The following is a 113,500-nucleotide window of genomic DNA, read 5'->3' as shown; positions in this document are numbered from 1 at the left end:
TTCCAGCCCGAGCCGGGTGCCGATTCTTCTGGTGCATTGCGCGCAGCCTGCATTAACTTCATCCAAGAACATCTCCTCTCATGACGACAGAAACCTTTGACCTCTCCACGCTGGAGATCATCGGCTACGCCAGCACGCTGGCCACGCCGACGCTTCCGCGTGTGCTGCACCCGGTGTTTCGCGTGCGGGGTGCAGACTTGGTCCTTTTCCCGCCTTACACCCTTCAGGGCACGGAGGTCTGGAAAGCCCATCAGGGCGATCAGGCCGAGTTTGAGGAGTTCCTGGCCAAAGAAAAGCTCACCCGGCTGGACCCGCCCCTTCCGGCAAAGCCTCATCATGATCTCTGGGTCAGCCCGGAGGGCGTGGTGGCCTATGCGCCCAAAGCTGAGGTCAAAAAAACCTTCGAAAAGCTGTATGCGGAGCACCTGAGCCTGGCGGAGACCAAGCTGGCAGCCAAGGACTTTGAAGCCGCCGCCCGCCACGCCGCCGTGGCCCGCTCGGTCGATCCCGGAAAGCTCGATCCCCTCATCATCCGTGGCGTGACGGAGTTCAAGCTGGCGGACCAGTCCTATTATGAGTTCACCCGGGAGCTGGCCGGGAAGATCGTGAAACCGGCTGAGTTTGACCAGTTGGTGAGGGAGCGTGTGGGGGGTGCAGGAATAAATGGCGTGGCAGTCGAGGTAATGAGCGTTGAGGTGCCCCTTTCTCAAATTCTATCAACGGAAAGCGCAATCACCTATGTTTCATCCAGAGGCGCAATCGTCATGCGTCAGATGGCCATAAGGCCAACCCGCTTTCCTAGTCCTGCCGCCGCCGCTGCATGAGCTTTCAGCCGCGCATTTTCACCTTCTACAGCTACAAGGGTGGCGTGGGCCGCAGCATGGCGCTGCTAAACATGGCCTACTACCTGCACGCTCGGGGCAGGCATGTCTTGATTGTGGATCTGGACCTTGAGGCCCCCGGTGCCAGCGGCTTCCTGCATCGCTCAGATGAGCTGCTGCCACGCGAGAGCCTGGGAGATGTGGTGGATGTGCTCCAAAAGGTGGTGGATGCTGTGAAGCAGGCACCCGAGGGGGCGGAACCGCAGCTGCCTGCTATGGATTTGAAGGATTACCTTCGCTCAGTGAACCCTGAGAAATATGCCACCGCCGTACACCCCAAGGCCCCACGGGCACGGCTGGATGTGCTGGGTGCCGAACAGGGGGCGGACTATACCGCAAGATACAGCGCCCTGGAGCTTTCCAGCCTCAATGCTGATCAAGTCGCAGACGCCAGCGATCTGCTGCGCGGACTGCTCCTCCTTCACAGCTTTCCGTTCCATCAGCCCTGGCAAGAGGAGGATGCAGTGCCCGAGCCTACGCACTACGACTACATCCTTGTGGACAGCCGCACGGGACTGAGTGAAATCGGCGGCTTGTGCATCGGGCCTTTGTCAGACCGCCTCATCGTGCTCTGCGGTCTTAATGATCAAAACATCGAAGGAACGCGTCATTTTTTGGATGTTGTGGGTCTAAAGCCCAGAACCCGGGCGACCACTGCGGAATCTTTTGATGATGCCGATCTCGTTGCTGAAGACGGTCAGCGCCCCGCCACCCTGGGTCCCAAACCAACGCTGCTAGTGGCCTCTCCTGTACCCGGCGGCGAGATGATGTACAAGAAGCACCGCATGAAGGAGCTGGAGAAGCGACTCGGAATGGCCCCAGCAAAGCTTTCCTACCACCCGCAGATGGCGCTGATGGAGACCCTGTTTGTCCGCGATTATGAGGACGAATACCTCGCATTGGAATACACCACACTGGCAGAGCGGCTGATGGGCCTGGTGGGAGACACAGTGCCGCAGCTATTGTCCCCAATCCAGCGTCTTCTGGCCGACCGGTTCAATGCGGATGAATCAAAATCGACTAGCATGGAGGCAAGAACAGCTCACCCCATGGTGGAACCATTGTTTCAACTGCTGCCCCCGCGCACCAGCAAGAAGAAGGAGGAGAAAGTAGATGCCGAGGATCTACTTCAGCGCCTTACGCGCAGCACACTTGCTGGCGCTCTGCATGGCCCTGACATGCCCCCTTTCATGATCAGTCGTCTTGACCTGTCCGATGCGGATCAAGTCAAGGTTTGGCAGCTACGTATCAATCTGGCACAGACGGATGACATAGCAGCCCAGAGATGGCTCGAGTGGGCGGATGACTTGGATACAGAAGAGGCCCGGAATAGTGGGAGTCCCACAGCTTTCCAGGCCATAGAGGACAAATATCGGAAAGCAGTCACGCTGAGACCTCAGTTTTATCAGGCATTTCACAACTGGGGCTCAGCCCTTGCGCAGTGGGCAAATACTAAAACAGGGGCAGAAGCAGAATTCTTGTATTCCCAAGCCAGTGAAAAATTTCAACAGGCGGCGACCATTCAGCCAAATGACCACGCGACTTTTTCTGATTGGGGCACATTTCTCTCTGATTGGGCAAATACCAAAGTAGGAGCGGAAGCAGAGTTCCTTCATGGTCAGGCTGATGAGAAATTTCAGTTCGCGACTGCCCTGGAGCCGAACAACGTCAATACCCTTGACAACTGGGGCCTGGCTCTTGCGCTGAGGGCTGAAACTAAAGAGAGAACAGAAATCGATGCCTTGTTTATGCGGGCTTGTGAAAAATTTCAACAGGCCGCGGCCATTGATCCGAGTGATATTACACCGATCCTCCACTGGGGTTCCGCATGCTTGCGGTGGTCGCTTACAAAGGAAGGGAGTGAATCGGACACCTTATTAACAAGGGCTTGTGAAAAGTTTCAACAGGTAGCTGCTATTGACCCGGTCAACCTCAACATGCTTCACAACTGGGGGGTCACCCTCATGCAGAGGGCGAATACAAAGACGGATGGTGAGGCGGACGATTTGGTTGCTCAAGCCTGTGAGAAGTTTCAGCAGGCAGCAAGCATTGAGCCTAATGACGGCACAAGGTTTAAAGTCTGGGGCTCTGCCCTAATGCAACTGGCAAAGTCAAAAACGGATGAAGAGGCTGATGCTTTGTTTGCCCAGGCCTGTGAAAAACTCCAGCATGCTTCGGCGATTGAGCCTAATGACCTTGGAACAATTCGCGCCTTGGCTCTTGCTTTTTATCAGTGGGCAGAGACCAAAGCCGGAGTAGAGGCAGAACCCATGCTGGCGCAAGCCTGTGAGAAGTTTCGGCACGTGGTGGCGATTACCCCCCGAGACAATACAACCCTCTACCTCTGGGGCACTGCTCTCATGCAGTGGGCAAGTACAAAAATGGGGGGAGAGGCTGCTTCCTTTTTGGCCCAAGCATGTGAAAAGTTTCAGCAGGCCTCGGCCATTGAGCCAAATGACTCTGAAACGCTTCGTGCTTGGGCATTCGTTCTTATGCAGCTGGCAAATACCAAAGCGGGCATTGAAGCTGATGCCCTAAATACGCAGGCCTGTGAAAAGTTCCAGAAAGCGGTGTCTATTGATTCTGAGGACTATTCAATGCTTGGCGTTTGGGCATTAGCCCTCTTGCAGAGGGCTAATGCCAAAGAAGGCATTGAGGCTGAGGCCTTGTATGCGCAGGCCTGTGAGAAATGCCATCAAGCGGCGGCTATTGCGCCTAATGACTTTACAACGTTTAGCACCTGGGCACTCGCCCTGTTGCATCTGGCAAACACCAAAAAGGACACTGAAGCTGATGTCTTGTTTGACCAAGCCTGTGAGAAGTTCCAGAAGGCGGTGGCTATCGAGGTTAATGACTTTGAAACTCTGAACAACTGGGGCAATGCCCTTTTGCAAAGGGCAAAAAACAAAGAGGGGGCGGAAGCTGATGCCTTATTTGTCCAGGCTGGTGAGAAGTTTGAGAAAGTGGTTTCCATTCGGCCGAATGACTCGGGAGCACTTTATAATCTTGGCTGCATCGCCGCGTTGCGCGTCCAGAAGGAAGCCGCTTTAGCGACACTCGAAAAATGGAAATCCACCGATCCTGAAGCCAGCAAAGCCAAGCTGGATGAGGACAGCGATTTTGACCGCATCCGAGATGACCCGCGCTTTCAGGCATTTCGGGATGGACTGGCGGACTGAAGGCAGGCGTCTGCAGTGCAGAATGATGCATGCCTGAGGTTGGGCAAACCATCAGGGCATGGAGTTCAAAGGGCACATAGTGTCAACACTACAACACGTGCTCCCGCAGATGCAGCCAGCTGGTGGCCAGAGCCAATATTATTCTTGTCCTGACGCTGCTGCTGGAGCCCCCAATCACAAATCCTCATCCCTCTCCCCTTCCCCGAAGCTGGCGGATTTGTACCTGCCGGTGGTGCGGAAGTCGCGGGCCTGATGGATGGCGGTGGTGAGCTGAGGCATGGCCTTGAGGGCGGCGGGAGGGACGGAGCCGATGAGGGCATCGATCACGACGGGAACCCCTTGGGAGTTGATGCGAATGTTTCCCGGATGCAGATCCCCGACGAGCCAGGCTTCGTCATCGCCCCAGAAGAGATAGACGGGCATGCCCAGCGGGCAGGTGGGGCGCACGGCCTTCATCATGCTGACGGCGGTGAGGCTGTCTGCGGTGAAGTCCTTGTACATCTGGCAGAACGGCTGCTTGGCGATGAGGAAGTCCCCCGTGTCACTGAGGCCGACGATTTCGGTGGGGCAGGCACCGGCTTCGTGGAGGAGGCGGAGCTTTTGCACGGTATCGAGCAGCGTGGCGTCCACCTGCTCCAGCCTGAAATGGAAGTCGTCATCACGGCAGAATTCGAGTTTCTGCCCCAGAGCGCCGTTGGCACGGAGGTCGAAGAGCTTGTACACGCAGCGGGTGTCGGCGTCCAGCCAGGCGCTGGCTTCCTTGCCTTCATTGAGCCGCTGGAGCTGCCGGGAGGCGAGGGCGCTGAGCTCGTCGAAGTAAAACCCGAGACGGTCGAGCGAGACTAGCGGGACGTCCCAGAGTTTTGATTCTGCGGCAACAGTGGCCTGCCAAACATCAGGCGAAAGCGATTGCCGGGATGGAGTTGTGCGATGAGTTTCCTGGATTCCACGCGCTCGTTGACGATTGATTCGTGTGCAAATGCGCCACTGCTCCAGAGAGAGGGTGTCTCCGGTGATGGCTGTGGGGCAGCCGGTGCGGAAGTCGAATTCGTATTGGTCGGGCGGCTGGTCATTCAAGGGAGGAGGGTGCTCGTTTTACCATGTACGCCTGACGGGTGTCAATCATGCTTGCTGTTTTTCAAGCAAGCATGGGGCATGCCACGTGGAGAGCAGTGCCGCGCGAAGGAAGCGAATGCGCTGCGTCTCCAAGGGCCTGCAGAGGTGGTTCTCGTTCAAGGTTCGAGTCCTTGCGCGATAGCCATCCCCCCCTCACAGCAGCCGCCAGTCCACTTTGGCGGCTTCGGTGGCTTTCATGCCTTGTTTTTTCAGCACGCGGGCCAGGAGGCGGGCGTCGAGGTCGTCCTGCTGCACGGGGGTGAGCTCGGCCCATTGCTTGGTCACGCCGTGGCCGGACCGGCACAGGCAGTCATACCGGGCCAGCGCCTCCACCAGCGCGGTGGCGCTTTTGTAGCCCAGTTCTTTGGCCCGGAGCTCCAGGGCGTCGGCGAGGGAGTGGCTGAGGCGGAAGGTTTTGGTGCGGGTGGCGGACATGGGGGGGAGTTATTCAGAGAGCTTGTAATACAGGCAGGATGTTGCGTCGGGTCGCAAACGGCGGTATTTTGTTCACATGAACAGCATTTCAATGAGTGCAAGGCCGGATGCTCCCTCGGGCGCTTTGACTGCGACGGGGGACGGCGGCCAGCGTATGGGATTTAGGCGTTTTGTTCAAGCCCGTATGCATGCTCTACAGCCCTGCTTCGCGTCTTTTGACCCGGCTTCAATCCCGGCATTTTTCGGTCTGAATAATGTTTTATCTCACATCGGCCACGCGCCTATCTGCGGATGGCGGTTATGGCTGGCACCGGGTGGTCGAGACTTTGGCGCTTTTCCGGCCTTCTTTTTTCTTAGTTTTTCACTTCATGCGTCGTTCGTCTTTTCGATGGATTGACGTCGGCTTTTTGCTTTGCACGGTGCTTTTTATGAAGACGCTGACCGCTTCTCCTGCTGCCTCTCCTGCCTCTGCCCAGGTACGCCTCTCCGGGCCTGGGGCGGGCGGGCCGGTGCGCGGCTTGCGCGCGTGCGGCATCGGGCTGGGCGCGGCGGGCTGGAGGCCGGGGCGCGCGGTGGCAAAGGGGCTGCCGGGGGGCTGGGCGCGCGGGCTGCGGCGGGCGCGGCGGCGGGTCACTTCCTGGGTTTTGCCGCCTTGCGGGCCTTCGTGGGGCTTTGCGTAGCTGCCGCCTCGGCCAGCGCGGACTCATACAGGGCGCGGAGGAAGTCGGCCTTGCTGGGGTAGCCTTTCTGCGCGGCCAGCCGGGCGAGCGCCTCGTCCTTTTCGGCGCTGATGTAGGCTCCGGCCAGCTTGGTACCGCTTTGTCTTTGGTTCGGCATGGTTATGAAAAACAGGGAAAAACGAGTTACGGGTGATTAACACCAAAAGTCACCCACGCAGGGCTTAATTCAACACTTTTTATTTGACGGGTGATTATCACCCGGGCAGAATGGGTGATTATCACCCGCAGCACACAGCAGCAATGAAACTAGCAGGAGCATACATCAACGATGAAACGTACGGGAGGCTGGTGGCCCTGGCGGCGGCTAACAACCGCACTCTGGCGGGCGAGTGCCGCCACCTTTTTGACCGGGCGCTGAGCGGGGACCTGAAGGTGCCGCGCCTCCCGCGTGCCCCGCTCCCGGCCCCTGCGGCGGGCGCGCAGGCGCAGGCCGTGGCAAAGCCGGAGCCCCAGGCTGCGGCCACCCCGGGGGCGGAGACGCCTGCCGGGGCTCTGCCCGGTGTGCCGCGCGCTGCGCAGCCGGGTGTGCCCTGCGGCGCGCCGTGCTGCGGCAGGCTTTCCACCCACTCTATGACACCGATGCCCCCACCCGCCCCTGCTGCGTGCCGCCCGCCGGGCGTGCCGCCTGTGTGCCGCGCCCCGGCACTCCGCGCTCCCGCACCGCCCAGCGTCTGCGCATTCCCCAGCCCTCCGGCGGAGAGGGATCGTCCCGATCCCTCAGGCACTCGCACCGCCCAGCGCGCCCGCCTTCCGCACCGCCCAGCTCGCACGAGCATTCCGCAAACTCGCGCCTTGTGGGGGGATCAAGATGATCCCCCTCCGGCTCTCCGCGCCTCCGCCATGCCACAGGCTGCTGTGTCATGGCATGACGCCACCCCCTGCCCTGCTGCTGCTGCAGAGGCGCTGACGTGCCCTGCCGCGACGGAGGCCGGTGGCGGCACCACTGCCATGCCACGGGCTGCCACGATGCAGCATGCCGTGTCATTTCCCCTGTCTGAAACGCCGAACGCTGAAGGGAGGGCGGCACGATGAAAAAGCCCCTTTCCGAACTGCTGCGCCGCTCGGCGCTGTCGCTGCCGCCGCAGAGGCCGGGGCGCTTCCGCCCGCTGCTGCCACTCATCATGGCCATGGCGGAGCGCGGCCATACGGCGGGGAGCATGGCGGATTTTCTCATCCGGGAAAAGGAGATCCTCCCGGCGGAGCGCCGCGCCGCGGCCCGCAGCATCCGCAATCTCATCGCCCGTCACTGCTCATGATGCACACCGTCACCACCCTCATCGCGCTGCTGGGCGCGGGTCTGCTGGCCCTGGGCTGGCGCACCTGGCAAAACCACCTGGAGCTCTCGCGCCTGCGCCGCAATGGCTGGCGCCGCGTGGCCTGCCGCGCGTACCGCCGGGGCGGCGTGCACCCGGACTTTCTGCGCCTGCTGGCGGAGCTGCTGGTGCTGGTGCTCCTGCTGGCCTCCGTGCTGGGCTGGCTGGGCGCGGGCGAGCCGTCCGCGTGGTGAGCCTGCCGCGTTTCTTTTGATACCATGTACTACCACTCCATGCCGCCCGCCGAGGGGTCCCGGCCAGGGGTGGCGCGTGCCGAAAACCCTGCCTGCCGCCATGATTCCCCCCCTTTGTGAAATGCCCGCTGCTGCGGCTGCTGATTTTGTGGTGGCAGCGTGGTGGAGAGGCGGCCGGGCTGTGACTCCGGGCGGAGCACAGCCTGCCGCCTCTCTTTTTCCCCGTGCGCAGGCGGTGTGCCCTGCCTGCGGGCGCATGGGCGCGGCCACGCTCCCCTCCCCTTCCCGTGTCCTGCGTGCCCCTGTGCTTTTGTTTTTTTTTGGATGTGATGCGCCGCTGGCGCTGCGGCTGCCGGCTCCTGCCTGCGCTGTCTCTTTCCGGGCCCGCTGCGCGCGCGGGCGCGGCTGACTCTAAAGCCTGACACCTCTTTCCTGACACCTGCATCTCCGAACCCACCCACACTGAACATGAAAACCTACGACATCGACGTCCTCCTCCACGTGATCAAACCCGACGGCCACGGCAGCAATCCGCTGGCGACGGAGCTGCACCGGCTGGCCTGCGCGCTGCAGGAGCAGACGGACAAGGTGCACGCCGCGCTGGACACGGTGCGGAACCCGAAGTTCAAGGGCGATGTGGCCGGGGAGCTGGCGCCGTGGCCGGGCCATTTCCCATTGGAGCTCGATCATTCGGAGGACAGCCTCAATGACATCCTGGTGCGCGGCCAGTCGGTGAGCGAGCACCTGGCCGCCGGCCTCTGGGAGGAGGCGGAGGCGTATGTGCAGGAGCGCTACGGCGCGGAGCCCGGTGAGGGCGCACGCCGTGCGGTGGCCCGCATGGACGCGGCCGACCTCCACAGCGCCCGCGCCGCCTGAAGCCGCGCCTGCTGAGTGGTATTTGTTGTTTTATCATGCCATGTCCCACCACGTTGTTTCCCTAAATGCCCGCCCCGGACCCCGCCCTCTGGCTCTCCGCGCCCGCGCACCGTCCAGCGCCCGCGCATTCCCCAGCCCTCCGGCGGAGAGGGATCGTCCCGATCCCTCAGGCGCTCGCACTGCCCAGCTCGCCCGCCTTCCGCAGCGTCCAGCACGCCCGCGCATTCCGCAAACTCGCGCCTTGTGGGGGGATCAAGATGATCCCCCTCCGGCTCTCCGCGCCTGCGCACCGTCCACTGAACACTGAACACTGAACACTGAACACTGCCCTCCATGACTCTCATCACTGACGTGCTTCACCATCTGGTACGTCGCGGCCTGGTGCTGCGCATCGAGACCAGCGGCGCCCTGAGCATCTACGCACCGCCGGACTGGTCGCCGGGCCACGCGGAGCCGCCGACGCCATCGCGATCCCCGGCAGCAGCGGAGGCAGCGGCCACCTCTGCCACGGCGGCAGCGGAGGCACTCGGGCACGCGCACGTGCAGGGGAGCGCCCAGCCTTGGGCGCAGACCTGGGGCGTGGCGGCGCATGGCGCGGCGGTTTCCGCCTCATTCTCCTCCTCGGCCGAGGACGTCGGTGACACGCGCAGCCGCGTGCTCGCCACGCAGTCCGCTGCGGCACAAGCAGCGAGAAATGCTGGACAGGCGGGCGCGCTGGTGGTGAAGGCTTGCGGTGCGGAGTGCATCGTGCATTGCCTCGCCGTGCAGTCCGCCGCACGGCACGGGCACACGGCGGCGGCGCTGGGCGCGGAGGCTCCGGCGGCAGGCGCGCCTGGCATGAAATCTCCCACCGCTGGCGCGGCGGCTGCCGTGGCGCCCGCGAGCCGCCCCCGCTCCGCCAAGGCACCCGCCTGGACACCTCAGGGCCCGGATGATCCCGAGGAAGACGGGGAAGAAGATGGCGAGGAGGACGGCGAGGAGGCGTGTGCAAAAGCATCCGCCACGCAGTCGCCTGGCGGCAGCTCCGGCGCAGGCATCTGCGGCAGAGCCGGGCAGGGTCTCGGCCCCGTCCCGGCCGGCGACCCCACACGCAGGCGCAGGCACACGCAGGGCAGCGAGGCCCGTCGTCCCGCAGCAAGCGCAGCAACAACAGCAAGCGCAGCAACAACAGCAAGCGCAGCAACAACAGCAAGCGCAGCAACCTCAGCAACCTCAGCTACCTCAGCAGCTACCTCAGCAGCTACCTCAGCAGCAGCAAGCCCAGGCGGCAGCACGCGCACCTGCTCCACCTCGGGCGGGGTCAGCAGCCAGCCGGGGCGGGACGGCAGGTTTGTGCCCACGGGCGCGGAGTGGCATGGCATCACCTGGCAGGATGTGCCAGGGCACGACGAGAGCGTCCAGAAGCTCAACTTCAGCCTGCTCAAGCGCGGCATGCTCTACGGTCACAAGGACTGCGCACGCCTCCACGGCGAGGCCCTCAAGCGCCGCCTGCAGCAGGTCAGCGTGCGCAACCGGGGCAACAGCCGGCCCGCCTCTGAAAAGGACAGACACCTCCACCCACGCCCGCAGCCATGACCAGCCACGCCAGAGGTGGCGCCTTGCGCGTGCGGCGCACCGCGGCCGCTTCCGGCCTGAAACAGCACTTTCCACCACAAAACACCCGATCATGAAATCCCAGCCCGCCCCCTTCCCCACCCCTGCCCCGGCCGGTGGCAGCGCCGCCGCAGAGCCGGTGCGCGACGCCCCGGCATTTGACTTTTACCCGGAGCGCTGGCTCGTCGGCGTCGCTGGCATGAGCGACGCCGAGCAGCTCTCCTACCTGCGCCTGCTCTGCCACCAGTGGCTGTGCGGCGACGCCGGGCTGCCGCCGGATGTGCCCGCCCTGAAGCGCCTGGGCGGCAAGGGCGTAACCCCCGCCGTGCTGGCCAAGCTGCCGCTGAAGGCGGACGGCAGGCGGCGCAATGCGCGTCTGGAGATCGTGCGCGAGGAGCAGCGCGAGAGGATCGCCAAAAAGAGCGAGCAACGCCGCGCCGCTGCCAACAAACGCTGGCACGGCACCCCGGCCGCCACCGCCACGCCTCTGCGCACGCCGCCTGCCGCAGGTGCGCCAGCGGCCGCCGCACCCGCGTGTGAAGCGCATGCGCCCAGCCTGCGACCGCACCGCGAAAGCAGCTGCGGGACGGATGCGGCGCGGCTGCGACCGCAGCGCGGCAGCATGTGCGGGCCTCATGCGGCAGACATGCCCACCACTCACCGCCCACCACTCACCACCCACCCCCTACCCAGAGACGCAAACAACGCGGGCGCGCGTGCGCACGAGGCTGCTGCCGCTGCGCTGACAGCCGAGGAAGCAGAAGCCGCCGCAGCATGGGACTGCGCTGCCGACGACGCCGCCGCACGCGAGGCCGCAGACGCCGCGGCAGATGCCGCCGCCGAGCGCGAGGCGAGCTCCACGCCAAGAGCCACCCCTTGCGCCGCCAGCACCGTGACCGCCTCCCTGAACGCCGGCCGCCCAGCGGAGCAGGACGCCGCAGCCACCGCAGGCACCGCCGACGTCCCCACGCCCAGCCTCGCCACCGTGAAGGCCTGGGCCGTCGGGATCGGCTGCCCGGCGGACAAGGCGGAGATCTGGTGGCACGAGCACGAGGCACGCCCGCTGACCGCCTTTGGCCGCTGGACGGACCGCGACGGCCTGGCCGTGCGCAGCCCGCAGAACGCCCTGGCCGCCTGGTGGCAGAAGTGGAAGGCCAACGACCTGCAGCGCGCCACCCGGCTGAACCCTCCCAGCAGATCCTACCACCCTGCACCACGTCCTGCCACCCCACGCAGCGACACCGCCAACGCTCCCGGGAGGTATGCGTGATGACGGTTATTTGTTCGCGGTTCTCGGTTCGCGGTTCGCGGTTCGCGGTTCACCGCTCCCAGAAGCGGGCAGGAGTGCCCGCGCTCCTCTCCGCACCGCTCAGCGCCAGCAGCTCCCCGTGGAGGACAGGCGTCCCGCCTGTCAGCGGCGCGTGGGCGTCCCGCCCGCGACTGCAGGCCCAATGCACGCTTTCTCGGCATGGCTCATCGCTTTCACATTCTCCGCACACCAGGGCTGCGCCGAACGCACACGCCGTGTGGGAAGCTGGAGGCTGGAAGCCTCAGGCCATGGACAGGCCAGAGGCCTATCCTCCACGAAGAGACATGCCGCTCACACGCTTCCCCACGGAGGACAGGCGTCCCGCCTGTCAGCGGCGCGTGGGCGTCCCGCCCGCGACTGCAGGCCCAATGCACGCTTTCTCGGCATGGCCCAACGCTTTCATTCTCCGCACACCAGGGCTGCGCAGAAAGCACACGCCGGGTGGGAAGCTGGAGGCTGGAAGCCTCAGGCCATGGACAGGCCGGAGGCCTATCCTCCACACAGAGACATGCCGCTCACACGCTTCCCCGTGGAGGACAGGCGTCCCGCCTGTCAGCGGCGCGTGGGCGTCCCGCCCGCGACTGCAGGCCCAATGCACGCTTTCTCGGGATGGCTCATCGCTTTCATTCTCCACACACCAGGGCTGCGCCGAACGCACACGCCGTGTGGGAAGCTGGAGGCTGGAAGCCTCAGGCCGTGGACAGGCCGGAGGCCTGTCCTCCACACAGAGACATGCCGCTCACACGCTTCCCCGTGGAGGACAGGCGTCCCGCCTGTCAGCGGCGCGTGGGCGTCCCGCCCGCGACTGCCCACCCAGCGACAGCGCTTTCTCGGCATGGCTCATCGCTTTCATTCTCCGCACACCAGGGCTGCGCCGAACGCACACGCCGTGTGGGAAGCTGGAGGCTGGAAGCCTCAGGCCGTGGACAGGCCGGAGGCCTGTCCTCCACACAGAGACATGCCGCTCACACGCTTCCCCACGGAGGACAGGCGCCCCGCCTGTCAGCGGCGCGTGGGCGTCCCGCCCGCGACTGCCCACCCAGCGGCAGCGCTTCCTCGGCATGGCTCATCGCTTTCATTCTCCACACACCAGGGCTGCGCCGAACGCACACGCCGTGTGGGAAGCTGGAGGCTGGAAGCCTCAGGCCGTGGACAGGCCGGAGGCCTATCCTCCACACAGAGACATGCCGCTCACACGCTTCCCCGTGGAGGACAGGCGTCCCGCCTGTCAGCGGCGCGTGGGCGTCCCGCCCGCGACTGCCCACCCAGCGACAGCGCTTTCTCGGCATGGCTCATCGCTTTCATTCTCCGCACACCAGGGCTGCGCCGAACGCACACGCCGTGTGGGAAGCTGGAGGCTGGAAGCCTCAGGCCGTGGACAGGCCGGAGGCCTGTCCTCCACACAGAGGTGGTCTGGGGTCTGTCGTGGTGCGGACTCACACCAAGCCCTCGCGTGCCCTCATCAGCCCCGATCGAGAGGAGCGCGGGCACTCCCGCCCGCAACCGCCCCGCCTCAGCGGTCCCGCGCCTCTGCTCCGCATCCTTCCGCCACCTCACGGCGCTCCACGCACACACAGCCTGGAACACTGAACCGAGAACTGAGAACCGAGAACCGAGAACCGAGAACCGAGAACCGAGAACCAAGAACCGAGAACCAAGAACCAAGAACAACGAACCTCCCCCCACCATGCCCACCGCCGCCCAAATCCTCCGCACCTCGCCGCCGCTGACCGACGCTGACACCCCGCCCGAAATGCACCCGCACGTGGTCGCGTGGCCCTGGCGCTTTGAGGTTTACCACCCCGGCCTGCACGAGGTGCTGCCGGCGGTGCAGGCCTTTTGCAGCGCGGTGATCCGTCGCGAGCCGCCCCGCCGCTGGCTCAGCCTCCTCGGGCCCTCCGGCGTGGGCAAGACGCACGTGCTCAAGCAGGCGCTCGAGTGCCTGCGCAGCGCCGCCGCACGCGGCCTTTGGAAAATCCCCACCCCCACCGGCCATCGCGGCCCGCAGATGGCGCACCTCATCCCCGCCGTGGACCTGACCGACTTCCGCGCCGCCCGCGATTACGCCGCCTACGACCTCATCTACATCGAAGACATCGGCTCCGGCGCCGCGCTGGACAAAGGCTCCGGTGCCGTGACGAGAAGCCGCGTGGCCGAGCTCCTCCAGCTCCGCTCCAACCGCTGGACGCTGATGGACGCGAACCTCTACCGCCGCGAGATCGAGCAGCAGCTCGACGGCCGCATCGCGTCACGGCTCAAGAGAGATGGCAGCTGGATGGTCGAGGTGCCCCAGGCGGTGGGGGATTATTGGGATCGGTGAGGGGGGCAATTTTTTCCAATCTCAGACTCCCAAGCTAAAAAATGGCAAGCGTGCTCTCTCTGTTATTACGGTGGCAAAAAGAAAAACTTATCTTAGTTACAAAGATATAGACCCCACCGAAATGAGCGACAATTCATCCCTCACATGCCTTGAAAATGATCCTTCGATTTCTGAAATGCTACCGCTGATCCGAGAAAGCATCGATGATCGAACAAACCATGTGTCCGTGATTACCGAACAGTATGTTTGCTGTTTCAAACTGGTTGGCAAGAAGAGCGTACCTCCCAAATATTTTGAAAAAGACAGTGAAGAGGAACTTTTGAAATTTGCTGAACAGTTTAATGCCGGAAGGATCAGTTTAGAAAATATTCGCAGTGTTTGCATCACGGCACCGCTTCAGGGCGAGTCCGAGAAAGATTATGGCGGGTGGTATAGCATTCATTTTGCACCGAATGAAAAAGATGGCATAACCATGTCGCTAGCCCAGGAGGATGCGGTCCTGCCCCTCCAGGCGATCAAGGCCTTGGCAGTTGATCACCACTGGCAGATTGAGCACAAGACAGAAAAGGTGGAACCAGTAATTCCAAAAAGGAATAAGCCATCTTCTCTGAAATCAATCGGCCTTTCCATAGCCCTTTGCGTGATTGTGCTCTTTTTATGGCCCCTCTATGCTGGAATTTGCATAAATATCACCTCGATAGCCTTTCGCACATCATTTAGCTCTGGCCTCGCAGCGTCGATTTTGAGCGTGCTTTTGTGCGCGTGTATGGTCGGGCTTACTTATTGGACTTGGGAGAAACGACGATCCGCCGGCTCCACTGACGCTGAGAGCAATGATCCTCCGAATTCCTCCAGGAAAGCAAGCCGTCTTGGAGGTCACAAGCCGATGCATTCTTATGTATTGCATTGGATTCTGAAGCTTTGCGCTCTGCTGCTTTTCTGGAGCTTTTACCAGCTCAAACTTCCAGAATCCATTGCAAAGAACTATTGGATTTCCCTGCTCATTTCAGCAGCTGAGTACTCAGCTGTCGCCAGCTTGTTGTACTGGTCGGTTCGCCTAGCTGTCCGCTCCTCGCCGAACAAAATGACTCCCAACACTACCGCGATGGGCCTGTATTTGAGGTCTTTCCACCGGGATCAACAAGGCTCATTTAATAATTTGGGCGTGATCAATGCTTTGTTTGGGCTGAATCCGAACGTCGGCGGGATCAACCAACCTTTCACTTTCTATCGTCTGCTTTACATGGGAAACCCTCTCACGATTTTCAGGCTTTTGCTGTTCAAGCCACGTGAAACCGCAGAGGAACAGCTCCTCGGCGGGCTGTCCAGAACGATGCCTGTCGTTGCCATCGGCAAACCAGGGGATCGACTGCCAACACTCGGCGCACAGCGCAGCTATGTCTCGGATGACGAATGGCAGGAGGCCGTGCTACATGCTCTGGCAAAGGCGTCTCTTGTCATCATCCAGCCAGGAATTTCGAAGCACATTTTCTGGGAGATCGACAGGTCACTGGAACTAGTTGCCAAAGAAAGGATTCTCTTCTGGCTTTCAGGCTTGGAACAACGTCAATCCCGTTACGATAATCTTCGTATTCATTTGGAGCGCAAAACTGGGTTGAAATTTCCGCGGCACCTGGGAAATCATCCCTTTTTAGCGATCACAGAGGGAAAGCCGTGCATGCTGCCAATCATTGAGAGCAATGCGTTTACGTGGCCCCTTAAAGGCAGCAGAGTAGACTTCCGGCGCACTCTCGCCCCAGTGCTGCAAAATCAGAATTCGCAGCCTGTAAAGCCGGCACCGCCGCCTCACTTTCTTTCTTCAACGATTCGAAAAATCACCACTTTTTTCGCCTTTTGCTTCTGGCAGCTCATGGGCCCGCTGTTTTGCTATTGCTTCATGGCAATAGTTGGTGTGTCACAAGAATTATGGACCGCATGGACCCTCCGCCGAGGATTTGAAAATCCCTCATCCCACGAAACTGTGATCAACACGACCTGGAATTCGCAAATTCAATGGTCGTGGCCATCTGGCTGGGTCCGATCACCTGCATACGATGGGGATGAAAACAGAGCTCACAAGGAAATCGAATTATATGGCTGGTCTTATGGTTCGGGAGCTTTCATGTTGTTGACAGTGTTACAAACGAACCCTGGGCTGGCATCGCTCTATGAGAGAGCGCCTGACGACTTCCTTCGGATAAACATGAATGAACTGACAGAGAAGCATGGATTCAAACTTGGACCGGTGAAGTTATTGGATGTAAACGGGAGGAAGTGGGCACAGGCGGAATTCACAGCCAGAGAATTTGATGCCACATGGATTCCAGAAACTGCTTGGTTGAGAATCTTTACATCAGGAGCAAAAGGAGTGATTCGATCAACCTTGGGCCCCGAGGGATCCACCACCGTTTGGGCATTTTCCCCGCCGACGAACGCGCTCATTGCAAGAGATCCACTTTTTCGACTCCTGGACTCCATTAGCATCTCGGTTCTAAACTCCCCTGATGCCGATGAACTCACTTCGAAGATTCCGACTGTCAGTATGCTCCGGTCGTGGGAGAAGGCGGAGCACGCCAACCATCGGTTTGATACGCTGCCAGAACTCGAGCTGACACTTCCAAAGTTCTGGAATCGTGAGAATGAAACAACCTTCACCCTGGACAAGACAGCGGTCCTGAATTGGTCTTTCAGGCCAGCAGAGATCACGGATGCGGCACTAAAAGAAGCCGCTGAAAGAGACATCAGAAGATTCGAACTCGAGAAGAAAGTAAACTGCAAGATCTTAAACTGGTCTTCAACTTCTGCGGGGGGATTGCTTGAATGTGAATCAAAGAATGCACGTTTACTTCAGCGCACATGGGCAGGTCCCATGGGCGTAGTGAGCACACGGGTCTGGTGCGCCAAGGAAGCATATTCAATGATTGGCAACGTGATGCGAGGAGCGGTCAACGCTCTTGGCATGGCACAAAATGATGCTGAAGAAGTAGCTGTCTCAAAAAGGATATCCGCCCTCCCACGCAATACTGAGGTAGCCGGATTGAAGACGAACTATGTGCTGCATCTGCCTGCAGGGTGGACAGTGTCTGAATCCAGCCCCAACTTGGACAGGTTCATCGTGATAGAAGAGCCAATGGAGGGTAGTATTTCGGTGGTTGTTGAAGATGTCTCGGACCCAAGCCTTCTTTCGAGAGACAGGTGGCAGATTATCGCGGACAACCTTGTGAAAAAAATTGGTGCCACGGAAGGGATTGCATCTTTGCAACTACGTGAGACCACTTTATTCGATGAGGCACCTGGACACTCAAGTTTTCGCATGCGCCTTTTTTTGCGCTTTTCTTCGGGTGGCATTTACCAAGACACGATCTATGGAGTGGCCTGTGCCAAAAAGGTTTACACCGTCAGCTGTATCAGTTCGCTCAAGAATCCAGAGGCTCATGATAAGATTTTCGACACCATTATACGAGAGGCTTCGTGGATGGACAAATGATGCATCTAGTGGCAGACGTTCACCGGGGAAGTGCCGAGGAGTGACTCTGCTCGTCTCTTCCCATGCCAATGATACGAGCCGTCCGCATCACGCAGAGATAGAAGCGAAGCAACGAATCAGCGGCGCCCCCGGACCAACGGCCGCCCAGATGGCGGACTTTGAAACGCTGGCAGACCGCATACCCGAGCTGATCTCCACGTCAAATCTTGAGCCGGTCCCCGGGGTGCGAAAGCACCACTTTTTGACATGCACACGGCGCGCATTGACAGCATCATTATGAATGCCGACGGCACCTGCCGCTTTTCTTTGAACGTCGATCCTTCAGAGAATTACATGGGCGCACCGTTGTTCTACGTCGCACAAGATCACTCCTTGATTTCAGCTGAATGGGCAGTCTAACCCGTGGGTCGCCGCATCGCGTCGAGGTTGAAGAGGGATGGCAGCTGGATGGTGGAGGTGCCGCAGGAGGTGGGGATTTCTGGGACCGGTGATTGGGGTGGGCGCGCGGAGGGCTTTTGACGCTCGCTCTCTTGCACAGCCTCGGGCGAGGGGGCTGCGAGGCGCGGTGCTCTGTATAACCTCCACACCCAACACCACAAGCCATAACGAGATCGTATTTCTAATATCTTATTTTAGATATTTATTGTTGAATCCTATTTTGATAGGCCTAATGCCTCTTTTGGCTAGTCCTAGCTCTTATTGGTCAACGAATCGTTTCATTACTGACAACTCTTGAATGATCATGCCTTCCCCGCCCTTCGTCCCTGCATTTTTCCTGGCAATGGCATGCGGCTGAATGTTTCCTGCAGCCAGGGTGGCCGCAGCCTGCCGCTGGGGCTGGGCGGCTCCGTGGTGCCCTGGCGTGGCTGGGGGCATGCTGCCGGCAGCAAAAGCTGCAGCACCTTTAAAAGCTGCTGCGGGCTGCCGCGGCAGGCCACGCACGGGCGCCTTCGCTTTCCCTGTCCAGACACGGGCTCTTTTTTTCCGCCTCAGACTTTCACAGGCTCTCCCCCTGCCGCCGGCGGGCGCTCCGCCTCTTTCATACCACAGTAAACCCTAATCATACCATCATGCACCCGAACCTAATGGCCCTGACCACGGCACACTCCTCCCCCACAGACCCGAGACCCGGCATGGCGCCGAGGGTCCTCCGCAGCGGCGCACTGCGCCTGTGCCTGGCTGCCTTGATGGGGGGCGGACTGCTGTCTTCCTGCTCGTTCCGCATACGGCCTGAGAAGGCCTACTTTGACGGCTCCATCACCGACCCGCAGCACGCCAATGCCTGGAATGTGAAGCGGCGCTTTGACTCGGCCAAGGCACGCGATGACAGGACGAACCGCTTTCTGGTGGCTGAGTTCAAAGAGGACGGCCAGCCGCACCTGAAGGCGCAGCTCTCGACGGCGGTGCAGGAGATCCAGAGCTTCAGCCCCCGCACGGTGCTCCTCTACGTGCACGGGTGGCACAATGACAGCTCGCCTGACTGTGGAGAGGCCAAAGGCAAGGATATGCAGGATCTGGACGGCCTGGTGCACCGGATGGTCGAGGCCAAAATGGGCCGGGTGCTGGCCATCTACGTGGCCTGGCGGGGCGAGAGCCTGGATGGACTGCTCAAGTGGGGCACGCTCACCGGGAGGCGGCGCACGGCGCGCGAGATCGGGAAAAGCGCCGAGCTGCAAAAGTTTCTCGGAGATGTGGCGGAGGCGGGCAAACAACAGGGGGCCAATGTGGTCTTTGCGGGTCACTCGCTTGGCGGGGCGCTGCTGGAAAAGACGGCGGCTTTGATGATCAAGGACACCGCCCCGGGCGACGACCGGCGCCTGCCGCACCTGTTTCTGCTGGCAAACAGCGCGGAGGTGGCCTTTGTCTCAAAGGACCAGATCAAGACCGTCAATGAGTCGAAGCTCGTCACCCAGCAGCCGACCGACACCCGCCTGCTGGCTCCGCGCGTGCTCGCTGTCACGAGCACCCAGGACACGGCAAACAGAGTGCTGCAGCCGCTCAACAACTACCTGCTGCACCCTGTCGCCACCCTGAGCTACCTGCGGCATGAGCTTTTTGCCAACACCATCGGCTTTGACCGCTCCACACGGACGCATGATGTGAAAAAGACGGGAGAGGTGCAGCCGGCACGTCCGCTGCCGGACGCTGAGCTCCGTGCGCTGCAGTACAAGCTCTCTCTGCAGCCCACGCTGGACCCGGCATTCTGGGTGCCAAACAAGCAGCACCGCCTGTCGAAGTACCGCATCGTGCCCAAAGCAGATGGCGAGCGCACGGCGGGCTTTTGGAACATCGCGTCGCCAGGCAGCATCGCGACCGGTCACAACGACGTGTATGGCGACAAGTTTCTGGCGGCGGGTGTGAGCTGGTTCCGGATGCTCAACCACAATTATCCCGACCTTCCAGACGATCTCCCCGCCGTGCTCGAGCGCCTGAAAAAAGAGCTCAGGGAGCACCCGCCAGGCAGCCCCGGCTACGAGGAGGAAAGAAGGCCCTACCGCACCCAGTGGACCATGGGCGCAGCTTTGCGCATGCCCTACAACGTGACCACCTTTGACCTGCTGCTCCGCGAACTGGAGAATTCAGACACTCATATCATCAATGAACTGGACACGAAGCGCACGGGTCCCGATGACTATGCGGCCATGGTGCTGAGCCACCGTGTGCACCTGTTTTCCATCCTCAAACACACGCACAGCGCGCCCAAGGTGTGGGACTCTTCGCCGGAGCTGCGGACCCGCCTGGCTGCACTCATGGAGAAGGAGCCGCTGCGGGACGCCCTGGCACGCTCCGGCGCTGCCGAAAGCGGGAAGTCTGCGGAGACGGACAAAAACTTGAAGGCCTTTTACAAGTTTCTGCGCCAGCGGTCCATCCGCACGCCTTGACCTGGGCACCCGCCGCGGAGGTGAATCACCAACCGCCGCCCGCCCGGGTGCCCATCCTGCCCATCGGCAGGCTCTGGGCACCCGGCTTTTTTTTCCGAGGCCATTGGCGCTGCAAGCTCCGGGCCCGCGAAGGGCGCGCTCCTCAGTTCCACAGGAACTGAGCTGCTTGGGGCAATGCAAAGCAGCCTTGTCCCTGCGGAACAAGAAAAGCGCCGCAACTCCCACGCGCGCCGGGCCAGCAGAGGACGCAACTCCGCGCCGGGCCTGCCATGTGCGGGTTTTGCGCAAAGGTGGGGGGCTCATGGCCCGATGCGCAGGCCGCGGTTCATGAGGTCCAGGATGGCGGCGGCTTTGCGCACTTCGTCTGCATCGGAGCCCTGGATGAGCAGCGCGGCGGAGCCGGGGACCGGGACGATGGAGTCGATCTTTTTGAGGTCGATCTTCAGGCTTTGCAGCGCGCGTCTGGCGGTTGCCTCCGTGAGGGTGCTGATGTGCAGGTGGCGCAGCGTGTGCGGCTGCAGGGTGATGTATGCGGTTTCACGCTCCGGCGTTCCGGGCCGCTGGGGGTGGAGCTCGACGGCGTGGTTTTGAAGGCTCAGCCGGTAATGGCAGGAGGCCGCCATGAGGTGCAGGGCCTCGATGAGGGGGGTGTTTTTCAGGTCCACGCTTATGCGGGCTGCGGAGCCCGGCGCCTCCTGCACGATCACGCTGACCGCACCGGCCCGTGGGTCGGCCCTGCGGGCCTCCGCCAGCGCGGCCTGCACGGCCTGCGTGATGGGGGCGTCCTTGATGACGAGGGTGGGAATCACCGTGTCGGGGAGCCCGCCATCACTGCCGCCTTTGACCGAGCGGCAGTGCGGACACAGCATGAGCAGCAGAAGTGCCAGGATGAGGTGGTGCCGCGATTTCATGCGGCGGATTCAACGGGAACACAGGGGCGGTGCGCAAGCCCAAAGCGCAGCGGCTCTGGGCGCTGCGGCTGTGATGTGGGAGAGCCGTCTCTGGGTGCATGAGGCGTGGCTTTTTATGAGAAGCGGTGAGGGACGCCGGGCAATGCCCGCATGTGAATCCGATGAAGAACATCCATTTACAGCCTGAATCGCGCCCCCCTATGCTTCCAGCGGGATTTAACCCGAAGCCCGAACCCATCAGCCGATGATGAAGAAGCCGCAGTATCGAAGCCGGAGAGAGAAGGTGGAGGCAAACCTCAAGGAGGGCGAGTATGTCTTTGATTCCAGCGAGATGAGCGTGGAAGTGATTCAAGAAAGGGCGGCACTGGGCATGCACCCTGTGTGCGCGTGCTGCGGGGCACGTCTGGAGTATGCCCTGAGTCCGGCAGAGACGAAGAAGCACGGCACCTACCCGGGAGTGCGGTGCCCGGTGAACCTGGGCCACTGCCAGATCGTGGTCGATTTTGCGCGGGATGCGGGGTAGCAGGGCTGCATGGGTGGATCTGCGAGCCAGGGCCTGCCATGCGTGACCGCCAGGGACTGCGCAGGCTTTGGGCCCGAAGGGCGCGCTCCTCAGTTCCACAGGAACTGAGCTACTTTGGGCCTGCCATGTGCGGGTTTGCGCAAAGGTGGGGGACAGGGAAAGAAAGAGCGCGGTGCTTGAGTTTGCCACGAAAATGCTGCGTCATCCATCCCGTGCTGCGTCATCCATCCCGTGCTGCGTCATCCATCCCGTGCTGCGTCATCCATCCCGTGCTGCAAAGGCCGTGCTGCAAAGGCTTGGGCTCCAGAGGCTTGGGCTTCTCCCGTCCTGCCTGTGGCCAGGTTTCAAATCATCGCCTAAGGAATGCACGGAGCCGGACGTTCCACAGGCATGCACCCTGACCGCCTGATGCTTGCCCTGCTGTTTTTACTGGTGCCGTGCCTGGTGCTGAAGTGGCGCGAGGAGACGCCCGGTGCTTTTGCCGTCATCCTGGAGCGGCTGCGGCATGAGTGTGACCCGGCCAACCCGGATGCCGACTACTCCCGGGCCCAGAGCACGCTGCCGACGGAGCGAAAGCGGGAGGCCATCATCGCGGAGTGCCGCAGCACCGGCAGGGGGCTGCTGCCGGAGGTGCGCCGGGCTCTGGCGCTGGAGCGTGACGCTGAGCTGCGCGGCATGCTCTGCATCATCGCCGCGGCGCTGGGAGACGAGGCCGCGCTGAAGGAGGCATGCCAGGAGATGGTATGGTCGGAGCATCCGGCGGTGCGCATCAGCGCCGCCAGGACGCTGCGCAGGCTGAAGGACCGGCGCTGCGTCGAGTGGTACCTGACGGCGCTGCAGGACGGGCACTTTGTGGTCAATGGCGCCTGCGGCACTTTGCGCGAGAAGTTTTATCCCGTGCGCAGCCTGGCGCAGATGGCCCTGCAGGAGGCGGTGAAGGACGGCGCGCTGGGCCGTGTGGAGGTGGCCAGGATCAGGGCGGGCATCGATGGCAGACCGCCCTATGATGCCGAGCAGAAGCGGCTGGAGCTGGAGGCGCTGGTGCGTGAGGAGATGAGGCGAAACAGCACCCGCTGAGCCATGGCCGCAGGACGGATGTGGCGGCAGCCCTTCCGCCTGCGAGCTCTGGGCCAGCCCCCCCCCGGCGTGCGTAGGCCCGCGCAGCCGGGCGGTTTGGCGGAGGGAGCGGTGGAGGATGACACAACCCACCAACACCAGACACCCCCAGCCTGCGGCCTGACCGCCGCACCGCACTGCCCGCATGGCCTGCCCGGCCTGCGGCAGCAGACCAGCTTTCAATGGTTCGTGGTAGGCTGCCTGGCGAGAGGCCGATGAGGCGCTGGTCCGGAGCGTGAGGAAATGGCGAAGGGGGGCAGCGCATCCTGCCGGTGTCCCTGGCAGGGCTACCTGTCGAAGCCCTCGAGCCCGGTGACGTGCCAGCCTTGGCTTTCATCGTACTTGAGGGTGATGCGCTGCCCGCTGCCGGACATGGGCAGCCTGGATGTGACCATGGTGACGACGAGGGTGTCTTCGCTGGCGATGGAGATGTTCACGAGAATGTCCTGATAGGCGCGCTTGTCCCGGGCGATGGCGCGGCGGATCTGGGAAAGGGACCAGTCGCGGCTTTGGGATTTCGGCGCGGCTGCGGGGTCGCTGCCAAAGAGCACGGCGGAAACAAGGAGCAGGAGCGTGATGAGCAGCGGACGGAGGGTGCTTTTCATGCAGGGAGCATGGGCTGCACGGCTGAAAATGCGAGTGGTGAATGGCATGGCGCGGCATGCGGCCTCAGCGCCGGCCCAGGAGCCAGCGGATGAGGAGCGCCTGGCCATAGCCGAGGACGATGCCGAGAAAGCCGCCGGGCACGATGACGAGCAGCGCCCACGCTCCCTCAAGCCCCAGCCACCGCGCCGCCACACTGCCTAAAAACACGCCCTGCGGGATGCCCGCCGCGAAGGTGATGAGGCTGAAGTAGAGCGGGAACATGGGGGTGAGGAGGGGGGGGAGTGCGGGACTTACGGCGAGGGCTAAAGTGAAGGGGATTTTTTCAGCTCGGCTTCGAGGCGCTGGTGCTGCTCTTTAGCGTCTTTGGTGTCCGGGTGGTCGGAGCCGAGGACTTTCTGCCAGATCTGCTCCGCACGCTGCATCAACGGAAGGGCTTCGGCGAGCTTGGAGTGCTGGCCTTGGGATTCGAGGCAGAGTGCCAGATTACAGCATGTTAGCGCCACATCAGGATGCTCCGCGCCCAGCACGCGGACCTGGACCTTTAGTATGGCGCGGTACTCCTGCTCGGCGTAGGCATGCCTGCCCTGCTCAAACATCACTTTGGCCAAGTTCATCCGGCTCATCAAGGTCTCCGGATGGTTCGTGCCCAACACATGTTTCCTGATCTCCAGCACGCTCCGGTGCTCCTGCTCAGCCTCGGCAAGCTTGCCTTGGACCCACAGCGAATTAGCCAGATGGTTCCGACTGCTTAAGGTATGCGGATGCTTCGCTCCCAAAACGCGTTCCTTGCTCTCTAGCACCATCCGGTGCTCGTGCTCTGCCTCGGCATACTTGCCTTGAGCCAACAACGCGTTGGCCAAGTTCATCTGGCTCATCAAGGTCTGCGGATGCTCCACGCCCAACACGCGTTTTAAGCTCCCCAATACAGTCCAGAACTCCTGCTCCGCCTCAGCATGCTTGCCTTGGGCATTCAGCACGTTGGCCAGATTGTTCCGGCAGCTCAAGGTATTTGGATGCTCGGCTTCCAACTCGCGTTTCCTGATCTCCAGCACGGCCCGATACTCCTGCTCCGCCTCGGCATACTTGCCTTGGTCATACAGTGCTGTGGCTAAATTGTTCCGACTGCTCAAGGTATCCGGATGCTCCTCGCCCAGCACGCGCTTCCTAATCTCCAGCACGGCCCGGTGCTCCTGTTCCGCCTCGGCATATTTGCCTTGGGCCCACAGCACATTGGCCAAATTGTTTCGGCTCCCCAAGGTATTCTGATGATCTGAGCCGAAGCTTTTCAATGAATAGGCCACCGCGCGACAGCAGAATGCCTCGGCAGCGACGTACTCGCCTAAGACCTGGAGGTGAATGGGCCAATTCACCAGAAGCAAGTAACAGACCTCTTCCGCCACACCGGCAGGGCCCGCCTGGGCCAGCAGATGCTCGATGTGCGGACGCAGTGCAGCCCAGGCTGGCCAGTGGGACGGGTGAGCATTGTTTCGCGGGGCGCAGACTGTCACCCTACGGCAGGCTTGGGACAGCCGTGCGCGAGTTTTTTCAGCCAAGTCCGTGTCCCGGCCAAGTCCGATGTCGAGACGAACGGCGATGGCAATGGCGCGGTGCATTTCCAATGTCGGCGGCTCCCATTCGACCAGGGAGAGATCGGCCAACTCGGCGAGGGCGGCTCGCTGGAGGCCATCGAATTCGTCGTCTTGCAGAAAGACAGCCTCTGGAATGGGCGCGGGGGCGAGGTGAGCGGCGATCTCCAGCAATTCTCTGGCAAGTGGCGTTAGCTGCTGGAGGCTGATGCGGTAAGTGCGCAGAATGCCATCAGGAAGATCCTTCATCTCACTGGCTTCATGGGAGAGGGCTTTTGTGGGATTTTCGGCGAGCAGTTTGCTGTACGCCGTCCAAGTGAGGCGCATGTGCGCGACGTAGGCGGCGGCCTGCTGGAGGGCGAGGGGGAGGCGGCCGAGCTCGAGGGCGACGGCGCGGGCGTCGGCATCGGGGCCAGGTTGATGATTGCTTTTGCTGGCGCGCTTTTGCAGGAGCTGCACGGCATCGGGTTCATCCAGCAGGTCCACGCGCTGAGGGGCGAATTCTTCGCCGAGATTGGTGAGGCGGGTGGTGATGAGCCAGCGGACGCCGCCGGGCTGGTGGCAGAGGAGGCGGACGGCTTCGAGGGCCGCCAGAGTGTCGGCATTGTCTGCGACGACGAGGGCGCTGGGCACGGCACGCAGCAGGCGGAGGGCGAGGAGGACAAGGGCTTCCTCTTTGGCCTGGGGATCGGTGGTGAGCTCGAGCCGACGGGCGACTTCTGCGAGGGAAGCGCGCAAGGAGTCGGGGCTCTGGGCATCGAGGAAGAGGCGCAGGGTGTACGCGCTGCCATGGGCGCGGGCAAACTCGACTGCGGCGCGGGTTTTGCCAATGCCCCCTGCCCCGTGCATGGCGACGGGCTGCGTGAGGGCGATATCGCGCCCGGCATCGAGGCTCTGCTTCATGGCGCTGAGCAGCGTTGCGCGACCGACGAAATTTTGCTGAGGAGGAAAGGTGCGATTGTGAAACGGCGCGGGCTGCGGCCATGACTCTGGCTTGAATAGGAGCTGAGGCTGGCGGTTTGCCTGCTGATTGAGATCGGCAAAGCGCGCCAATATCTCGGCGGTGTTTTGGTGCGTGGCTTCGATCGTCTGCTGCAGTTGAGCCTGCCGTGCCAGCTCTTTTTGGCGGAGCTCGGCCAAATCATCACGCATCTTCAACACAATGTTCTCCGTCTGGGTCAGACTGCTGCTGAGATGATAAAGGTAGTCGGCACCTGTGACCTTCGCTCGGTAGGCGTCTTGCAGGGCGCTGAGCGCGTGGGCTTCGGCATCACAGGGGTCTGTGGGGTGCTCGGGGGTGAGGATGAGGTACCAGACCTTCTTGCCCTGCTGGCGTGCGTAGAGGGCCTCCAGCTGCGTGTAGCTGTACTCGCCGAATTCGGCGTCGGGTTCTTTTGGGGCGAAGCCGTAGCGGTGGCCGACGAGCTGGATGACGGCGTCGGATTGATCGATCCAGTCTCGCAGCACCTGGGGGAGCATCCCGGTCTCGGTGGGAGCGATGTCCTGGGACTTGGGATCGTAGCCGAGGGACGTGAGTGTCTGGGAGACAAGCGCACGGGCCGTGTGCAGCTCTTTGCTGACGGCGGAGATGAAGATGACGGGTCGCAGGGTGCTCATGCGTGGTGCAAGGGTGTGTGTAAGACGCGGAGCGGGCAAGCAGTAAATGCCGTAGATGGCAGACTTAACCCGGGAGTCGCCTGGAGGACATGCAGCAGGGCATTGACGTGGCCTGATCGCGGGAGTATGCAGGGGGCCAGATTGACCAATGACTGCCTCTCCATGGACTCCGCCCACCTCCTCTCCCTGGCTTTGGTTGCGCTGTTTTACTGGATGGGCCTGCGTGCACTGAGATCGGGGAGCATCCGGCTGAATGCGGGGACTTTCTCGCGCGCGAATGAGGCGCTGGGCTTTTTTGGGGGGGTGTCGCTGTACCTGCTGCTGGGCACGGCGCTGCTGGCGCTGGTCTGAGCGTGAGGCGGGACCGTAGGGCTGCATGGGTGGATCTGAGAGCCCACGCCATTCATCCGTGACAGCCGGGGACCACGCAGACGTTTGACGCGAACGCACGGCGGCGGTGCGCAAACCCAAAGCGCGGCGGGCCTGGGCGCTGCGGCCTCAGGACAGGCTGGAAGCCTGCCCACCATGGACAGCCGGGACGGCTATCCTCCGGCCGGGAGGTTAGGCCTCCGGCCTGACAGGGGCCTGAGGCGTCCCGCCTCCAGCTCCCTCTCCCAGCGCAGACACCACGCGCTGGTAGGACAGGCTGGAAGCCTGCCCACCATGGACAGCCGGGACGGCCATCCTCCGGCCGGAGGTTAGGCCTCCGGCCTGACAGGGGCCTGAGGCGTCCCGCCTCCAGCTCCCTCTCCCAGCGCAGACACCACGCGCTGGTAGGACAGGCTGGAAGCCTGCCCACCATGGACAGCCGGGACGGCCATCCTCCGGCCGGGAGGTTAGGCCTCCGGCCTGACAGGGGCCTGAGGCGTCCCGCCTCCAGCTCCCTCTCCCAGCGCAGACACCACGCGCTGGTAGGACAGGCTGGAAGCCTGCCCACCATGGACAGCCGGGACGGCCATCCTCCGGCCGGGAGGCGGTGCCGCATGAAAAACCGGATGCGGGTGGGGCGCGTGTGCGGCATGGGTGCAGGTGGCGGTGGTTGAATGCCGGTGCCTGGGCGTGACTGCTGCTGCGCCGGCTGCGTGCCTCGCGCTGGCACGCACACCTCAGCCTGCACACTGACCATGATCATTCAAAAGCTGCGCAACCGACGCAAGGCCTGCACCGCCGCTGCGCTGGTGGCGTATGGGCTGTTTGTGCTGGGCTGCGCGGTGCTCATCTCTCTGCCGGGATTTCTGTACTACTTCTTTTGGGAGAAGGCGGGCTGGGTGATCTCCACGCTGACCGGGTTTCTGCTGGGGAGCTTTGCGCTGTCGCTGCTGGAGGTGCTGGGGACGCTGGCGAAGGCGGTGCGCCGTGTGTTTCGCGGGCCTGCGGGGCGGGAGGTTGCGAAGGCGAAGGCGGACGCAGCCCCGCGCGACGAAGGTGGTGGCGCGGAGAGCGCCTGAGGCGAGGCAGCGCTGTTTGGGCGTGACTTCTGCGGGCGCCTGCGTGTAAAAAGGCGGCATGGCCCCCTTCCCCCCACGGCATGTGTGCATGGCTGGCATCTTGGTGCTCGCGTCTGGCGCGGTCGCGCTGGCGGACACGCTCTTTAATCTGCTGAAGGGCCGCTTCTTCTTCAATCTGGGATTCGTGGGCATCCCCATCGGTTACGGGCTGCTGATCGGGCGGGCCTCTTCACGGAAGTGGGCGCTGTTCTTCAGCAGGCTGGCGGTGGTGGTGGCCTGCGTGATCGTGACATGGGCCGCGCTGGACTGGCTGCCGCGCGGGGGCTGGGTGCTGGGGCGCGCCAGCTATGGCACGTGGGCGGAGTGGCTCATGCTGGCAGGCTGCGTGTATGTGGCGGCGGTGCTCTCCCGCAGCGGGCACCAGGAGTGGTTTGCGGAGGAGAAACAGGACACGGAGTGGGCGAGGTCCATCGCCTGGGGTGTGACGCTGGCGGTGATGGCGCTGTGCCTCCTCATGAACGCTGGGATGGCGCAGATGCGCGAGTCGTTTGCCAAGGCGCGGCCGCTCCACGTGCGCGTGACGCCGTATGATGCGGTGAGCGGGAAAGGGCTGAACAACATCGGCTGCCGTCACGACGGGCTTTCCAGCGTGGGGCCCGCTGCCGGGACGCGGCCGGGCACCCGGCTCAGCAGCGTGACTCACAGCAGCGCGGAGGGCATGAGCCTGGACTTTTACGGAATGGTGCTGGAGCCCTACCAGATCTCGGTAGGTTCCGCCGGGTATGAAAGCCAGGTGGTCACGCTGGACGGGGGCTCGCCCTCGGAGATCCGCGTGCCGCTGCAGCCGCTGAAGGACGCGGGTGCGGAGAAGAAGCCGGGCACGGGCGATGGTGGGAAAGAGTGACGCGAGCGCGATGAGTTGCCATGCCGGGGAGATGAAGGATGGCCGCAATCCGTTCTTCGCCCGGTGGGCTACGAAGGACGGGAGAGGCCCAAACATCGGGGCGGTGCTGATATGGCCCGGACTCGACAGCCTGCGGGCAAAGTGCTAAGACGGGGTGGTCATGGCAATAATACCTGCTGCTTAAGACCATGACCATGATCTGTATGAAACGAGGGCTTTTCTTTCTGACGCTGGCGGTGTGTGTGCTGGGTGCAGCCTGCGCCCATGCGGGGACGCGCATGCTGGCCTTCATCCACCAGCCGCTGACCACGCTGGGCACTGACGGAGATGCGGTGGTGGTGGTGGCGCGGGTGCCGGTGCTGGTGAATGCGGTGCCGGAGTCGTTCATCGGCGCGATCGCCATGCCCAACCGGCTGCCGCAAAGTGAGAGCGCCGGCATGCCGGACTCCAATCTGGTGTCCCTGCTGCACATGGGGGTGTCTGTGCAGCTGGTGAAGGGGCGGCACTTCCGCATCGTGCTGGATCTGCAAAATCTGGGAGACTGCGAGCCCTACGGCGTGACGGTGAAGGAGGTGGTGGCGGGCACCGTGCAGTGCCTGCAGGCCACCTTTGACGAAGGCGGCGGCCACCTGGGCTCCTACGAGCTGAGCATCCTGCCCAAAAAGGATGACAAAACGGACTGGAGCCCCTACGAGGGGCGCTACGAGGCCAAGGCGAAGGAGAAAGCGCAGAAGGCCCGCTGAAGGATGGCCTCATACCACCCCCGATGCCTCCCATGAATCCGCAGCAGCAGCCACCTTCACCACTCCCACCGGAGAGCCCCTCTGCCGCGTGGAAGTTTGAGCTTTCGGGGATGATCCTCTTCTTCGTCGTCGTGGTCGGGTCCTACCGCCTGGCGAATGCGCTGCGGGAGCCGGTGATGCAGCATTTCTCCCTGCACGGCGGCAGCCCGGGGGATGCTCCACCGTGGTATTTCATCACACAAGACTTCGCGGCGGGCGTGGGCGGCGCGGTGGCGCTGCTGCTGTGCCTGCTGGCGGCGGTGCCCATGTGGCGGTGGTGGCCCAGCTATGCGCCCATGATGGTGTGGATGCCGCTCCTCTGGCTGGGGGGTGGCATCGCGCAGAGCTGGATCATCTTCCACGCCTGCCCCGGGCTGCTGCAGGGCCAGCGCGTGACGAGCCGGTGGCCCACGTTTGACAGCTACCTGAACGACCCGGGCATCGCACAGGCAAACTCGCTGGTAATGGGTGGCGCGCTGGCGATGGCCCTGCTTCTACCGCAGGCAGGCCATCAGGCGCAGCTCTGGCGGGCGCGGAGGCGGGCGGCACGCGCGGGGATGGCGGAAAGCTGAGGGCGGGCCGGGCTGTGCTGAAGCGGGGCGGGCGTGGGGGGCGGGTGTTTGCGAAACAAAGCGCTTGAATTTAAAAATCGGGACCCAATCGATGATGGTATGTCATGGTCTTCTTTTCAGGCTGTTTCATACCACATTCCACCACTCCAACCCATCAGGACCCATGGCCCGAGCTTCCTCCTCCAAACCCCGCGCTCCCAGGGCTGCGGCACGGCGGCGCACTGCGGCACCGCAGACGGCGGCGGGCGCAGGCGGCATGGCGGGAACGGAGGGCGACGCTGCGCCAGCGGGCGGTGAGGCGGTGAGCGGTGCGCTGACTGTGGCGGGGCTGGAGGATGGGGCCTATGCGCCCCGTGCGACGGCTGGGAATGAGGCGGACGCTTTGCCTGATGGCGCAGTGGCAGGCGCTGCCGCAGGCGGCCATGGCGCTGGCGCTGCGTGTGCCGCTGGCGCAGGTGCGGCTGCCGCACGGGAGCCGGGGGCGAAGGCGGCGGTATGGCTGCCCGCCGGGCTGCGGCGCTGGCTGGAGCGCGCGCGGGCCCTGGGGCTGCGCACGGAGGAGGTGGTCTTTGAGCTGCATGTGCGCCAGGGGCTGCCGCTGCTGGAGGTGGCACGCGTGCTGGGCCTGGGGGCGCAGGCGGTGCAGGATCTCTGGCGGCTGGGCCGTGCGGCACACGCGGCACGCTCGCCCCAGTGCGAGGCGGATTTTGCCGGACTGCGCGAGCAGCTGTGCGCGGTGCTGTGGCAGACGGTGGAGGAGACCTTCCCGGGCCTGCTGCATGAGGCGGCTGAGGATGACGAGGATGAGGCGGGCGCACGTGCCTCGGCGCCGATGCTTTCGGTGCGGCTGAAGGCGCTGGACCAGATCGCGAAGCTCTACGATGTGGGCCTGGTGCAGCACACCGCCGCCTTTGCCCCCCTGCCCTACGCGACGCCGGATGACATCGCCGCCAGCGTGCGCGAGCGTGTGCTGGAAATGCACGGGCGCGGGGAGTGATACCACGAACTTTTATCAACGAGCCTGAAGGTGGAGGCACGAGCTGACGGAGGGGGATCATCTTGATCCCCCCACCTGCAGCGTGTTTGTGGATGTGCGAGGGCGCTGGATGATGAGGGAGGCTCGGCTTTGCGGAGGCACGAGAATGCAGGGCGATGCGTGAGCGTGAGGGATCGGGACGATCCCTCTCCGCCAGAGCGCTGGCCAAGCCGCATGGGATGCTGGCTTACATCCATAAGACCCGTTTTTCAGCTGTGCGTGGCATGATACCACGCACTTTTATCAACGAGCCTGAAGGGCCGCGCGGCGGACGCAGGTCGGCCGTGTTTGGCACCGAAGGATTTCCGAGGCACTGCCTTGACCTCCGCCAAACCGCCCGACTGCGAGGGTGTGCGCACGCCCTGCAGCCTGCCGTGTGCCGACACACACACCCAAGGCCGCCTTTCCCGCACCTGGCCTCAAACCGCAGGCTAGCGCGCGGGCGCGGTGGACTGAGCGGCGGGCGCTGTGGGCGGGGGGCTGTCTGCGGTGATGTCGAGCTGCAGGTACGGCGCGGCGCTGGGGATGCTGAGGTAGGGCGGGGCGGTCTGCTGCACGAGGAAGTCGGAGTCTTTGAGCGCGGGATAGCGTGCACGCTCGCCCGCGGTGAGGGGGCGCAGCATGTAGCCCTGCGGCAGCGGCGGATAGGCGAGCGCGGCGATTTCGGCGATGGATTTTCCCGGCAGGGTGCGCCGCAGTTCATTCACTTTCAGGATGTGATCGATGGCGGCCTGCCCCTCCTGCCTGATCTGCTCCTCCAGCAGCTGCTGCTGGTGGGCGGCATGGAAACTGGCCGCAAAATAAACCAGCACAGCCGGGACAAGGGTGACGAGCAGGGCAAAAAGAGCCGTGGACTTTTTCATAGGTGGGAATCGACACGCATGATACGCCATCCCCGTTTGTCATCTCCGGAATCTTGTGAATTTTACAGCCCCCCACCCTCCCCCTGAGCCCTGAACCGCCGCTGAAAGCCCCTGCCCAGCCCCACGCTGGATAATTTGTGGGTGCGGGAGATGCAGGGGGGGCTCAATTCACGCCGCTGCTTTTTTGATGGCATCCTGAATCTTGGCGAAATCTCCCGGACCTTTCACCATTTCAAAGAAGCACTGCCCGCCGCTGCGCTCCTCCCACAGTTTGCCGAGGCGTTCCTTCTCCACGGTGTCCGGGTTCCCGGCGAGATGGCCGCCTTTGTATTCCACCGCGAGGTTTTTTCCGTTCTTCAGCTTCGCGAGGAAATCGGGGTAGAACTTGTCCGTGCTCGTTTGAATCCAAAATGAAAGCTTCGGTTCGCGCTCAAGGTTGCGCACCCATGTTTCGACACGTTCGTCATGAGCGATAATGCGGGCGCACTCAATCTCCTCGTGGTTCATGGCGCCAATCTCTTTGTAGTAGTGCCGGGGCAGCTCCAGGCCGTGATAGCGATCTCCCACCGGATACTTCTGCGGATCGAAAGTGAAGACGCTCGCCAGCGACACATGCACGGTGCCTGAGCCGTCGCCATACAGCAGTGTTTCATACACCTTCTTTTGGTTCTGCTTCTCCAGTTCGTTCACCCGGGCAGCCACGGCCTTGAAAAAACGATGACGGTGCGCGGTCATCTGCTCCAGGGTCACGCCGCGCTTCTCCTGCTCGGAGATCACTCGCTGAAGCCAGATGTCCACCTCCGCATCCGTCAGGCCAGGATGTGGAAAGGCGCGGGCTGTGGCTACGATGAGTTTGGCTGGCGGCCACGCCGCGCTGGACTCCAGCAGGCGCTGCTGGCGGTCGGTTTCAGTGAGGAACCGCTGCTGAATCTTTTCCGTTTCATTGACATCAATCGAGATTCCGCGCTGCTCAGTCGGGATGACAAAGCTGGGCAGCAGCGCATCGCATTTGGCCAGCGTCCAGTGGTTGCGTTCCAAGATGTCATCTTCCTCCAGTTGATGGAGGAAATCCCCCTGCTTCAGTGCGAGCACGGGTACGGAGAACGTCACGCCAGCCTCTGCCGGGCAGGTTTTTCGCTGCTGCGGCTCGGCAGCGCGGCCGGCACGTTTGTTCACAGCGGCACGCACAGCGGCCTGGGCCTTGTCCGTTCCTGCCCAGGCCAGCACGGCGTCCTCCTGCTCTTTGTTCAAAGGCTTCGCCACGGTCAGCTCGCCGGTCTTCGGGTTCCATGTCACCACATCCACCACCGCCAATGGCAGCGCGGCCTTCGGCTTGTCTGGCAGAATCGTCGTGACGGGCACATCTGGCGGCGGAGCAGTCTCGGCAGGAATGCCGGGCAGCAGGGGGCGCTCCACCACGAGATCATCCACATCCTGCCCCTCAAAGCCGGATGCCACCAGCCCTTCCTTCAGTGCTTTGGCGGCTTCGTCAAACCTTGAGGAAGCCACAAAGGCGTAGGCGTTGTTCAGGTCGTCTCGCTGCTTGCGTTTCGCCTTCGGCATGCGCAGCACGCGGCCCAGAATCTGCTCCACCGCCTTGCTGCTGCCCATCTCCGCCACCGAAAAGAGCACATACGCCCACGGGCAGTCCCAGCCCTCTTTGAGCGCCTGCACGGTGATGATGAAGCGCACCTTGCTCTCACGGGTCTGCACGTTGATGCCATCCAGGCCGCGCCTGCTGCCGGTGTGCACGCAGATCTCGCTTTCGTGAATGCCAAACTCCTTCAGCTTTGCCTCCACTGTCTCCACGGTGATGCTGGCCCTGTCCTTGTACTCCGGCTGAGCCTGCAGCAGCATGATGGGGCGGATGTACTCGCCCGTCTGCGCCTCCTCCTGCCGTGCCTCTCCATCGAGGTGATTGAGCACACCGATGGCGTCTCCCAGCAGCGCGTCCCAGGGCTCGCGGTAGCGCAGGTAGATGGGCAGCTTGATCATCTCCTCCGCCTTCAGCGCGTAGGCGGAGACGGAGAAGAGCACGTTGCTGGGCGGGTTTTCATAGCTCTCCCCGTCCTCCTTCACCATCTCGGCCTTGAGGTTTGGCGTGGCGGTCAGCTCCAGCACGGCGGAGGGGTTCAGGCGGCGCAGGGTTTCAAATGAAAGCGGCTGCCGCGCATTGTGCGCCTCATCAATGATGACAAAGGGCCTGCGAAGACGGAAGACGTTTACCAGCGACTGGTTGAAGTGGCCTTCAGGCTCGCGCTCCACCGCCTCCAGCAGCTCCGGCGGCAGATTTTCAAAATGGCTCATCAGCTCACCGTTGTTCTTGTACACGTTCAGCGCGCTCATGTCCCTGCGGCGGAAGGCCTGCATGGTCGCCACCACGATGACGGTATGGCTGTCCAGCAGGGCCCGCTTCATGCGGGTGGCTTCCTCGATGTCCAGCACGGCCACATTTCCCAGGCTGGTGTCCAAAGACTGGCGGTATGGATCGTCCCGATCCTGCATGCGGGACAGCGTCTGCGTTCGGATGGCATCACTCGGTACCAGCCAGAGGATCAGGGCGCGGTCCCTTTGCAACAACTCCTGCACACCCAGGCTCACCGCCTCACAGGCTACCAGCGTCTTGCCGCCACCCGTGGGAATGCGCAGACACACGTAGGGGATGCCCGGCACCTGCCGCACGGGAGCGTAGGGCAGCCCCTGCCCCTCATGAATCTCCGCCGTGACCGAGGTAAATGCCGTGGAGGCGGGAAAGGTGTCCTCCGCCTGCTGCATGACACAGCACTTCTGGTAGTAGCGCCGCAGCCAGTGCAGGGCGTGGGATTGGTATTGCTTGAGTTCCATTAGCGGGTGCGGATGGCGTAAGGCGTTTGTTTGAAGGTGATGCCCTCGCGGTCGAGGCGGGCCTTGCTGAAGCGGCAGCCGGCGGCATAAACCACCTTCGGGCCATCGTGCGCGGGCAGGTGCTCCAGGGTGGCGCTTGTCAGCACATTGCCGCCGTCCACGCTCTTGTCCTTGAGGATGCCGTTGTAGAGCAGGTACACCGCACGGCCATGGTGGATGCCGAGCAGCGGCGTCTTGGCCGAGATGCGCTCCTTGGGCAGAGGCTCGCCCGTTTCAGAGAAATACACGTGTCGTGCCAGATCGGCGAAACGCACTTTATCCTCATTGATGCGCCCGTGGTCATCGAACAGCGGATCGCCAAGACGCACGTAGCGGAAGCCGCCGCCAAGGCCGGGCACGGAGTCGCCCTTGGCATTTTTGTAGCCTTCTGCCACACGCTTGACACGCTCGCGGGTGATTTCAGGCGCGATTTTTTCGTCCATTTCCACGAGAATGAAGCGGCGGCTTGCGGCGGCATCCTCCGAACTGCAATCTAGAGCCGCATTCATCTTGAGCACCGCGTGACCTGTGGTGCCGCTGCCTGCGAAGCTGTCGAGAACGAGGTCGCCTGGGTTCGTGGCGATTTGGAGGATGCGCTCGATCAGGCGGGTGGGCTTTGGGGTGATGAAGACAGAATCCGAGTCTTTAAAATCCATCACAGACACCAATTCCTTCTTCGCATCTTGTGTGTGACCTACATCCTTATAAAACCAGAGCGTCTGTGGAACCACGCCTTGCTTCACTTCGGTGAGGAAGCGTTTGATTTGCGGTATAGCGTTGCCGTCTTTGCCCCACCAAATTCGCTTGTCGGCATTTAACTCGTCGAATTTTTCCTTTGAGACGCGCCAATACATCCCAGTTGGTGGGCCAGCGATAACCCGTCCACTTGGACAAGTGATTGAGTATGTTCCCTTGCTAAAATAGTTTCTCGCCGACAAGTCACTTGTCTTCCAGACGCCGCGCGGATCATTATCTCGGTTTTTATAAGCGGCATCTTGCTCGTCGCTTCTAGCCACCAAGTTAGGTTTCCACGTTTCCGCATTTTTTGCATAAACAGCCACATAGTCGTGGTCTTCTGAAAAATGCCGGGCCGAGTTTTTGGGTGAATAAACTTTCTGCCAGATGCATGTCGTAATAAAGTTTTTCAGCCCAAAGATTTCATCCATCAGATATCGCAGCGCCTGAATTTCATTGTCGTCCAGGAAGATGAAAATACTCCCATCCTCGCTCAAGAACTCCCTTAGTAGAGCCAGCCGGGGATACATCATGCACAGCCAGCGGTCATGGCGGTCAAGGGTCTCTCCCTCTTTCCCGACGGTCTCGCCGATCCATTGACGGATGGCGGGGCTGTTGACGTTGTCGTTGTAGGCCCAGCCTTCGTTGCCGGTGTTGTAGGGCGGGTCGATGCAGATGCACTTCACCTTTCCACGGTAGTAGGGCAGCAGGGCCTTGAGGGCGAGGAGGTTGTCCCCCTCCACGATGAGATTCCCGCTGCCGGGGTCGCCACAGCCGAGTTCCGGCACGTCCCTGAGCAGACGAAACGGGACTTCGAGATGGTGGTTGATGACGGCGTCCTTGCCGATCCAGTTGAGCGTGGGCATGCCCGCCTGTTTTACGCAGGGCTGAGCGTGCTGTCACGCGTGGATTCAAGGCTGAGGCGCATAAAAGAGCGGGCATACCCCTCCAATGGACTGCCGAAGGGAAGCCACCAAAGCGACGCGACATCCAGAGGACAAGTGTGATATGCTGCCGCAGGGCCATGGGAAGCGGTGGCAAGGGCGGCGCGAGCGGATGCGAGTTCTTGCTAGAGCGGCGTAGGATTTCTGCTTGCCAAAGGGAAATTTCCCGGTTTTCTTCGCCTTTCCCGCCATGCCAAGACTTCTCGAACAATATGTGTCCGGGCTCCCCGCTCTGGAGGAGCTGTTTCCCGTGCCTGCGGAGCTGATCTCGCAGCGGGAAAACGCCACGGACTTCCCAGATGCGAGCTGCGCCAGCCCGCATGACCAGGAGGAGACAGAGTCCTTTGGAGCCGCGCTGTGGGAAGCCTGCGCTGGTGTGACGACCGCCCGATAAGCGCACCTGCCCCATGAGCGAGGAGCGCCAAGCCTGGCATGATCCCCTGGACAAGCCGCCCGCCCCGGCGCTGGTGGCCACCGCCGGAGAGATGATGGACGCGGAGCTGAAGTGCCTCTTCTGGCATGGCAACCACCCGGATGCAGATGCCGCGATGGCGGAGGCTTTTGAAAATCTGGCCGTGCGCTATGTGGAGACCCAGGCCAGCAAGACGATCACGCCCAAGGCCATCCGCATCGACTACCATGCGCTGCGGCTGATGCTGGGCCGCTTTTGCAGGGATGTGTACGGCATCATGCGGCTGCATCAGCTGATGGACCGGCTGAAGAAGGAAGGCCTGATGCAGGAGGAGGCGCGCCTGGCGCTGCAGGAGGAGGTGTCCCGGCTGAGCGTGCGCATCAACTCCCGCGCGCCCTTCATGACGCGCCGTGCTGCAGCCTTCTCCCTCTGGATGTGCACCTTCAGGCCTGTGCATCTGGACTTTGGGATGAGCAAACATGACCCCAGAACGTGCTTGTTTGCGGCAGGGCTCAATTTCTTCATCGCGCGCTCCTACCTGAAGCTCACGGGAGAGATCAACCTCGGCAAGCAGGAGGAGATGAGGATGCGTCTGGAGCGCATCTTGCATGACTTCACCTACCGCGAGGTGAACCTGTCCTCCCTGGAGTTTTTCTATTCATCCATCTACCGGAAACGCGACAACGGACAGACCGAAGTGGACGGCCCCGCGTATGGGTGTGAAAACGAGCTGCCGGCAGTCTGGTGAGGGCAAAAAGCGAACGAAAACCGAATCAGGTGCGTCGAATATAGCGTTTGTAGCGATTAATTGCTTGTAAACCTCTTCACTGCGCGGAGGCTTGGCGCATGCGCCAAGCCTCCGCGCAGTGAAGAGGCCGCCACATTCCACCAGATTGTACAAAGGACTTTTTAGACATGCTGACCACTCGAACCAACCGCCTCGATCCTTCCCTCATCCCCGAAGATGAGCTGAACGTGCTTGCCCGGCTTTTTGCCAAGCGGGATCACGTGGCTTTGATCGATGAACAGGGAAACCGCACGCACATTCCAGAAGCGCTGTTTGCGCATTTTGCGCGGATCGTGCGGCTCATGAATGAGCGCAAGGCCATCGTCATGGTGCCGGAGGACGAGGCCTTTACCACGCAGGCTGCGGCGAACTACCTGGGAGTCTCAAGGCAGCATCTCGTGAATCTTCTTGAGAAGGGGGATATACCGCACCACAAGGTGGGCGCGCACCGGCGCGTGACCTTCAAGGATTTGCTGGCCTACGAGCAAAAACGAGACAAGAACCGCCGCGAGGCGATGGACCGGCTGACTGAAGAGGTGATGAAAGCCGGGCTCTACTTTCCCGCCGCCCCCATGCCCGAGAAGACATGAGGGCGGACTTTAAAGTGGTGCTGGATGCCTGCGTACTGGCGAACTACGGCGTGGCAAACCTGCTGCTGCTCCTGGCCGAAAAGCCAAGGCTGTACCTGCCGGTGTGGAGCGAGGAGATCCTGGCGGAGACACGCCGGACACAACTGGGCCCGCTCGGCTGGCCGCAGCATGTGGCGGACAGTTTTCAAACAGAGCTGCGGCGGGCGTTTCCTGAGAGCCTGGCAGAGGGATATGAACACCTGACAGATAAGTGCATGAATGACGCGAAGGACAGGCATGTGCTGGCCTGCGCGGTTCACAGCAAGGCGGAGGTGATCCTGACCTTCAACCTGCGTGATTTCAGCGATGCGGCGCTGTCGCCATGGGGTGTGACGGCAAAGCACCCGCAGGAGTATCTGCTGACGCTGTTTGATCTGGAGCCGCTGCATGTGATGCACCAGCTGGGAGGCATCGCGCAGAAGCGTGGCTGCACGCTGGAAGATCACCTGATTGATCTGGGACGGTTTGTGCCTGAATTTTCATCGCGCCTGCTGGACGAGCTGAGCTCGTGATGCGAGCGCGGCTGGAATTGATAGCGATGGTATTTTCGAGCATTTAGAGCCATAAAAAGCTGCTTGCAGTCACCCACCTCACTTTTTTCCCCAGCCAAAAAACACTTTTCGCTTGCGGTTTAAAATTCGGACCCAAGGAGTATGAGCAGACAAGCCTGACGCAGTGCGGAACTCGGAGGGGGAACTCAAATGTTTGTTTGACCCTCGATCTCTCCTTTTTCGCATGCCTCTGCTCCCTTCACCTGCCCCTGCTCTTTCGTCTTCGCCTCTGGCGGATGCTGCGCCTCATGCCCTGGGCCCGGCTGCGGCCACGGTGGCTGCCCTGCGCGCAAAAGCGGCGCTGGTGCGCAAGCGCAAGAAGACGCCGCTGGAGGATGCGCTGGCGGCGAATGGCGGGGCGCGTGCAGTTCGGCTTGTCCAATGGGCGCGCTCTCAAAAGGCGCAGTATGACGCGGGCCTTGTCCAATGGCGGGCGAACCGCCTGAAGTGGAGCCAGGAGGCGCAGGATATTTTTGATCATCGGGCACGGGCTCGCCGGGAGAAGCTGGAGATGGAGGATGCGGCGAGCATCTTTGACATGGCGAATGATTCGGTGAACATCGTGGCGGCGCTGGCGGAATTTGCCGCGGCGCAGGCGGAGCAGGACATCTACGGCGGTGAGCCGTGGTTCGCGGCGAATCCGGTGGGCCGCACGGACTCGAAGCTGGCGGATGACATCCAGCACCATCTGCAGTGGACGTTTCGCGACGGCCGCTACCTGGATGCGCAGTGCCTGGGGATCGACCAGGCGGTGACGCTGGGGGAGTGCTTTATGAAGACGCTCTACGCGACGGATGTGGATGTGCATGAGGCGGTGACGCCCTGCCTGCATGCGGACGGTGTGCCGGTGCTGGATGCGCTGGGCGACTATGTGACGAGCGATGCGCAGGTGCGCCGGCTGCGCCGCCGCCTGAAGGGCAGGCTGGAGTGGAAGGATGCGTATGAGACGCGCGAGACGGTCATCCGCCAGGGGGTGGAGGCGGTGCCGGTGCACTTTAACGACATCTCTTTCCGCGAGGATGCGCCGGAGCTGGATCTGCGGCACACGAATGTGTACGTGAGCGTGGAGATGAGCACGTTTGAGGCGATGCGGAGGTTTCACCTGTCGAAGGAGGATGCGATACGTCTGGCGCGCTGCGCGGAGACGCGGGTGCACAGCGATGAGGAGGTGCAGCGCGAGCGCACGGCGGATGCGACGGTGACGTGCGCGCCGGCGGAGGAGCCGCTGGGCGAGGAGGAGGCGGACAAGCTGCTGAACACTCGCGTGAGGCTGATCGAGGCGTACATCCGCGCGGATGTGACGGGCACCGGGCGCGAGGCGCGGGTGTGCATGGTCTTTCCGCCGGTGCATGAGGACTGGATCGTGTGGGCGGACTACCTGGCGAATGTGTCGCCCAAGGCGGAGCTGCCGATCAAGTGCGAGGTGTGGGAGCCGGTGCCGCACCGCTTGTATGGTCGGGGATTTTTCTCGAAGTACTCCTACCTGCAGACGGGCACGGACAATCTGTGGAATCAGGTGAGCTTCCGTAATGAGATGCATGCGAATCCGCTGACGGCGGTGCATGAGGAAAACCTGCAGGTGGATGAGGACGGCGGGGCGATGGTGATCGGGCCGGGGAAGACGCTGCGGCCGAAGGCGGGGAAGCGGCTGGGGGATTGCATCGAGTTTGCGAACCTGCCGGACGCGGACTCGCGGAGCATGGAGCTTTTTCAAACGGGGATGCAGCTGGCGCAGTTGCGCAGCGGGATCACAAACGCGAGCCAGGGGGATCTTTCGGCGGTGCCGGAGAGCAACACGGCGACGGGGATCAAGGCCCTGATCAGCCGCGCGGCGGTGCTGCTGAAGAAGCCGGTGCGCCGGCTGCGGCGGAGCAAGGGCCGGGGCTTCAGCTATGCGGTGAAGCTTTTCTACTCGAACTTTGACCGCGAGGAGGCCTTTGCCTGGGGCGAGGGGCACAACAAGGAGCTGGTGAAGATCACGCCGGAGCATGTGCGCGACCTGGACATCGACGTGGTGATGCTGCTGACGCAGGAGCAAAACCAGAACAAGCTGCAGGGCGCGCAGGTGATGATGCAGCAGCTGCAGGGCTACTCGGGCCTGCCGGAGACGGACAAGGCGGGCGCACGCGTGGGCGTGGTGCAGGCGCTGAAGGCGCTGGAGTTTTCCAACGCGGAGGAGATGGTGCGCAAGCCGGTGGTGACGCTGGAGAGCTGCCTGCCGCTGCTGCCGCCGGAGGAGGCGCAAAAGCTGAAGGGCCTGCTGGCGCTGCAACAGCAGCAGGAGCAGGCGGCCGCACCGCCGCCGCCCGGAGCTGCGCCGGGTGCCCCGGGCATGCCGATGCCGGGCACTGGTGCGCCCGCCGCTGCGGGCGTGCCGGGCATGATGCCGCCGGGGGCGGGCATGCCGGGGCCGGGGGCTGCTGCTGGGATGACGATACCACCGGGTGGTATGCCTGGAGCCGAACCGCAGCCGGCCTGATCATGGACCTGCCTCGGGCGGTCCACGCCTACACCAACCACGTTATGACATTTTCCAACATCCTGAACACAAACCTAACCCCCTAGCACGCCATGCCTGCCTCACAACGCCGCACACCGCTCGATCCCATGTCCATCCCCGGAGCCCTCCAGGAGATGGTGCCCAACGCGTCCTTTCGCGCCGTCACGCCCTCGGACAGCGTCGCGATCAAAGGGGGCCCGGCGCGCGCGCTGTATGTGGGGGGCGCGGGGGACGTGGCCGCCATCAATGAAAACGGCGTGGCCGTGACCTTTGCCGCCGTGCCGGCAGGCGCCGTGCTGCCCATAGCGACGGCCCGCGTGAACGCCACGGGGACGACGGCGACGAACCTTGTTGCGCTCTAACACACCATGCTCGGATTTGGCCTGTCATTTGCTCACGCCCTCGGCACCCAAAACGTGCTGCAACAGCCGTTTGATCCTCTGAATCTCGGAGAAATGTCGGAGTGGTTTGATTTTCGCACCCTGACCGGGAGTGCTGATGGAGATCCTGTCTCCTCATGGGTGGGCAGGAGGGGGCTTTACACGCTTGCGCAAACGGGCACGGCCCGGCCGACTTGGAAGGCGGACGACGGCGACGGGAGCGCATCCATATCCATGGATGGTGTTGATGATTCTCTGGGCACCGGCATCAATAACGAGCTCCTGTTTGGGACCACGGGCGACATGGAAATCTGGCTGGTGATCAAACTGCCGCCAGTTCCTGCAGCTGGAGTTTTCACCTCCACCGGAATCTCAAATCAGATCGGACTGAACACGGGGGCGGAGAACGCCACCCTCAGTCTCTGCCATGGATCCGTCTCCATCACGTTTCCGACTGCGCTCCTGGCTGACAATGGCTGGCATGTGCTGCGGCTCATGAAGTCTGGATCTAGACGTGCGGTTGCCATTGATGGGAGCACTGTTTATGACAGCACAACCTCGGCCGGCCCTTACGTGACTGGGGATGACGCCCTGAATCTTGGATACTACTTTGGTTCGTATGGCGTGGTTGGCTTTCGCCATTGGCTGGCTTTTACAGAGCCTCTGAGTGATGCCGTTTCTGCTGCGCTCACCTCTTACCTGGGAGATGCCAAATGACACGGCTGCTGATCATGACACCTGCGGAGCCTCTGCGAGCACAGGCAAACACCCTGACCCCCGCCCCCTTTCCCCCTTCCCCATGATCGCACTCGGTCTAGCCCTGACTCTGGCACAGATGCGCGACTCCTCGCCGGGGGGGGCGGGGGAGGTGCTGCTGCTGGCAGGTGGCACGGGCGGCCTGCGGCTGGCGGACGGGGCAGGCTTTCTCCTTCTTTCCCACTGAAAACCACATCCTAATACTTTATGGCTGACCAGACACTCGCCTCGCTGACCGCCGCGACTCCCGCCACGGGAGGGCTGCTCTACGGCACGCAGGGCGGCGCGGACCGGAAGTTCACCCTCACGGCCGCAGGCGCGGCGCTGATGGAGGCGGCGGCTCCCGTCAGGCTGGACGAGCTCGCCGCGCCGACGGACGTCACCACGCTGAACGCCACCACCGGCGCCCACGGTCTGCTGCCAAAGCTCGGCGGCGGGACGACGAATTTTCTGCGGGCGGACGGCACCTGGGCGGCCCCGGGCGGCGGCGCAAACGGCCTGGGCGATTTCGCCTTTGTACACCCTTCGGGCAATGACGCCACCGCCGCCCTGGGAGACCCGGCCAGGCCTTTCGCCACCCTCGCTGCCGCCTACGCCGCCGCGCTCTCCGGCGGCGTGGCCAGATTTGTGCTGTCCGGCTCTCCTGCTGCGGGGCTCACACTCAGCACCAGTGAGGTCACCCTCGTGTTTCACAGCTTCCGCCAGCGGGCCGTCATCCCCTCCCTCACAGTGAGCGATGCCACCCGTGTGACCCTCATCGGCAGCAGCCGCTCGCTCGTCAGCATCACCACGCTCTATGTCTATGGCGTCGATGGAATCTCCGGCACCGGAGGAGATGGCGGAAGCGCCGGAGACGGCACCGCGCTCGACACCGTGAGCCTCTCCGGCCTGCACGTCGGCAGCGTGACCATCCGCTCCGGCTCCGGCGGCCTGGGAGGTGCGGGCGCGAATGGAGACAGCGGCATGTACAACGGCTCAGACGGCGGGCATGGCGGCAACGGCGCCAGCGGCGGCCAGCTCGTGCTCACAGACTGCCTGCTGGGCGCCGGCCCTTTCACCTCCGCCGGGGGCGTGGGTGGCAGTGGCGGTGCCGGTGGCTCAGGCTACAGCGATGAATCCTTCACCGGAGCTCCTGGCAATCCCGGCGCAGGGGGCAGCGGCGGCGGGGGCGGCACCATCGTGCTGCAGAGCTGCCTCACCGAGCAAAGCACCACGCCTCCTGCGCTCGATCTCAGCGGTGGCAGCAGCGGCTCAGGCAGCAGCGGCGGCATCTCCGGCTCAAACGGCACCTTCACGCTGCTGTGGTCAGACATCGGCTCCGCCACAAACTACAGCGGCGGCTTTGCGCGCATGAGCCTCGTCGGCAGCACCTTTTACAGCAGCGACAGCTACGTGTAGACCCACCTCCGCACACACCACGCGACAGCCCCTTTACCCCACGCCCTCATGAAGCTCCCCCTCGACCCCTCACACTTTGACATGCCGCTCTCCCTGGCCACCTGCATCTTTGGCGCGGCGGTGAGCGCGCTGGGCCTCGTGGCGGCCACGGTGGCGGGGTGGTACCTCAAGCTGGCAAACATCGACCCCCAGGAGCTCTCCATCCAGCCGCTGCATGTGGTGCTCATCGGCTTCATCATCGCGCTCGCGGGCTTCATCGTGCTCATCCTGCGCGCCGTCTGGGGCCGTGGCATCGAGACGGTGAACCGCTTCAGCGACGCGCTCAACAACCAGGCGCAGCAGATCGCCGACCTCATCGAGCTGCAGACCAGGCGCGTGGAAAAGCTGGAAACGCTGAGCTTTGACGCGCTGCGCGGCGCCACCCTGCAGGCCAGCCATACCACTAACCACCAGAAACCATGATCGGACTTTCGCACACTCTCTCGCTGGCTGCGCGGCAGCCGGGCGGCCCGCCGTGGGTACTCGCAAACGGTGCCTGGAATGACGCAGGCGTTTGGGATGACGCGGCGCTCTGGCGCGACTCCTGATTTTTTTCCACCCCAGCACACCCATGCCACTCAGCACTCTCGAAAACGGCGACACCGGGCTTCAGGCCCGCACGAAGATCAATGCGGTCATTGCGGCGGCGGGCGCCCTGCCGCGAGGGTACCTGGCCGGGCTTGCCATCCGCAGCATCGGCACGCGCAATGTCTACGTGTACGCCGGGACCTGCCGGGACGACACCAACAGCGTGGACATGACACTCGGAGGCATATTGACCAAACTCGTAGATGCCACGTGGGCCTCCGGGGATAGCAGCGGGGGGCTGGACCCTTATTCAGTCCCGGCGCTGACCACTCATTCTTGCTATGCCGTGTGGCTCATCATGGACTCGTCCGGCAATGTTGACGTGATTGTCTCCGCCTATGGCAACAGTGTGCCCCTGCCCTCAGGATTCATGTACAAACGCCGCATAGGCTGGGTGCGCGCGGCCAGCAGCACCACGCTGGTCGCCAGCCAGCAGTATGGAGATGAGACGATTCTCGGCACCTCGCAGACTTCCGCAGATTATAGCACGATAGTCAGCTCCCAAACAGGCATCGCCTTGCGGGCGCCGCCGTCTGTCGATGCTCTTTTGAAAGCGTCAGCATCATCCACCAGCGGAGCGTTTTTCGTGAGTTTGGATGCGTCGGCATCGACCCTCGTCACTCCTACTGCGGAGACGGCCTCACTGCGCGGAGTGGCCGCGACAGCTCCTGCCGCCGGACACTTCATGATACCGACGGATGCCTACGGGTATATAATCGCAAACGCCGCAGGCACCAACGTGACGCTCAAGCTGACCGTGCGCGGCTGGAGAGACACCCGCGGGCGGTTTGAGTGATGCACGCCCTATGAAACCCATTTCACACGGCCATTCACACCCCGCATGAGCGAAGACAAAACCGGACGTCCGGGCGGGCAGCCAGCATGACCGCATGCCCCTGCCTCCAGACACAAACACACGGAGCTGAATCACCATGACGCGCACCTGCTACATCGCCATCAACGGCATACGCACCAACCCCGGCGACGCCGAGGGGTGGACGGACCGTTTTGTCACCTGGATCAACACCCGGCTGCCGGACGGCGTGGTGGCGGAAAAGTTTGAGTACGCCTGCGGCGCCCTGCTCCGGCGCGTGCGGCAGCGCGAGCGCGCGGACGAGATCGCCAAAAAGGCGGGCTACTACCGGCGCGCGGGCTACCGCCTCGTGCTGGTGGGCCACAGCAACGGCTGCGACCTCATCGCGCGCGTGCTGGAGGCCTGCGGGGCGGAGATCGACGCCGCGCACCTCATCTCCCCGGCGGCGGACGAGGAAGACTTCGCCGAGGCCATCCGCGAGGGGCTGATCCGCCGCATCCACATCTACGGCAGCCGGAATGACGGCGCGCTGCGCTTTGCCGCCGCCACGCGCCCCCTGCTGCGCTGGCTGGGCCTCGGGTACGGCAGCCTGGGCCTGCGCGGGCGCGAGTTTGCGGCGCTCTTTCCCGGCGTGGTGCAGGACCACAGCGACGACACCTGCGGCCACTCCACCTGGCTGCAGCGCGGCGCGCCGTTTGAGGCGCTCATGCAGGCCCTCAGCGCCAATGATCTCGCGGACCATGCAATACCACTTTCTACCACACACAGCGCCGGAGACTGGAGCCCCGGAGACAGCGGCCTGCGTGACGAATAACCAAGAAACAAGACACTTTCCCCATGAAAACACCCACACCCGCCCGCGTCGCAGCCGCCGTGCTCGTAACAGCCCTCGCTCTCCTGAGCCTCAGCGCCTGCAGCAGTCCCGCCCTCCTGAAAATCCGCACGCCCGCCGTACAGGCGCAGATCATCGGAGATGTGGAAAAGGACATCCTCGCCGGCGGCGGAGCGCTGCTCATCTCCGGCGGCAGCACCAGCGCCGCCGTGACGGCGATGACGGCCCAGGAGCTGAAAAACCTCCCCGCCCTGCAGCAGGTGCTGGCAGCCCAGCCCACGCCGAAAAACCCCGCCTCTGCTGTGACGCCATGAATGCGCTCATCGGCATCGCCGCCGTAGGCCTGCTGCTCTGGGGCATGCACCTGCTGCTGGGCCAGGACTGAACACCGAACACTGAAAACCATGAGCACCCTCGCAGACACCTATGCAGACCAGTTCAAAGCCTGCGCCATCAAGGCCGAGCACGCCGCCGAGGCGCGGGCGGAGGCCGCGCGCATCCTGGCCAGCCGCGCGCGCTATGAGGCCGTGGCCGCGCACTTTCCCGGCATGCCCTGGTGGGTGCCAGGTGTGCTGCACAGCATGGAGTGCGGGCTGAAATTCACCCGGCACCTGCACAATGGCGACCCGCTGACCGCGCGCACCGTGCAGGTGCCCAAAGGCCGGCCCAAGGCGGGCACACCGCCCTTCACCTGGGAGGAAAGCGCGCGCGATGCGCTGGTGTACGACGGCCTGGACAAAGCCACCGACTGGAGCCCCGGCGCGGCGCTGGTGGCCTTTGAAAACTACAACGGCACCGGCTACCGCAAAAAGGGCGTCCCCTCCCCCTACCTCTGGTCCTTCACGGACCAGTACCGCTGCGGCAAATACGTGGCCGACGGCCGCTACGATCCCCTGGCCGTCAGCCGCCAGTGCGGCTGCGCCGCGCTGATGAAAAACCTTTTTCAAGCATCCGCTTGACTATTCAAATCCGGACCCAATACCATAGTATGGCATCGTCCAGCACACCATTACGGCCCCAGATCAGGCAGGGCCCCGCCGGCAAAGCGCAGCCGGCCCCGCTCAAACACGGCCCGGCCCGCGACGCAGCCCGCACAGGGCGCCCTGCCCCGCACCCGGCCATGGCCGCCGCGTGATTTTCCCCACCTCTCTTAATACCACTTCATACCACCCGCTTTAACGATCATGGCCTCTCCCACCGTCACCAGCATCTTCCCCGTCTCCGGCCCTCTGCTCGGCGGCGTCACCGTCACCATCTCCGGCTCAAACTTCACCGGCACCACGGGCATCACGCTCGGCGGCTCGGCCGCCACCGGTGTGACGGTGGTGGATGACAGCACCCTCACCTGCACCACGCCTGCGGGCAGCGCGGGCACGGCCAGCGTGCTGGTGACCAACGCGGACGGCACCAATGCCGCCAACTCCCTCTACACCTACCAGGCCGCACCCACGGTGACCGGCATCTCCCCGGTCAGCGGCCCGCTCACCAGCGGCGCGAGCGTGACGATCACCGGCACGAATTTCACCGGCGCCTCGGGCGTCACCATCGGCGGCGCGGCGGCCACGGGCGTCACCGTGATGAGCAGCACCAGCATCACCTGCACCGCGCCTGCGGGCAGCGCAGGCACGGCCAGCGTGCTCGTCACCACGCCCAGCGGCACGAATGCAAGCAACTCCCTCTACACCTACCAGGCCGCGCCCACCGTCAGCGGCGTTTCGGTTTCCAGCGGACTCCCCGCAGGCGGCGGGAGCCTGACGATCACCGGCACGAATTTCATCGGAGCCAGCGGCGTCACCATCGGCGGCACGGCGGCCACCAGCGTCGTCGTGGTCAGCGGCACCAGCATCACCTGCACCGTCCCCGCGCACAGTGCGGGCACGGCCAGCGTGCTCGTGACCACGCCCAGCGGCACCAATGCGGCGAACAGCCTCTACACCTACCAGACCGCGCCCACCGTCAGCGTCGTCTCACCCGCCAGCGGCCCGCTGGGCGGCGGCGCGAGCGTGACGATCACCGGCACAAATTTCATCGGCGCCACCGGCGTCACCATCGGTGGCACACCGGCCACCGGCGTCGTCGTGGGCAGCGGCACCAGCCTCACCTGCACCACGCCAGCGGGCAGCGCGGGCACGGCCAGCGTGCTCGTCACCACGCCCAGCGGCACGAATGCGGCGAACACGCTCTTCAGCTACGTGCTGCCGCCCACGGTCACCGCCATCTCCGCCACCAGCGGCTCGGCCAATGGCGGCGCGACGGTGACGATCACCGGCACGAATTTCACCGGGGCCACCGGCGTGAGCATCGGCGGCACGGCGGCCACCGGCATCACCGTGGTAGATGATACCAGCCTCACCTGCATCACGCCCGCGCACAGCGCGGGCACGGCCAGCGTGCTGGTGACCACGCCGGGCGGCACCAATACGGCCAACAGCCTCTACACCTACGTGCTGACACCGCCCACGCTCACCGACATCTCCCCCATCGCGGGCTCCACCGCAGGCGGCACCAGCGTCACCCTCACAGGGACCAACTTCACCGGAGCCACGGGCGTGACCATCCGTGGCGTGGCCGCGACGGACGTCGTCGTCATCAGCGGCACGAGCCTCGTCTGCACCACGCCGGCGGGCACCGCAGGCTCTGCCAGCGTGGCCGTCACCACGCCCAGCGGCACGGTTTCCAGCAATCTCTACACCTACGTGCAGCCCGCGCCCACGGTCACCGCCACCATGGCCAATGGCGCCTCGCCTGCGCGGGGCTCGACCCTGGGCGGCACGCTGCTCACCGTCACCGGCACAAATTTCACCGGGGCAGGCAGCGTCACCATCGGCGGCGTGCCCGCGACGAATGTCACCGTGCTGAGCAGCACCAGCCTCACGTGCATCACCCCGGCGGGCAGCCTGGGCGCGGTGAGCGTGGCCGTCACCACCGTGGGCGGCACCAGCGCGGACAACACCCTCTTCACCTACGAGCTGGCCGTCCCCCACGTCACAGACATCTCCCCCGCCAGCGGCACCTCCGCAGGAGGCACCACGGTGACGCTCACCGGCCGCAGCTTTACCGGCGCCACCAGCGTGACCTTTGGCGGCGTGGCGGCCACACGGCTCGTCGTGCTCAATGACAACACCCTCACCTGCACCACGCCGGTGGGCAGCGCGGGCACCGTGCAGCACGTGGTCGTCACCACGCCGAATGGAGCGAGCACGGACACCATCACCTTCAACTACGTGCTGGCACTGCCCACGGTGAGCAGCATCTCCCCGCCCATCGGCCCCGCCGCAGGCAGCACCACCGTCACGATCCGGGGCACCTACTTCACCGGAGACACCGACCTCGCCGGAGCCACGCGCGTCACCATCGGCGGCGTGGACGCGACAAATTTCAGAGTGGTCGATGCCACCACCCTCACCTGCACCACACCGCCGGGCATCGCCGGCACGGCCAGCGTGCAGGTCATCGCCGCCGCCGGCACCAGCGCGCCAAACAGCCTCTACACCTATGTGACCGCCACGCCCACGGACACCTACATCTACCTCAAAGGCGGGCGCGGAGACGGCTTTGTGCCGCTGTGGACGGGCCAGGTCTCCGAGGAGGGCACCACGGAAAAAGGCGAGCCCTACCGCAATGAATTCCAGACCACCGTGCAGCTGGACAACAACTCCGCCGTCTCCTCCTCAGGCACCGTGGGCTACGCCAGCAGCGGCGGCTCCGCCTCCAACGGCTTTGGCGGGCAGCTCACCACGCCCGGCCACATCACCAAGGTGGCCATCACCAAGGAAATCATCGGCTACACCGCGCAGGCCGTCAGCGTGAATCCCACCTACGGCTCGCTCTCAGACTCCGCCTCCGGGACGCCGCCGCGGCAGTTTGACAAGACTACCACCTGGCTGGTCTTCGTCTCCAGCAACGGCCTCGGCTACAAATACCGCAAGGCCGATGTGATGGGCTGGGGCTCCCAGCGCCGCGAATAATTTCAAGCCCACCCTCCGCACCCCATGCCCTCCATCAATTCCAACTTCGACTGGGTGGACACGCCCAACCCCGCCGAGCGCGGCTTCACCATCACCGCCAAGGAAGGCCCCGGCGACGAGCTCCCGGACTTCAACTCCCGGATCTACCGCTGGAGCGACTGCCCGCAGTGGATCCGGCGCGCGGAGAGCATCCCCGAGAGCCTGCAAGGCTACACCCTGGTGCACGCCGCCAAGGCGGACTACCAGAAGCGCACCTTCATCTTTGGCCGCACACGCACCGAAGCCGAGCGCAACACGCCTTTCCAGGTCTCCTGGGTCAAGCGCATGCACTACTGGCCCACCGTGCTGCTGAAGCTCTGGTTTGAAAAAGGCAACCTGCCGCTCTCCGCGCAGTATGACAGCACCGGCATCGCCACCGCAGCACGCACGCACCCGCGCATGAAGATACGCGACGGCGCGGAATACCCCACGTGGTTCAAGATCAGCCGCTTCCTCTCCGAGGTGCCCTGGCCCCGGCGCGACAACCGCTCCCCCACACCCATCACCGACTCGCCGAACTGGAGCTTTGACGGCTGCAGCGGCAGCATCCCCGAGTGCCTGCACCCCGGCTGCCGCTTCCCCCGCTACCAGACCAGCGGCCAGGTCATCTTTGGCGCAGGCACGCCCGAGTCCGAGGTCAGCGGAGACCTGGTGGCGCAGGAGTTTCCCGCCACGCCCATGACGGACTGGGAGCGCTACCCCGTGGAGGACACCACGCAAAACATCGGCGGCTTCTGGTTCCGCGAGCTCGTCGAGGCCATGCCGCCCATCGACGACCGCGAGAGCACCTCATAGCCTTTAGAATACCATTTTCTGATGCCTAATACCACGACCACCTCCGGCCCTCCGGCCGCATCCCCCGCGCCCGCCGCCGCCGGCAGTTTTGTCCAGCCCGGCAGCTCGTGGCTGTCGCGGCAGTGGGTCGCCAAGTCACCCGGCGTGCGGATCACCCACGGCATCACGCAGGACAACGTGCTCATCCGCACCCGCAGCACGCGGCCGAGGATCGACATCGACCAGACCACCTCCGCCTTCGGCAGCCAGTCCCCCGCCCCGCAGACCACCGTGGAAGATCCGTTCCCCGCGCCCCCACCCTTCAGCATTTACATTCCGCCGCAGGAGGTGCCCCGGCCGACGCCGACGCCGACACCCACGCCCTGGCCAACGTCTTCACCCACACCGACGCCTCCACCTACGCCTACGCCTACGCCTACGCCTACGCCTACGCCTACGCCTACGCCTACGCCTACGCCTACGCCTACGCCCACGCCTACGCCTACGCCTACGCCCACGCCCACGCCCACGCCCACGCCCACACCCACACCCACACCCACACCCACACCCACACCCACACCGCCCCCGACACCCACACCACCACCCCCGACACCCACACCACCGCCCCCAACACCCACACCACCACCCCCGACACCCACACCACCGCCCCCGACACCCACACCACCGCCCCCAACACCCACACCACCACCCCCGACACCCACACCACCGCCCCCGACACCCACACCACCACCCCCGACACCCACACCACCGCCCCCGACACCCACACCACCGCCCCCGACACCCACACCACCGCCCCCAACACCCACACCACCGCCCCCGACACCCACACCACCGCCCCCGACACCCACACCACCGCCCCCAACACCCACACCACCGCCCCCAACACCCACACCACCGCCCCCGACACCCACACCACCGCCCCCAACACCCACACCACCGCCCCCAACACCCACACCACCGCCTATTCCTTAGCTCCATCATCCAACATGATTTTTGTCCAAATAGCTTCTTATCGGGACCCCGAGCTGTTACCGACCATTCAAGACGCGCTCTCCAAAGCCAAATACCCCGCCGATTTGCGCTTTGGTGTGTGCTGGCAGCATGGCCCTGAAGAAACAGCCATGAACGTTTTCTCGGGCAATCCACAGTTTCGAGTTGATGACGTGCCATGGCGGCAAAGCCAGGGGCTTGGCTGGGCCAGATCGCGGCTGCAGAAGATGTGGGAAGGCGAGGAATTCACTCTTCAGCTCGATTCGCACCACCGCTTCATCCAGGACTGGGATGCACTACTGATGCAAGACTGTGAAGCAACCTGCAGCGCGAAGCCCATCATCACCACCTATGCCGGCACCTATGATCCCTCAGGCGAGAAAGCTCCGGCGACCGAGCCTTACTGCATGGTGGCGGACCGCTTCACCTCCCATGGCACGATCATGTTCCTGCCCCAGGTGATCAAAGGCTGGCAGGACATGAACCGCCCGCTTCGCTCCAGATTTGTGAGCGGGCATTTCTACTTCACGCTAGGCCAGCACTGCGAAGACTACCGTTACGATCCTCAGCTCTATTTTGCGGGCGATGAAATCAGCCTCGCCATTCGCTCCTACACCTCCGGCTATGATCTTTTCCACCCGCACCGGCTGCGAGTGTGGCATGAGTACACTCGCGCCGGAAGAGTCAAGCACTGGGATGATCACCTGACCCAGAACGAACTGGTTGCATGGCATGAGCGAGACGTGATCAGCAAGAGGCGCCTTCGAAAGCTCCTGAAGGAAGAGGAGAACGATGAGGACATATCCGGCCATGACCTTGGAACAGTCCGGAGTCATCATGATTACGAACTCTACGCCGGGATCAATTTCAGCAAGCGCACCCTCCATGCAGACGCCGTGAAAGGCATCGCACCGCCCTGCACCTACATGGACGGAGCCAGCTGGGACAGCTCATTCCTGAAAGAGCAAACAGTAGACTTAAAATGGAATGACTCAGACATCGGGTCATGCACAGATTTGAAATTTGTGTACTTTGCCATTGAATGCGCAGACGGAAAGGTGCTGCACAGATTCGATGCCGACGCAGAAAGCCCTGAGGCCAAAAAGCAAACCAATCACAAAACAGTGCGGTTTTTATCATCGGCATCTCCGGCCAGGTTCATCCTATGGCCTGTCAGCCATTCTAAAGGATGGCTGGACAAGGTTATTCAGGCTCTCTGAGCGCTCCCTTTTTCATGAAATGAACATGATTCCTAAAATCGTCCATCAAACATGGAAAGACGACAACATCACCTACTGGGTCTTTCAGAGATCTCAGGCTTCGGTCAGAGCCTTTTTAGGGCATTGGGAATACAAGCTATGGACCGACGCTGACTTGGAAAGGTTGATGAAGGCTGATTTCCCACAATTTTATGAAGCGTGGTCAGCACTCGACCGGCATATCAAAAGGGTGGACACAGCAAGATACTGCATGCTGTACAAATATGGAGGAATCTATGCCGATCTTGATTTTGTTTTCACCCGTCCAGTCGACGAGATCATCACAGGCGAGGCCGACATGTATTTTTACAAGTCAACGGAAGCTGTCGTCAAAAAGCAGCACTTCCTCGGAAACGCCTTCATGGTAAGCAAACCGCTTCAGCCATTCTGGCTGGATGTGCTGAAACACATGTTTGCACTCCCCTCCGGCCTCAATCCCCTGCACCACACCGGGCCGCGGGCCCTCGGAGAGTACTACGAGGCCTTGACTGAAAAGCCGAACATTTTTGTTTTTGATGGAGACTATTTCGACAACGAAAAGTGCAATGCAGGCACGGGCAGGCATCAATATGGCTACCATGTAAGAGCCGCGACTTGGCAGCATCCGCACAGTCATCCCGCAACGGCCCGGCCTGCTCAGCGCCACCCGCTGTGACCAGCACCTTGTTTCATCCATTTTTCAGACTGCATGATCTATCCCAACCCTCAGATTTACCCCCACTTAAAAACGATCTTTGTTCATGTCCCGAAGACCGCAGGCACCTCCATTGAAAAAAGACTGCGGGAAAACAACGGCGTGGTGGTCGGCGGCCACACAACGGCCGAGGGATTTAGAAAGAAGTACCCCGGCGTATTTGATGACTATTACAAGTTTGCAGTCGTGCGCCACCCTCTAAGCCGTTTTGTGTCTGCTTTTTTCTATCTGCTGGACAGACCGATCAACCTCAATCTTCGCAATAAGATCGTGCATGAGTGCGCCACATTGGACACTTTCATAAGTTGTGTGGAGCAAAAACCAGACGTCATCAGTCAGATTGTCCACCTTTTCCCCCAGCATACGTTCATCTGCGATGCGCAGGATCGCGTTCTGGTCAATGATGTCTATAAGTTCGAAAATCTACCGGAAGAGTGGCTCCGCATATGCCAGACCATTGGCCTGCCTCATGAGCCGCTGGATATTCTAAACCCATCTTCCGCAGGCCAGCTTGAAATAGCGAACAAATCCAGATTGGTTGATTTAGTAACCAGCCTTTATCGAAAAGACTTTGAGCTGTTTGGCTTCAACTCAAAAGGTTAAATTTTGCATGCCATGAACACGGCTGATATTGGAAAAATAGAAGCTAAAGTCTTGTGGCTTTACGGCCTTTCGGGTGCGGGCAAAACCACACTCGCCATTGCGTTCGCCCAAGTGCTCAGGGAAGCCATGCACCCGGCTGTCGTTTTGGACGGAGACAGGCTGCGCATGGGGATGTGCCAGGATCTGGCGTTTTCGAGCGAGGACAGGCAGGAAAACGTTCGGCGAACAGCGGAACTGGCCAAGCTGCTTTGCGAGCAGGGGCTGATTGTGGTAGTCGCTTTGATGACACCGCATGAATCTATGCGCCAGATGGCCCGCTCCATCATTGGGGACAAGTCTTTCAAAGCGGTGTTTGTGAAATGTGACTATGCAGTCTGTGCATCCCGTGACACCAAAGGATTGTATGCGAGGGCGGCGGCCGGAAACATTCACCAGTTCCCAGGCAAAGATTTTGTGTTTGAAGAGCCGGCAAGATCCGACCTGGTGCTGGATACAGCGACTGAATCGATCCCCGCATGCATCCATTCGCTGATCCATCAATTTGCAGATTCTACATGAGCAACGGCATCTGAATCAAGGAGCGGACCAGACAGAAAGGAAGATTTTTGGATGGTATTCACGAGACCCGCCGTCGCCCCCCCCCGCATTGAATGCCGTGATATCCAGCAGCAACCTTCAGTCCTTCGCCTTGAGAGTGGCAGGTGACGCGAATATCAGCGAATTCTCAGGAACCCTGAATTCAGATCTTTGCATTCAGAAGTCTTCACTCAATGACAGGGCACCTTGAGATGGCGGCTGGATACGCCCGGTGCAGGCTCTCACTTGACCTCGGTCATCTTAAGTTCGGCAAACCAGGCGGTGCCTGAGACTGAGGCGCCAAAATAGCCGAGGCGGCACTCGAATACGCGCTCGGTTTCACTCTCTGTTTTGAATTCACTGCTGACTTCAGTCCATGAGTCGGCACTCACACGGCTGCTGGCACAGCCATTTCTCCCGGCGATGGAGAGGCAGGCTCCATCACCTCCGGAGGCATTGATGCCATTCCCATTTTGGTCCTTGATGTTCTGTGCTCTGATGAAACCTGAGATTCGATAGCGGGTGTTTGGCTTGACCTTCACTTTTTGGATGATGTGTGTGTCTGTGACACTTGGATTGATGACACGCAGCGTTGGCTTGTCGTGAAACAAAACCTTTCTATCCACCGACCACTTGACGTTCGCTGAGGAAACATGCGTTGTCATTTCCCACTTAACGGTTCCCTTTTGAAATGAGCCGTTATCCAGGAGATTGTCCGTTACGCTTCCTGATTCTTGGGACAGCCCCGCCAACGGCTGCACAGTCCCCGCCACGATCTCTTCGCGCACCTTGCCTAACTCCGTGATGGTTTCCAGTTTGGGACCGCCGGCCGTTTTCAGCATGCTGTCAATGCGAGCGATGTTCGATTTTTGGACAGGAGCAAGCGCCTTGGCTCGGGCATCGTCATACATGGAGAAGAGCTGCACGGCACTAGCCTGCGGAGAAGGCACGGACTCTCCGGCGAGTTTCTCCTTGAGCTGGTTGGTCAGCAGCTCCGCACCGGCGGCATCACCATCCTTCGCCAGCTTGGTAATCAGCGGTATGGCGGCCTTCTCCAGCGACTGGTTCACGCGCTCCACGGCCTGCGCAGCCTGCTTGCGGTAGTCCTTGAGGATGGCCTCGGGGCTGTCTGCCAGGGCGGAGGTGGAGGCGAAAGAGACCAGCAGAAGGGTGAGGAGCAGTTGTTTCATGAGCACGTGGTTGGGTGGCCAAATGATACGCTTAGGAACATATCTGCAAGCTGAATTGAGATTTATGATGTTCCACCGAACAGATTTAAAGAACCCAAGGGAACCGGGTGGAATCTTTAGGATCAACAGGCATTTGTCCGAAAATTCTCCCGCCCTGGGCGCATCCGTGCTGCCAAACCGGCCCTGCTGAGCGGCCAGCACCCGCCATGCCCCTCCCCTCTGTCATGCCCCCCCGGCAGGGCACAAGCACGGAAGTGCACGCAAACGGATTCAGCCCCCCCGGCTCCCGGCCTTTTGTGCATTCCGTGGCCGCTCTTCAGCCTGCTCCCGCGCCTCAAACTCAACGAATGTCACATCATACCACATTCCGGTATCTTTTCACTTGCATCCCCAGATCCAAGACTTTTCCCATGGCCTTCATCTTCTCCACCTCCCACCTGCCTGAAGCACGTGCCCGCCGCCCTGACCACCTTGAAGAAGAGGAAGACGAAGACGTCATGCAGCCCATGCCCCGCGCTGGCGGCGTCCGCGCCTTTAGCCACCTGCCGGTGCGTGACAATCCTGCGCCTTCCACCGCCCCGCTCCGGGAAGACAGCCCCCGGAGAGGGATCGTCCCGATCCCTCCACGCTCCGCCACACCCACCAGCGCCGCACCCTCCAGAACGAGGGATCAAGATGATCCCCCTCCGCCAGAAACCGACCCCGAGGACGACACCACCCCGCAAGACCACGCAGACGACAGGCCCTGGTACATGCCCCGCATCACCGCCCAAGACCCGCCACCGCAGGATCACAATGAGGACGCATACGCCCCCGCCCTCAAACCCTGGGAAAACACCACCCGCAGCTCCGGCTTCGATGATGCACCTCCCGCTGCCTCCAGCACCCGCGACAGCGGCTTCTCCCCCTCCTCGCAGAAACTCCGCGATGCTTTCCATCCTCCCGCTCCACGCTCACCTGTCGGGCAAGCCCCCGCTCAAGACAGCAAGCCCGCCCAGCCGGGAGGCCGCTTGTTTGAACAACGCAGCGCACCAGAGGCGTTTTTGAGCCAGCAGATGGGAAAGGATGCCAGCGGGACCTCGTCACAACAGCGCCTTCAGGGACCCGACCGAACCCTTGCAGCGCAACCACAGCCAGTGCGTGGGTCCACTCCGCCGGCAAACGGCAGCAACCCCGCAGCGCCTAGCCAGGCCGTCACCCCCTACCGGGGATCAGACCCCGACAAGAAGGATGAAGGACGGGGGACATCACCAAGAAATAACTCAGAAGTTAAGGAGACACCCACATCGCTGCCACCGCGAAACCCTGATGCCCTCCCACAATCAAGTGGGAACAAAATGCCTGGCATGAATGGCACTTGATTAAGCCGCCTTTCGATACTTGTCGCGGTGGGGGATTTCCTGAAACTCGCGGCGCGGCTGCGTCAGCAGCTGATGGGTTTTGGGGCGTCGTTTCTTGGCCCTGGGTTCGCGTCGTCCGGTGCGTTGGGGGTTCATCACTGAGGCGATGGCTTTGAGCAATTCATCCCGCCACTGTTCCAGTTTGCGAGGCTTGTCAGCATAGAGTGCGGCACGCGGCAGCCATTCGCGCAGCACGTCAAGCGCGCCTTTGAAGCTGACCCGCCCAAGCTCACGGCCGTGCGCGCTGGCGCTGTGCAGGATGAGCAGCCGGATGGCGTTGTAGGCGCAGGCATGCATGAGGATCTCCTTCTCGATCATGTCGGGAGTCTTGCAGCGCAGCACATCCATTTTCATCGTCGTTTTGATGTCCCGAAAAAACAGCTCGATGCTCCAGCGGCGGTGGTAGAGTTCGGCGATCTGCTCCACGCCATACCCTTTGGCATCGACCAGCGTGGTGGCGATCCACACGCAATGGGTACGGAAGCCTTTGCGCTCAATGGGCACCTTGATGATGCGCACTTCGAGCTGCTCCGGCAGCGCCTCCCACTGCCGGGCATCCCACGGGCACTTGCCAGGTCGATGTTTGGGCTTGTGCCAGCTCTGCAGGCATTGATGGCCGCCCAAAGAGCGGCCTTTTCCCAGGTCCTTGGGGCGTGCCTGATGCAGGCGCAGGACGGTGTCAACGCCACGCGCCTTGAGCTCGGCCATGAGCGCCCAGGCGCAGAAGCCGGCGTCGCCGAGGAGCACATCGCCCTGTTTGAGCAGATGGCTCACCTGCTGCCAGAGGCCCAGGTCATGACGGCACCACCTGCCCAGCGCGTGGCCCAGCCAGGCACCCGTCGAGAGGCAGAAGACACCCAGCATGGAGGCAACCGGAAAGCCGCAACCCGGCTTCTGAGCAGGGGGCTGCGGCCAGCGCTCCTGGTTCCTGGTGGTGTCAGGCATCGAGCAACTCGTGCCATCAAGCACTTTGACCTCACGTCCGCACCACAGCCAGGCTGAGGGTGCCTGTGCGGTGAGTTTGGAGCGCAGAGCCTCGCAGGCAGCCTGGACAAACGGAAGGCTCAGAGCGCAACGCGCCTGGCAAAAAGCCCCGGTTCTCAGGGAAGGACGCTTGGGATCGAGCGGACGGTTGATGAGCCAGGCACGGACTTTGGCGACGACGCCCTGGCAGGCCATGCCCGGGTTGAGCACTTGGAAAAGAAAGGCCCAGAAGAGGGTGGTGGGGGTGTAAATGGACTCTCGAAGTGGTTTGGAATCAGGAGCACTGGAGAAGAAATCCTGAGGGAAGAAGGGACCGATCAGGGCGGAAAGATCGGGCAAGGAGAGGTGGCGGAAGTGCTCGATGCCCCGGGCAAGCAGGCTGGCCAGGGAAGGCTTGGCCCTGCCCTGAAGCAGGTGAGGGAAATGAGGGAGGAAAGAAGTTTGAACAGCCATGTGAAGTGGAGTTCAAGCATCGTTGGAATGTTCAAATAATGTTACACAAAAATTTTAATACATATGCCTGTAAATGAACCTGCCAAAAAACGAATCCTGCCCTTAATCAAGTGCCATTCATGCCTGGCATTTCATCCACGCAGAGTGACAAGGTGGTCAAGACCTCCAGCAGCAGCCCGGAAGGCTGCGGCAGCAAGGGCGACCTGTATGATATTCCAGACGCAACGTTTAAGTCATTGACTGCAGCTGATATATTTAAGAAAAACCAAGACGAAGGTGGTCTTGCACTTACTGAACGCAATGGCGGTTACATTGGTGATAAAATCAAAGCGAAGGCGACGGTCAAAAAGGACGCCAACGGCAAGTATGTAGGATATGTGTGCATACCGCGTATTTATACCTACAGTCCTACTTCCTACATTGCCCGGCCGCAGCTCCGATGGACCTCGGGCAAACCCGGAGCAGACACAGCGGACATCACCGCCAAAACGGTGGCTGATTTGACCGAGCACGAAAAAGCCCACATCAAGGTTGATCAAGCAGTGGGACGGCGTATCTCCAAATACTATTCGGAAAATATATTCAAGCTTAAGACCAAGCCTTATGCAACCGAGGAAGAGGCAACAAAGAAAGTGCTCAACATGGAGCAAATGTTCTTTCTCGGATGCCACAGAGCGTTCACAACGATGAGGGACAGATACAATGACAAGCATCTTCCCACCCACGTACGTGCCTGCAAGGGAGGATCGGGCACCGAGTTCTATGAGCCTAATCCAGACTGGTTTACCAGCCTGGGCCTGGATGACAAGATTCAGAATGAGCCCGTGAATGTCCCGTTGCCCACAGACCCATAATCCTTTTGAATGAACCTATGAAAAATCGCCTTCTACTTCTTGCGTGCTTTCTCGTGGCGGCAACCTGCCTCCCAGGGCAGACCCCAGGGCAGCCCGCCGAGCCGACGGTGTATACCAGTGCCCAGATCCTGCCTTTCCTCAGGCTCTATGATCTGGAGGGCTTGAGCGATCTCATTCACAGGGGCTCTGACGTCGGCAAAGAAGTGGCTGTTTCATTCAATGATTACCCCTGGTACAATGTGCCCTTTAAAATGATGCGCGTCGAAGGTGACAATGTGTCGCTCAAGACGGATGAACGTGGCTATTATGTCCTGCTCCCCTTTCTCCCGCCCACGCTGGAGAAGCTTGCAGAAGCGCGCACGTTTCAGGAAGTGCTGCAGACTCTGGTGCCGCCTTCCCGCTCAGGAAATGAGGCCTACTTCAACATCATGTATGTTCCCGAGTCCACCCAGTTTCTAGAGTTGGACAAGGGCAATATTGGTCTGATCCTAACGGCGGCATACCTCTATCAGGACAGGATTGTTTGGGTGGAGTGCGAGATGCACTACAAGCAAAGCAAGGTAGCGCGCACCGTCGCCACTCCATTTGATGAGTCGGTGATTCAGATCCATCTCTCACCGAAATATAAATGAGCCATTGAGTGCCAAGTTTTGGCAGATGACTGCTCGTGGCGCTTGAAGGCGAAGAGAGCTGTTGTTTGCGAGCCCATCATCGATGAGCGGGCTGTTATCCGATCAACGGAAGATATAAGATATAATATCAGTCTTTCACTTGTAGCCACGACGGCTCTGCTCGACTGCCACAACCAGCTTGCCCGACTCCCTTCTCAAAACCCGCGCCACTAGCATCCGAGGCAACGATCTGTCATGAGGTTGAAAATGAGAAGCGTAGGCGTCTCACCTTTGCTAAATGCCTGGCATCTTTTCTGGCATCTTTTCCTGTTGCGAACATTCGAATTGCCGATTGACGCCCCAGTCATGATCAAACTAAGGTTTTGGAGTGAGTAAATTAACTGCCAGGCTTCTTTTCGGCGGATCGCTGCTTGCAGCACTGGGTGCAGGATTGTCTCTGGGCTTTTTGACGGATTATTTCCTCGGTTGGAAATTTGGGGCGTCCCAGCTGGTGCTCGAGTTGACTGACACTCTAAGCTATTCAGTGCTGGCTTTCATGGCGATCGTGGCGCTGGTGAGTGCGATCTCCTTTTATCGGAAGAAAAAGCCGGCAGACATCCCCGGTGCGGCCTGGTCTTTGCTTCATCATTGCATCACCCTGGCAGCGGTGCTGGTCATGGGTGTCAGTTCCTACTGCATCCTGCCATCGAGTGTTCGCAACACTGCTTTTGGATGGGGAGTGACGGACTTTTTGAACGCGTTTCCTGGGGAGGCAGACCTCCTTAGAAAAACACTGACAGCGAAAAGACCTGCTCCGGCGGAAGGTGAAATCGATCTTTCGGATACACCAGCCCCCCTTATTGGAAGCAGCTGGGAAAGTCGACCAGGCATCCGTGGAGTGGGTTATGCCAGACGTGGCAATGCCCTTGTCTTTGAAAGTTATTTGCATGGCCACAACCGGCACATTGTCGCTGTTTATTTGACTGGTGTGGATGAGGCTGCCACAGAAAAGGTGCTTGCTGAGGACCTCTGGATACTTCATGCGCGTCCTTTATTCAGCACTAGAACGCAAGGACTGACGCTGGAATGGCAGGATATCACTTTCAGATAGCCTGACAGGCGCAGAAGTCAGCCCATCAAGGTATTTTCAAAAAATGCGGACAGCGCCACAAACATGCCAGGCATTTTGCCTTTGGCGACGGGTGAAAAAGCGCGCTGATTTTGCGCCCCGCCAGCAGCGGGCATCCTGCATTTCATGCCTTGTCATCTCCACCGGCATTCCATACGGTTTTTAAACCACATCATACCACATTCCGGTATCTTTTCACTTGCATCCCCAGATCCAGACCCAAGACTTTTCCCATGTCCTTCATCTTCTCCACCTCCCACCTTCCTGAAACACGAGTCCGCCGCCCTGCTCACCTCGAAGACGAGGAGAAGGAAGACACCATGCAGCCCATGCCCCGCGCCGGCGGCGTCCGCGCCTTCAGCCACCTGCCGGTGCGTGACAATCCTGCGCCTTCCACCGCCCCGCTCCGGGAAGACAGCCCCCGGAGAGGGATCGCCCCGATCCCTCCACGCTCCGCCACACCCACCAGCCCCGCGCCCACCAGACTGGAGGATCAGGATGATCCCCCTCCTTCAGAAGCCGACCCCGAAGACGACACCGCCCCGCAAGACCACGCAGACGACAGTCCCTGGTACATGCCCCGCATCACCGCCCAAGACCTGCCCCCGCAGGCCCACGATGAGGATGTGGGCAGCTCCAGCCTGAACCGCCCCGTCCGCAACTCAGGCTTCGACGACGCGCATTCTGCTGAACGCAGCACCTCCACCACTCGAGACAACGGCTTCTCACCCTCCCCGCAAGACCTCCGCGATGGCTTCCACGCTCCCTCCCCGGACTCTCCCACCCGAGAAACCCCCGCTCAAGACAGCCGCCCCGCCCTGACCCGAGGCCGCATCTTTGAAAAGCGCCTGCCTCCCGGCCTCCGAGGTCAGAGCACAGGCCAGTTCCAAAGCCTGGCTGACAAGCCTGAATACCATGGTCTGGTGTACCGCCCCGGCAGCACAGAGAATGAGCGGCATCAAGCCGACGGCTTCTTCCAGAATGTGGCAGACACCCGCGCCACAGGGCAGGCTCCATCAAGCCCCAAAGCACCGCAAACATTCGCGCAGAATGTCACTCCTGGGTCGAAACCACCATCGGGCACGGCATCTGGTGCCGCTGCAGCCAATGCACCCGCCCCCGCCTCGGGAGACCCGGATCAAAGATCAAACATCTCAATCGACGACGATCAAAATTCCCCCTTTGCGAAAGCTGTGCAAGATGCCCTGAACAGAGAACTCCAGGAGTCGCCCACCACAGCTGCAATCATGCAAGCAGTCAGGAGTCTTCCCAACAAGATCCGAATCGTTCCAAAATCGGGAAAAGGCGAGGCAACCATGAGCATCGGCGATGACGGCACCGTGACCATTGAAATCAATCCAAGCGAACTGTCTGGCGCAACTTTCGGGCACGAACTGGCCCATGTGATTCAGCGGGTTGCATTTAAAAATGAATATAAAGAAGCCCTCGCCAAACCTGACAAAAACAATCCCAACCCCTTTGAGCGAGCACGGAAGAAAGCCAGCGAGGCACTGAATCAAATCATCCCGGTGGCATACCATGGAGATCCCGGGGACGACTACACGGAAAACGAAGCCGTTCGCGTGTCCAACATTGTGAATGCGGAACGAACAGCCGCCAAAATCAAAGAACAGTTCAAGGGCAGAACCAACGTCCCCCCGGAGGAAATCGCCAAAGCTTTCTGGCAGGAAGCCCGGAATCTGGAGGAAGGCAAACATTTCAGAAACACGTATGCAATCCCCATGCTCACCAGGTACGGCAATCATGATTTTATCCACGTGGCAAAGACATTGGGAAATGGAGTCACGCCAGAAATGCTGAAGAAGGTGAGGAACTCCATGGACAATCCCCCTCGTTATCAAACCTTTTACATTCCACCCGCACCACCAGCATTCCAGCCCGCGTTGAGACCACGTTGAATGCGATCTTCAGGTCCGTTTGATCCCCTCTCTCCTGCTTCATCACGGTTCACCGTTGCAAATCATCGGGGATGGGTTCAGCCTGAGGCATGCGGTACTCGGCCATCTCAAAGAAGCTTGGATCACGATGCGTACACCGAACGGGGCTGGCTGCCGCCGCGCTGGCCTGCTGCTGCTTCGCCGTGCTGGCATCCGAATCCAGGCCCATGATCCCGCCGGAGAAGGAGCCTGCGCCGTGGCAGCGCGCGGGCATCGAGGCGGCGCTGGCTGATCCGGCTCCCATGGTGCAGTATCACGCGCTGCACTACTGCAAGCGCAAGAAGTGGGTGGCGCAGCTTCACCTCCCCACCACGCAGTGGCTGAAGTGGCTGGCCCTCCCTGACAGAGATGTCCGGGAGCTGGCAACCAGCGCCGCTGCGCAACTGGGCGCGCAGATGCCGCCGGAGGTGCAGCACGCACTGGCACGCCTGCAGCATGACAAGGGTGCGGAGATCTCCGCACGACACGCCGCCACAGAGGCGCTCGGGCGGGTGGGCGGCGGCATGATCCCCGAGGTGCAGCTGGAGATGGCGGCTCTTCTCGATCAGCCACAAACCGATTTGGAGCAGAGGATGGCCGCCAGCAAGGGCCTCGGTGAGCTGGGGTCCGCCATGACCGCTGCCACGCAGGAGGCGCTGCTCTCTCTCCTGAAGAACCCGCAGGCCCCTGCTGAAGCCGCCTTCCATGCGGCGGAAGCAGTGGCCGGTCTGGGTGCCAGCATGCCGCCACAGGCACGGGAGGTGATGCTGGGCCTGCTGCTGGACACGCATGCCAGCCTCTCGCTGCGGGACAGCGCAGCAGTGGCCATGGCCCGCCTGGGGCCGCAGATGCCGCCGCAGGCACTGGAGCTGCTGCGCGCAGCGCTGCGGGATCCCGCCGCCAGCCATCCCCTCTACTTCGTGGCTGCCAGAGCCCTGGCCATGCTGGGGCCGCGCATGCCGCCGGAGGTGCCGCAGGCGCTGCTGGCCGCGTATGATGTCCAGCCGCCCGCACAGGGCGGTGAAGATGCCAGAAAAGAGCACCTCCTGCTCCATGAAAATATCGCACATGCGCTGAAGCTGACGGCGCCGCACATGCCCCAGGCTGTGCAGCAGGGGCTGCTGGAGCGCTTTCTCAAGGCCGCGCGCACACCGCAGCCGCCCGTGACAGCGCAGGATGCCGAGCACTTCATGATGGAGCGCGACATCCTGGGTGCGGAGCTGCGCATTCTGGCCGGAGCAGGCACGCATGCGAGCCCCCCGGTGATGAAGGAAATCCTGGCCGAGTTTCTGAGCCCGGCCGCCCGCGATGACTCACGGCAGGCCATCGCGGAGGATTTCTTTCAGCAGCTTGCCACGGGTGGCGCGCTGCCGCCGGAGATCCAACGCGCGCTGGCGGCCTGCCTGCCGGACAAGAACGCCGTGCTGCATGCGCGCGCGCTGGCCGCCCAGACACTGGGGCACCTGGGTGCCGCTGCCAGCCCGGAGATCAGGCATGCTCTGGTGGCGCTGCATCAGGACCAGGCCGCAGACGAGATCCTGCGCTCCAGTGCGCTGGAGGCCATGACGCACCTGGGCGCAAACATGCCTGCGGAGGCCGTGCCGGCGCTGGTGGGCATCATCACACAAGCGGCCGCAGAGACCGCGCCCCCCTCTGCCCCGCGCAGCGTTCCCCTGATCCCCGTGGAGTTCGCCGTACCCGCACTCGGAAACCTGGGCGAAAAAATGCCATCCGAGGTGCAGGAGGCGCTGCTGGCAGCCATGCAGCACCCCATGGGCAACGCCCAGACACCCTGGGACGCCGCCTACGCCCTGGCGCAGATGGGCGACAAGCTCCCGCCGCAAGTACAGCAGCGCCTCCTTGCCCTTCTCGATGCACCTGGGCTAACGTGGCAGACGCGCCTCGCCATTGACCAGACGCTCGGTGTTTCCGGCATCCATCCCATCACAGACGCGCAGGTCGCAGAACTCCTCGCCAAAACCTATGCTGGCGAGCCCGATCCCGAGCTGCGCTTCTACCTCCACCTCTGGCTCGGACGCACACCCGCGCACCTCCAGGCCGTGCGCTGGCTCGGCAGCACCCAGACGGATCCGCCTTTGGGAGACACACCGCCGCAGTCAATCCTCGGCCTCATCTCCCGCTTCTGGCCCCACAGCGCCGGCATAGACGCCTCACACACCGCACTGCGCCACGCCATGGCCCGCCGTACCAGCCAGCTCATCACCACCCATCTGAAATCCCGCCCGCTGGACGAGCCCCTGCGCAAAGTGCTGAACACACTCGCCACCCAGCTTGCAGAAGCCCCCTCCCCCGACTGCGCCACCGCCCTGCGCGCTGTGCAGGCCGCACTGGCGGCGGGTGAAAAAGCGCGCTGATTTTGCGTCCCCGCCAGCAGCGGCCAAACGGCGGGCATCCTGCATTTCATGCCCCGTCATCTCCACCAGCATTCCATACGGTTTTTAAACCACATCATACCACACTACGGTATCTTTCCACTGGCATCCCCAGATCCAGGCCCAAGCTTTCCTGCATGGCCTTCATCTTCTCCACCTCCCACCTTCCTGAAACACGAGTCCGCCGCCCTGACCACCTCGAAGATGAGGAGGACGAAGACACCATGCAGCCCATGCCCCGCGCCGGCGGCGTGCGCGCCTTCAGCCACCTGCCGCCCGCGCGCGCTCTGGCAGACTCCTCCGGCCCGCTCTCCGCACGCCCCGCCACCCCCGTCGGCCGCCCACGCCGGCACATCGAGCCCGAGGACGATCAGGACAGCACCCAAGCCCCCGTAGCTGAATCCGACCACGGTGATGCCACCCGCGCCCATGCTGACTACGCGGATGACACCCTCTGGCACAGCCCCCGCATCACCGCCCAGGACCAGCCCCCGGAGAGCCATCAAGAAGACGACCGCGCCCTGGAGGAGGAAGACCATCCCGACCCCTCCATGCACCGCGACTCATCGCGCACCCGCAGCAGCGGCTTCATCCCTTCCCCGCAGGATCTCCGCGACGCCTTCCACTCCACCATGGGCGAAGACTTCTCCCAGGACGACCGCTCTGCCCAGCCCTATGGCCTCCGGGATCAGCGCACAGGCCAGCCCCAGGGGTTCGCAGGCAAAGCTGTATACCACGATCTGGTGTACCGCCCCACAAGCAGCCCTGAGAATGAGCGGGATCAACACGAAGACTTTTTCCAACACACGTCTGGCACCAGCGCCACGCGGCAGGCTCCATCCAGCCCCCGGGCACCGCAGACATTCGCACAGAGCGCCAGGCCTGCGGCGCAGCCCGTGCCAAAGGCGGGCCAAAACACTTTCGCCGCACCTCCCCCGCCACCCAAGACGCCCGACCAACAGTCACAGGCAGACATGGCGCGGAGCGTTCTCAAATCATATCCTGAAGACCAAAGGTTGGAAAAAGCGAAGAACCTGATCGATCTCAAAGTCCAGTACACCCTTCATACCCAGGGAATACCGGGCCTGCAAAAAATGGTGTCCGGTGAAGCTGGTTTCTCCAAAAACATCCAGACAGGCCTTCTGGACAACTACCTAAACGGCGCCCCGAAAAAACAATACAAGATGAGTCATCAGGATGTTTATGACTGCAACATCGGCCTGAACTTCGCCCGGTCCGCAGAATTTCTGAAGGCCTTGAAGGAGAACACCACCGGAACCACTCCCAAAGTCTGGACCTTCAAAGCCAATGTCCCCGCGATAGCTGGCACCAGCGCAACTCTCGGCAATTTTACCGCCCAGGTTGACATGAAGGTGACAAGCCACCTCGAACAAGACAAGAATGGAAACTGGATCACCAAGTGGGAGGTGTCGGGAGCTTTCACGGTCAATGACACCTACGACTTTGACATCGTGGACAAAGAGGCGGAAAGAGCGGTCAATGACATGGTCAACGGCGTGAATCAAGGCCTGTATCAGGGAAGAACCCAGGCAGGCCAGCTCAAGACCCTCCTCATGTCACGCGTCCCCGGAACAGGATTTGCAGTCACCTCGGATCCCATTACATTCACCCAGACATCGAATCAATCCACCGCACAAATCATCACCGATGTGGGAACCTACCCGCCAAAGTCGACTGCTCCGCCGCCATCCAGGTAGCCTGGGGCTGGTGGCCCTGCTGCTGAGCGCGGCGGCGGCACTCTGCCTCACGCCCTGGGAGCTTCAGCGTCATCACAAGACCTCGGACGATGACATCGAGGTGCTCTATGTGTTTGATGACGAGGCCCTGTTTCAGTACCGCTTTCCCACCTTTGACGGAAAGCGGAGCTACCGACTGGATCTCGTCAGGGCGGTGCCCGGAGATGAGCCGGAGGTGGCCACTGCCATTGGTGATGAGATCGAGGAAGAGCAGGTTCTGGAGATCGAAGAGGGCTGCAGGATAGAGCTCACAAGCGGAAAAAAGCTGCTGATCACAGGTTACCCGCCCGCGGCAAACCGCAACATGTCGCTTGCGGAGCTCAGCCAGTATGAAAAGACCCGGAAATTGCTCTGGTGGCTGATCGATGAAAAGACGGTGGTCAAAGCCGGCACGCTGGAGGAGCTGGCGAAGGCCGTGCCTGAACTCAAGCCCGCGCTCGAAAAGCTGAAGCTGCTAAAGGCGGCGGATCTTTTCGAGCACCTCAAAAAAGAGCCGGACATGGCCGCCCCGCGCAGCGCAGCAGCACCACAGGCAGGAGCCGGGCCGTCCAAATAAAGCCGCTCTCGCCAGACTGGCCTCATCAGCACGCGCCTCATAATACCATGTAATGGTATTTTTATTTGCATTCCCGCTTCATGACCCAAACCATGCTCCATGGCCTTCATCTTCCCCACCTCGCACCTCCCCGAATCCGGACGCCCTTACGATGACGACGAGGAGGAAGACAACACCATGCAGCCCATGCCCCGCGCCGGCGGCGTCCGCGCCTTCAGCCACCTGCCGGTGCGTGACAATCCTGCGCCTTCCACCGCCCCGCTCCGGGAAGACAGCCCCCGGAGAGGGATCGTCCCGATCCCTCCACGCTCCGCCACACCCACCAGCGCCGCACCCTCCAGAACGAGGGATCAAGATGATCCCCCTCCGCCAGAACAGGCCCACGGTCGCCGGGAAGACAGCCCCCGGAGAGGGATCGTCCCGATCCCTCCACGCTCCGCCACACCCACCAGCCCCGCACCCTCCAGAACGAGGGATCAAGATGATCCCCCTCCGCCAGAAGCCGACCCCGAGGACGACACCGCCCCGCAAGACCACGCAGACGACAGGCCCTGGTACATGCCCCGCATCACCGCCCAAGACCTGCCACCGCAGGATCACAATGAGGACGCACACGCCCCAACCCTCAAACCCTGGGAAAACACCACCCGCAGCTCCGGCTTCGATGATGCGCCTCCCGCAGCCTCCAGCACCCGCAGCAGCGGCTTTCCCCCTTCCACGCAAGACCTCCGCGACGACTTCCACGCCCCCACCTCAGACTCTCCCAGCAGAGAAGCCCCGGCGCAAGACCACAGCACCGCCCTGCCCCGAGGCCGCATCTTTGAAAAACGCAGCGCTCCAGAGTCGTTTTTGAGGCAGCAACTGGGCAGGAATGCCAGCGGCCCCTCTTCACAACAACGCCTTCAGGGATCCCATCAAGTGCTTGCCGCGCAACAGCAGGCGCGTGGGGCCAATCCCCCGACTAAGGGCGGTGCGCCCGCAGCACAGCCTCAAGCCCTGGCTCAAGCTCAGCGTCCAGCCGCCGCTCCTGCACAAGCTGCTCCCGCAGCCCCTCACTCCCCCGCCGGAAGCGGCTGGGTAGATCAAGCCGGGCAGCACCCATACAAGATTCATGAGGCAGATGAGAATGCGGAGATTGTCCGCACCGCCGACGCCTCGGCACCTCCTCCGCAAAAGGGCGCTAAATTTGGAGAGCACGCCCGCTCAGTCATCAATGCAGCACTTGAGAATTCTCCCACTGCCAGAGCTGTGCTCAATAAAGCGCGTGAACTTTCGGGAAAGGATGTGGTCATCCACTCAACAACCGCTACCAACGCCCAACCGTATATCGGTCTCGACGGCACCATCCACATCTATGTGAATCCTAACACGCTCCTGCCCGGGACGCTCGCCCATGAAACGGCTCATGCCATTCAAAATTGGTATCAGCAAGCAGCGAAAAGAGGCGCTGCCCCCCCGACAGACCAAGAATTGGATGATGCCAAGCTGCGGGGAAGGCAAGAGCTGCATAAGATCGCGCCGGTGACGTATATTGACCCCAGGAGCAAGCCCGAGGACGACACCAGCGATCACGAACCTCGTAGCAAATCCACGGAAAATGAAGCGATGCGCATCGCCAACATCGTCAATGCCGAGATCAGCGCCGCGAAAGTAAAGGCGAAGATGGAAGCCTTCAAAAAAGAACGGCCGGAAGAGTTTGAAACGATGCTCAAAGATCCCAAAAAAATGGCCGAATCTGTTGCCCAATCATTTTGGTTCGAGCAGAAAAAGCTCGAAGCCATTTCTCACCAGACCGATATGCATGTCCCCATGCGTGAAAGTACTCTCTATGGGAAGGAAGGCGGCCTCAAGCACGTGCTTGAGATGCTGGGATATGGGGTGACTGAGAGCCATATAAAGAACGCAGCTCCCATCAGGCATCGCTATGCTCCACCCACTCCACCCAGGTAAAAAGCTCTGCCTCCACAGCGCCTTCATGCAGCGCCTCTCCCGGCGTACCCTGCCTCTTTTTGGAATCTCACTGCATCATCATTTCTTCCCCGCACTCCGAGCCAGCACACGTTCGACGGCACTGCGTGCGGTGGCAGAGGCGGGCTGGGTTTCTTTGACGTCGTCGGCTTTCAGGCTGGCCTCCAGGCGCGTGAAAAGCGCGACGACTTCTTCATCCGGCGTAGCGCCAATGCTTTGCGCGACATCGGCGGCGCGCTGGGCCATCTCCCTGCGCACCGCAGGATAGGCCGCACTGTGAGGCCAGAGTTTGAGCAGCGTGCGCAGCACGGCCTGCTGCTCCTGCGCACTCAGTGCAGTTCCTTTGGCAGGCAGTGGATCGGCAGGCCGCCCCAGCCAGCGCACGCTCAGCAGCAGCTCAGGATCATGCCCGGACCAGAGGTAGAGGGAGAATCTGAGAGACTGCAGATCCTTGTCATCCACAGCGGCGGCTGCTCCTGCGAGCGCGGCGCACTGCCAGGCGGGATCGCGCTGGAGGTTTCCCCAGAGTTCGAGGGGTTCAATGGCCCAGTAACGTGTCAAGAGATCGGTGCTCTGGAGCAAGGGAAGTGAGGACGAGATGGCAGGAGCGGCGGCGGCGGGCCCCATGCGCTCCAAAGCGCGCAGGATGTGGCGGTTCAGCGTGTTGTCTCCGTCTTTGAAATGCTGCACCAGCGCCGGGACCACGAGGGGCACCACACTGGGGCCAAGCTGCCCCAGAGCCTCCGCAGCGATATGCTGGGAGAAGTTGCCCAAATGCCCGAGCCCCTGCGTGTCTGGATCATCAAGCACCGCCAGCAGATCCCTGGCAGCAGGCGCAGCCGCCGGGCCCAACTGGCCGAGCGCGACAACGGCGCAGAGCCTGCACTCCTCGTTTTTCTTCTTTAGAAATGGCAGCAGTGCAGGCAGCGCCACAGGTGCCGCAGACGGTCCCATACAGCCGAGAGAATCGATGACCGTGCAAGGCAGATAGGGCTCCTTGCTCTGCAGCAGCGGCAGCAGGGCACGGGCCACCGTGGGCGCGGCTTCATCCCCCACAGCGGTCAGGGCTCTCGCGGCAAGAGCCTGCACCATGGGCTTGCTTTCGTCCTTCAGGAGCGGCAGCAGATCCTTCAGGTAGGGCACGAGCCTGGGCCCCACCTTCTGCAGGCAGACCACCACCGCCTCCCGCACGTATCTTTCAGGGTCTGTGAGCAGGGGCAGAATGAAAGGGATGCCCTCGCTGTAGAGCCCCTCCCCCGGACCTCCGTAGATGAGCAGATACATGGCATCGTGCCGCGCGCTCCACGCGGGGGTCTTGGCCGGGAAAACGTCCTGCGGCCCGGAGTCCTTCGCTTTGAGCAGGCTCAGCAGCGCCTTGCGGCAGGCGCCCTCCTCGCGGTCCATGTTTCGCAGAGCCTGGACAGTGCTGAGGACAACGCCAAAGTCGTCATCCTGCAGCAGCGGGACGAGGGCGCTGACCATCTCCTCTGTGGCCAGCGGCCCAGCCTGACCGAGCGCCTTGACGGCACTCTCACGCTCATAGAAGTGCGGATCATGCAGCTGCGTGAGCAGTTCCTTCACTCTCTCCGGCGCGATCTTCTCCGGCGCTTTTTTCCCAGCCTCTGCGCCCTCAGGCGGAGCTGGATCGCGCTCCTTCTCGGCTGCTCCCGCGCCGCCGGGTGTGGGCGTTGGGCTCAGTTGCTCCAGCGCTTTCGCCGCCCTTTTTTTGATCTCCTCATCCGGGCTTTGCAGCAGCGGCTCCAGGTCCTTCGCGGTGAGCAAGCCATCGCCCCAGTGTTTCCAGGTGATATGCTGCACCGCCAGAGAGCGGAGGAGTGGAGAGGCATCCGCCAGCGCAGCGCGCAGCCCCGCCGCCTGCCATGGCTGAGGCCGGGCGCTCTGCTTTTCTTCAGGGGTGGGAAAGTATTCCTGGGCTGCGGCAATGCACTGCAAGGCAAGCATCGCGCAGACCACCCAGCATACTCTGCCAGCACGACCCCTGAAAAGAAAAGACATGCCGTCAATTACACCACTCCCATGGCGCTTTGAGCAAGGTTTTTTTGCAGGCAGCAGAAAGCCAGAGCCGCCCCGCCGCCGTGAACCTGCCGGACGAAGCCTCTCCATCCTCCCGCCTGAAAACCAAGAACCAAGAACCAAGAACCAAGAACCAAGAACCAAGAACCAAGAACCAAGAACCAAGAACCAAGAACATATATCATTTCCTACCACACCTCGGTATTTTCACACTTGCATCCCCAGATCCAGGCCCAAGCTTTTCCGCATGGCCTTCATCTTCTCCACCTGCCGCCCACGCGTGGTCTGGCAGACACCTCCGGCCCGCTCTCCACACGCCCCGCCACGCCAATAGGCCGCCCGCGCCCTTACACCGATCCCGAGGACGATCAGGACACCGCCCACGCACCCGCGCTTGACTCCGAACATGAGAACGACACCCGCTCCCGGTTGAAATTGAAATGTTTGAGCTTCATGTATCTACAAAATGCCTGGCATGAATGGCAAGCCTGACGGCATCTTTTTGCGGTCAAATCGACAGCCTCACGTAAAGCATATCATACCACATTTTGGTATTTTTAATTTGCATTCCTGAATCTGGGCCCAATTATTTTATCATGTCCTTTCTTTTTGCCTCCTCCCACCTCCCTGAAACCCGAGTCCAGCGTCCTGAAGATGAAGAGGAGGATGACGTGCAGCCCATGCTGCACAGTGGCGGCGTGCGCGCCTTCAGCCACCTGCCGGCGAAAAGAGTGGCCGCAGATCCCGCCGGGCAGGGGCCGCTCTCCCAGCGCGGTGCGCGGGCCCTCGGCCACCCGTTCCAGCGCACTGAGACCGAGGACGCGGCCACGCCCCATGAAGACGGCATCGCAGCCGCCAAGGCCAGCGGCGTTTTCGATGCCGTCCGCCAGCAATTCAACCGCGACGACTCCCCCCACTTCATGGATGAGGACGGCAACCTCCGCCCGCGTGATGAGGCCCACCAGCAGGACTCCCCTTCCCCCCGTGACCTTCGCAGCCTGCAGTTCGGTGCCGGAGCGCCACCCCGACCCGCGTGGAGCGCCGGGTACGCTGCCGGTGCCGATTCCAGCCGCAGCCCCCGCACCTCTTATTCTGCGTCCGATGATACCAGACCTTGGTATATGCCACCCATCACCCCCGAGGATCTCGATTCTCAGCACCTCGGTGATGATGACGCCGCCGGTTCCCATTCCGCCATCAACGGCATGCCGGAACTCAATAACCTCATGTATCGCACCCCCGGTGCATCCACGCCCAAGCCCGGGCTTCAAGATCTCGTGCACCGCTTCAACGGCAACCCCGAGGAGGCGGGCGATCACCGCAGCGACTATTTCCATAGTGCGGCAGCAGCAGCCGATGCGAGGGGGCGCCTCACGCAGCATAGCAACTCCTATGGAGCCGCTCCCGACAACCGTGGCAATGCCGGCAACTCCAGCTTCGGCAGCCCGTTGGCATCCACAGCTCCAAGCTCCCCGCCGCTGACCACCCAAGATGTCTTGGACTTGGCAGACAAATCAGAGCTGGGCGCTGCGAAGCGACAATTCAAAGCCCTTCTGGCAGAGCAGCAAAGAATCTCAAAAGAGCTCGCTGATGCCAGACAGGTGCTGCAAGCCAATCAAGACAACATCAAGAGCCTCGAAGAACTTCGACTGGTTCTCAAAGGTGCCAAGAAAGGGTATGAGCGCGGAAAGAAGCCGCTCCCAAAACCCGCAAGAGAAATCCTTGAAGACATCATGAAGAAAACAGGCGCCGATCCCGCTGCACAGATCGAAAGGCTGGAGCAGATGATCAGGGAATCCGAAGCTCGGACGGCTGAAAACGAGAGGGCGATCCAGCAGGCCGAAGAAGCCTATCGCCAGGCGCTTAAAGCGACTCAAGATGCGGGTCAGCGGATGCGGACCCTTGAAGAGCAAAAAAATCGGCCACCCGTACCGCCCCCTGCCCCAGCACCCGTGCCATCGCCGTCCCCCACGCAGCAGTACAAGCTGCCAACACAGCCTTGGACGTGACTGACAGCCTGAAGCCAGGTGGAAGGGGGAAAGATGAAGCACCCTGCACCTGGCCCACTTTGGACACTGTTAAACGTTGCTGGCACTCCCCCTGACACTAAGAATTACAAAGCACCCCAACGTTTGTTTTAGGTCAGAAACCTCGTGACGTTCCTATGTGCGCGGTTCATCATGGCATGCCATCACGTACCTGACCCCGCGCCTACCATGAAACCGCTTCTGTCCTCAGCGCTCTCCTTTGTCCTGCTATTTTATACCATGGGTACGGAGCCCGCGCGCGCGGCGGAGGGCGGCGAGAAGAAGGCAGGCCAGAACAGCCCTGCAGCAGTGGCTGATGAGAAAGCCTTCGCGGCTGCGGAGGCTCTGTACGCGGAGGCCAAATTCGTCGAGGCGGAGAAGGCCGCGCAGGCGCTGGTGGCGGCGCGCACGCAGGCGCTGGGCGCGGAGGCCCGGGAAACACTGCGCGTGCGCCTCCTGCTGGCGGAGTCCCTGCGCATGCTGGGCAAGATGGCGGAGTCTGAAAAGCAATTGCGCGAACTGCTGCCGGTGGTGACGAAAGTCTTCGGAGCGGAGGATCGCGAGACGCTGCGCTGCCAGTCCGCCATGATCGCGGCCATCGGCAGCCAAGGAAGGAACGAGGAGGCCGAAGAGGGGTTGCGCAGCCTCATTGCCACCGCGACACGGGTGCTCGGAGCTGAGGATCCCGTCACTCTGGTGGCGCGCCGGCGTCAGGCTGAGGGCTGGCACTTCCAGGGAAAACAAAAGGAGGCCGAAGCGGACCTGCGCGAGAGGCTGGTCATTTACGAGCACAAGCTTGGAGCCGAGGACAGGGAGACACTGCGCTGCCAGTACCATCTCATCCGAGTCTTGTCTGCGCAGAACAAATATGCTGAAGTCGTGGAGCTATGCCGCAGGCTGCTCCCCGTGGAGACGAAGGTGCTCGGAGCTGAGCACGAGGAAACGCTGTCTTGCCAGAATCATCTCATCCAAGCCCTGACGGCCCAGGACAAGCACGCCGAAGTGGAGGCGCAGTGCCGCAGCCTGCTGCCACTTCAGATCAAGGTGCTCGGCGCGGAAAACACCGACATTTTGGCAACACGCATACGTCTGGCCTTCGCCTTGAGACAGCAGGACAAATGGGCGGCAGCCGAGGCGGAATACCGCCTGCTGCTCCCACTGCAGCTCAAGGTTCTCGGCACGGATAACAAGGAAGTGGTGGACACCCGCGGCGGGCTGGCTCTCTCCCTGCGCCATCAGGAAAAACTGGCGGAGGCCGAGGCGGAATATCGTGAGTTTCTGCGGCTCTGCGAACGCGTGCTCCGTCCGGATGACTGGTCCATGCTCCACCTTTACGAGCTGGAAGATTTCATCAAAACCCTCAACAAGAAGGACAAAAAGACGCTGGCTGTCAAGTGGAGCCGTCGGCTGACCGACCTGCACACGAAGCTGTGCGGCCCCGAGGACAGATTTACTTTGTACCAGCGCGACTTCGGGGTCCGCACCCTGACGGACGCGGGAAAACTGACGGAAGCCGAAGCGGAGTGCCGCCTGCTGCTGCCCATTTACGCACGGGTGTTTGGCCCGGAGTCCAAGGATGCGTTGGATGAGCGCATGACCCTTTCCAAAATCCTGCACGAGCAGAAACGGTACGCAGCGGCGGAAAAGGAGTGCCGCCAGGTGCTGGACATCGCTTCGCACGTGTACGGTGCCGCAGATAAGTTCACCTTGGGCCATGTCATGCTGCTGATCATATGGCTCGAGAGGGTGGAACTGGCTGCGGATGAAGCCAATCTGCGGCTGGTGGACCGGAACAAGGATCTGGCAGTCCTGCTGCGCCAGTACCTGCCCGCCTTCATCACGGCCTATGGCAAAGGCCACAGCAAGGTTCTGAACCTCCAGAGCACATTCATCACCACGCTGATGGAGCTGCGCCAGTTCGCGGAGGCGGAGAAGGAATGCCGCAGCCTCGTGGCCGATGCAATCCGCGCGCTCGGGCCAGAGGCCAAACAGACCCTGAAGGCACGCGGCATTCTGGCGAGCCTGTTCGATCAACTCGGCAGAAAACCGGAGGCCGAGAAGGAATACCGCGAGGTGCTGGCTCTCTCCGAACATGCGCTCGGCGCTGAGAGTACGGACACGCTGGAAACCTGCCACCGCCTGGCCCTGTGCCTGGTCAGGCAGAAGAAAGAAAAGGAGGCCCTGAAGTACGCCCAGCGCGCCTACGCAGGCCGCCTGAAGGTGCTGGGCCGGGACCACAAAGACACACGCGAGGCCAATGAACTGGTGGAGCGACTGACCAAGCCCGAGACGAAGGCGTGAGCCGCAGCCCTGGGCAAAATGGCTGCAGCTGTTTTCTTTTTTTTGCGGAAGTCGCTGGATGGACTGGCGGAGGGGCACCGCAAAAGGGGCGGTGCCGGGCGGCCTAGGCCTTGGGCGCCTTCACCCGCAGGTAGCGCATGCCCCACACATGGTCTGGCGAGGCGGCCTCGGGGCGGTCCAGCGTGCCGGTGCTGCCTTTGAGCTCCATCTTCCACTGCCCAAACCCCTCCACGGTGAGGGTCAGCCTGTCCCCCTTCGAGTTCGCCTTCCAGAGGCCGGTGTGCGGTATTTTAGGATTGGCCAGGTCGTTGATGCTGACGGTGCCGTCCGGATGAAAATGCAGCTCGCCATGGGCGGGACCGACAGAGCCGTCCGGCCGCTCGGTGGCGTGGTAGGTCCACTGCGGGGGCATGGGGGAGAGGGTGGCCGCGGCCCCCTTCCCGGCATCGTTCTCCGCACGCGCCGCGCCCGGCTCCGCCCTGGCCTTGAGGTAGCGCGTGCCGACGGGGCGCACCAGTTCGGCCTCGTTGCCATATATCCTCATCTCGCAGGTTTCCCCGCCTTTTTCACCTTCGAGAATCACGCTGAGCACATTCGCCCGGCTGGTGGCCGACCACCTGCCCGGCGTGGAGTCATTGACGTTGCCCAGGACCAGCGTGCCGTCCGGTTTCATGTCCATGAAGCCATTGTCCACCTGCCTTTCCGGCTTCAAGTGGTAGGACCAGTGCATGGGAAACGGACTGGCGGGCGCTGCTGCGGCGACACCTCCACCCGCATTGATCTCCGCACGCACCTTCCCCAGCTCCGCCACCACCTCCAGACTGCCGCCCTCCTTGCCGTTGAGCATGGCCTCGATGCGCGCCACCGCCGCCTTCTGCGCGGAATCCAGCGCCTTCACACGGGCGGCATCGTAGAGCTTGAAGATGTTCGCCGCGCTGGCCTGCGGCTTCAGCACCGGCTCTCCCGCCAGCTTGGCCTTGAGCTGCTGCTGCAGTTCCTCCGCCCCTGCGGTGTCACCGGCTTTCACCAGCGCGGCAATGAGCGGCACGGTGGCCTTTTCCAGCGTCTCGTTCACCTTCACCAGCGCCGCCGCCGAGGCTTTGCGGTAGTCTTCGGCGATCTTCGCCGGCGTATCCGCCAGCACGGAGGAAACGGTGACCAGCAGGAGAGTGGCGCGGAGGAGGAGGCGTTTCATAGGCGCAGGGTGATGAATGAAGGGGGCGTGTGGGAAAATGAGCAGTGCTGGGCGGACTAGGCCTGGGGGGCTTTGATCCGCATGTAGCGGCGGCTCACGCCGGGGCAGTCCATCGTGGCGGTGGAGCCCTTGACCTCCATCTGCCACACGCCTTCGTCGCCTTTCAGGTAATCCATTTTGATGGTGATTTTGTCGCCTTTTTTGTTCGACTTCCACTGTCCTGGCTTCGGCGTCTTGTCCTTGCCCCGGTCCAGCATGATGACCGTGCCATCCGGCTTGAAATGCATCTCCCCGTAGACCACGCCCACGGAGCCGTCCGGCTTCTCCGTGACATGATAGGTCCACACTTCCGGCAGCTGGGTGGCGCTGCCAGCGCTCCTGCTGAGCTCAATCTCCTCCCGCACCTTCGCCAACTCCGTGACGACATCCAGCTTCCGTCCTTCGCTGCTGCCCAGCATGGCATCAATCCGGGAGATGGCGGCCTTCTGCACGGGCTCCAGGGCTTTCAAGCGTGCGGCGTCGTAGCTGAGAAAGAGCACGGCAGCCGCCTCCTGCGGCTTTAGCACGGGCTCCCCGGCCAGCTTGCTTTTCAGCTGCTCACGCAGAGCCTCGGCACCTGCACCATCCCCCGCTTTGACGAGATCCGCGATGAGAGGCACGGTGGCCTTTTCCAGCGTTTCATTCACGCGCTCCAGCGCCTTGGCGGCCTGCTTCTGGTAGTCTGCCGCGATCTTGGCCGCAGTGTCTGCCAGAGCACCGGTGGTCAGCAGGAGCACCGCAGCGGCGGCCAGAAAGAAGAGGAAGTGGGGGCGTGGATGCTTCATGGGAATTGAAATGTGGCGGGTGGATGCTTCAAGCACGAAAGTTTTCAGGGCGCGGAGGCAGCCTTGAGGTGGCGTTTGCCTATGTCGGGGCGGTCAATGGTGCCGCTCTTGTCATCGTAGGTCATTTTCCACACCGCCCCTTTCCAGGTGAGATGCAGGCTGTTTTTACCGGCCTGCACCCAGCCGCCTCTCTGCGTGCCATACCTTGATTTCGGATCCGCATCGATCAGGGACCAAGTGCCATCCGGATTGAAAATCAGATCTCCCATGCTCGGGCTGGCGGCGTTGCGGTGGTACGTCCACCGCAGCGGGAGCGGCGCGGCTGTGACGGGCGTGTCCGCATCGATCTCCGTGCGAAGCTTGCCCAGCGCGGCGAGGGTGTCGAGCTTCGCACCGGCGGGTGTTTGAAGCATGGCATCGATGCGGGCAATGCTGGCTTTCTGCACTACGGCGATGGCCTTGGCCCGGGCCTGATCATACTGCACGAAGAGCTTCATCAGGCCGGCATTCTGGCTGCGCACGAGTTCACCTGCTGTCTTGGCACGCACCTCCTGGGTGATCTGCTGCGCGCCAGCGGCGTCCCCCTGCTGTAAAAGCCTGGCAGCCAGAGGCGCGGCAGACTGCTCCAGTTTCTCATTCACCCGCTGCACCGCCTGCGCGGACTGCAGGTGGTAGTCCGCCGCGATGATGGCCGGCGTATCCGCCAGCACGGTGGAAACGGTGACCAGCAGGAGAGTGGCGCGGAGGAGGAGGCGTTTCATAGGCGCAGGGAAGAAGAAACCGTGGATGGCTGCAGGATGATTTGAAGTGTCGGGGGAACTGTAAAACGCGCTGAAAAAAGCGGACGGGCGGCTCTCTTCGTCATTCCTTGGCGGTCAGAAAACGATCGCCGACGGCGCGCTTCATCACGGCGTTTTTGTCTGTGATGATCATCTCGAATTCCTCCCTCTCGCCCGGAGGGGTCAGCGTGATTTTCAAGACGTTGTTCTTCGTTCTCTCCCACAGCCCGGGACTGCCCGCAGGCCTCTTGGGATTGCCCACCATGTAAGGCGTCCCATCGGCTTTCAGAGTATTGAGAGCCAGCGTTCCGTCCGCACTCAGCAGGAGCTCCCCGACCAGCCGCGATTTGTCGATTCCGGTGTAGTAATTCCAGGCCATGGGAATGGCCGGAGGCGCGGGAGCGGCCTTTCCCGCCTCGATCTCCGCACGCACCTTCCCCAGCTCCGCCACCACCTCCAGACTGCCGCCCTCTTTGCTGTTGAGCATGGCCTCGATGCGCGCCACCGCCGCCTTCTGCGCGGGCTCCAGCGCCTTGCCACGCGCCTGGTCATACTGTGCAAAGAGCAGCGTGGCGCTGGCATGCGGCGTGGGCACGGGCTCGCCGGCGGTCTTGGCCTTGAGCTGCCCGGTGAGCTGCTCCGCCCCTGCGGTATCCCCGGCTTTGATGAGCGCGGCGATCAGCGGCGTGGTGGCTTTTTCCAGCGTGTCATTGAGCTTCACCAGCGCCGCGGCGGACTGCTTGTGGTAGTCCTCGGAGATCTTGGCCGGGCTGTCTGCCAGCGCGGCGGTGGAGGCGAAAGAGACCAGCAGGAGCAGGGAGAGAAAAAAGCGGTGGCTCATGGGAGTGGGCGGAGCATGACACCCATGTGCGACCCAGTTCAAGCAATTAGCTTTCTCTTTTTCCTAGGCTGGAACCGTAACCGGCACCCAGACGCCGACGCATGCGCCCCAGCGCCCCCCTCCACCCAGGCTGCGGCACGCCCATGCTGGGCATGACGGGCGGCGCGGGGCGGTGGCGCTCAGTCGGTCAGGGCGGCGGCGGTCTTTTGGGCGGTGCCCAGCATCTCGGCCTCCAGCTGCAGGATCTGGGCGGCCTTTTCCTCGCCCACCATCAGTCCGAAAAGCTTTTCCGTGAGCACTCGCTCCGTCTGGTAGTCCACGCCAAACTCCTTGATGCCCTTCATGCCCGCCGCGCGCTGCCGGCGGTGCGCCTCAAAGAGCCGCTCCTCGCGGTCGCGGATGGCCTTCAGCAGATCCGCCTGCGTGGCGGAGTCCAGCTGCATGGAGTCAAACAGCCGCTGGTAGCGCGGCGTGCGCTCCTGCATGAGGACATCGAGCATGAGCTTTTTCAGCTTCGGGTTCATGGCCCGGGCGTTTTGGGCCATCACATCGTCCATGCCCGCGCGGCGCTCCTGCTGCTGCTGCAGCTGCTGCGCTTTCTGGGCGTTGCGCGCCGCCATGAGGGAGGGGCGTCTGGCGGCCTCCGCGCTGCTGCCACTGCCCGCAGGCGGGGCGGCAGGCGGCCGGGCCTGCGGTGGCTGCAGCAGCAGGAGGCCCAGCAGCAATGCCGCTAGGAGTACCGGGATGGCAAGTTTCATGACCGTTTGATGGGAGGTGGGGGGGGAAAGAAAGCCCTGGCGGCACCGGCTGCAAGATCAGGCCGCGCCCCGGGCCAGGAGTCTAGTAATAGCACACGCAGGGATTGCTGAAACACACGGGGCATACCGACGCGCACACGCAGGGATTGCTGAAACACACGGGACATACCGACACGCACACGCAGGGATTGCTGAAACACACCGGGCATACCGACACGCACACGCAGGGGTTGCTGTAGCACACCGGGCACACTGTCACGCACACGCAGGGGTCGCTGTAGCACACCGGGCACACCGTCACGCAGGTGCAGGGGTCGTTGCCACACACGGTGCAGGCCATCAGGCAGGGGCCGGTGTTTTCAGCCAGGTGCGCCTTCAGCGCCTGGGTCGCCTGGTCCAGCACATTGAGCGCCGCTGCGGCTGCGAGGATGTCGTTCGCATCCGTCATCTGCTCCATGGCATCGTGCAGCTCCCACCAGGCATACTCCTGAAAGGCGATGACGTTTTCCAGGTCCGAAGTCGGCCCGCACCAGGCCTCAGCCCGGGCCGCCCCCGGCTGCAGCAGCCCGGCCATCAGAGCCAGCAGCAGCAGCAGGCGCACCCAGCTGCCGAGCCACGTTTTCCCGCCCGATGGCGCCCCGCCCCCAGCTTTCTCAAAAACGGATTGGCGAGCATTTGTGCAAGTCTTCTTCATAGTCGTTTGGATGATGTACTTTTTGCCCTGGCCTTATTCTGACCAAGCCTGTTTCTGTATTTTTCCGTATTTTGCATTTAAGCATAATCATAAGCTTAAAGTCAAAACAAACTAAGCCCACAGCCTAAACCATCCTCAGATGAATATGGATTTACCCAACCCCTGCCCCCATATGAAAGGCACCGGCAGTGAGGCATCGCGGGAGTGAAGCCCGGCACGCAGGGCCGCATCCAGCGCGCCCGGAGCCGGGCGCCCCGCCGCCCGCGCGGCCGCGTCACCACGGCTGCAGCAGTCGCATTCCTGTCACTTCCTACCATTTCCGGGTATCGTTTTTCTTGCATCCGCAGATCACGGGCCAAGACTTCCCCCATGTCCTTTCTTTTTGCCTCCTCCCACCTCCCTGAAACCCGGGCCCGGCGTCCTGATGAATGGGAGGACGAGGATGAGGACACGCAGCCCATGCAGCACAGCGGCGGCGTCCGCGCCTTCAGCCACCTGCCGGCGAAAAGATTGGCGGCAGATCCTGCCGGGGCCAGCGGCCTGAGGAGAGGGATCGTCCCGATCCCTCCACACACCGCCGCACCCACCAGCGCCGCGCCCTCCAGAATGCGGGATCAGGATGATCCCCCTCCGCCGGAGCAGGCCCTCGGCCGCCCGTTCCAGCGCACGGAAACCCAGGACGCGGCCACGCCCCCTGGAGACGGCATGGCCGCCGCCAAGGCCAGCGGCGTCTTTGAGGCCGTCCGCCAGCAGCTCAACCACGACGACTCCCCGCACTTCATGGATGAAGACGGCAACCTCCGCCCGCGTGATGTGGCCCGCCAGCAGGACTCCCCTTCCCCCCGTGACCCTCGCAGCCTGCAGTCCGGAGCCGGAGCGCCACCCCGCCCGACGTGGAGCGCCGCACACGCTGCCGCTGCGAATTCCAGCCGCAGCCCCCGCACCCCATCGCCTGCGTCCGATGATACCAGACCTTGGTATACGCCGCCCATCACCCCCGAGGATCTCGATCCTCAGCACTTTGATGATGATGACGCCGCCGGTTCTCATTCCGCCCCCAAAGGCAGGCCGGGGGCACATGACCTCGTGTACCGCTTCCACGGCAGGCCGGAGGAGGCGAAGGAACACAACAGAGGCTTCTACCAGAATGTGGCTGATACGTCGAATACGAAGGCGCAGCTGCCAGATTCTGCTGCCACACCTTCAGCGAGCCCGGCAAAATCCACGAAGAGACACTCCAAAGACAGGCCTCTCGGATACAGAGAGAAAAAAGCACCACCGCCACCCCGGATGGTCTTTGATGAAGTCGGCCCTTCATTTTATGGGAATCCCGCAGACTTGTCCTCACAAGCCAGCGCCATGGGGCTTGATTATGCAAAGCAAGCCAATCCCACCCTCGCTCAGGTTCGGGAAAGAACCCGGAGCCTGGGAACAGGAGACATCTACGTCTATAGCGGCCACGGGGGGCGTGTGGGCGATGAAGCCTTTCTTGCTGCCCATGGAAAAGCGGACTCAAGCAAGCAGGAGGTTCCCATATCCTATGATCGAAAAAGCATTTGGGGAGACTCTTACAAGCAGGCGGGCACAGGTTATTCGGTCGGGCAGTTGAAAGACGACATCGCTCAAAGCGCCCAGGGTGCGCCCATGATGGTTTTTGTCAGCGGCTGCGTGGTGAGCGCCAAGGACATGTCCAAGCTCACGGATGCCGGGGTGCCCATGGTGGTCTCTGCAGGAGGAAAGGCCGGGGAGCGGGATGCCCCCATTCAGATGAAAACCTTCATGGATGTCTTGACAAAAGGCGGCACAATCAACGAGGCTCTGAAAGCCGTGAATGAAATCGTTGACAGGGACAACCGAAGCAAGCTCGACGAAGATGACATGCAGAAGCCCTTCACTGCCGTGTTCAAGGACGGCATCACTGGCGACTGCACCCTCGAAGACCTGCGCAGGCACAATGCCCGGATCAATGACGAGCGGAAAGCCGGCATGAAGAAAGCGGGGGCGCCCGTGCCATGAAGCGCCACCTGCTTCAATTCGGCGCACCTTTGCTCCTCGTCATCGGGATGTGGGCCGTCGGCTGGCTGCCGCTGCGCTGGAGCGATCCCGCCGCCGATCAAAGCCGTGCAGCGGCATCTTATGAAAAAGGCCTGAGCAGCCAAAAGGGCGGCACCACCACCGAGGCGCTGCGCTGGTTCCGCCAGGCTGCCGACCTGGGGCACGCAGGTGCGCAGGCCAAGGTGGGCACGGCCTATGCCACCGGCGCCGGATTGCCCGAGGACCCCGCAGAGGCGCTGCGCTGGTGGCGCAAAGCCGCCGCCCAAGGCGATGCTGAAGGCCAGTATGGGCTCGCACTGGCACAGCTCTCCGGCACCCTGGTCCCGCAGGACAAGGAGGCCGCAGTGAAGCTGCTGCAACAGGCCGCCGCCCAGGACTTTGCCCCGGCCCAGCACCGGCTGGCAGAGTGCTGCCTCCATGGCGATGGCCTGACCGAGACCCCCGCCGAGGCCGTGCGCTGGTACCGCCGCGCCGCTGAAAACGGGCATGCCGGGGCGCAGGTGGAATTCGGCTTCATCTGCAAACGCGGACTCTGGGGAGCGCCGCAGGACGCTGCACAGGCCGTGCAATGGTTTCAAAAAGCCGCCGCGCAAGATGATGCCAGGGCGCAGTATCAGCTCGGCAAGTGCTACGCAGACGGCACCGGTGTGCCAGAGGATCTGGCGGAGGCCATGAAATGGTGCCTCCTGGCCTCTTCCACCTTCGGCAACGACGCCACCCAGTGGATCGAGACTCACGAAAAAGATCTCACTGCCGGGCAGTACGCGGAAGCCCGCGCCCGGGCGCAGGCCTTCCGTGCGCAGCCGCAGAGAAAGTGACATGCAGGAGGCCAGGCCGACGCAGCCCGGAACGCAGCCGCACGGCAGACAAATCTCGCGCCACAGCCCGCCAGCAACGGACCATGAGGCCGCGGATGACAGGCCTTCGCCGCATGCCACCCATCCGCCCGGCCGCCCTCCGAAAACCAATGTCTATTTTTTCATACCACTCTTTGGTATTATTGAGTTTGCATTCCCAAATCCGGCCCAGGACTCCCCCCATGTCCTTTCTTTCTGCCTCCTCCCACCTCCCTGAAACCCGGGCCCGGCGTCCTGATGAATGGGAGGACGAGGATGAGGACGCGCAGCCCATGCAGCACAGCGGCGGCGTCCGCGCCTTCAGCCACCTGGCCCAGCGCGCACATGCCCGGAAAGACTTCGAAGGCCCGCTCTCCACACGCCCCGCCATACCCGTCGGCCGCCGCCCATACATCGAGCCTGAGCACGACCATGCAAAATGCCTGGCATGAATGGCCACTGATCTCGGTGGAGGCCCTGTGGCGAGCTCATCCGCTGCCAGGTGAGAACAAGGCGCTGCACCTCATGCTGCTGGTGCAGCTCAGCCCGCGTCTGAAGTCACTGCGGCCTCGCATCCTGGTCCCGATGCCGGAAGGGCCGGACAAGTCACGGGCTGCCGGCTTCCTCGACCACATCGCCACAGATGTCCAGTCCGCCCGCGAGAAGTTCATCCTCCGGCCCGGTGCTCCATAAAGGCGCATAAAGCCCGTTGCATGGGCACTGCCTCATCATCGTCTCACCTCTTCCCATTCCCCCGCGCCAGCGCGCTCTGCACGGCAGCACGCGCCTTGGCGGAGGCGGGCTGGGTTTCTTTGACGGCATCCGCCTTCAGCAGTTCATCCATCTTCATCAGCAGCTCCGCCACCTTCGCCTCCGGCGCGGCGCTGAGGCTCTGCGCCACCTGCGCGGTGCGCCCGGCCATCTCCTGCCGCAACGCTGGAAACGGAGCACTGTGCGGCCAGAGAGTGAGCAGCATGCCCAGCACGGCCTGCTGCTCTGCGGCGCTGAGGGCTGCGTCCTTCGCGGGCATGGGATCGGCGGCAGGCCTGCCCAGCCAGCGCACGCTCAGCAGCAGCATGTCATCGTTCCCGGACCAGAGGTGGAGGTGAAAGCGCAGCTCCTGCGTGTCTGCCTCCTTGGAAAACCCCAGGGCGGCGGCCAGCGCGGCGCACTGCCAGGCCGGGCTCTGTTTCAGCGGGGCGGTGGAGTCGAGAGCCTCCATCACGTAAGACCTCACCGTGGCATCCTCATGCCGGAGCAGCGGCAGCAGGGCCTGGCCGACTTGCGGCGCGGCGGTTTTGCCGATCGTCCGGAGAGCGTTGAGAGCGTCCAGCGGCAGGCCGGCATCATACATGTCCATGCCTTGCGGATTGTGCGAGTTGTCGCGCAGCAGTTGCGGCAGGGCCTGCACCAGCACGGGCAGGCTCTGCGGGCCCAGGCTTGCCAGCGTGCCCAGCGTCCTGGACTTCACCACCCCGGCGGAATCCTGCAGCAGCGGCAGCAGGGCGGCGGCGTACGGCACGGCAGCGGCGCCCATGTCCTGCATGGCAAAGACCATGCGCACTTTCACCGTGGGATCTGGATCATTGACCAGAGTGAGCAGCGCGGGCATCACCACGGGCGCGGCGGCGGGCCCCAGGTTTGCCAGCGCGTCGATCAGCCTGTATTTCGCCTCGCCCTCCATTTGCGGCAGCAGCGGCAGCAGCGCCCTGGCCACCACGGGCGCGTCCTTCTGCGGCGCGGCCCCCAGGGCCTCCAGAGCATGCAGGCGCACGCGTTCGTTGGCGTCCTGCAGCAGCGGCAGCAGCTCCTGCGCGTAGTTGGGGACTTTTTCGCTCATGCCGCAGAGCAGCCCGGCTGCCGTGGTCTTGTGATAGTCCACCTCGTCCTGGCGCAGCACGGCCAGCATGGCCTGAAAGGCCGCCGGCTCCCCGCCCCGGCCTGCCTGCTGAAGCGCCGCCACCACCTGCAGCGGCAGCTCTGCCGCAGAGACACCGACGCCGCCCCAGCCGTCCGCGTCTCGCGCCACCTCAGGCGCATGCATGGGGCCGCCGGGCTGCTGCAGCAGCGGCAGCAGCTCCGGGAGCAGCGCGGGCGTGGCCTCCGGGCCCATGGCCTTCACCGCCATGAAGGCGTGGTGCCGCACCATGCTGCTGGGGTCTCTGAGCAGCGGCAGCACGGCCTGCAGGTAGGTGGTGGTGTCGCGGCCCAGCGATTCCAGCGCCATCAGAGCCCGGCTTCTCACGGAGCTGTCGCCATCTTTCAGCAGCTCCACCAGCGCGGCGGAGGCGGCGGGTATTTTCTGCCGGGCCATGTCTTCCAGCGCATACACAGCGCTTCTCTTCGCCTCACTGCTGAGGCTGGCAAAGACGGACTGCAGCGCAGGCACCACGGCGGCCGCCTCGTTCAGCCCTGCACCGGACAGCGCATGCATGGCGCAGATGCGCAGGGACTCGGCGCTGCGGCTGTCCGTGAGGTGGTGCAGGAAATCTTTCGCATAGGGTGCGGCGGCCGCTCCCCAGTCATGGAAAACATCTGATGCCACATACCGCACATTCCCTTCAGGGTCATTCAGCAGCGGCAGCAGTGCAGGCAGCACCACGGCTGCGGCATCCGCGCCGGGGCCTGCGTCATTGAGCGTCTCCACCGCCAGCCGCCGCGCCCCGGCATCCGGGCTTTTCAGCAGGAGCAGCAGCGCACTGCGACACGCGGTGGTCTCATGCCCCGTCTTCAGCAGCGCGGCGGCGGCGCCGCATGCCGTGTGAAAATCCGCCTCCTGCAGCAGCGGCCGCAGGGCGCTGATGACCTGCGGCGCAGTCTGGGCCCCGTCCTGCGCCAGCCCCGCGATGGCGGCGCTGCGTGCGGCATCATCCGCAGCGCGAAGCTGCGGAATCAGCGCACTGACACGCTCCGCAGTGAGCGGCGGGGGCGCCGGCGGCACGTATTTTTTCAGCGCCTCCGCCACGCTTTCAGGAGCCGCCTCCTTCAGGTCTGACAGGGCACGCTGCGCATCGTAGCGGACAGAGTCATCCGCATCCTGCAGCAGCGGCTGCAGGAGTGGCACGGCCAGCGCTGCGCCAGCCTTTCCCGTGCTGCCCAGCACCCGCGCGGCGTGGCACCTCAGCATGCTCTGCCTCCTGAAGCTCTCGTCAGCAGGTGAGGAGGGAAGCGGCCCAAAGGGGTCGGGTGCGGCAGCCGCAGGCGCGGGCGGCGGAGCAGGCTTTGCAGCCACGCCCGCTGCCGTGCCAGCATCGGCGGCCAGCAGCAGAGGCTGCATCAAGGAGACCACCAAAGGCGCATCCACACGCCCGAGGCTGCCCAGCGCATCCCTCGCAGCGGTCCACACCGAGCTGCTTTCATCGTTCAGCAGCGGCACCAGGTCTTTCGCAAAAGGCACCGCCTCACGGCCCATCTGCCCCAGCGCCTCCACCGCAGATCTTCGGACCCACTCATTTTCGTCCTGCAGCAGCGGCACCACGTCCCCCGCACAGGGCGTCCCCGCCGCGCTGAACTGCGCCAGCCCCGCCAGCGCCTCGCAGCGGGAACCGATCTCCGGGCTCTGCACCATGGCCCTCAGCTCCTCGATCTTGAGGAATCGCGGAGCCCAGCTCTTCCATACCAGCTCCCTCACCGCCAGTCCGCGCACCGTCGGCGAAGGATCTGCCAGCGCCGCACGCAGCGCGCGCTCCTGCCACGGCAGCGGCGGGGGCGGGGGCGGGAGGCGCCTCTCCTCGGGCGGCGCATCAGAGCCCTGCGCCGCCGCAGGCCCCCGTCTGAGGCAGAGCAGCGCCGCCACGCCGAGCAGCGCCGCCACACCGCACACCACCCGAAACGCCCTGCCAGAAAATACCACGGAGATAAAAGACATGCCGCCGATTTCACCACCCGCACACCATGCAGGCAAGGCTTTTGTGCCCAGGCACACGCCGCCCCCCCTCGCTCCCTCAGCACACCCAGCCATGCGCGGCATCCCTCGCAGCAAAGTGCGCAGGCCTGCATGAAATGAGAATCCGCGCGGCAGGGGCGGACGTTGAATGGGCAGACTCATCACCTTGCACCCACCTCCCATGAAACGCCCTTTCTCCGCCGCCCTGCATGCCCTGCGCCGCCGCCCGCTGTCCTCCAGCCTCGCGGCGGTGGTTTTGGCGGGCGTGGTTTTCGGCAGCCAGTCCTGCGCCTCCTCCTCGCGCAAAAGCTACCCCACCACGCCCTACCACACCGTGGTTTCAGAGGGGCGGCTTTCCATCCGCGAGTATCCGGCGCTCAAAATCGCCCGCACGAGCGGCGCGGAAAATGGCGGCAGCTTCATGCGCCTCTTCCGCTACATCGGCGGGGCCAATGAGACGAAAGAAAAGATCTCCATGACCACCCCCGTGCTCATGGAAAAGAGCACCATGAGCTTTGTGCTGCCGGAGAGCCACCAGAAGCAGGCCCCGCGCGCCGGAGACTCCGCCGTGGAGATCACCACCCTGCCCGCCCGCAAACTCGCGGTGTGCTCCTACAGCGGCAAGCCCGAAGGCCCCGGCCGCGAAAAAGCCCTGGAAGAACTCCGCACCTGGCTGCGCACCCGCAAGCTCGCCTGGACCGAGGAGCCCGTCTTCGCCGTTTACGACGGCCCCTTCACCCTCCCCGCCATGCGCCTGAATGAGGTGATGCTGCCGCTCAAACCCTGACGCCCGCAGGCCCAGGCTCGTTCACTTCTTCGAAGAAGCCGACGGCGCAAACCTGAGGCCTTCGACAAACTCATTCGTCTTGAAAAACTCCGCGCTGGTCACCGGCTTCCCACCGACGGTCAGGTTCTCAAAGGTCAGATCTCGGATGCGCGCATTCTTCTGCCCCCAGAGCATCTGCGGCTCGCCCAGCACGCTGGGCGCGGCGATGGAGATGTTTTGGAAGAGCACGCCCGAGATGTCGCCCTTGCTGTGGCCGCCGTCGCCATAGGGCTTGGGCACGTTCAGGCAGATGAAAAACTGCTGCAGCGTCGGGCGCGGGTCCGTGATGCGGATGTTGCGAAAGACCACGCCGGGGCCTCCGGCTTCATCGTTCTCGCCGCGCGCATTGAAGACACGCCCGCCGCTCCAGCGGTGCCATTTGGCGCGGGAGTAGATCACGTCGCAGTCCTCCACCATGAGCCTGCGCTCCGGGATGCTGCTCAGTACAAAGGAGGAGCCGTTCGCGTCATTCCACAGCACACAGCGGCGGATGCCGCGCCCGTTCACATACAGCGAGTCGTCCTGGGTGCGGATGAAGCAGTCCTCGATCAGCGTGTTGCCAAAAGGGTTGATGCCATCGCCGTTCGCCCGCCAGGTGAAAATCTTGGTCCACTGCACCTTGTTCGGATGCCCCTCGGTGTAGCGGTTGATGAGCATGACCGAGTGCGAGGCCGAGTCGGCGACAGTGATCCCCTCCACCTGCGTGTCCTCGGCTCCGAAGATCTCCACCGGCTTTCGGCTGATGTTTTTCTGCCCCAGGGAAAACAGGCCCAGCGCACTCTCATGCTTGATCCGCGCACCGGAGAGCGTCCCATGGCCGAAGATGCGGATGTTGTGGCCGTCCTTCCATTCCGGATTGCAAAACGTGCCGTACACCATCGCATCTCCCGGTATGTAATACCGGCGGCTGGCATGCACCGGAAACGCCGCCCCGATGTCATGCACCCCCGGCAGAAAGTAGAGCGTGCTCCACCCGCCCTCCGCCGGCGGTTTCTCTCCGGGCTTCACCGTGCGCACCCCGGGGCCGTCCGGGCTCGGCTTGTCCGCCAGCGGTGGATTGGCAAAGACCGAGACCGTGTGGATCGGCGGCCCTTCGTAGCCTTTGCCCGTGTCCTGCCCGTCCATCTGCCCGTCGATGTCCACCGCCACCAGGCAGGGCCTGTCCAGCTTCACCAGCGCCCTGCCCTCCTTCACAGCGCACGCGGAGGCATTGCGCTCCGGATGCACCGCCGCACTGCGGATCGGCTGGCCATTGGCGCGGCTGATCTCCACCTCCACCGCGCCGGAGGTTTCAAAGTTCACGTAGCTGTGAGTCCAGCCCGCCAGGGTGTCAAAGTAGGCCTCCTCCGTCTTGCACTCCGTCTGCCACACAAAGGCGCTTTTCCATTCACCGCCGACAGCCCGCACGCGCACCCGGTAGTGCTCAGACGCCGCAAGCCCCGGCACCGGCGGATAGACCACCAGATCATCGCCCGCATGCAGCAGGAAAAACGGTGCGAGCAGCAGGGCGGTGAGGGCGATGAATTTCACGGGTGGGTCCTCGGAAGGAGGTTACTTCTTCCCTTTCGCCTTCTTCTCCTCGGCCTGCGCCTTCGCCTTCTCCTCCGCCGTCATGAGGAAGCCGCTGTCGGCCAGCCAGTCCGTCATGCGGGTGGTCCAGGTCTTGATGGAATTGAGCTTGGAACGCCCGCCCATGCCGAAGCCGTGGCCGCCCTTGGCGTAGAGGTGCACTTCCACGGGCAGCTTCGCCGCCTCATACTGCGCCAGCTGGTCGAGGATGGGCTTCACGTGACTGGTGTCGTCATTCGCCACGAGGAAGAAAGCAGGCGGAGAGTCGGCGGGGATGGGGCCGGCGGACACACCCAGCGGGCCAGGATAGATGGAAATCTGAAAGTCCGCGCGGCAGCTCGCGCGGTCGATGGGATCAGCCGCAGCGGGATCGCCTGCGGTGGGGCTGTAAACGACCATGGCCACCACCTCGCCACCGGCGGAGAAGCCGAGGATGCCGATGCGCTTGGGGTCCAGATTCCACTCGGCGGCGCGGGTACGGATCACGCGCATGGCACGCTGGCCGTCCTGACGCGGATGGATGTCCAGATTGTAGGGGCTGCCCTCCTCGCGCGGCAGACGGTGCTTCAGGATGAAGCAGGTCACGCCCAGCTCATTGAGCAGCTTGGCAGGCTCCACGCCCTCGCCACCAAAGCCGAGCTGGCGATGCCCGCCGCCGGGCACGATGAGGATGGCCGCGCCATTCGCCTTGTCCTTCGGCGCAGGATACACCGTGATGGAAGGATGGTTCACATGCGTGACCGAGGTGCCCTTCATCACCTCCGGCTCGTCCTTCAGATTTTCAAATCCCGGCGCTCCTTTTTCCCACAGGTGAATCACCTGCGGCCCCTCCGCACGCAGCGGGGCACAGGCAAGAACGAGAGGCAGAAGGAGGACGAGGCGTTTCATGGGAGAGGGTTGGGGTTGGTACAGATGAAAAAAGCTTCCGAGCTCGGACAGCAAGATGGAACGAGAGCAGGAACGCGCCGCTGTCAGGCACTTTGTTCGATCACTTGAGCCTTCGCCACAGGTAAGTCGCGCGCCCGGGCACCCCCTGCAGAAGAAACCGTACCGCTCCCCTCAGCCTCAGCCTCAGCCTCAGCCTCAGCCTCAGCCTCAGCCTCAGCGCGCAGCCGCCCGGCGCTCCGCCTCCGCATATTGCTCGGGTGTCATCTCAAGCCGGACTCGGGCGGCCAGCTTGGTGCTTTCTGCGTGCCCCTCGGCAGAGGCGAGCAGCAGCCACTTCGCAGCCTCCACCAGATCAACAGGAGCCCCGGTGCCCGTGTAGCAGACGATCCCCATGGAGAACTCCGCCTCCACCATTCCCTGCTCCGCGGCTTTGCGATACCATTGGGCGGCAGCGGCAGCGTCCTTTGCCACGCCGCTGCCAGTGCTGTAGCAGCAGCCCAGATTGAACTGCGCCGCTGGCGTTCCCTGCGCCGCAGCTTTGCGGTACCACTCCGCGGCGGCGGCTTCATCCTTGGCCACGCCCTCACCGTTGGCGCAGCAAACGCCTAGATCATACTGCGCCGGCGCATAGTTTTGCTCAGCAGCCCACCCAAAGCACTGCACGGCCGCCTCCAGGTCTTGCTTCAGGCCGGTGCCGTTCAGATAAGCCAGGCCCAGCTCATGCTGCGCCTCGGGCAGCGCCTGGACGGAGGCCAGTTGCAGCCACCCCGCCCCGGCGGCTTCGTCTTTGGCCGTTCCCTCCCCGGCCAGGCAGGCACGCCCCATCTCCAGCTGCCCTCCGGCATGCTCCTGCTCTGCCGCCTTGCGAAACCACGCCACCGCCGCCACGGGATCTTTCACCACGCCGTCGCCGTGCTTGTAGGCGCAGCCCAGAGAGTACTGGGCGCCCGCCGCCCCCTGCGCGGCTGCCAGACGGAAACACCCAAGGGCCAGTGTGTCATCCTGCACCACCCCCTGCCCTGTCGAAAAGGCGAGCCCCAGGGCAAGCTGAGCCGGTGCGTAGCCACGGTCCGCGGCCTTTCGGTACCACTCCACCGCCTCAGCCTCATTGGCAGTCATGCCCGTGCCCACCCGGCAGCATTCGCCCACTTGATACTGCGCCACGGCATCGCCCTGCTCCGCCAGCAGACGCGTCTCCGCCAGTGGCATGCCCATCTTCCATGCGGATCTGGCAACCGGGGCCGATTGCGTGAGCGGCACCCGTGGCCCGATGGGCCGAAACTCCGCCCCTCTCTGATACGCCTCGTCATGCTGCTGGGGCGTCGTCGCATCATGCGCCTTGGTCAGCCAGTCATCGGAGGCTTCGTCCGCCCCCTGAGCCAGCCAAAACCATTTCATGGCCTCCACGAGATCTTTGGGCACATCCCCCTCACCGGTGAAACAGGCCATGCCCATGCGGGTCTTGGACTTGCCATGGTCGCGTTCTGCCGCATGGCGAAACCACTGCAGCGCTGCGCCCGTGTCTTTCGGCACACCGTCCCCGGATTCCACGCACACACCCATGCGATACTGCGCCTCCGCATCTCCCTGCTCCGCCAGCGCGCGCACCTGCGCCAGCGGCATCCCCTGCCTCCATCCGGTGGGGGCGACCACCGGCATCTTCACAGGCTTCGGGAGCTTGTGCATCATGTCGAGGCATTCCCTCCACTTGCTCCCGCCAGCCGCCATTTCCTCAAGCGACATGGTGTGCATGAGATCGTCCAGAATCTTCTGCGCCTCCGGCCGCCGGGCTTCAGCATCCGGCAGGTGATCAGCCATGGAAGCGGAGATCCAGCCATAGGCGGCCGCCTTGTCCACCGCCACCCCGTCTCCCGCGTGGAGCATCTTCCCCAGAAGCCACTGGGCTTCGCTGAGGCCCGCCTCGGCCGCACGCCGGAACCACTCCGCCGCCTGCTCACCGTGCCCATGTTTGAGCAGGAACATGCCCAGGAAAATCTGTGCCTCCGCCAGCCCCTGACTCGCCGCCAGATGCAGCCACCTCATGCCCTCGGCCTCGTCATGTTTGACGCCCGCGCCCAGGGTGTAATCACGCCCGAGCGCCAGCTGCGCATCCGGCAGACCCAGCTCAGCCGACCGTCGGAACCACCTCACCGACTCCGTGTAATCCGCCTGTGTGGGGTCCGACTTGCTGAATTCGGCCGTGGCACTGTCCACCCCCAGCCAGTACATCGCCCGCGCATCGCCCCGCTCCGCGTGCGCATGCAGCGTTTTCGAGTCGATGCTGCTTCTTTCCTCCGGTGCCCGGACAGGGACGGGGGGCGGAAGCGTCAGGACTGCCACCGGAGTTGCAGGCTTCTCTTCTTTCGGGGCCACAGGCTGCGCCGCCGCTGCCACCGCCGGGTGGCCGCGCTGAAACTCCCGCGCCTTCTGCCTTGCCACCGCCAGTTGCGCGGGCGTCAGCATGCTCCGCGTCACGGCGGCAAAGTAAGCGGAGGCACCGTGGCCCTGCTCACCGGCCAGTGAAAACCACCGCATCGCCTCCACCAGGTCTCTGCGGGTCCCCGCCCCCATGAAGCAGCAGCCGCCCAGGCTGTGCTGCGCCATGAGGTGCCCCAGCTCCGCCGCTTTGCGATGCCACGCCACCGCCTCCGGCAGGTCCTGCTTCACCCCCTCCCTTCCCTGGAGATTGCTCCCCATCCAATACTGCGCCTCCGCATCCCCCTTCTCCGCCAGCACCCGCAGCTCAGGCAGCGGCATGTCCATCTTCGGCGAGGTCGTGATGGCAGCACCCGGGTCCGGCGGAGGTGCGCTCCCCACCCTGTTGCGGCGTTCCCTTTGCCCCTTGCTCAGCCGTTTGCGCCAGTCCCGCTCAGATTGCCGGAGGCGGCTTAAATCTTCGATGGACACCTCCTGCCTCACTTCCTTCAGGTACGGCTCTGCCTTGGCGATCCCGTGGGACGCGGCGAGGCTCAGCCATCGGTACGCCTCCACCTTGTCCACGCGCACGCCCTCGCCCGTGGCCAGAATCCTTCCCAGCTGGTATTGCGCAATGGTGTCACCGCCTTCCGCGCCCAGGCGCAGCCATTTCTCAGCCCGCACCGGATCCTTTGGCACGCCCCAGCCCATCAGGTAATAGATCCCCAGGCTGGACTGGCCGTTCTCATTTCCCTGCTCCGCCGCTTTGCGCACCCAGTACGCCGCCTGCGCGACATCCTGCGGCACGCCATAGCCCTCAAAGTAGCACGCGCCCAGCCTCGCCTGCCCGCCGCCGCTGCCCTGCTCCGCCGCTTTGCGAAACCACCGTGCCGCTTCGGCGTCATCCTTCGGCACGCCAACGCCCTTGGAGAAGATCAGGCCCAACGCCACCTGCGACTCGTCATCGCCCTGTTCCGCAGACTTCAGCAGCCACTTCATGGCCGCATCTCCATCCTTGGCCACCCCTTCGCCCAGGAGGTGGTACATGCCCAGATAATACTCCGCCTTCGGGTGGCCCTGCTCCGCCGCCCGCCGCGCCCACATCACCGCTTCGAATTTGTTCGCGGACACCCCGTAGCCTTCATACCAGGCAAAGCTCATCCAGACCTGCGCCTCCACATCCCCCTGCTTGGCTGCTTTCTCCATCCATCGCATCGCCTCCGCATCATTCGGGACCGCCAGCACCCCTTTGAAATACCGCATGCCCATCTCACGCTGCGCCAGGGCATGCCCCTTCTGAGCCAGCGCCTCCAGGTCAGTCATGTTCAGCGCCTGCACATCCTCCAGGGACAGCACGGCAGCCGGGGCCTCCGCAGCCGCCGAAGGATTGGAATGGTCGCCGCCGCGTCTGCCCGCCGTGTAAATCAGCGCCACCAGGACCGCCGCGCCCACACCCGCCGCCGCCCATGCAGCCATGCCCGCCTTTCCCTTCAGCCGCCCCCGGCCACCCGCCGCCCGCGCCCCCTCCTGCGAGTCCGGCACATACCCGTGCAGCGGCGGCGGTGGCGGTGAAAACGGATTCTGGGGCAGTCTCGGCGGCAGGTCTTCATGTGCCGCAGCCGGTTCGGCCTGGGTGTGCTGCAGCGCCGCCTCCACCTCCCCCTGCCGCGCGTCATTCTCTCCCGGCTCGACCGCCGTTTGCCCGCTCATCCCCGCGTGAAAAGGAAACTCATCCTGGGGCAGCGCCACCAGCCACACATAGGCCGCGTAGAGTTCATCCATCTTTGCCGCCGCTTTCGCCTGAAGCCCTGCAATTCCCGCAAACGAGTCCGGCCGCCACACCATCGCCCCCTCCTCATAAGCCCTGTCCAAGTCCTCCCGGCTGATGGGGGCATCAAGGTCGAGAATCCGCAAAGCTTCGTGAGTGGTCATGGTTCCTTGGCTGCGATCCAAGCATCAAATCAATCCACTGTCACGCCTGGATCAGGGAAGAAAAGGACCCCGCAGGCGTGCCGGGAAAGCACGGCATGGCCGCAGCATTTGCATTTGCACGCCGCATGCTTCATGCTCGCACCGTTACGGCCCTCTCCTAATCCTCCCTAATAAGACGCCATCCAATGAACACCGCCGCAAAACTTATCGTCTGCGCCGCCGCATTCGGCACTCTCTTTGCGCTGGCCGCCGCCCAGCAGCCCACCGTGGTGAAGACCAACCTCCTCAGCAATCCCTCCTTTGAAAACGGGCTCGAAGGCTGGACCCTCTCCGCCTATGAAAAGCGCGGCACCGTCGCGGTGGACACCGTGGAAAAGCACGACGGCAAGAGCAGCATCCGCATCGAAAATCCCGCCGGGGACGACAGCTTTCTGCAGCAGACCGTCACCGTAAAGCCCCGCACCCGCTACCGCCTCACCGGTTACATCAAGACCAGGGACGTCGTCGTCAAAGGCACCGGCGCCACGCTCTCCCTCGCAGGCGGCTACGAGCACACCGAGGCCTTCTCCGGCAAGCAGAACTGGAAGAAGGTCTCCTTCGAGTTCGACACCGGCGCGCAGGACAGCATCAAGGTCGGCCCCCGCCTGGGCCACCACTCCAGCATGGCCATGGGCACCGCGTGGTTTGACGAGCTCCAGCTCATCGAGCTCGGCCCGTCCCGCAAACGCTGATCTCCCGAAAAAAGCCCGGCACTTCAAACGGCGGGCCACGTCTCCTGCACAGGCCATGAAGCAGCGCATCCTTCATACCATCGGGTGGTTGTTCACAGCACCCCAGGCGCCCCTCACCCCGCGCGGCATCATCGTCTGGTGGGAGCGGCGGCGCATTCCGTTCAATCTCATCATCGGCCTCGTCGGTGCGCTCGCCCTCTTCGTCTTCACCGCCAGCATCGAGGGAGCGGGCGTGCTCCAGCCCGGGGAGGACGCCGTCGAGCCCGCCGCCATCATGGTCGTCCCCCTGCTGGCCAATGCCGCCTACACCGGCGGCTGGCTGGTCGATGTGCCCCTGCGCCTCGTGCGGCCCCGCACCAGCCCCGGCTTCACCCCGCGCCTCTTCCGCCTCGGGCTGCTCTTCTCCCTCTTCGTCGTCTGCTTCCCCGCGCTCTTCTGGGGCGGCTGCCGCCTGCTGCAGCTCCTGCACCTGCTGCGGTGAGCCACGCGCATGCCACTCCATGCTTTGAAATACCACAGCGCCGCAGCCCTGCCGGCCGCCAGACCTGTCCCCCCGGTCCACCGCCCCGGCGGCGCGGCTCAGGTGATCGGCCGCGTGCAGTGCAGGCACACCCTGTTCGCCGGGCGCAGCTCCTTGGGCAGCTCCCGCAGCAGCGCCTGCCGCTCCGCCAGGTAGCTGCGGCGCGCCTCCTCGTAGGCCTGCCGGCCCTGCGGGTCCCTGCGCGCGCTCCACAGCACCAGCACTCCCAGGCCCGCCGCACACAGGCCCAGCCACACCGCCCACTGCCCCGGCAGCGCAGACAGCCCCAGCAGACCAGACAGCAGGCACGCGATCCCCAGCCCCGCAGCCCCCCTGGAGCCTCCCACCTCCGGCAGGCGATGCGTGGTGACGCCGCAGATCCTGGCCTGGATGACATGGTCCGGCACCGACTCCGTCCAGCGAAAGTCCAGCAGGTCCAGCTTCAGCCGCCGCTCCCAGTTTTCGGAAAAGGTCTGAAACGCCGCCAGCTCCGCCGCGTTCAGGCAGCCGGAGCCCCGTACTTTTTCATAGATCAGAGTCTGGATGGGGCTCATCGTGGGCAGTTCATCGAGTCCAAAAAAAAATCAGCGCGTCGAGGGGTGCGGCGTCTCAGTCCGTGTACTTCAGGCACTTCAGGCAGAGGCGCGCGCCCGGGCGGTGCTCCTTGGCCAGACGCTCCAGGTCTTCGCGCCGGCCGCTCTCGTAGGCCATCTGCACAGGCCGGAACCTGCGCAGCGCCGCAAAGCTCTGCCACGCCATGAAAAACAGCACGCAGGCCCCCGCGCGCAGCCCCACCGCCAGCCAGCGTAGCTCCTCAGCCGCGGCGATGCCCTGCCTCATCTGCGACACCAGAAACAGCCCGCAGCCGCCGCACAGCAGCCCCAGCAGCGCGTACACCGCCACATCGCCCAGGCCCGGCACATGCGGCCTGCCCAGACTGGCCACGCGGCAGACGTGCTTTTTCAGCTCCGTCTCCCACTGGCGGTCACGCTCGTCCACACGCATCAGCGCGTCCCACCCGGCCACCATGCGCGTCTGCCTCAGCAGCTCACGCTCAGACAGGCAGCCCGAGTCCCGGATTTTGTCCACCACACTTCTCATTTCCTCCACATTCATGCCGCGCAACAGACAGCGCCCCGGCATTTTTGACGAGCAAAATCTCGCCACCTAAATCTTTCTTTCTTTAGGCCATCCACTTACCACCTTCAAGCCATCGGCTTATATTGCTTTAAATGACAGGAGAAGCATCACCCCGCACACCGCGCGGCACAAGCAAAATCCCACCTCCGCCCAGCCCCGCGTGCCGTGCAGCTCACCCCACCCGCAGGTTTGACAACCCGGGGAGGCCTTCTAGTCTGCGGCGATGCCAGCGCGTAAACCCAGCAAATCCCCCTCCTCCGCCCCAGACACCCACCCTCAGGATTCCGCCCCTCCCGGGTCAGCGGCAGACTCCCCCTTGCTCGTGGACACCTCCCCCATCATCAGCCACGTCACCACCGCCGAGGAGCAGGCCCTCCTCACCCCCGCAGAGGTCCTCCAGCAGTTCAAAGACGGCAACAAGCGCTTCCGCACCGGCCGCGTCACACGCCGCAATCACCGCGAGCAGGTCCGCCGCTCCGCCCCCGGCCAGTACCCCAAGGCCATGGTCCTCAGCTGCCTCGACAGCCGCGTCCCTGTGGAGGACGTCTTCGACCAGGGCATCGGCGACGTCTTCGTCGGCCGTGTCGCCGGAAACTTCGTCAATGAAGACCTCCTCGGCAGCATGGAGTTTGCCTGCAAGGTCGCCGGCGCCAAGATGATCCTCGTCATGGGCCACCAGCACTGCGGCGCCATCCGCGGCGCCATCGACAACGTGCAGCTCGGAAACCTCACCACCCTGCTCGCCAAGATCAAGCCCGCCGTCGCCATGAGCGAGGACTTCGACGGCGAAAAGACCTCCGCCAATCCGGCCTACGTCAAATACGTCGCCGAAAACAACGTCCGCCTCTCCCTCAACAACATCCGCATCCACAGCCCCATCCTCAAGGGCATGGAGGACGACGGCGAGATCAAGATCGTCGGCGCCTTCTACCGTCTCACCGACGGCACGCTCGAGTTCATCGAGTGACCTTCCTCCTGGTGCAGGCCAGCATTTGATACCACGAGTCCTGGGGGGAAGCAGGCCCCGTCTTCTGCCTCATCACGCATGAAGGCGCGCCTACGTCCAGGCCATCACGCCGCCCTGGGCCGTAGGTTGGGTGTGTTTGGCGATCGATGCTCCCTTCAACACGCTCAAGCCCACTCCGCCAAACCGCCCGACTGCGAGGACGTCCGTACGCCATCTTGCTCGCAACACACTCATGGACGGGCGGGCTTAGCCACACCCATCCTACGTCCAGGCCATCACGCCGCTCCGGGCCGTAGGTTGGGTGTGTTTGGCGTCCAGCACGTCCCCTCTCCCACCGTCCACTCCGCCAAACCGCCCGACTGCGAGGACGTCCGTACGCCATCTTGCTCGCAACACGCTCATGGACGGGCGGGCTTCGCCACACCCATCCTACGTCCAGGCCATCACGCCGCCCTGGGCCGTAGGTTGGGTGTGTTTGGCGATCGATGCTCCCTTCAACACGCTCAAGCCCACTCCGCCAAACCGCCCGACTGCGAGGACGTCCGTACGCCATCTTGCTCGCAACACGCTCATGGACGGGCGGGCTTCGCCACACCCATCCTACGTCCAAGCCACCCCAGCCCCCTCTGGCATCTCACAGCACTTCTCACCATCCGCCGCCCATCGCCTTCACCAGCCGCACGGTGGCGATGAAGCGCTGCGCCGCCACCTGCGTGGCCTGCCGCTCGGTCTGCAGCCGGGTGCGCTCGGCGTCCAGAAACTCCAGGTAGCCCGCCGCGCCGCTGTCATAGCGCGCATGGGTGAGCTCCGCCGCCTGCGCCGCCGCGGCCAGCGCCTCGTTTTGTGCGGCGGCCTGCTCCGCGCGGTAGCGCGTTTGCGCCAGCGCGGACTCCACGTCCTTCAGCGCGCCGAGCACCGCCTGGCGGTAGCTCGCCACGGCCTCCTCACGCGCCGCCTTTTTGCGGTTCACATTCGCGCGGATGAGCGCAAAGCCCGTGACCGGCAGGCTCACGCTCGGGCCAAAGGACCACACGCGGCTGTCGGCGCTGAAGAGATCGCTGGTGTTCTTGCTCAGGTAACCGCCCTGCCCAGTGAGGCTGACCGCTGGAAAATACGCCGCCGTGGCCACGCCGACGTCCGCATTGCGCGCGGCCACCAGGCGCTCTGCCGACGCCACATCCGGGCGGCGCTCCAGCACGCTCGCGGGCAGTCCGGCGGGAATGACCGGCGGCGCACCGCGCAGCGGGCGCTCGGCCAGCTTGAAATTCGTGGCCGGCACGCCGCACAGCAGCGAGAGGTTGTCCGAGGCCTCCTGGCGCTGGCGCTTGATGTCCGCCAGTTCGGCACGCGCCGTGGCCACCTCCGTTTTGGCACGCGCCACATCCGTCTCCTGCACCGTGCCTGCGGCAAAGCGCTGCTGGATCAGCCCCAGGCTTTTTTCCCGCAGCTCGATCGTGCGGCGCAGCGAGGCCAGGTCCGCGTCCAGCGCACGCAGCTGGTAGTAGGTCGCGGCCACGTCTCCCGTCAGCGTCAGCAGCACGTTGTTGTAATCCGCCGCGCTGGACTCCGCCTGCGCGCGCGCCGACTCAAACGAGCGCCGCACCTTGCCCCACAGGTCCAGCTCGTAGCTGAGGTCCAGCGTCTGGTTGAAGGTGTTGATCTGCGCGGAGGGAATGTTCACCGGCACCGGCGTGGGCAGGTTGCCGGAGGTGCGCTCGCGCTTGTTGCGTGAGTTGGCGGTCAATTCGGGAAACCAGTCCGTGGCCGCCGCACGGGCGTTCGCACGCGCCTGCTGGATGCGCGCAAACGCCGCACGCAGATTCTGATTGTCCGCCAGCGCCAGCGCCTCCAGCCGGTTCAGCTCGCTGTCGTGAAAGACCTTCCACCACTCGCCTTTGGGCGCGTCATCGCGCGGCGCACCGGCCTGCCAGCGCCATGTGGCGGGCGTGAGGTCTGCGGTGTCCGGTTTCTGATAATCCGGCCCGACAGTGCAGGCCGCAGGCGCCAGCAGCAGCGCGGCAAGACAGAGACGTGGGAGAGTGGAGGCCATGCGTAGGAGCGGTGGGGGAAAAATCGAAGGAGACAGAGGTTTCAGACGGAGGCGGACGCGCTCTCAGGCGGCAGCGCGGCCTCACGCGCAGCACGGCGTGCCGCACGCTTTTCAGCGCGCCGGCGCCGCCACTGCACGATGTCGTCAAAGTACGAATAGATCACCGGCGTGGCCAGCAGCGTGAGCAGCAGCGAGAGCGTCTGCCCGCCGAGGATGACGCCTGCCGTGGCGTTGTTAAACGCAGCGCCCACGCCGCGCGCCAGCATCATGGGCACCATGCCCGCCACAAAGGCCAGCGTCGTCATCAGGATGGGCCGCAGCCGGTCCTTGTTCGCCTTCAGGATGGCGTCCAGCCGGTCCATGCCGCGCTCACGCAGCTGGATGGTGTGGTCGATCTGCAGGATGCCGTTTTTCTTCACCATGCCAAACAGCACCAGCACGCCCAGCATGCTGAAGAGGTTCAGCGACTGCCCAAAGATGATGAGGGAGAGGATGGCAAAGGGCAGCGTCAGCGGCAGCGCCAGCAGGATCGTCAGCGGGTGCAGCCAGCTCTCAAACTGCGCCGCGAGGATCAGATACATGAACACAAACGCCATCAGGAAGGCCATGCCAAACGCACGCCCCGTGCGCGCCATTTCCTTGGAGCGCCCTGCCGCGCCGCTGCTGTAGTCCGCGGGCAGGTTCTGCTTTTTCACCAGCGCGTCGATCGCCTCCACGATCTGGCTTTCCCCCACGTCCGGCGCGTTGTTCGCCGTGATGGTGACCTGCCGCCGCCGGTTCAGCCGGTCGATCTGCGAAGGGCCGGAGGTCTGCTCCAGCTTCAGCACATTGTCCAGCGCCACCGGCGTGCCTCCGGCGCCCGGCACGGAGAGCTGCTCCATGGCCTGCAGGTTGTTGCGGTAGCCCGCCTCGGCGCGCAGGTGGATGTCGTACTGCTCCCCTGCCTCGTCGTAGGTGGACACATCCAGCCCGCCCACCAGCAGCCGCAGCGTGGTGGAGAGATCCGCGATGTTCACCCCCATCTGCCCCGCCTTGCTGCGGTCCACGCTCGCGGTGATCTCCGGCTTGCCGCTGATCAGTGTGGAGTCCAGGTCGCGGATGCCGGGAATGTTTTTGGCCTCCTTCATGATCACATCCGTCGCGCTCGTCAGGCGGTCCAGATCCGGCCCGGCGATGTAAAACTGCACGTTCGCGCTGGACTGCCCCGTGTTGAATGGCGGCACCGCCAGCACCGTCATGCGCCACTCCGCCGGAAACTTCGGCAGGATCTCCTTGCGCACCTGGTCCATGATGTCCTGCTGCGTGGCCTCGCGCGTGTCAGGCTCCGTCAGCCGCACGTAGATGCCCGCCAGATTCTGCACGCGCTGGTCGTTGTCCCCGATGGTCAGCAGCGTGGACTCCACGCCCGGCAGCGCGCGGATGCTGCGCGCCACGCGCTCTCCCTGCAGGTCCGTGGCCGCCAGCGTGGTGCCTTCCGGCAGCCGCAGGTTCACGATGAACTCCGCCTCCTCCGTCGGTGGCATGAAGCTCTTCTGCACCGTGCGCATCAGCAGCGGCAGCGTGGCCAGCGCGCCCAGGCACGCCAGCACGATCACCCACCTGTGCCGCATGGAAAAGCGCAGCATCACCATGTACACCGCCTCGATGGGCCGGTAAAACGCCCCCACCACACGGTCCAGCACGCGCTCCACCCAGCTCCGCCGGCGCCGCGCCAGCATGCGCGCCGCGAGCGATGGCACCAGCGTGAAGCTGATCAGCATCGAAACCGCGATCGCAAAGGCCATCGTCAGACCAAAGCTCTTCAAGAACATGCCCACGATGCCGCTGAGAAACGCCACCGGCACAAACACCGCCAGCAGCGACAGCGTCGTCGCCATCACCGCCAGCCCGATCTCACGCGTGCCGTTGATCGCCGCCTCATGCGCGTCCTCCCCCTTCTCCTCCATGTGATGAAAGATGTTTTCCACCACGATGATGGCGTCGTCGATCACGATGCCCACCGCCAGCGCCAGCGCCACGAGGCTGATCTGGTTCATCGTCACATCCTGCGCCCACATGACGCCAAACGCGGCAATAAGAGACGTCGGGATGGAAAGCGCGGAGATGAAGGTGGCGCGCGTGTTTCCCAGAAACAGCAGCACGATGAGCGCCGCAAACAGCGCGCCCAGCACCAGATGCTCCTGCACCGCATGCGTGCTCGTGCGGATCACGATGGAGTTGTCCCGCACCACATTCACGGCGTAGCCTGCAGGCAGGATCTTTTTCATTTCATCGAGACGCTCCTTCACCGCATCCACCACCTTGATCGTGTTTTCACCCGACTGCTTGCGCAGGGAGAGCACCACGCTGGGCGTGCCGTTGCGCCGCGCCGCCGTCTGCGGCTCCTCCTCGCCGTCCTCCACGCGCGCCACGTCCTGCAGGCGCACCATGCCGCCGTCTTTTTCACGCACCACCATCTGCCGCAGCTCCGCCACGGAGGCCGCCTTTCCCAGCACGCGCAGCCCCGCCTGGCTGGCGGCGTCCTTCACCGTGCCCGCAGGGATCTGCACATTCTGCGCGCGCAGCGCACGCTGCACATCGATCGCCGTCAGGTTGAAGGACTTCAGCCGCACCGGGTCCATCCACACATTGATCTGACGCTTCCGCCCGCCCAGCAGCGTCACCTGCCCCACGCCCGGCACGCTCTCCAGCTGCCTCCGCAGCACCTTGTCCGCGTATTCGGTGATCTCACGCGCCGGCTTGTCCGCCGTCAGCGCCACGTTGAGGATCGGCGCGGCATCCGGGTCCAGCTTTTCCACGATGGGCGGGTCCGCATCATCCGGAAGATCCGAGGTGATGCGGTTCACGCGGTCGCGGATCTCCTGCGCCGCCACGTCCACGTTCTTTTCCAGCAGGAAGACCACGATCACCTGCGAGATGCCCTCGCTGGAAACCGAGCGCAGTTCATCGATGCCGCTGACGGTGTTCACCGCCTCTTCAATCTTGTCGGTGATCTGCGTCTCCACCTCCTTCGGTGTCGCGCCATCCAGGCGCGTGGTGATCGCCACCGTGGGAAAGTCCACCTTCGGAAAGCGGTCCACCGGCAGACGTGAGTAGCCGATGAGGCCCACCACCACAAACACCAGCACGATCACGCTGGCGAGGACAGGACGCTGGACACAGATGCGGGCGAGCCATTGCATGAGATTAAAAAAGGAAAGAGGTTGGGTGATCAGGCGGCAGGCTTCGCAGGCACGCCATCGGCGGCGTCCGCGCCGGGAGAGAGCACCACGCTCTCGCCCTTCTTCACACCACGGCGGATTTCGACGCGCTCCTTGTCCGACTCGCCCGTCTCCACCAGACGCTCATCGAGCCGGCCTGCCTCCAGCACCCACACCTTCTGGCTGGAGCCGTCCGTGCGCACCGCGCTCACAGGCACGGTCACGGTCTTCTGCGGCGGCAGCGAGAGGCGCGCCTCTGCAAAGAGCCCGGGCCGCAGGCGTCCGTCGGTGTTCACCACCTCCGCCTCCACCTGCAGGTCGCGCGTCTCCGCACGCACCGCCGCGCCGATGAACTTCACCACGCCGGTGAAAACTTCGCCAGGATACGGAGCCACGCTGAACTCCACCTTCTGCCCTTCACGGATCAGCCCCACGGAAGGCTCCGCCACATTCACCAGCAGGCGCAGGTGCTGCAGATCCACCACACGCGCCACCTTGGAGTCTGCCATGACGTACTCGCCCGCGGTCACAAAGCGCTCCGCCACCGTGCCGTCAAACGGCGCGCGGATCGTCGTGTCTCCCAGCGTCTTGCGGCTCATGTCACGCCGTGCCTCGGCGGCCGCCAGGCTCGCGGCGGCGCTGTCGCGGTCCGCCTTGATGCGGGCAAAATCCGTCTCCGCCACCGCCTTCATCTGCGCCAGCGGTGCGTTGCGCTTCACCTCGCTCTCGGCGAGATCCAGCTTCGACTTCGCCTGCACCACATTGGCCTCGGCCTCCGCCAGATTCAGCGTCGCGGTGCGGCTGTCCAGCTGCACCAGCACATCGCCCGCCTTCACGGCGGAGCCGCGCTCCACGGGCGTCTCCATCACCTTGCCTGCCGTGTCCGCAGCCACGGCGGCATTCTGCGCGGCGGTGATCTCTCCGGTGAGCCGCAGGTAGCGCGGCATCGGCTCCTCATGGGCCGCAGCCGTTTTCACAGAGACGGGCTCCGGCGCCTTCATCTCCGCAGCAGGAGCCGCCGCTGCGGGCGCCTTGCCGCAGCCGGTGAACGAGCCGGCCAGCACGCCGAATACCAGTACATGGTAGCAGTTTCGAAAGATGGGGGTCATGGTGTTTTTTTGGATCTTGGGGAAGTTTTCGGCGGCGTGCCACGGCGTGAGGCCAGCGCGCCCAGCACAAAGCCGGAAATGTTTTCAGCGAGGCGCCGCACCTCCTCCTCCGTCTTCGGCACCGGAGGCCCCAGCCGGTCCACAAAGACGCGGCAGTGGTCGTAGTGGATGCACAGCCCGATGATGTGGTGGCAGTACAGGATGCAGTCCTCGTCCACCGCGCTCCTGCCCAGCACGGCGGCGATGATGCGCTGCAGCTCCTCGTGGAAAGGCCGCACGATGAGCTTGATGAATTCGTTCAGGCAGGGCGTCGGCTCGCGCATTTCGTGCGCCATGATCTGGCTCTTAACCGGATTCGCCTTTCGCTTCAGCAGCACGTGGTCCAGCAGGTGGTGGATCCACAGCCGCAGCGTCTCCTCCGGCGTGCCGCCGTCCGCCAGCGTGACCGGGCGGTCCTTGTCCATGCTCTGCTGGCAGGAGCAGAGAAACACCTCGCGGTAGAGCCCCTCCTTGCTGCCAAAGTAGTACTTCACCGCCGCCACATTGGCCTTCGCCTTCTCGCAGATGGCCCGCAGGCTGGCCTTTTCAAAGCCGTCTTTCGCAAAGACCGCCGCCGCCGCTTTCAGCAGCCGTCCGCGGCGCGCCTCGGCGTCATGCTCGCGTGATGAAGAAGAGTTAAACATGCGTTTATAAACAGCCGTTTAACTTATCGCGCCCGTTTCGTCAAACGCTTTCCTCCTTCGTACGCGCCGCTTTTTCGCCCGCCCTTCGCAGCACCGCCGGCCACCTGTCTTTTTTTGTTTTCAAACAAAACTGCAGCGCCATGAGCCAGCACACCGACGGCGCAAAGACCGCCGCCACTCCGGCCTGCCGCAGGCCACGCCCGGAAAAAAACTTGAAATAAAACCGCCCGGGCGGACTCTTAGACACAGAGAAATGAAACGTGTCCTCCAGATGAGTCTGATGCTGCTGGTGCTGCTCATGCAGACCGCTCCGCTGCTCATCGCCGCCGCTCCGCAGGAGGAGAAATGCCACATGGCATGCTGCGCGTGGCTGGAGCAGTCAGGCATGGCAGACTGCGCCTGTGCCCAGCCCGCCCTGCCAGACCAGGGTCTCCCCGCAGCCCCCCTGCCGCCTGCCTCGGAAGGACGCAGCTTCATCCCCCACGTGGTTTGGACGGAGCTCTCGCAGGCTTTTCATCTCCCCCCTTTCCAGGCAAAACACACGGGCTGCACGATCCGGCCCGCTGCCGATGAGCGCGCCAGCACCCGGCCCCATGTGCGGCTCAGCGTGCTGCACTGCGCTCTCCTGACCTGAATCCCGCACGGCACAGACGCACTGTGCCTGCAGCACTCGGCTCCCCACCGGGACCCTCATGCCCTGCAGGCTTGGCTTCTCGTATCCACGCCCCCGATTCAGCGATCCCGTGAAAACACTTCCCCTCCTGGCCGGTGCCGTACTCCTGGCACACGGCGCAGCCCTTGCCTGCGACACCTGCAAGAAAAACACGCCCCCGGCCCCCGGCCAGCGCGTCGTCGAGTACGACCTCCACATCTCCGAGCAGCGCCTGGCCCCGGCGGGCAGGATGGTGCGCGCCCTCACCATCAATGGCACCCTCCCCGGCCCCGTGCTGCGTTTCCGTGAGGGCGACTTCGCCCGCATCCGCGTGCACAATGACCTGCGCCATGAGGAGACCTCCACGCACTGGCACGGCCTGCTGCTGCCCAACAAGGAGGACGGCGTGCCCCACGTCACCACACCGCCCATCCAGCCCGGCACCACCCACACCTTTGAGTTCACCCTGCGGCACAGCGGCACCTACTGGTTTCACTCCCACACCCACCTGCAGGAGCAGAGCGGCGTGTACGGCGGCATCGTCGTGGAGCCACGCGGCGGCGAGCCCGTGCAGGCAGACCGCGAGCAGGTGCTCATCCTCTCCGACTGGACCAACACCGAGCCCCACGAGGTCCTGCGCATGCTCATGCGCGGCAGCGACTACTTCGGGCTCATGCGCAGAAATTCGCAGAGCATCCTCGGCGCCTGGCAGCGCGGAAATCTCAAGGACTACTTCCGCCGCGAATGGAGCCGCATGGTGCCCATGGACGTCTCCGACGTGGGCTACCACGCCTTCCTCATCAATGGCCAGCGGCAGACCCGCCTCACCGGCCGCCCCGGCGAGCGCCTGCGCCTGCGCGTCATCAATGCCTCCGCCGCCACCTACTTCCACCTCAGCTCCAGCGCCGGGCCCATGACCCTCGTGGCCGCAGACGGCCCGCCCGTTCAGCCCGTGCAGGTGGGCGGCTTTCTCATGGCCATCGCAGAGACCTACGATCTCATCATCACCATCCCCGCCAGCGGCGAGTACGAGCTGCGTGCCACCGCACAGGACGGCAGCGGCCACGCCTCCGCCTGGTTTGGCCAGGGAGAGCGCCACCCCGCCACCAGCCCGCCGCGCCCCAATCTCTACCAGATGGACCAGATGCTCGCCCTCTCGCTGGAAGAGCAGGAGGCAGATCCCCGCGCCCCGCTCCGCCTGCCACGCCCCGGCTCGCCCTACAGGCTGCTCAGAGCCACGCACGACACCACCCTTCCGGCCAGGCTCCCGCGCCGCCGCATCACCCTGCACCTCACCGGAGACATGGTGCGCTACGTCTGGAGCTTCAATGGCAGGACCATCGCCCAGGAGCCTTACATCAAAATCCGCAAGGGCGAGATCATCGAGCTGGAGCTGGTGAACGACAGCATGATGCACCACCCCATCCACCTGCACGGCCATTTCTTCCGCCTGCTCATGGGCGGCGGCTCACGCTCCCCGCTCAAGCACACCGTCGATGTCCCCCCCATGGGCCGGCGTCTCGTCGAATTCGAGGCCAATGAGGACAAGGACTGGATGTTTCACTGCCACATCCTCTACCACATGATGAGCGGCATGGCCCGCGTGTTTCGCTACGAGCCGGGCGCTGGCGCCACATCCCCTTCCCACAGCGAGCCCCCCGCAGACACACTCGCCGCCGCCGCCGGACTCACCGGCATGACCGCCGCGTCTCACGCTGCGCATCGCCCCAGTCCCTTCTCCTTGTTTAGCCATGACCACGCCGCCGCCGGCCTCGGCGAGCACGCCCATGACATGAGCTATCTCTGGGGCGCGGCCTCCCTCCAGACGCAGATGAGCAGCGGCCTCCTCACCTGGATGAACCCCAAAAACAACCTGCTCCTCTCCTGGGAGATCGGCTGGCGGCGCAAGCCCGCCACCGAGCACGAAGTGGACGCCCTCTACCAGCGCTACTTCAGCATGAACTTCCAGGCCTACGCAGGCTTCCGCTTTGCCAACCACGGCGGCGGCAACCGCATCATCGCCGGGTTCAACTACCGCCTCCCGCTCATGTTCCTCGCGGACTTCACCGTGGACAGCCATGGCAACGGCCGCTTCCAGCTCTCCAAGCGCTTTCAGCTCACGCCCCGTCTCGGCCTGTCTGGCTACGCCTTTTATGACACCGGCAGCCGCTGGGAGTGGAGCACCGCCGCCGACTACACCCTCGCGCGCAATGTCTCCCTCTCCGCCAGCTACCACAGCGACTACGGCCCCGGCGTCGGCCTCATCATCCGCTTTTGATGGAACCCGTTCCATCAACTCCACACCCCAAAAAAAACAACACACACACAAACACACCACCATGAAAACAAACACCCTCATCCTCCTCGCCGCCCTGCTCCTCAGCCTCGGGCTCGTCTCCTGCGCCAGCACCTCCGCCACCACGGGCGGCACCAAGCCCTACCCGCTGAAAGTCTGCCTCGTCACAGGCAACGACCTCGACAGCATGGGCGGCCCTGTCAGCACCGTGTACAACGGCCAGGAGATCAAATTCTGCTGCAAGCCCTGCCTCCGGAAGTTCGAGGCCAATCCGGCGAAGTATCTCTCGAAGCTGTGAGCGGCGACACTTTCCCAGGCGGCACCCTGCCGCCTGGGCTGAAGACAAAACAAACACAAACACACCATGAAAACGAAACTCATCCGCACCACCCTCCTCGGCATCAGCGCGCTCAGCGCCCTGCTGCTGGCCTCCTGCCAGGCCACCTCCGCCGCACCCCGCAGCGCGGTCACCTGCAGCAGGTGCCACACCGTTCACTTCATGTCTCCCTCCATGACCGGCACCGGCCCCAAGGGACTCGTGACCCTGAAGCACTCAGACAGCATGAGCTGCCCCGACTGTGAAAACAAAGTCGTGGCCATGCTGAAAAACGGCAGCCTCACCACCCACACCTGCAAGACCTGCGGCGGCACGCTGCACCACTGCACCGGCCACTGATCCATGAGCCCGGGGTAAACGCCGCCTGTGTACGCGCCACAGGCGGTACCCCACGCGCACCCGCGTGTGCGCCCGCCTCACCCGCAGTCGCAGTCCAGGCAGCCATGCGTGGCGCAGCTCCGGCACACCTTTTCCACCTGCGCGCGCAGCTTCTGCCGTGCGCGCAGCAGCCGCACATTCACCGTGTTCACCCGCTGCTGCGTGGCCCTGGCCAGCTCGGTGGGCGACTCCCCGCCCAGGTCGATGCGCCTCAGCAGCTCCGCGTCCGCCTCCGGCAGCAGCGGCAGCATTTTCAGCACACACTGGCACAGCGTTTTTTCATCCTCCGGAGACACAGACTCCGGCAGCTCCAGGCTCAGCATGGGCAGCGCCTTCTCCTGCGTCATCCTGCGCCGGTGCGCGTCGATGATGGCATGGCGCAGCACACGGTAAAACCACGTCACCACCCCCTCGCTGTCCGCAGGCGCCTGCCCGGAGCGCAGCGCCTTCAGCAGGCACTCCTGCACCAGGTCGGCCGCCAGCTCGGGGTCCCCCGTGCGCGAGCGTGCAAAGCCCACAAAAGCGTCGAAATGCTGCAGCAGCGCGTCAGGGATCATCATCTCATCATACGCCGCGTAAAAAAGCCTGTAACATCTTTCGTCCGCTGCGTGTGCAGTCAGGAAGGGGGCACGCCTCTTCACCCCAACCCCAAACTCAAACACCGCCACCCCATGAACCTCCCCCAGAAATTCCCGCTCACCGGCCTCTCCTGCACCTCCTGCGTGGACAAAGTCACTGCACGCCTGCTGCAGCACCCGGACATCACCGCCGCCACCGTCACCCTGCAGCCGCCCCAGGCCGCCATCACCACCCGCCACGCCCTCAGCGACGAGGAGATGAACGGCTGGCTGCGTCCTCTTGGGAAATACCAGGTGGCAGCATCCGCAGCCTCGGCGGCATCCCCGGCCGCAGCGCCCGCGCAGCCGGCCAAAAGCGCCCGCACCTACCGCCCGCTCCTCATCCTGCTGGGCTACCTGCTCCTCGTCATCGCCGCCGCCAATGCCATGCAGGGCCGCTTTGACCCCGCGCTCTCCATGCGGCTCTTCATGGGCGGCTTCTTCATCGCCTTCTCCTTCTTCAAAATGCTCGACCTCCGCGGCTTCAGCGACGCCTACCGCAGCTACGACCTCGTGGCCAGGGCGCTGCCCGCCTACGGCTTCGTCTATCCCTTCATCGAGCTCGGCCTCGGCCTCGCCTACCTGGCGCACTGGCAGCCCGTGTGGGTGAATGCCGCCACCGCGCTCGTCATGGGCGTGAGCCTCCTCGGCGTGCTCCGGGCCGTGCTCTCCGGCAGGGCCATCCGCTGCGCCTGCCTCGGCACCGTGTTCAACCTGCCCATGTCCACCGTCACCATCATCGAAGACGCCCTCATGCTCCTCATGGCGCTCATGGCCCTCGCAGGCCACGCCTGAGCACACGCCGGTATAAGCAAATCCTTTATAAGGCTACGCACCTCCACCTGACACCATTTTTTACTGGCGGACCCTCATTACATTCGCGCTTGTTTTTTGCAGTCTCCAAGGTGAGTCCACCCGTGTTAGCGAGACGTAGAACCCGCGACTTATCCCTAAATTTTGACACCGCCAACCACTCCCCACATCGTCCTTTCCTCCACCACGCTCCTGCAGCTCTCTGCCATCCTCGGCAGTGATCTCGACCCCGAGCGTGCGCGCCAGGCCGTCGAGCACGCCGCCCTGCCGCCCGGAGACCCCCTCGCCCAGCTCAGCTCCGCTGCAGCCGCCGCGGGCATGCTGGTCTCGCCCACGCGCCTCCCGCTCAGCGAGGCCGTGTGGCAGGCGCACTCAGACTCCCCCGTCGTCATCTGGAGCAGCGTGGAGAGCCGCTGGCTCGTCATCACCCACGCCGGCTGGTTCAGCCTCCGCATGGCCGAAGGGGAGCACCCCGACCACCGCGTCACCATCACCCGCCACGCCCTTGCGCGCCTCGTCGGCGTGGACAGCGTGCACGCTGCGGTGGAGGTGGGCGTCGTCCACCTCGCGCGCCCCGCGCAGGCCATCAGCGCCGCGCCCGAGCCCGGGCACACCGCCCCCCACGGCCACCCCGCCATCAATCCCGCGCGCCGCTTCATCGGCATGCTCCTCGCAGAGCGGCAGGAGGTCCGCACCCTGCTGCTCTTCTCCATCATCTCCGCGCTGCTCTACCTCGCCGTCCCCCTCGCGGTGGACGCCATCGTCACCAATCTCGCCTTCGGCGGCCAGGCCCGCCCCTACCTCCAGGCCCTCGTCATCGTCTCCGTCGCCCTCTTCGGCTGCCTCGGGCTGCAGGCCGTCATCAGCGGCTTTCAGTACTATGTGTCAGACATGATCCAGCGCCGCATCTTCGTGCGCGCCGCCTCCGACCTGGCCTACCGCCTCCCCCGCGTCAAAGCCCAGGTGCATGACGAGGTGCACGCCCCCGAGATGGTGAACCGCTTCCTCGACGTCGTCACCGCGCAGAAGTCCACCGCCATGCTCCTCCTCGACGGGGTGAACCTCGTCTTCGGCGGCCTCATCGGCATGCTCCTGCTCTCCCTCTACCACCCGCTGCTCCTCCTCTTTGCCGCCATCCTCCTGCTCCTCATCATCCTCAGCCTCTGGCTCCTCGGCCGTGGCGCGGTGGACACCAGCATCCAGGAGTCGCGCATGAAGTATGACCTCGTGAACTGGTTTGAGGAAGTGGCCCACTTCCCCTTCCTCTTCAAAGGCCCCGGCGGCAGCCGCATGGCCCACGCACGCGCCAATGAGCTCAGCACCGGCTACGTCATGGCGCGCAGCAGGCACTTCCGCGTCCTCATGCGCCAGATCGCCGCCCTCCTCACCCTCCAGGTCGTCGCCTCCGCCGCGCTCCTCGTCGTCGGCGGCTACCTCGTCATCAGCCAGCAGAT

At 63.3% G+C, this 113,500-nt stretch carries 100 protein-coding genes (2 of these 100 only partly in view); 68 read left to right on the top strand and 32 right to left on the bottom strand.

Going from position 1 to position 113,500, the window contains the following annotated elements:
- The 3 genes in view from ACZ5WW_RS00715 to ACZ5WW_RS00705 are tightly spaced (each overlapping or abutting the next) and all read left to right on the top strand, a layout consistent with a single transcriptional unit that may run on beyond the window.
- On the top strand, positions 1-84 hold the end of the coding sequence (locus ACZ5WW_RS00715; protein ID WP_377170430.1) for a hypothetical protein. 744 nt of this gene lie to the left of the window's left edge; the window shows 84 of its 828 coding nt (coding positions 745-828); the start codon falls outside the window, past its left edge; it ends in the stop codon at positions 82-84.
- A complete protein-coding gene (locus ACZ5WW_RS00710) occupies positions 81-824 on the top strand; it encodes a hypothetical protein (RefSeq protein ID WP_377170432.1) in 744 nt (247 codons plus the stop codon). The genes ACZ5WW_RS00715 and ACZ5WW_RS00710 overlap by 4 nt, the downstream gene beginning before the upstream one ends.
- A complete protein-coding gene (locus ACZ5WW_RS00705; protein WP_377170434.1) occupies positions 821-4,060 on the top strand; it encodes a KGGVGR-motif variant AAA ATPase in 3,240 nt (1,079 codons plus the stop codon). The genes ACZ5WW_RS00710 and ACZ5WW_RS00705 overlap by 4 nt, the downstream gene beginning before the upstream one ends.
- Positions 4,061-4,234: 174 nt before the next feature.
- Here ACZ5WW_RS00705 and ACZ5WW_RS00700 read toward each other — a convergent pair whose 3' ends face one another.
- Positions 4,235-5,137, bottom strand: coding sequence for a hypothetical protein (locus tag ACZ5WW_RS00700; protein WP_377170436.1), 903 nt, complete (start codon positions 5,135-5,137; stop codon positions 4,235-4,237).
- Positions 5,138-5,329: 192 nt separating this feature from the next.
- Positions 5,330-5,611, bottom strand: coding sequence for a hypothetical protein (locus ACZ5WW_RS00695; RefSeq protein WP_377170438.1), 282 nt, complete (start codon positions 5,609-5,611; stop codon positions 5,330-5,332).
- Positions 5,612-5,687: 76 nt separating this feature from the next.
- On the opposite strand from ACZ5WW_RS00695, the gene ACZ5WW_RS00690 reads away from it, so the two are divergent.
- Positions 5,688-6,008 (top strand): hypothetical protein, encoded by a 321-nt coding sequence (locus ACZ5WW_RS00690; RefSeq protein ID WP_377170440.1) that lies wholly within the window; start codon positions 5,688-5,690, stop codon positions 6,006-6,008.
- A gap of 233 nt (positions 6,009-6,241) precedes the next feature.
- Here ACZ5WW_RS00690 and ACZ5WW_RS00685 read toward each other — a convergent pair whose 3' ends face one another.
- The gene (locus tag ACZ5WW_RS00685) at positions 6,242-6,448 is read right to left on the bottom strand and encodes a hypothetical protein (RefSeq protein WP_377170442.1); all 207 of its coding nucleotides are present in this window, start codon (positions 6,446-6,448) and stop codon (positions 6,242-6,244) included.
- Between the two features lie 143 nt (positions 6,449-6,591).
- Here ACZ5WW_RS00685 and ACZ5WW_RS00680 point away from each other — a divergent pair, with 143 nt between their 5' ends.
- From ACZ5WW_RS00680 to ACZ5WW_RS00635, 10 genes are all read left to right on the top strand, one after another.
- On the top strand, positions 6,592-7,383 hold the full coding sequence (locus ACZ5WW_RS00680) for a hypothetical protein (RefSeq protein ID WP_377170444.1): 792 nt from the start codon (positions 6,592-6,594) through the stop codon (positions 7,381-7,383).
- Entirely contained in the window at positions 7,380-7,607 is a 228-nt protein-coding gene (locus ACZ5WW_RS00675; protein ID WP_377170446.1) for a hypothetical protein, read from the top strand. The genes ACZ5WW_RS00680 and ACZ5WW_RS00675 overlap by 4 nt, the downstream gene beginning before the upstream one ends.
- Positions 7,604-7,858: a hypothetical protein gene (locus ACZ5WW_RS00670; protein ID WP_377170448.1), complete on the top strand. Its 255-nt coding sequence runs from the start codon at positions 7,604-7,606 to the stop codon at positions 7,856-7,858. Before ACZ5WW_RS00675 ends, ACZ5WW_RS00670 begins: the two co-directional genes overlap by 4 nt.
- Before the next feature lie 468 nt (positions 7,859-8,326).
- Entirely contained in the window at positions 8,327-8,734 is a 408-nt protein-coding gene (locus ACZ5WW_RS00665; RefSeq protein ID WP_377170451.1) for a hypothetical protein, read from the top strand.
- A gap of 333 nt (positions 8,735-9,067) precedes the next feature.
- Complete coding sequence (locus ACZ5WW_RS00660) at positions 9,068-10,309, top strand: hypothetical protein (protein ID WP_377170453.1); 1,242 nt, start codon at positions 9,068-9,070, stop codon at positions 10,307-10,309.
- A gap of 91 nt (positions 10,310-10,400) precedes the next feature.
- Positions 10,401-11,597 (top strand): hypothetical protein, encoded by a 1,197-nt coding sequence (locus ACZ5WW_RS00655; RefSeq protein WP_377170455.1) that lies wholly within the window; start codon positions 10,401-10,403, stop codon positions 11,595-11,597.
- Positions 11,598-13,323: 1,726 nt separating this feature from the next.
- A complete protein-coding gene (locus tag ACZ5WW_RS00650; protein WP_377170457.1) occupies positions 13,324-13,956 on the top strand; it encodes a P-loop NTPase family protein in 633 nt (210 codons plus the stop codon).
- Between the two features lie 121 nt (positions 13,957-14,077).
- On the top strand, positions 14,078-17,443 hold the full coding sequence (locus ACZ5WW_RS00645; protein ID WP_377170459.1) for a hypothetical protein: 3,366 nt from the start codon (positions 14,078-14,080) through the stop codon (positions 17,441-17,443).
- A gap of 246 nt (positions 17,444-17,689) precedes the next feature.
- Positions 17,690-17,842: a hypothetical protein gene (locus ACZ5WW_RS00640; RefSeq protein WP_377170461.1), complete on the top strand. Its 153-nt coding sequence runs from the start codon at positions 17,690-17,692 to the stop codon at positions 17,840-17,842.
- 671 nt (positions 17,843-18,513) lie between these two features.
- Complete coding sequence (locus ACZ5WW_RS00635; protein WP_377170464.1) at positions 18,514-20,325, top strand: hypothetical protein; 1,812 nt, start codon at positions 18,514-18,516, stop codon at positions 20,323-20,325.
- 299 nt (positions 20,326-20,624) lie between these two features.
- Here the strand turns inward: ACZ5WW_RS00635 and ACZ5WW_RS00630 are convergent, their stop codons facing one another.
- Entirely contained in the window at positions 20,625-21,236 is a 612-nt protein-coding gene (locus tag ACZ5WW_RS00630; protein WP_377170466.1) for a hypothetical protein, read from the bottom strand.
- Positions 21,237-21,480: 244 nt separating this feature from the next.
- Here ACZ5WW_RS00630 and ACZ5WW_RS00625 point away from each other — a divergent pair, with 244 nt between their 5' ends.
- Positions 21,481-21,759: a hypothetical protein gene (locus ACZ5WW_RS00625; RefSeq protein ID WP_377170468.1), complete on the top strand. Its 279-nt coding sequence runs from the start codon at positions 21,481-21,483 to the stop codon at positions 21,757-21,759.
- Between the two features lie 390 nt (positions 21,760-22,149).
- Positions 22,150-22,836, top strand: a complete 687-nt coding sequence (locus tag ACZ5WW_RS00620; protein ID WP_377170470.1) for a hypothetical protein — start codon at positions 22,150-22,152, stop codon at positions 22,834-22,836.
- Between the two features lie 326 nt (positions 22,837-23,162).
- Here the strand turns inward: ACZ5WW_RS00620 and ACZ5WW_RS00615 are convergent, their stop codons facing one another.
- The 3 genes from ACZ5WW_RS00615 to fxsT all read right to left on the bottom strand — a co-directional run bounded on the left by ACZ5WW_RS00615 (position 23,163) and on the right by fxsT (position 26,684).
- On the bottom strand, positions 23,163-23,480 hold the full coding sequence (locus ACZ5WW_RS00615) for a hypothetical protein (RefSeq protein ID WP_377170472.1): 318 nt from the start codon (positions 23,478-23,480) through the stop codon (positions 23,163-23,165).
- Positions 23,481-23,544: 64 nt separating this feature from the next.
- The gene (locus ACZ5WW_RS00610) at positions 23,545-23,742 is read right to left on the bottom strand and encodes a hypothetical protein (protein ID WP_377170474.1); all 198 of its coding nucleotides are present in this window, start codon (positions 23,740-23,742) and stop codon (positions 23,545-23,547) included.
- Positions 23,743-23,783: 41 nt separating this feature from the next.
- Complete coding sequence (gene fxsT, locus ACZ5WW_RS00605) at positions 23,784-26,684, bottom strand: FxSxx-COOH system tetratricopeptide repeat protein (RefSeq protein ID WP_377170476.1); 2,901 nt, start codon at positions 26,682-26,684, stop codon at positions 23,784-23,786.
- A 162-nt stretch (positions 26,685-26,846) separates the two neighbouring features.
- Here fxsT and ACZ5WW_RS00600 point away from each other — a divergent pair, with 162 nt between their 5' ends.
- From ACZ5WW_RS00600 to ACZ5WW_RS00575, 6 genes are all read left to right on the top strand, one after another.
- Positions 26,847-27,035, top strand: a complete 189-nt coding sequence (locus ACZ5WW_RS00600) for a hypothetical protein (protein ID WP_377170478.1) — start codon at positions 26,847-26,849, stop codon at positions 27,033-27,035.
- A 773-nt stretch (positions 27,036-27,808) separates the two neighbouring features.
- The gene (locus tag ACZ5WW_RS00595) at positions 27,809-28,132 is read left to right on the top strand and encodes a hypothetical protein (protein ID WP_377170480.1); all 324 of its coding nucleotides are present in this window, start codon (positions 27,809-27,811) and stop codon (positions 28,130-28,132) included.
- Positions 28,133-28,190: 58 nt separating this feature from the next.
- Positions 28,191-29,036, top strand: a complete 846-nt coding sequence (locus ACZ5WW_RS00590; protein ID WP_377170482.1) for a hypothetical protein — start codon at positions 28,191-28,193, stop codon at positions 29,034-29,036.
- Positions 29,037-29,239: 203 nt separating this feature from the next.
- Positions 29,240-29,779 (top strand): hypothetical protein, encoded by a 540-nt coding sequence (locus ACZ5WW_RS00585; protein ID WP_377170484.1) that lies wholly within the window; start codon positions 29,240-29,242, stop codon positions 29,777-29,779.
- A gap of 32 nt (positions 29,780-29,811) precedes the next feature.
- Positions 29,812-30,390, top strand: coding sequence for a hypothetical protein (locus tag ACZ5WW_RS00580; RefSeq protein WP_464694202.1), 579 nt, complete (start codon positions 29,812-29,814; stop codon positions 30,388-30,390).
- 163 nt (positions 30,391-30,553) lie between these two features.
- The gene (locus ACZ5WW_RS00575; RefSeq protein ID WP_377170488.1) at positions 30,554-31,387 is read left to right on the top strand and encodes a hypothetical protein; all 834 of its coding nucleotides are present in this window, start codon (positions 30,554-30,556) and stop codon (positions 31,385-31,387) included.
- A 470-nt stretch (positions 31,388-31,857) separates the two neighbouring features.
- Here ACZ5WW_RS00575 and ACZ5WW_RS00570 read toward each other — a convergent pair whose 3' ends face one another.
- The 3 genes from ACZ5WW_RS00570 to ACZ5WW_RS00560 form a co-directional block, all read right to left on the bottom strand.
- Positions 31,858-32,289 (bottom strand): hypothetical protein, encoded by a 432-nt coding sequence (locus ACZ5WW_RS00570; RefSeq protein ID WP_377170490.1) that lies wholly within the window; start codon positions 32,287-32,289, stop codon positions 31,858-31,860.
- Positions 32,290-32,457: 168 nt separating this feature from the next.
- Entirely contained in the window at positions 32,458-35,133 is a 2,676-nt protein-coding gene (locus tag ACZ5WW_RS00565) for a DEAD/DEAH box helicase (protein WP_377170492.1), read from the bottom strand.
- Positions 35,133-36,773, bottom strand: coding sequence for a site-specific DNA-methyltransferase (locus tag ACZ5WW_RS00560; RefSeq protein WP_377170494.1), 1,641 nt, complete (start codon positions 36,771-36,773; stop codon positions 35,133-35,135). Before ACZ5WW_RS00560 ends, ACZ5WW_RS00565 begins: the two co-directional genes overlap by 1 nt.
- Positions 36,774-37,041: 268 nt before the next feature.
- On the opposite strand from ACZ5WW_RS00560, the gene ACZ5WW_RS00555 reads away from it, so the two are divergent.
- The 21 genes from ACZ5WW_RS00555 to cysC all read left to right on the top strand — a co-directional run bounded on the left by ACZ5WW_RS00555 (position 37,042) and on the right by cysC (position 55,443).
- Positions 37,042-37,245, top strand: a complete 204-nt coding sequence (locus ACZ5WW_RS00555) for a hypothetical protein (protein WP_377170496.1) — start codon at positions 37,042-37,044, stop codon at positions 37,243-37,245.
- A gap of 13 nt (positions 37,246-37,258) precedes the next feature.
- Entirely contained in the window at positions 37,259-38,011 is a 753-nt protein-coding gene (locus ACZ5WW_RS00550; protein ID WP_377170498.1) for a hypothetical protein, read from the top strand.
- A 167-nt stretch (positions 38,012-38,178) separates the two neighbouring features.
- Complete coding sequence (locus ACZ5WW_RS00545; RefSeq protein ID WP_377170500.1) at positions 38,179-38,640, top strand: helix-turn-helix domain-containing protein; 462 nt, start codon at positions 38,179-38,181, stop codon at positions 38,638-38,640.
- On the top strand, positions 38,637-39,191 hold the full coding sequence (locus ACZ5WW_RS00540; protein WP_377170502.1) for a PIN domain-containing protein: 555 nt from the start codon (positions 38,637-38,639) through the stop codon (positions 39,189-39,191). The genes ACZ5WW_RS00545 and ACZ5WW_RS00540 overlap by 4 nt, the downstream gene beginning before the upstream one ends.
- Before the next feature lie 223 nt (positions 39,192-39,414).
- The gene (locus tag ACZ5WW_RS00535; protein WP_377170504.1) at positions 39,415-41,709 is read left to right on the top strand and encodes a portal protein; all 2,295 of its coding nucleotides are present in this window, start codon (positions 39,415-39,417) and stop codon (positions 41,707-41,709) included.
- 92 nt (positions 41,710-41,801) lie between these two features.
- A complete protein-coding gene (locus ACZ5WW_RS00530) occupies positions 41,802-42,092 on the top strand; it encodes a spike base protein, RCAP_Rcc01079 family (protein WP_377170506.1) in 291 nt (96 codons plus the stop codon).
- Between the two features lie 6 nt (positions 42,093-42,098).
- On the top strand, positions 42,099-42,827 hold the full coding sequence (locus tag ACZ5WW_RS00525; protein WP_377170508.1) for a hypothetical protein: 729 nt from the start codon (positions 42,099-42,101) through the stop codon (positions 42,825-42,827).
- Positions 42,828-42,909: 82 nt separating this feature from the next.
- Positions 42,910-43,053 carry a hypothetical protein gene (locus ACZ5WW_RS00520; RefSeq protein ID WP_377170510.1) on the top strand — a complete coding sequence of 48 codons (144 nt, stop codon included), beginning with the start codon at positions 42,910-42,912 and terminating at the stop codon, positions 43,051-43,053.
- 20 nt (positions 43,054-43,073) lie between these two features.
- Positions 43,074-44,264, top strand: coding sequence for a hypothetical protein (locus ACZ5WW_RS00515; protein WP_377170512.1), 1,191 nt, complete (start codon positions 43,074-43,076; stop codon positions 44,262-44,264).
- A gap of 48 nt (positions 44,265-44,312) precedes the next feature.
- Positions 44,313-44,726, top strand: coding sequence for a hypothetical protein (locus ACZ5WW_RS00510; RefSeq protein WP_377170514.1), 414 nt, complete (start codon positions 44,313-44,315; stop codon positions 44,724-44,726).
- On the top strand, positions 44,723-44,851 hold the full coding sequence (locus ACZ5WW_RS00505; protein ID WP_377170516.1) for a hypothetical protein: 129 nt from the start codon (positions 44,723-44,725) through the stop codon (positions 44,849-44,851). The genes ACZ5WW_RS00510 and ACZ5WW_RS00505 overlap by 4 nt, the downstream gene beginning before the upstream one ends.
- A gap of 23 nt (positions 44,852-44,874) precedes the next feature.
- Positions 44,875-45,687, top strand: a complete 813-nt coding sequence (locus ACZ5WW_RS00500) for a hypothetical protein (RefSeq protein ID WP_377170518.1) — start codon at positions 44,875-44,877, stop codon at positions 45,685-45,687.
- 136 nt (positions 45,688-45,823) lie between these two features.
- Entirely contained in the window at positions 45,824-46,519 is a 696-nt protein-coding gene (locus ACZ5WW_RS00495) for an alpha/beta hydrolase family protein (RefSeq protein ID WP_377170520.1), read from the top strand.
- Positions 46,520-46,542: 23 nt separating this feature from the next.
- Entirely contained in the window at positions 46,543-46,851 is a 309-nt protein-coding gene (locus ACZ5WW_RS00490) for a hypothetical protein (protein WP_377170522.1), read from the top strand.
- Positions 46,852-46,941: 90 nt separating this feature from the next.
- Positions 46,942-47,496, top strand: a complete 555-nt coding sequence (locus ACZ5WW_RS00485; RefSeq protein ID WP_377170524.1) for a peptidoglycan-binding protein — start codon at positions 46,942-46,944, stop codon at positions 47,494-47,496.
- A gap of 225 nt (positions 47,497-47,721) precedes the next feature.
- Positions 47,722-50,505, top strand: a complete 2,784-nt coding sequence (locus ACZ5WW_RS00480; protein ID WP_377170526.1) for a beta strand repeat-containing protein — start codon at positions 47,722-47,724, stop codon at positions 50,503-50,505.
- 24 nt (positions 50,506-50,529) lie between these two features.
- Positions 50,530-51,339 carry a hypothetical protein gene (locus tag ACZ5WW_RS00475; protein ID WP_377170528.1) on the top strand — a complete coding sequence of 270 codons (810 nt, stop codon included), beginning with the start codon at positions 50,530-50,532 and terminating at the stop codon, positions 51,337-51,339.
- Between the two features lie 122 nt (positions 51,340-51,461).
- Positions 51,462-53,549 (top strand): GlcNAc-transferase family protein, encoded by a 2,088-nt coding sequence (locus ACZ5WW_RS00470; protein ID WP_464694201.1) that lies wholly within the window; start codon positions 51,462-51,464, stop codon positions 53,547-53,549.
- A gap of 25 nt (positions 53,550-53,574) precedes the next feature.
- Complete coding sequence (locus tag ACZ5WW_RS00465) at positions 53,575-54,243, top strand: glycosyltransferase family 32 protein (protein WP_377172260.1); 669 nt, start codon at positions 53,575-53,577, stop codon at positions 54,241-54,243.
- A gap of 33 nt (positions 54,244-54,276) precedes the next feature.
- Positions 54,277-54,885: a sulfotransferase family 2 domain-containing protein gene (locus tag ACZ5WW_RS00460; RefSeq protein ID WP_377172258.1), complete on the top strand. Its 609-nt coding sequence runs from the start codon at positions 54,277-54,279 to the stop codon at positions 54,883-54,885.
- Positions 54,886-54,897: 12 nt separating this feature from the next.
- Positions 54,898-55,443: an adenylyl-sulfate kinase gene (gene cysC, locus ACZ5WW_RS00455; RefSeq protein WP_377172256.1), complete on the top strand. Its 546-nt coding sequence runs from the start codon at positions 54,898-54,900 to the stop codon at positions 55,441-55,443.
- Between the two features lie 260 nt (positions 55,444-55,703).
- On the opposite strand, the gene ACZ5WW_RS00450 is transcribed toward cysC, so the two are convergent.
- Positions 55,704-56,651 (bottom strand): hypothetical protein, encoded by a 948-nt coding sequence (locus ACZ5WW_RS00450; RefSeq protein ID WP_377172253.1) that lies wholly within the window; start codon positions 56,649-56,651, stop codon positions 55,704-55,706.
- A 410-nt stretch (positions 56,652-57,061) separates the two neighbouring features.
- Between ACZ5WW_RS00450 and ACZ5WW_RS00445 the strand changes: the two genes are divergently transcribed.
- The gene (locus ACZ5WW_RS00445; protein WP_377172251.1) at positions 57,062-58,012 is read left to right on the top strand and encodes a hypothetical protein; all 951 of its coding nucleotides are present in this window, start codon (positions 57,062-57,064) and stop codon (positions 58,010-58,012) included.
- On the opposite strand, the gene ACZ5WW_RS00440 is transcribed toward ACZ5WW_RS00445, so the two are convergent.
- Entirely contained in the window at positions 58,013-59,488 is a 1,476-nt protein-coding gene (locus tag ACZ5WW_RS00440) for an IS4 family transposase (RefSeq protein ID WP_377172269.1), read from the bottom strand.
- Between the two features lie 119 nt (positions 59,489-59,607).
- Between ACZ5WW_RS00440 and ACZ5WW_RS00435 the strand changes: the two genes are divergently transcribed.
- The 4 genes from ACZ5WW_RS00435 to ACZ5WW_RS00420 all read left to right on the top strand — a co-directional run bounded on the left by ACZ5WW_RS00435 (position 59,608) and on the right by ACZ5WW_RS00420 (position 64,001).
- Positions 59,608-60,342, top strand: coding sequence for a hypothetical protein (locus tag ACZ5WW_RS00435; RefSeq protein WP_377171218.1), 735 nt, complete (start codon positions 59,608-59,610; stop codon positions 60,340-60,342).
- Between the two features lie 17 nt (positions 60,343-60,359).
- A complete protein-coding gene (locus tag ACZ5WW_RS00430; protein WP_377171220.1) occupies positions 60,360-60,974 on the top strand; it encodes a hypothetical protein in 615 nt (204 codons plus the stop codon).
- Between the two features lie 367 nt (positions 60,975-61,341).
- Positions 61,342-62,064 (top strand): hypothetical protein, encoded by a 723-nt coding sequence (locus ACZ5WW_RS00425; RefSeq protein ID WP_377171222.1) that lies wholly within the window; start codon positions 61,342-61,344, stop codon positions 62,062-62,064.
- Positions 62,065-62,315: 251 nt separating this feature from the next.
- Complete coding sequence (locus tag ACZ5WW_RS00420) at positions 62,316-64,001, top strand: hypothetical protein (protein ID WP_377171224.1); 1,686 nt, start codon at positions 62,316-62,318, stop codon at positions 63,999-64,001.
- A 49-nt stretch (positions 64,002-64,050) separates the two neighbouring features.
- On the opposite strand, the gene ACZ5WW_RS00415 is transcribed toward ACZ5WW_RS00420, so the two are convergent.
- Positions 64,051-64,209, bottom strand: coding sequence for a hypothetical protein (locus ACZ5WW_RS00415; RefSeq protein ID WP_464694200.1), 159 nt, complete (start codon positions 64,207-64,209; stop codon positions 64,051-64,053).
- On the opposite strand from ACZ5WW_RS00415, the gene ACZ5WW_RS00410 reads away from it, so the two are divergent.
- The 4 genes from ACZ5WW_RS00410 (at position 64,208) to ACZ5WW_RS00395 (ending at position 70,675) form a co-directional block, all read left to right on the top strand.
- On the top strand, positions 64,208-66,394 hold the full coding sequence (locus ACZ5WW_RS00410; RefSeq protein WP_377171226.1) for a hypothetical protein: 2,187 nt from the start codon (positions 64,208-64,210) through the stop codon (positions 66,392-66,394). The genes ACZ5WW_RS00415 and ACZ5WW_RS00410 overlap by 2 nt on opposite strands.
- Before the next feature lie 155 nt (positions 66,395-66,549).
- Positions 66,550-68,130 (top strand): hypothetical protein, encoded by a 1,581-nt coding sequence (locus ACZ5WW_RS00405; protein ID WP_377171228.1) that lies wholly within the window; start codon positions 66,550-66,552, stop codon positions 68,128-68,130.
- Between the two features lie 10 nt (positions 68,131-68,140).
- Positions 68,141-68,725, top strand: coding sequence for a hypothetical protein (locus ACZ5WW_RS00400; protein WP_377171230.1), 585 nt, complete (start codon positions 68,141-68,143; stop codon positions 68,723-68,725).
- A 558-nt stretch (positions 68,726-69,283) separates the two neighbouring features.
- Entirely contained in the window at positions 69,284-70,675 is a 1,392-nt protein-coding gene (locus tag ACZ5WW_RS00395; protein ID WP_377171232.1) for a hypothetical protein, read from the top strand.
- A 78-nt stretch (positions 70,676-70,753) separates the two neighbouring features.
- On the opposite strand, the gene ACZ5WW_RS00390 is transcribed toward ACZ5WW_RS00395, so the two are convergent.
- Both ACZ5WW_RS00390 and ACZ5WW_RS00385 read right to left on the bottom strand, forming a co-directional pair.
- Positions 70,754-72,709 carry a HEAT repeat domain-containing protein gene (locus ACZ5WW_RS00390; protein ID WP_377171234.1) on the bottom strand — a complete coding sequence of 652 codons (1,956 nt, stop codon included), beginning with the start codon at positions 72,707-72,709 and terminating at the stop codon, positions 70,754-70,756.
- A 575-nt stretch (positions 72,710-73,284) separates the two neighbouring features.
- A complete protein-coding gene (locus ACZ5WW_RS00385; protein ID WP_377171236.1) occupies positions 73,285-73,689 on the bottom strand; it encodes a hypothetical protein in 405 nt (134 codons plus the stop codon).
- A 159-nt stretch (positions 73,690-73,848) separates the two neighbouring features.
- Between ACZ5WW_RS00385 and ACZ5WW_RS00380 the strand changes: the two genes are divergently transcribed.
- Together ACZ5WW_RS00380 and ACZ5WW_RS00375 are read left to right on the top strand one after the other, a co-directional pair.
- Positions 73,849-74,736, top strand: a complete 888-nt coding sequence (locus ACZ5WW_RS00380) for a hypothetical protein (protein WP_377171238.1) — start codon at positions 73,849-73,851, stop codon at positions 74,734-74,736.
- 207 nt (positions 74,737-74,943) lie between these two features.
- Positions 74,944-77,055, top strand: a complete 2,112-nt coding sequence (locus tag ACZ5WW_RS00375) for a tetratricopeptide repeat protein (protein WP_377171240.1) — start codon at positions 74,944-74,946, stop codon at positions 77,053-77,055.
- Positions 77,056-77,158: 103 nt separating this feature from the next.
- On the opposite strand, the gene ACZ5WW_RS00370 is transcribed toward ACZ5WW_RS00375, so the two are convergent.
- The 6 genes from ACZ5WW_RS00370 to ACZ5WW_RS00345 all read right to left on the bottom strand — a co-directional run bounded on the left by ACZ5WW_RS00370 (position 77,159) and on the right by ACZ5WW_RS00345 (position 82,146).
- Entirely contained in the window at positions 77,159-78,250 is a 1,092-nt protein-coding gene (locus ACZ5WW_RS00370) for a hypothetical protein (protein WP_377171242.1), read from the bottom strand.
- A 56-nt stretch (positions 78,251-78,306) separates the two neighbouring features.
- Positions 78,307-79,074, bottom strand: a complete 768-nt coding sequence (locus ACZ5WW_RS00365; RefSeq protein ID WP_377171243.1) for a hypothetical protein — start codon at positions 79,072-79,074, stop codon at positions 78,307-78,309.
- 44 nt (positions 79,075-79,118) lie between these two features.
- Complete coding sequence (locus tag ACZ5WW_RS00360; RefSeq protein ID WP_377171245.1) at positions 79,119-79,835, bottom strand: hypothetical protein; 717 nt, start codon at positions 79,833-79,835, stop codon at positions 79,119-79,121.
- A 100-nt stretch (positions 79,836-79,935) separates the two neighbouring features.
- A complete protein-coding gene (locus tag ACZ5WW_RS00355) occupies positions 79,936-80,694 on the bottom strand; it encodes a hypothetical protein (RefSeq protein ID WP_377171247.1) in 759 nt (252 codons plus the stop codon).
- A 179-nt stretch (positions 80,695-80,873) separates the two neighbouring features.
- Positions 80,874-81,452, bottom strand: a complete 579-nt coding sequence (locus ACZ5WW_RS00350; RefSeq protein ID WP_377171249.1) for a hypothetical protein — start codon at positions 81,450-81,452, stop codon at positions 80,874-80,876.
- 82 nt (positions 81,453-81,534) lie between these two features.
- Positions 81,535-82,146, bottom strand: coding sequence for a hypothetical protein (locus ACZ5WW_RS00345; RefSeq protein WP_377171251.1), 612 nt, complete (start codon positions 82,144-82,146; stop codon positions 81,535-81,537).
- 369 nt (positions 82,147-82,515) lie between these two features.
- On the opposite strand from ACZ5WW_RS00345, the gene ACZ5WW_RS00340 reads away from it, so the two are divergent.
- The 4 genes from ACZ5WW_RS00340 (at position 82,516) to ACZ5WW_RS00325 (ending at position 85,730) form a co-directional block, all read left to right on the top strand.
- A complete protein-coding gene (locus ACZ5WW_RS00340; RefSeq protein WP_377171253.1) occupies positions 82,516-84,162 on the top strand; it encodes a hypothetical protein in 1,647 nt (548 codons plus the stop codon).
- Positions 84,159-85,019 carry a tetratricopeptide repeat protein gene (locus ACZ5WW_RS00335; protein ID WP_377171255.1) on the top strand — a complete coding sequence of 287 codons (861 nt, stop codon included), beginning with the start codon at positions 84,159-84,161 and terminating at the stop codon, positions 85,017-85,019. Before ACZ5WW_RS00340 ends, ACZ5WW_RS00335 begins: the two co-directional genes overlap by 4 nt.
- Before the next feature lie 221 nt (positions 85,020-85,240).
- Entirely contained in the window at positions 85,241-85,489 is a 249-nt protein-coding gene (locus tag ACZ5WW_RS00330) for a hypothetical protein (protein ID WP_377171257.1), read from the top strand.
- Positions 85,470-85,730: a hypothetical protein gene (locus tag ACZ5WW_RS00325; protein WP_377171259.1), complete on the top strand. Its 261-nt coding sequence runs from the start codon at positions 85,470-85,472 to the stop codon at positions 85,728-85,730. The genes ACZ5WW_RS00330 and ACZ5WW_RS00325 overlap by 20 nt, the downstream gene beginning before the upstream one ends.
- A 43-nt stretch (positions 85,731-85,773) precedes the next feature.
- On the opposite strand, the gene ACZ5WW_RS00320 is transcribed toward ACZ5WW_RS00325, so the two are convergent.
- Entirely contained in the window at positions 85,774-88,905 is a 3,132-nt protein-coding gene (locus ACZ5WW_RS00320) for a HEAT repeat domain-containing protein (protein WP_377171261.1), read from the bottom strand.
- A 199-nt stretch (positions 88,906-89,104) separates the two neighbouring features.
- On the opposite strand from ACZ5WW_RS00320, the gene ACZ5WW_RS00315 reads away from it, so the two are divergent.
- Entirely contained in the window at positions 89,105-89,710 is a 606-nt protein-coding gene (locus ACZ5WW_RS00315; protein ID WP_377171263.1) for an SOUL family heme-binding protein, read from the top strand.
- A 21-nt stretch (positions 89,711-89,731) separates the two neighbouring features.
- On the opposite strand, the gene ACZ5WW_RS00310 is transcribed toward ACZ5WW_RS00315, so the two are convergent.
- The 3 genes from ACZ5WW_RS00310 to ACZ5WW_RS00300 all read right to left on the bottom strand — a co-directional run bounded on the left by ACZ5WW_RS00310 (position 89,732) and on the right by ACZ5WW_RS00300 (position 96,553).
- Positions 89,732-91,279 carry a glycoside hydrolase family protein gene (locus ACZ5WW_RS00310; protein ID WP_377171265.1) on the bottom strand — a complete coding sequence of 516 codons (1,548 nt, stop codon included), beginning with the start codon at positions 91,277-91,279 and terminating at the stop codon, positions 89,732-89,734.
- Positions 91,280-91,300: 21 nt separating this feature from the next.
- The gene (locus ACZ5WW_RS00305; RefSeq protein ID WP_377171267.1) at positions 91,301-92,206 is read right to left on the bottom strand and encodes an alpha/beta hydrolase; all 906 of its coding nucleotides are present in this window, start codon (positions 92,204-92,206) and stop codon (positions 91,301-91,303) included.
- Between the two features lie 213 nt (positions 92,207-92,419).
- Entirely contained in the window at positions 92,420-96,553 is a 4,134-nt protein-coding gene (locus ACZ5WW_RS00300; protein ID WP_377171270.1) for a tetratricopeptide repeat protein, read from the bottom strand.
- 185 nt (positions 96,554-96,738) lie between these two features.
- Here ACZ5WW_RS00300 and ACZ5WW_RS00295 point away from each other — a divergent pair, with 185 nt between their 5' ends.
- A complete protein-coding gene (locus ACZ5WW_RS00295) occupies positions 96,739-97,284 on the top strand; it encodes a carbohydrate binding domain-containing protein (RefSeq protein WP_377171272.1) in 546 nt (181 codons plus the stop codon).
- 55 nt (positions 97,285-97,339) lie between these two features.
- Positions 97,340-97,765, top strand: coding sequence for a hypothetical protein (locus ACZ5WW_RS00290; RefSeq protein ID WP_377171274.1), 426 nt, complete (start codon positions 97,340-97,342; stop codon positions 97,763-97,765).
- Between the two features lie 98 nt (positions 97,766-97,863).
- Here ACZ5WW_RS00290 and ACZ5WW_RS00285 read toward each other — a convergent pair whose 3' ends face one another.
- Positions 97,864-98,358, bottom strand: a complete 495-nt coding sequence (locus ACZ5WW_RS00285) for a hypothetical protein (protein WP_377171276.1) — start codon at positions 98,356-98,358, stop codon at positions 97,864-97,866.
- Positions 98,359-98,413: 55 nt separating this feature from the next.
- Complete coding sequence (locus ACZ5WW_RS00280) at positions 98,414-98,920, bottom strand: hypothetical protein (RefSeq protein WP_377171279.1); 507 nt, start codon at positions 98,918-98,920, stop codon at positions 98,414-98,416.
- Positions 98,921-99,266: 346 nt separating this feature from the next.
- Between ACZ5WW_RS00280 and ACZ5WW_RS00275 the strand changes: the two genes are divergently transcribed.
- On the top strand, positions 99,267-99,911 hold the full coding sequence (locus ACZ5WW_RS00275) for a carbonic anhydrase family protein (RefSeq protein WP_464694199.1): 645 nt from the start codon (positions 99,267-99,269) through the stop codon (positions 99,909-99,911).
- A gap of 646 nt (positions 99,912-100,557) precedes the next feature.
- Here ACZ5WW_RS00275 and ACZ5WW_RS00270 read toward each other — a convergent pair.
- Genes ACZ5WW_RS00270 through ACZ5WW_RS00255 form a run of 4 tightly spaced genes read right to left on the bottom strand, consistent with a single transcriptional unit; the run spans position 100,558 to position 106,953 of the window.
- On the bottom strand, positions 100,558-101,961 hold the full coding sequence (locus ACZ5WW_RS00270) for an efflux transporter outer membrane subunit (protein WP_377171284.1): 1,404 nt from the start codon (positions 101,959-101,961) through the stop codon (positions 100,558-100,560).
- 41 nt (positions 101,962-102,002) lie between these two features.
- The gene (locus ACZ5WW_RS00265) at positions 102,003-105,143 is read right to left on the bottom strand and encodes an efflux RND transporter permease subunit (protein ID WP_377171287.1); all 3,141 of its coding nucleotides are present in this window, start codon (positions 105,141-105,143) and stop codon (positions 102,003-102,005) included.
- Positions 105,144-105,172: 29 nt separating this feature from the next.
- On the bottom strand, positions 105,173-106,270 hold the full coding sequence (locus ACZ5WW_RS00260; protein ID WP_377171290.1) for an efflux RND transporter periplasmic adaptor subunit: 1,098 nt from the start codon (positions 106,268-106,270) through the stop codon (positions 105,173-105,175).
- Positions 106,267-106,953 carry a TetR/AcrR family transcriptional regulator gene (locus tag ACZ5WW_RS00255; protein WP_377171292.1) on the bottom strand — a complete coding sequence of 229 codons (687 nt, stop codon included), beginning with the start codon at positions 106,951-106,953 and terminating at the stop codon, positions 106,267-106,269. Before ACZ5WW_RS00255 ends, ACZ5WW_RS00260 begins: the two co-directional genes overlap by 4 nt.
- Before the next feature lie 253 nt (positions 106,954-107,206).
- Here ACZ5WW_RS00255 and ACZ5WW_RS00250 point away from each other — a divergent pair, with 253 nt between their 5' ends.
- From ACZ5WW_RS00250 to ACZ5WW_RS00235, 4 genes are all read left to right on the top strand, one after another.
- On the top strand, positions 107,207-107,587 hold the full coding sequence (locus tag ACZ5WW_RS00250) for a hypothetical protein (RefSeq protein ID WP_377171294.1): 381 nt from the start codon (positions 107,207-107,209) through the stop codon (positions 107,585-107,587).
- Positions 107,588-107,696: 109 nt separating this feature from the next.
- On the top strand, positions 107,697-109,883 hold the full coding sequence (locus ACZ5WW_RS00245; protein ID WP_377171296.1) for a multicopper oxidase family protein: 2,187 nt from the start codon (positions 107,697-107,699) through the stop codon (positions 109,881-109,883).
- A 61-nt stretch (positions 109,884-109,944) separates the two neighbouring features.
- Positions 109,945-110,199 carry a YHS domain-containing protein gene (locus tag ACZ5WW_RS00240; protein ID WP_377171298.1) on the top strand — a complete coding sequence of 85 codons (255 nt, stop codon included), beginning with the start codon at positions 109,945-109,947 and terminating at the stop codon, positions 110,197-110,199.
- Between the two features lie 66 nt (positions 110,200-110,265).
- Complete coding sequence (locus ACZ5WW_RS00235) at positions 110,266-110,577, top strand: hypothetical protein (protein WP_377171300.1); 312 nt, start codon at positions 110,266-110,268, stop codon at positions 110,575-110,577.
- Between the two features lie 77 nt (positions 110,578-110,654).
- Here the strand turns inward: ACZ5WW_RS00235 and ACZ5WW_RS00230 are convergent, their stop codons facing one another.
- Positions 110,655-111,176, bottom strand: coding sequence for an RNA polymerase sigma factor (locus ACZ5WW_RS00230; protein WP_377171302.1), 522 nt, complete (start codon positions 111,174-111,176; stop codon positions 110,655-110,657).
- A gap of 111 nt (positions 111,177-111,287) precedes the next feature.
- On the opposite strand from ACZ5WW_RS00230, the gene ACZ5WW_RS00225 reads away from it, so the two are divergent.
- Positions 111,288-112,028 (top strand): heavy-metal-associated domain-containing protein, encoded by a 741-nt coding sequence (locus ACZ5WW_RS00225; protein WP_377171304.1) that lies wholly within the window; start codon positions 111,288-111,290, stop codon positions 112,026-112,028.
- 162 nt (positions 112,029-112,190) lie between these two features.
- Positions 112,191-113,500, top strand: the 5' portion of a protein-coding gene (locus tag ACZ5WW_RS00220; RefSeq protein ID WP_377171306.1) for a peptidase domain-containing ABC transporter. 868 nt of this gene lie beyond the right edge of the window; 1,310 of the gene's 2,178 nt are visible here — the first part of the coding sequence; the start codon lies at positions 112,191-112,193; its stop codon lies beyond the right edge, outside the window.

Source organism: Prosthecobacter fluviatilis (assembly GCF_055388355.1).
The sequence above is the reverse complement of the archived record's forward strand: the minus strand, read 5'-3'. Positions and strand labels throughout refer to the sequence as shown.

Excerpts from the sequence above, each read along its gene's own strand:
- ACZ5WW_RS00525 (WP_377170508.1), top strand. The coding sequence starts at position 42,099 with ATGCTCGGATTTGGCCTGTCATTTGCTCACGCCCTCGGCACCCAAAAC.
- ACZ5WW_RS00285 (WP_377171276.1), bottom strand. The coding sequence starts at position 98,358 with ATGAGCCCCATCCAGACTCTGATCTATGAAAAAGTACGGGGCTCCGGC.
- ACZ5WW_RS00585 (WP_377170484.1), top strand. The coding sequence starts at position 29,240 with ATGAAACGAGGGCTTTTCTTTCTGACGCTGGCGGTGTGTGTGCTGGGT.
- ACZ5WW_RS00465 (WP_377172260.1), top strand. The coding sequence starts at position 53,575 with ATGATTCCTAAAATCGTCCATCAAACATGGAAAGACGACAACATCACC.
- ACZ5WW_RS00670 (WP_377170448.1), top strand. The coding sequence starts at position 7,604 with ATGATGCACACCGTCACCACCCTCATCGCGCTGCTGGGCGCGGGTCTG.
- ACZ5WW_RS00435 (WP_377171218.1), top strand. The coding sequence starts at position 59,608 with ATGCCTGGCATTTCATCCACGCAGAGTGACAAGGTGGTCAAGACCTCC.
- ACZ5WW_RS00485 (WP_377170524.1), top strand. The coding sequence starts at position 46,942 with ATGAGCACCCTCGCAGACACCTATGCAGACCAGTTCAAAGCCTGCGCC.
- ACZ5WW_RS00415 (WP_464694200.1), bottom strand. The coding sequence starts at position 64,209 with ATGGGCCTGGATTCGGATGCCAGCACGGCGAAGCAGCAGCAGGCCAGC.
- ACZ5WW_RS00230 (WP_377171302.1), bottom strand. The coding sequence starts at position 111,176 with ATGATGATCCCTGACGCGCTGCTGCAGCATTTCGACGCTTTTGTGGGC.
- ACZ5WW_RS00535 (WP_377170504.1), top strand. The coding sequence starts at position 39,415 with ATGCCTCTGCTCCCTTCACCTGCCCCTGCTCTTTCGTCTTCGCCTCTG.
- ACZ5WW_RS00340 (WP_377171253.1), top strand. The coding sequence starts at position 82,516 with ATGTCCTTTCTTTTTGCCTCCTCCCACCTCCCTGAAACCCGGGCCCGG.
- ACZ5WW_RS00440 (WP_377172269.1), bottom strand. The coding sequence starts at position 59,488 with ATGGCTGTTCAAACTTCTTTCCTCCCTCATTTCCCTCACCTGCTTCAG.
- ACZ5WW_RS00705 (WP_377170434.1), top strand. The coding sequence starts at position 821 with ATGAGCTTTCAGCCGCGCATTTTCACCTTCTACAGCTACAAGGGTGGC.
- ACZ5WW_RS00530 (WP_377170506.1), top strand. The coding sequence starts at position 41,802 with ATGCCTGCCTCACAACGCCGCACACCGCTCGATCCCATGTCCATCCCC.
- ACZ5WW_RS00680 (WP_377170444.1), top strand. The coding sequence starts at position 6,592 with ATGAAACTAGCAGGAGCATACATCAACGATGAAACGTACGGGAGGCTG.
- ACZ5WW_RS00520 (WP_377170510.1), top strand. The coding sequence starts at position 42,910 with ATGATCGCACTCGGTCTAGCCCTGACTCTGGCACAGATGCGCGACTCC.
- ACZ5WW_RS00510 (WP_377170514.1), top strand. The coding sequence starts at position 44,313 with ATGAAGCTCCCCCTCGACCCCTCACACTTTGACATGCCGCTCTCCCTG.
- ACZ5WW_RS00460 (WP_377172258.1), top strand. The coding sequence starts at position 54,277 with ATGATCTATCCCAACCCTCAGATTTACCCCCACTTAAAAACGATCTTT.
- ACZ5WW_RS00665 (WP_377170451.1), top strand. The coding sequence starts at position 8,327 with ATGAAAACCTACGACATCGACGTCCTCCTCCACGTGATCAAACCCGAC.
- ACZ5WW_RS00590 (WP_377170482.1), top strand. The coding sequence starts at position 28,191 with ATGGCCCCCTTCCCCCCACGGCATGTGTGCATGGCTGGCATCTTGGTG.
- ACZ5WW_RS00610 (WP_377170474.1), bottom strand. The coding sequence starts at position 23,742 with ATGTTCCCGCTCTACTTCAGCCTCATCACCTTCGCGGCGGGCATCCCG.
- ACZ5WW_RS00655 (WP_377170455.1), top strand. The coding sequence starts at position 10,401 with ATGAAATCCCAGCCCGCCCCCTTCCCCACCCCTGCCCCGGCCGGTGGC.
- ACZ5WW_RS00370 (WP_377171242.1), bottom strand. The coding sequence starts at position 78,250 with ATGAAACGCCTCCTCCTCCGCGCCACTCTCCTGCTGGTCACCGTTTCC.
- ACZ5WW_RS00320 (WP_377171261.1), bottom strand. The coding sequence starts at position 88,905 with ATGTCTTTTATCTCCGTGGTATTTTCTGGCAGGGCGTTTCGGGTGGTG.
- ACZ5WW_RS00430 (WP_377171220.1), top strand. The coding sequence starts at position 60,360 with ATGAAAAATCGCCTTCTACTTCTTGCGTGCTTTCTCGTGGCGGCAACC.
- ACZ5WW_RS00405 (WP_377171228.1), top strand. The coding sequence starts at position 66,550 with ATGGCCTTCATCTTCTCCACCTCCCACCTTCCTGAAACACGAGTCCGC.
- ACZ5WW_RS00250 (WP_377171294.1), top strand. The coding sequence starts at position 107,207 with ATGAAACGTGTCCTCCAGATGAGTCTGATGCTGCTGGTGCTGCTCATG.
- ACZ5WW_RS00515 (WP_377170512.1), top strand. The coding sequence starts at position 43,074 with ATGGCTGACCAGACACTCGCCTCGCTGACCGCCGCGACTCCCGCCACG.
- ACZ5WW_RS00580 (WP_464694202.1), top strand. The coding sequence starts at position 29,812 with ATGAATCCGCAGCAGCAGCCACCTTCACCACTCCCACCGGAGAGCCCC.
- ACZ5WW_RS00280 (WP_377171279.1), bottom strand. The coding sequence starts at position 98,920 with ATGAATGTGGAGGAAATGAGAAGTGTGGTGGACAAAATCCGGGACTCG.
- ACZ5WW_RS00305 (WP_377171267.1), bottom strand. The coding sequence starts at position 92,206 with ATGAAACGCCTCGTCCTCCTTCTGCCTCTCGTTCTTGCCTGTGCCCCG.
- ACZ5WW_RS00240 (WP_377171298.1), top strand. The coding sequence starts at position 109,945 with ATGAAAACAAACACCCTCATCCTCCTCGCCGCCCTGCTCCTCAGCCTC.
- ACZ5WW_RS00635 (WP_377170464.1), top strand. The coding sequence starts at position 18,514 with ATGCACCCGAACCTAATGGCCCTGACCACGGCACACTCCTCCCCCACA.
- ACZ5WW_RS00365 (WP_377171243.1), bottom strand. The coding sequence starts at position 79,074 with ATGAAGCATCCACGCCCCCACTTCCTCTTCTTTCTGGCCGCCGCTGCG.
- ACZ5WW_RS00615 (WP_377170472.1), bottom strand. The coding sequence starts at position 23,480 with ATGAAAAGCACCCTCCGTCCGCTGCTCATCACGCTCCTGCTCCTTGTT.
- ACZ5WW_RS00600 (WP_377170478.1), top strand. The coding sequence starts at position 26,847 with ATGGACTCCGCCCACCTCCTCTCCCTGGCTTTGGTTGCGCTGTTTTAC.
- ACZ5WW_RS00550 (WP_377170498.1), top strand. The coding sequence starts at position 37,259 with ATGAGCGAGGAGCGCCAAGCCTGGCATGATCCCCTGGACAAGCCGCCC.
- ACZ5WW_RS00330 (WP_377171257.1), top strand. The coding sequence starts at position 85,241 with ATGTCCTTTCTTTCTGCCTCCTCCCACCTCCCTGAAACCCGGGCCCGG.
- ACZ5WW_RS00225 (WP_377171304.1), top strand. The coding sequence starts at position 111,288 with ATGAACCTCCCCCAGAAATTCCCGCTCACCGGCCTCTCCTGCACCTCC.
- ACZ5WW_RS00300 (WP_377171270.1), bottom strand. The coding sequence starts at position 96,553 with ATGACCACTCACGAAGCTTTGCGGATTCTCGACCTTGATGCCCCCATC.
- ACZ5WW_RS00575 (WP_377170488.1), top strand. The coding sequence starts at position 30,554 with ATGGCCCGAGCTTCCTCCTCCAAACCCCGCGCTCCCAGGGCTGCGGCA.
- ACZ5WW_RS00685 (WP_377170442.1), bottom strand. The coding sequence starts at position 6,448 with ATGCCGAACCAAAGACAAAGCGGTACCAAGCTGGCCGGAGCCTACATC.
- ACZ5WW_RS00355 (WP_377171247.1), bottom strand. The coding sequence starts at position 80,694 with ATGAGCCACCGCTTTTTTCTCTCCCTGCTCCTGCTGGTCTCTTTCGCC.
- ACZ5WW_RS00570 (WP_377170490.1), bottom strand. The coding sequence starts at position 32,289 with ATGAAAAAGTCCACGGCTCTTTTTGCCCTGCTCGTCACCCTTGTCCCG.
- fxsT (WP_377170476.1), bottom strand. The coding sequence starts at position 26,684 with ATGAGCACCCTGCGACCCGTCATCTTCATCTCCGCCGTCAGCAAAGAG.
- ACZ5WW_RS00555 (WP_377170496.1), top strand. The coding sequence starts at position 37,042 with ATGCCAAGACTTCTCGAACAATATGTGTCCGGGCTCCCCGCTCTGGAG.
- ACZ5WW_RS00395 (WP_377171232.1), top strand. The coding sequence starts at position 69,284 with ATGCCCCGCATCACCGCCCAAGACCTGCCACCGCAGGATCACAATGAG.
- ACZ5WW_RS00640 (WP_377170461.1), top strand. The coding sequence starts at position 17,690 with ATGCACACGGCGCGCATTGACAGCATCATTATGAATGCCGACGGCACC.
- ACZ5WW_RS00350 (WP_377171249.1), bottom strand. The coding sequence starts at position 81,452 with ATGAAACTTGCCATCCCGGTACTCCTAGCGGCATTGCTGCTGGGCCTC.
- ACZ5WW_RS00315 (WP_377171263.1), top strand. The coding sequence starts at position 89,105 with ATGAAACGCCCTTTCTCCGCCGCCCTGCATGCCCTGCGCCGCCGCCCG.
- ACZ5WW_RS00620 (WP_377170470.1), top strand. The coding sequence starts at position 22,150 with ATGCACCCTGACCGCCTGATGCTTGCCCTGCTGTTTTTACTGGTGCCG.
- ACZ5WW_RS00490 (WP_377170522.1), top strand. The coding sequence starts at position 46,543 with ATGAAAACACCCACACCCGCCCGCGTCGCAGCCGCCGTGCTCGTAACA.
- ACZ5WW_RS00295 (WP_377171272.1), top strand. The coding sequence starts at position 96,739 with ATGAACACCGCCGCAAAACTTATCGTCTGCGCCGCCGCATTCGGCACT.
- ACZ5WW_RS00335 (WP_377171255.1), top strand. The coding sequence starts at position 84,159 with ATGAAGCGCCACCTGCTTCAATTCGGCGCACCTTTGCTCCTCGTCATC.
- ACZ5WW_RS00265 (WP_377171287.1), bottom strand. The coding sequence starts at position 105,143 with ATGCAATGGCTCGCCCGCATCTGTGTCCAGCGTCCTGTCCTCGCCAGC.
- ACZ5WW_RS00500 (WP_377170518.1), top strand. The coding sequence starts at position 44,875 with ATGCCACTCAGCACTCTCGAAAACGGCGACACCGGGCTTCAGGCCCGC.
- ACZ5WW_RS00565 (WP_377170492.1), bottom strand. The coding sequence starts at position 35,133 with ATGGAACTCAAGCAATACCAATCCCACGCCCTGCACTGGCTGCGGCGC.
- ACZ5WW_RS00695 (WP_377170438.1), bottom strand. The coding sequence starts at position 5,611 with ATGTCCGCCACCCGCACCAAAACCTTCCGCCTCAGCCACTCCCTCGCC.
- ACZ5WW_RS00540 (WP_377170502.1), top strand. The coding sequence starts at position 38,637 with ATGAGGGCGGACTTTAAAGTGGTGCTGGATGCCTGCGTACTGGCGAAC.
- ACZ5WW_RS00495 (WP_377170520.1), top strand. The coding sequence starts at position 45,824 with ATGACGCGCACCTGCTACATCGCCATCAACGGCATACGCACCAACCCC.
- ACZ5WW_RS00380 (WP_377171238.1), top strand. The coding sequence starts at position 73,849 with ATGCCACCCATCACCCCCGAGGATCTCGATTCTCAGCACCTCGGTGAT.
- ACZ5WW_RS00675 (WP_377170446.1), top strand. The coding sequence starts at position 7,380 with ATGAAAAAGCCCCTTTCCGAACTGCTGCGCCGCTCGGCGCTGTCGCTG.
- ACZ5WW_RS00450 (WP_377172253.1), bottom strand. The coding sequence starts at position 56,651 with ATGAAACAACTGCTCCTCACCCTTCTGCTGGTCTCTTTCGCCTCCACC.
- ACZ5WW_RS00475 (WP_377170528.1), top strand. The coding sequence starts at position 50,530 with ATGCCCTCCATCAATTCCAACTTCGACTGGGTGGACACGCCCAACCCC.
- ACZ5WW_RS00260 (WP_377171290.1), bottom strand. The coding sequence starts at position 106,270 with ATGACCCCCATCTTTCGAAACTGCTACCATGTACTGGTATTCGGCGTG.
- ACZ5WW_RS00690 (WP_377170440.1), top strand. The coding sequence starts at position 5,688 with ATGAACAGCATTTCAATGAGTGCAAGGCCGGATGCTCCCTCGGGCGCT.
- ACZ5WW_RS00390 (WP_377171234.1), bottom strand. The coding sequence starts at position 72,709 with ATGTCTTTTCTTTTCAGGGGTCGTGCTGGCAGAGTATGCTGGGTGGTC.
- ACZ5WW_RS00325 (WP_377171259.1), top strand. The coding sequence starts at position 85,470 with ATGCAAAATGCCTGGCATGAATGGCCACTGATCTCGGTGGAGGCCCTG.
- cysC (WP_377172256.1), top strand. The coding sequence starts at position 54,898 with ATGAACACGGCTGATATTGGAAAAATAGAAGCTAAAGTCTTGTGGCTT.
- ACZ5WW_RS00645 (WP_377170459.1), top strand. The coding sequence starts at position 14,078 with ATGAGCGACAATTCATCCCTCACATGCCTTGAAAATGATCCTTCGATT.
- ACZ5WW_RS00505 (WP_377170516.1), top strand. The coding sequence starts at position 44,723 with ATGATCGGACTTTCGCACACTCTCTCGCTGGCTGCGCGGCAGCCGGGC.
- ACZ5WW_RS00290 (WP_377171274.1), top strand. The coding sequence starts at position 97,340 with ATGAAGCAGCGCATCCTTCATACCATCGGGTGGTTGTTCACAGCACCC.
- ACZ5WW_RS00480 (WP_377170526.1), top strand. The coding sequence starts at position 47,722 with ATGGCCTCTCCCACCGTCACCAGCATCTTCCCCGTCTCCGGCCCTCTG.
- ACZ5WW_RS00420 (WP_377171224.1), top strand. The coding sequence starts at position 62,316 with ATGTCCTTCATCTTCTCCACCTCCCACCTTCCTGAAACACGAGTCCGC.
- ACZ5WW_RS00360 (WP_377171245.1), bottom strand. The coding sequence starts at position 79,835 with ATGAAACGCCTCCTCCTCCGCGCCACTCTCCTGCTGGTCACCGTTTCC.
- ACZ5WW_RS00650 (WP_377170457.1), top strand. The coding sequence starts at position 13,324 with ATGCCCACCGCCGCCCAAATCCTCCGCACCTCGCCGCCGCTGACCGAC.
- ACZ5WW_RS00660 (WP_377170453.1), top strand. The coding sequence starts at position 9,068 with ATGACTCTCATCACTGACGTGCTTCACCATCTGGTACGTCGCGGCCTG.
- ACZ5WW_RS00255 (WP_377171292.1), bottom strand. The coding sequence starts at position 106,953 with ATGTTTAACTCTTCTTCATCACGCGAGCATGACGCCGAGGCGCGCCGC.
- ACZ5WW_RS00410 (WP_377171226.1), top strand. The coding sequence starts at position 64,208 with ATGATCCCGCCGGAGAAGGAGCCTGCGCCGTGGCAGCGCGCGGGCATC.
- ACZ5WW_RS00595 (WP_377170480.1), top strand. The coding sequence starts at position 27,809 with ATGATCATTCAAAAGCTGCGCAACCGACGCAAGGCCTGCACCGCCGCT.
- ACZ5WW_RS00630 (WP_377170466.1), bottom strand. The coding sequence starts at position 21,236 with ATGAAATCGCGGCACCACCTCATCCTGGCACTTCTGCTGCTCATGCTG.
- ACZ5WW_RS00235 (WP_377171300.1), top strand. The coding sequence starts at position 110,266 with ATGAAAACGAAACTCATCCGCACCACCCTCCTCGGCATCAGCGCGCTC.
- ACZ5WW_RS00710 (WP_377170432.1), top strand. The coding sequence starts at position 81 with ATGACGACAGAAACCTTTGACCTCTCCACGCTGGAGATCATCGGCTAC.
- ACZ5WW_RS00375 (WP_377171240.1), top strand. The coding sequence starts at position 74,944 with ATGAAACCGCTTCTGTCCTCAGCGCTCTCCTTTGTCCTGCTATTTTAT.
- ACZ5WW_RS00625 (WP_377170468.1), top strand. The coding sequence starts at position 21,481 with ATGATGAAGAAGCCGCAGTATCGAAGCCGGAGAGAGAAGGTGGAGGCA.
- ACZ5WW_RS00445 (WP_377172251.1), top strand. The coding sequence starts at position 57,062 with ATGGCCTTCATCTTCTCCACCTCCCACCTGCCTGAAGCACGTGCCCGC.
- ACZ5WW_RS00545 (WP_377170500.1), top strand. The coding sequence starts at position 38,179 with ATGCTGACCACTCGAACCAACCGCCTCGATCCTTCCCTCATCCCCGAA.
- ACZ5WW_RS00345 (WP_377171251.1), bottom strand. The coding sequence starts at position 82,146 with ATGAAGAAGACTTGCACAAATGCTCGCCAATCCGTTTTTGAGAAAGCT.
- ACZ5WW_RS00270 (WP_377171284.1), bottom strand. The coding sequence starts at position 101,961 with ATGGCCTCCACTCTCCCACGTCTCTGTCTTGCCGCGCTGCTGCTGGCG.
- ACZ5WW_RS00560 (WP_377170494.1), bottom strand. The coding sequence starts at position 36,773 with ATGCCCACGCTCAACTGGATCGGCAAGGACGCCGTCATCAACCACCAT.